Here is a 115,343-nt window from a genome sequence, read left to right as displayed (position 1 = left end):
GCCCTGGCCGTTGAGCGCGAGGTCGCGCAGCATGCGGCCGGTGGAGTACATGCCCGAGTTGCAGGAGGAGAGCGCGGCGGTCAGCACGACGAAGTTGACGATGCCCGCGCCGACGCCGAGGCCCATCTTCTGGAACGCCGCGACGAAGGGGCTGACGCCCGGCTGGAACTCGTGCCACGGGACGACCGAGAGGATCATGATCAGGGCGCCGATGTAGAAGACGGCGATGCGCCACGGCACGGTGTTGATGGCCTTGGGCAGCGTCTTCTCGGGGTCCTTGGACTCGCCCGCGGTGACGCCGACCAGCTCGACGGCGAGGAAGGCGAACATGACGATCTGCAGGGTCATCAGCGTGCCGCCGATGCCCTTGGGGAAGAACCCGCCGTCGTTCCACAGGTTGGCGACGGTGGCGGTGTCCGCGGCGTCCGAGAAGCCGACGGTGAGGATGCCGGCGCAGATCAGGATCATGCCGACGATGGCGGTCACCTTGACCATGGAGAACCAGAACTCCAGCTCACCGAAGAGCTTCACGGAGATGAGGTTCACGGCGTACAGGATGAGCGTGAAGATCAGCGCGTAGGCCCATTGCGGGATGCTGCCGTGGGTCCAGAAGGACATGTACTGGGCGGCCGCGGTCACTTCGGTGATGCCGGTGACGACCCAGAAGAGCCAGTACGTCCAGCCGGTCACGAAGCCCCAGAACGGGCCGATGAACTCGCGGGCGTACTCCGAGAAGGAGCCCGACACCGGGCGGTACATGAGCAGCTCGCCGAGGGCGCGCATGATGAAGAAGATGACCAGGCCCGCGATGGCGTAGGCCAGGATGAGGCTGGGGCCGGCCTTCGAGATGGCCTTGCCCGCGCCGAGGAAGAGGCCGGTGCCGATGGCACCGCCGATCGCGATCATCTGGATCTGCCGGGCCCCGAGGCCCCGCTGGTATCCCTCGCCCGAGCCTTCGCCCGCGCTGTGGGCGGTCCCCGCGGCCTCATTGCCGGCAGGACGGTCGTCGTGCTTGTCGACCTGCGCTGAGGTCATGGTGGTGCGCCTTTCTCCATGCTGACCCGTCCGCCTCGGTCACGAAGCGACGGATCAGGTCCTGATCCCCCCGGATGTGGATGGAGTGCCACCGGCGGTCAGCCGGTCGAAGCGCCCCCGGGAACATGGGTGGCGTCCCCGGGTGGTCGTGAAGATTTATCACGGGCTTATGGGTGATCCCCAGTTGCCTTTGTGGCGCACGCCACAGGAAGAAGCGGACAAAAGTCCCTCGACATGACAAAGCAGGTCGATGTGGTGATGGGATCGTTATACGGATTTGAGCGTCCGCTGAGCGAACGGCCCTTCAGGGGCCGATCGGTCAGGGCATGAGCGTTTCGACGAGTGTTTCCTGCAGCACACCGAGCCACAGATACGCCATCACCATCGGCTTGCGCGGGTCGTCGTCCGGCAACCGGTACAGCTCGCCGCTCTCGTCCTCGTCGGTCACGTCCAGGCGGGTGCCGATGGTCAGCCGCAGATCGTTGAGCGCGCCCAGCCAGTGCCGCGAGTCCTCGGCGGTCAGCTTCAGAACGGCCCCGCCGTCGCCCTTGGGGGTCAGGCCGTCGAGGCCGCGGACGACCGCGAGGGCGTCGGTGCGCTTGCGGGCCCGCAGGTCGTTCTCGGTGAACCGCCTGAACTCGCTTGATTTGGCGCGCAGTTCCTCGCTCTCCCCGCTCGCGTACGCCTCCGGGAAGAGGCGGGCGAGCGCGGGATCGGTGGGCGGCTCGCTCGGCCCCTCGGCGAACAGGGCGGCCAGCGGGTCCTCGTCCTCGGCCGGCTCGTCGCCCGGTCCGATGAGTTCGAGCAGCTGGACGGCGAGCGAGCGCAGGATGGCGATCTCGACCTCGTCGAGCGCGACGGCCGCGCCACCGCGGGGCAGCGCCTCGAATCCGCTCATGGTCCCGGCCATCAGCCGCGGTCCTGGGTGAGCGTGGCCCACAGGCCGTAGCCGTGCATCGCCTGCACGTCGCGTTCCATCTCCTCGCGGCTGCCGCTGGAGACCACGGCCCGTCCCTTGTGGTGCACGTCGAGCATCAGCTTGTGGGCCTTGTCCTTCGAGTAGCCGAAGTAGGACTGGAAGACGTACTGGACATAGCTCATGAGGTTGACGGGGTCGTTGTGCACGAGCGTCACCCAGGGCACGTCTGGCTCGGCGACGGGAAGGCTCGACTCCGCCGACTCGGGGCGTTCGATCTCTACCGGGGCAACGCTCACGACTCTGGGCGACCTTTGTTCTCTTTGCCGGGGGTCCGGGGGTTGTCCCCCCGGGAGACTGCGGCGCCGGGGGTCCGGGGGTCGTCCCCCCGGAAAGTGCGGCTCCGGGGGTCCCGGGAGCGGTCCCCGGGAATGACAGCCACGGCCTCCATGCTGCCACTCGGGGCCGGTCATCGCACAAACGGACCCTAGAAATCGTCAGAGTGACGAGTATTCGGGGTAGCATCCCCCCAGGCCCCAGCTCTCGGGGCCGGTTGCCGAAACCCCGGCCGGCCTGTGCCCGGCCCGGACGAAAGTGCGAGGTGGCTCGCTGTGAATGCCCCGGACCTCGGTCTGCCGGTGGACGTGCCGTCGACCGCGCTCTTCACCGACCAGTACGAGTTCACGATGCTCCAGGCCGCGCTGAAGGCCGGCACGGCCGACCGGCGCTCGGTCTTCGAGGTCTTCACCCGCCGCCTTCCCGAGGGCCGCCGCTACGGCGTGGTCTGCGGCACCGGGCGCGTCCTGGACGCCGTCGAGAACTTCCGCTTCGACGCGGACGTGCTCGGCTTCCTGCGCGACCGGAAGATCGTCGACGAGCCCACCCTGCGGTGGCTCGCCTCCTACCGCTTCAGCGGCGACATCTGGGGCTACCCCGAGGGCGAGGTCTACTTCCCCGGCTCGCCGATCCTGCGGGTCGAGGGCTCGTTCGCCGAATGCGTGCTGCTGGAGACCGTGATCCTCTCGATCCTCAACCACGACTCCGCGATCGCGGCCGCCGCCTCCCGGATGTCCGCCGCGGCCGGCGGGCGCCCGCTGATCGAGATGGGCGCGCGCCGCACCCACGAGCTGTCGGCGGTCGCCTCCGCGCGCGCCGCCTATGTCGGCGGCTTCAGCACCACGTCCGACCTCGCGGCCGGCTTCCGCTACGGCATCCCCACCGTGGGCACCAGCGCGCACGCCTTCACCCTGCTCCACGACAGCGAGCGGGACGCCTTCCGGGCCCAGGTCGACTCGCTCGGCCGCGGCACGACCCTCCTGGTCGACACGTACGACGTGGCCGAGGCGGTGCGCACCGCCGTGGAGATCGCCGGGCCCGAGCTCGGCGCGGTCCGCATCGACTCGGGCGACCTGCTCCTGGTCGCCCACCGGGTGCGCCAGCAGCTGGACGAGCTCGGCGCGACCGACACCAGGATCGTGGTCACCTCCGACCTCGACGAGTACGCCATCGCCTCGCTCGCCGCGGCTCCCGTGGACGCGTACGGGGTCGGCACCCAGCTGGTCACCGGCTCGGGGCACCCGACCTGCTCGATGGTCTACAAGCTGGTCGCCCGCGCCCAGTCGGCCGACGTGAAGGCCCCGCTCCAGCCGGTCGCCAAGAAGTCGCTCGGCGCCAAGTCCTCGGTGGGCGGCCGCAAGTGGGCCGCGCGCCGCTCGGATGCGTACGGGATCGCCGAGGCCGAGGTCATCGGCACCGGGGCGGTACCGACCGGGCTCGCCGACCGCCAGCTCCTGGTCGAGCTGGTCAAGGGCGGCACGGTGGTGGCCCGCGAGCCGCTGGACACCGCCCGCGAGCGGCACATCGACGCGCTGGCCGCGCTGCCGATGTCCGCGAGCCAGCTCTCGCGCGGCGAGCCGGTCATCCCGACCGAGTACGTGTGAGCCGCGCCCGGCAGGGTTTTCCGCCCCCGTTTGCCCCCTGCCGTGCGCCGCACGAAGTCTCTACGCTCAAGGAACAGCGCCCGTGACGGGCCCGCAGACCGAAGGAAAGACGCCATGCACCGCGCCTTGATCGTCGTGGACGTCCAGAACGACTTCTGTGAGGGCGGCTCCCTAGCGGTCGCCGGCGGCTCGGACGTCGCCGCCGCGATCACCGACCTGGTGGGCCAGGCGGCCGGTTCCGCCTACCGCCACGTGGTGGCCACCCGCGACCACCACATCGACCCGGGCGCGCACTTCTCGGACGCCCCCGACTTCGAGCACTCCTGGCCGCCGCACTGCGTGGCCGGCACCGAGGGCGTGGGCTTCCACCCGAACTTCGCCCCGGCGGTCGCCTCCGGGGCGATCGACGCGGTCTTCGACAAGGGTGCGTACGCGGCCGCCTACAGCGGCTTCGAGGGGCTCGACGAGAACGGGCTCTCGCTCGCGGACTGGCTGCGCGGGCGGCAGGTGCGCGAGGTCGACGTGGTCGGCATCGCCACGGACCACTGCGTGCGGGCCACCGCGCTGGACGCGGTGCGGGCCGGATTCGCCACGACCGTGCTGCTCGACCTCACGGCCGGGGTGGCCGGGCACACGACCTCGCTGGCCCTGGAGGAGATGCGCGCGGCCGGTGTCGAGCTGTCCGGCAAGCCCGTGGTGTAGTGCGCGGCTACTTGAGCAGGGCGCGTATCGGGTGCCAGAGCTCTTCGGTGGTCTCGGGCGCCGTGCGCCACAGCAGGCCGTCGGGGTGGTGCAGGACGGCCGTGATCTCGTCCAGGGTGGGCGGCTCGGTCTGGCCGCGCAGATAGACCGCGCGCAGCCCCAGGTTGCGGAGCCGGGTCAGGGCTCTCGCCCGGTTCACGGCGTGCACCAGGACCCGCACGTTCGTCCCCGGCGCGGCCGGGTTCGGCAGCGTGAGCGCGACGACCACGCTGCCGCCTGGCAGCTTGCAGAAACCTCCGCCGGGCATGCCGGACCACTCCCCCTGTAAGACGACGCGTTGGACCCGCTGTCAATAAGGACTCGTAGGACGCACCTAAACACGATCGGCCGCCGCCCGCTAGAGGGCGACGGCCGATCATGGTTTGACCTGCGGTTTTGAGAATTACTTGGTGGAGGTGCCGACCTTCACCGTGATCGTCTGGCCGTTCTGGGGCTGGTCGACGATGGAGATCTTGGTGCCGGTGTCAGGAACCTTGACGCTTCCCGTCGGGTTCTCGGCGTACCAGTACGTGCCCTTGTGGTCGTCGAAGACCGGGACGCCGGCCTGCGACTTGATCTTCGTCGCCACGTCCGCCTTGTGCAGCGTGAAGGCGTCCGTCCGGTACTGGCTGAACGGCGCGTCGAACGGCTGGATCTTGTTGCGCAGCAGCGTGCCGTCGGCCCACTTGAGCGGCTTGGCGTGCGCGTCGACCGGCAGGATCAGGCCCTGGCCCGGGTGGGCCGAGACGTTGTTGTCCTTCTGGGAGGTGTCCCACAGCCAGATGAGCAGGCCCCGCTGGTACGGGTAGTGCTCGACCCAGCTCGGACGGGTGGTGGAGAAGCCGAAGTTGTACGGGCCGACCTTGAGGGTCTGGTCGTACGAGACGTACTGACGGTTCTCCGCGAGGTAGTACTGCGGGTAGTCGTTGGTGAAGGACTCGCCGATGCGGGAGAAGTTCTTCGCCGTCCAGCCGTTGTCGCCGCCCTCGGCGCCGTCGGTGACGACGGCGGTGCCGTCGGCGGTGACGGTGATCGCGTCGGCGGTGAAGCCCTTGCCGCCCGCGCCGCCGTCCGTCTGGTAGCGGAAGCGGAGCTGGATCTGCTTGCCCGCGAACTGGTCGAGCGGGAACGACAGCTTCTTGTACGCGCCCGAGGCGTCGGTCAGGGCCGGCTTGTCGCTGGAGTCGCGCGGGATGGCCTTGCCGTCGGCGGTGCCGTCGATCGCGGTCCAGCTGGCGCCGTTGTCCGCGGAGACCTCGGTGTAGAGGAAGTCGTAGTCCTTCTCGATGTCCCACCAGCCCGAAAGGTCCAGGGACGCCTTGGACTTGCCGGTCAGGTCGACCGAGCGGGTCAGGGTGTTGTTGAGGTTGTCACCCATGCCGCTCCACCACTGCTTCGTGCCCTCGACGGGCTTCACGACGGTGGTGGTGACTTCCTTCTTCGGCAGCTCGACGACGAGCGCCTGGTTGTTCTTGGTGTTGTACTCCGAGACGCCCAGCTTGGCGGTGATCTTCGAACCCGACTTCACCGAGGCGTAGTCGAGCCAGCCCAGCTGGAGCTTGTCCCACGCGGTCATGTCGCCGGGCAGGTCTCCGATGGAGTCCTTGCCGGTGCCGAGCCAGGAGCCCGCCGACATCAGGGACCAGAAACCGACCGAGTTCTCGGCGGTGTTGGTGGTGTCGTAGAGGTCCGGCAGACCGAGGTCGTGGCCGTACTCGTGGGCGAAGACACCGAGGCCGCCGTTCTCCGGCTGCATGGTGTAGTCGCCGACCCACATCCCGGTGTCGCCGATCTGGGTGCCGCCCGCCTTGTTGTAGGCGGGGCCGGTCTTGCCCGCGTCGGTGCCGTAGGCGTACCAGCGGTGCGCCCAGAGGGCGTTGGTGCCCTGGACGCCGCCGCCCGCGGACTCGTCCTCGCCGGCGTGCACGATCTGGAAGTGATCGATGTAGCCGTCGGGCTCGTTGAAGTTGCCGTTGTTGTTGTAGTCGTTGCGGTCCCACTGGTCGTACTGACCCAGGGTCGCCTTGATCTGCGCGTCCGTCTGGCCCTTGGCCTTCTGGTCGGCGACCCAGGCGTTGACGCCGTCGCGGACGGTGTCCCACACGTTGGCGCAGTTGGTCTGGCCGCAGTAGTTGGAGCCGTAACGGGCCTCGTTGTACGGGATCTTGACCCAGTCGGTGACCTGGCCGTCGACCGAGTAGCGGCCCGAGGACGTCTTCTCGTAGTACGTCTTCAGCGAGTTGACGTTCTTGCCCGTGCCGAAGTACAGGTCCTGGAAGTGCTTCTGGTTGTAATCGGCCTGCCAGGCGGTCGAGTTGTCCTTCGACCGGTCCGGCTTGGCTATCTGGTTGTGCGCCGGGCCGGGGTTGCCGCCGTACTTGGGCTGCGGCGGCTTGGGGCCGTCCGGGCCGTCCGGGTCGTACATGGTGGTGTTGTCGACCTGGTCGCCGAACTCCACCAGGATCGTGAAGATCTTGTCGGTCTTCTGCCGGCCGAGCTCGACGTACTTCTTGTCGCTGAGCTTGACGACGTCGGAGCCGCCGCGCTTCTCGACCTGCTTCTTGCCGGACAGCACGCCTTCGAGCGCGGCCTGGCGCTGCTGGGCCTGCTGGTCGGTGAACGGGCCCTTGAGGTTGTGCTCCTGGCCGTTGGCCGTGGACGGGTCCTGGCGTTGCACCGCCGCCGGAGCCTTCGAATCCGCTTGGGCGGTGGCGTACACCGAGCCCGTGGCGCCGGCCGTGGCGAGAGCCACGAACACGGCGGCGGCTCTGGCCGCCCTCCTGCTGCTGGTCACTTGACGATTTCCTCCCCCGCGGCCGGCAGGAACCGGGGGGTGAGGGGTTGGCTCCGGTGCTCGACACGCGTCTCAAGTGACGACATTGGACCGGAGTTACCAAAGAAAAGACAGATCTTGACTTGTTCGTGCCAAGTACATTATGCAGAAGGCCAGTTCCGCTATCCGAACGCGACAGACGTGGTAACAGACCGGGACAACAGGTGCGCACGTCTCGACATGCGGACCGGGCCGCTTCGCGGAATGACTCCGTGCGCCCCCCGTGCACCGGCACCGTGGGTTAGGTCACGCTTACCAACAGTTCCGCTCGGGCATGGACCGTCGTAGAGTCGCTTGGCAGTGCGATCCGGTGGCCAGGCCCGCCGGTTGAGAACGGTCGAGAGGCTCACCCCCTATCCGAACCTTCAGGACGGATAACGCCATGCCGCGTCCCACTGCCGCACAGCTCTCCTACGGTTCGGCCACCGTCGTCTTCTCGACCGTCGCCATGCTGCTGCTCTCCCGCACCGAGTCCGGCGTCGGAGTCGCGGTCATCGTCCTGGCCGCGCTCCTGCTCGGCCTGCTCGTCGCCGTGACGGTCCCCATGCCGCTGACCCGCCGGGCGCGCGCCGAAGCCGGCACCGACGCCGACGGCCGCACGGTCCCGGTCGCTGGTGCGACACCGGAGAACCGTGCGGCCGTCGACGGGACCTCCGCCGTGCGGGTTCCCGCCCCCCGCGAGCGGCGGGCGGTCACGCGCGAGCACTCACTGCGGGGTTGAGACCACCACCACCGTCTTGCCGGCCTTGTCGTGCCAGCCCTGCCGGTAGGGCTTGTCCGCCACGATCGTGATGGCCAGGACGATGTCCCAGAGGCAGTAGCAGCACAGTACGAACGGGGCCCACAGGACGGCGGCCCGGGCGAGCGCCGCGTTGGTGGTGGGCACACTGCCGTCGTTGAGCATCGCGACCCGCAGCCCCAGCCACTTCTTGCCCAGCGTCTGACCGGACTTGGACACCATCAGGGTGTCGTAGCCGATGTAGACGACGAGGGTGATCAGGAGCCAGAGCAGTCCGGTGCCGGAGTACGCCTTGCTGATCACCTCGGTGCCGGAGTCGCCGTTGTCCGTGGTGGAGATGACGACCCGGTTGCTGGTCGCCCACTCGATCAGACCGAGCGGGATCGCGATGATCAGGAAGTCGATGAAGCGGGCCAGGAACCGCTTGCCGTAGTCGGCGAGCGGAGGCATCCCGGCCAGCGGGTCGACACCGCCGTAGCCGCCCCCGTAGGGGTCGGAGGGCGGTGGCGGCGCGCTGCCGTACGGCGAGCCGCCACCGGGGGGAGGCGGTCCGCCGTACGGACCTCCGCCGCCTCCGGCAGGGGGCGGCGGAGCGCCGTAGGGGCCGCCGGGCGGTGGCTCAGAGCCGTAGGGCGAGTCACCGGGCGGTGGCCCCGGGGGCGGCTGCGCGCCCCCGTAGGGGGAACCGCTCCCCGGAGGCTCTGACGGCTTCTTGAGGAACGGGTCGTCCTCGGGCGGCTGACCGGGCGGCGGCTGATCGGTGCTCATGCCGGTAGTGCAACGCGCGCGCGTTGGGCCCGCGACCGGAGGGACGCCGTTCGGGGGACGCCCCGGGCCTGCGCCCTGCGGACCGGCCCGGGACTCAGCCCTGCGCGACGAAGGTGTGGGCCGCCTTGTCGTGCCAGCACTGGCGCCACGGCCGGTCGAAGACGCACCACACCACGTTGACCACGCCGACCGCCAGCAGACCGAGCACCCCGTAGACCAGCCAGCGCCGCGCCGCCTGGCCGAAGGTGGGCGGCTCGTACGACTCGATGCCGCGCACCTGCACCCCGCACAGGCGCTTGCCGAGCGTACGGCCCCACTTGGCGGTGGGCAGCGCCTCGTACAGCAGGCCGAGGACGAGGAAGGCGCCGAGCACGATGCCGAGGAAACCCGCGGTCGTGCCGTCGAGGAGGTAGACGGTCACCGTCCGCCCCGACAGCTTCGCCGCGTCGATCTTCTCCTGGATGTGGTCGCCCACCTTGGTCAGGAGCGGTACCGCGAGGCCCCCGACCAGGGCACCCAGCAGCACGGTGTCCACGAGTCGCGCGATCAGGCGCCTGCCGAGCCCGGCGGGCCTCGCCGAGGCCTGCGCCTGGGCGGCCGCGAGGAACGGGTCGGCCACCGGGGGCTTCCACGGCACGACCGGTTCCTGCGGCTGCGGCTGCGGCTGCGGGTCGGGCTGGGCGAGTTGGTGCACCTGCTGGGCCCAGGACGCGGCCCCTCCCCCGGGCCCCGCGGTCATCGGCGACCCGGGCACGGCGGAGTGCGGCTGCGCGGACTGGTGCTGCACGGGCCCCGGCTGCGCGGACTGGTGCTGCGAGGGCTGCGGCTGCACCGGGTTCGGCTGCACGGGGTTCGGCTGCACGGGCTGCGGGTGCGGCTGTACGGGAGCCGAGTACGCGCCGTCCGCGCGGCCGGTCGGCGCCACCCCCAACGAGTCACCGGAGAACGGCAGTTGGGCCCGGGCGGGGGGTGGCTCGACGGCGGGCGGCATCGCCCCCGCCAGACGTCCGGACTGCTGCTGGTTCTGGTGCGGCACCGAGGTTGCGGGCCGCGCGGACGCCGCCGGCGGTGCGGAGTGCGGGAGCTGCGCGGGTTCCGCGCGACGGGGGTCGGGCAGCCGCGGGTCGGCCGACTCGGGCAGCCCGCGCGGATCGACCGGCCTGCCCCAGGAGACCCGGCGGTCCTGGTCGCCGCCGAAGCCCGACTGGTGGGCGGCGTCCGCGTGCCAGGCCGGCTCGGGGCGGACGCCCTGCCCCTGCGCGGGCGCGGCCGAGGCCTCGGGCTCGTCCAGGAAGACGGGTCCCGTCTCCTCGGCGGGGGCGGCCTGGACCGGCGGGGCGGCGGCGAGCGAGGGGGCCGGGGCGGGAGCCGCGCCCGGCGGCGGGGTGGGCGGCGCCTCGCCCGCGGCGGGGGCCGGCCGGCTCGTGCCGGGCACCCAGGAGACCCCGTTCCAGTACCGGACATATCCGGGAATGGAGGGGTCCGGGTAATACCCTTCCCGGGCTACGCTCCCGCCGCTGTCAGGAGGAACCGTCGCCATGTCCCCAACTCCGTTCCGATCCAGCACACTTGATCTCCGCCGCGGCGGCCCGGCCGGACCGGGCACCGACCGCGCGCTTCCGCTTGTCCCAGGAGGACAGTAACGAAGAACGCGCGGCCGGTAGCAGGAAGCCGGGGAGTAAGACCGCGTACGGGCGACTCCGCGCCCCGCGGCGCACCCCGGGGCCGGGCCGCGCGGCGGGGTCCCACCAGTGCGTACAGTCGTTGCCGATCGAACTGGTGCACCCGGCCCGGCCGGTCAGGAACGTGCCCGGCCGGTCTGGAAAGTGAGTGGGGAATGCGCGTGGGGCCTGGCCGAACCGGTCACGACGATCCGGCGACCGGCTCCCGGTCGGTGGCGTCCGCGCCGCGACGGGCCTGGTCGGCCGTCGCGGTCTTCGCGGCGATCCGCACGCTGGGCCTGCTCGTCCTCGCCCTGTGGTCGCGCCTGGCCGGCTCCGATGCCCACGACCTGCTCTCGGCCCGCTGGGACTCGATCTGGTACGTGCGGGTCGCCGAGTCGGGCTACGACTTCACGCTGACCGCGCCCGACGGCCGGGTCCTGTCCGACATGGCCTTCTTCCCGCTGCTGCCCTGGCTGGAGCGGGCCGTCACCACGGTGAGCCCGCTCGGGCTCGGCGACGCGGGGCTGCTCATCAGCGGGCTCGCGGGACTGCTCGCCGCCTGGGGCATGTATCTGATGGGCCATCACCTGTACGGACACCGGGCGGGGCTGCTCCTGGTGGCGCTGTGGGCGGCGATGCCCGTCGGGATCGTCCAGTCCATGGCGTACAGCGAGGCCCTCTTCGCCGCGCTCGCCGTCTGGGCGCTGTACGCGGTGCTGCGGCGGCGCTGGGTGGCGGCGGGGCTGCTCGCCTCGCTCGCGGGGCTCACGCGACCGGTGGGGCTCGCGGTCGCGGCCGCGCTGTGGGCCGGGGCCGTCGTGGAGGCGCGGCGCACCCGGCGCCCGGACGCGCGGATGCTGACCGGGATGGTGCTCGCCCCGCTCGGCGCGGCCGGGTACGTCCTGTGGGTCGGGGTGCGGCGGGGCGGTCCGTTCGCCTATCTCGACGTGCAGGGCGAGTGGGGCAACGGCTTCGACGGGGGCCTGGCGTACGGGGAGTTCGTCCTGGACCACCTGGGGGGCTGGCCCGTCGTGCTCGCCGGGATCGCCCTGATCGCCGGCACCGTGCTCGCCCTCGGGGCGTACGGGGCCTGTGTGCGCGGGCGCCAGCCGCTGCCGCTGCTCGTCTACACCGGCATCGTCATGGCTCTCGCGCTGTGCTCGTCGGGCTACTTCGGCTCCAAGCCCCGGCTGCTGCTCCCCGCGTTCCCGCTGCTGCTTCCGCTGGCTCTCGCCCTGTCGCGGGTGCAGCGCGCACGGGCGGCCGCCGTGGTGGCCGTGCTCGCGGTGGGTTCCGCGGTGTACGGGGCGAGCTGGCTGAACGGCTCGGGGCCTCCGTAGGACGGGTGGGCGGGCCGGTTCCGGTCGGCTTGGGGCCGGTTCCGGTCGGCCTGGGCGAACCCGCTGAGAAAAACTTCCCGAAGTCGCGTAATGACCGCGGGGGAACGCGCTCTCACCCTGTACGGCCCCGCACCGGGGCCCGTACCGCAGCACGCAGACGTACGCGCCCCGGACCCGGGCGTACAGGGAAGAGAAGAGGGACCCCATGCACACCGTCGTGGAACGCGAACTGGAGCTCAAGCTGGTGCTGTCGCCCGAGCGCAGCATCCCCGTCCCGGCCCGGCTCGCCTACCGCACCGACGACCCCTACGCCGTGCACATCACCTTCCACATCGGCTCCGAGTCGCCGGTGAACTGGACCTTCGCGCGCGAGCTGCTCGTCGAGGGGGTGTTCCGGCCGTGCGGCCACGGGGACGTGCGGATCTGGCCGACGAAGGTGGAGGGCCGCAGTGTGGTCCTGATGGCGCTCAGCTCGCCGGACGGCGACGCGCTGCTCGAAGCGCCCGCCGCCCAGGTGTCGGCGTGGCTGGAGCGGACGCTGCGGGCGGTGCCGCCCGGCTCCGAGAGCGAGCAGCTCGGCCTGGACGACGGCCTGGCCGAGCTGCTCGCGCCGACCACGGGCGGCGCGGCCGACGAGCTGTGGCTGCGCGACCCCTGGCCCTCCGACGAGTCCCGGCCGGAGGAGGGGGCGTGAGGGGGCGGGGCGTGAGGGGGCGGGGCGTGAAGGGGCGGGGCGTGCGGGGGCGGGGCGTGCGGGGGCGGGCTCAGAAGAGCTTGCCCGGGTTCAGCAGACCCAGCGGGTCGAAGGCGTGCTTGACGGCGCGCTGCATCTCGATGCCCACCGGTCCCAGCTCGCGGGCCAGCCACTCCTTCTTCAGGACGCCTACGCCGTGTTCGCCGGTGATGGTGCCGCCCAGCTCCAGACCGAGCGCCATGATCTCGTCGAAGGACTCACGGGCGCGCCGCGACTCGTCCTCGTCGGCCGCGTCGAAACAGACCACGGGGTGGGTGTTGCCGTCGCCCGCGTGGGCGCAGACGCCGATGGTCAGCTCGTACTTGGCGGCGATCGCCGATGTTCCTTCGAGCATCGCGGCGAGCTTCGAGCGCGGCACGCACACGTCGTCGATCATCGTGGCCGATTTGATCGTCTCCAGCGCTGTGAGCGACAACCTCCTTGCCTGGAGCAGGAGTTCGGATTCGGCAACGTCCTCGGCCGGGACGACCTGGGTGGCGCCCGCGGCGGTGCACAGCGCGCCGACGGCGGCGAGGTCGGCGGCCGGGTCGGGGCTGTCGAAGGCGGCGAGCAGGAGCGCCTCGGTGGTGTCGGGCAGGCCCATGTTCGCCATGCGGTTGACCGCCTGGATGGTGGTGCGGTCCATGAGTTCGAGCAGTGAGGGGGCGTGCCCGCGCTCCATGATCCGCACGACCGCGTCGCAGGCGGCCGCGGCGGAGCCGAACTCGGCGGCGAGCGCGAGCTGGGGCGGCGGCGAAGGCCGCAGCGCGAGCACCGCTTTGACAACGATGCCGAGGCTGCCCTCGGAACCCACGAAGAGCCGGGTCAGGTCGTATCCGGCGACGCCCTTCGCGGTGCGCCGGCCGGTGCTCATCAGCCGGCCGTCCGCGAGCACGACCTCCAGGCCGAGGACGTACTCGGCGGTCACCCCGTACTTCACGCAGCACAGGCCGCCCGAGGCGGTGCCGATGTTCCCGCCGATGGTGCACATCTCCCAACTGGACGGGTCCGGCGGGTAGTAGAGCCCGTGTTCGTGGACGGCGCGGGACAGCACGGCGTTGACGACGCCGGGCTCCACGACCGCGACCCGGTCGACCGGGTTGATCTCCAGGATGCGGTCCATCTTGACCAGGGACAGCACGATGCAGCCGTCGCTGGCGTTGGCGGCGCCGGACAGGCCGGTGCGCGCGCCCTGCGGCACGACGGGCACCCGCAGCGCGGTCGCCGTGCGCATCACGTGCTGCACCTCCTCGACGGTGCGGGGCAGCACCACCACGGCCGGACTGCCCGCCGCGCAGAAGCTCGCCATGTCGTGGGCGTAGGAGGCGGTGATGTCGGGGTCGCTGATGACGGCGTCCGCCGGGAGGTGCTCGCGCAGCCGTTCGAGAAGATCGTCCATGTCTTCAGCCTGGCACCCGGGGCCATCGGTGTGAACCCTTTCCCCGGCCGGTCGGGCGGGGCCGGTGTGGTCTTCGTATTGACGCACAGTGAGCGCCATGGAGATCGCGAAGACCGAACACGATGCGGACGCGGCCCGGCGGGCGGCGTGGCAGTCGACCGCGGCCGCGGCCCAGCGGACCTCGCCGCGGTCCGGGCCGCGCCGGGCCCTGAAGCGGGCCGTCCTGGTGGCCCTCGCGGCGGGCGTGCTGGTCGGGGGCGTACTGCTGATCATGCCGGACGGCCGGGGCCCGAAGGCCCCGCCGCCCGCCCCGGGACCGGCGGCCCGGGCCCTGACGGCGGTGACCGGCGGCGCCCCCGCCTCGGTGGCCGATGTGACGGCCCTGATCACGGACCGCGCCGCCTGGGTGCGCACCCACCCGAATGACGAGGCATCGTGGACGGTGCTCGGCTCCGCCTACCTGGAGCGGGGCGTGCGGGGCGCCGACTCCTCGTACTACCCGCGCGCCGAGTGGGCGCTGAAGCGCTCGCTCCAGGTGCGCCCGAAGGACAACCTGGACGCGGAGACCGGGCTCGCGGCCCTCGCCAACGCCCGGCACGACTACGCGGCGGCGCGCACCCTGGCCGAATCCGTACGCGCCCGCAAGGCGGACCGCTGGACGCTCTACCCGCCGCTGATCGAGGCGTACAACGGGCTCGGCGACCCCAAGGCGGCGGCGAAGGCGGTGGAGCAGATGCTCGAACTGCGTTCCGGCACACCGGCGTTGACCCAGGCCGCGGAGGTCTACCGCCAGCACGGCTGGCGCGAGGACGCCCTGGTGGCCCTGGACGAGGCGGTCGCGCACGCCACCTCGCCCGTGCAGAAGGCGGCCGCCCTGGTCTCGGCGGGCGACCTGGCGTGGGAGCGGGGGGAGCCGGACGTGGCCCTCGCGCACTACGAGGCCGCGCTGCACGCCGACCCGGGCGCCCACACCGCGCTCGCGGGCCGGGCCAGGGCCAAGGTGGCGCTCGGCCGCAAGGCGGACGCCCAGCGGGACTACCTGGCGGCGGTCGCGGTGCTCCCACGGCCCGAATACCTGCTGGAACTGGGCGAGTTGTACGAGTCGCAGGGCCTGGACGGCGATGCGCGCACCTGGTTCGACAAGCTGCGCGAGCTGGCCGCGCGGGACGGGTCCAACGGCGTGGACGACGCCCTGGTGCTCGGCCGGTTCGAGGCCGACCACGGGGCCGCGCACGCGGCGGTGGACCGTCTCGAAGCCGAATGGAAGGCCCATCCCAGCGCGGCGAGCGAGGACGCGCTCGGCTGGGCGATGTACCGGGCGGGCGAGCCGGAGGAGGGTCTCGCCCATGTGCGCAAGGCCACCGACTCGGGCGTGCGCAGCGCCCTGTTCTCCTATCACCAGGCCACCATCGAGCGGGACTTGGGCCAGTCGGGCGCGGCCCGGCGCCATCTCCAGGACGCGCTGCGCACCAATCCGCACTTCTCGCCGGTGCTCGCGCCGAAGGCGACCGAGGCGCTCGCCGCGCTCGGCGAGCCGGCGGACGGTGGCCCCAGGGACATGTACGGCCATGTGGCGGCCGCGCCGTCGGGCTCCGGGGGCGGCGGTGACGGTGGCGGCAGTTCCGCGTCGTCGGGTTCGTCGTCGGGCCAGTCGTCCAGCCAGGGCTCCAAGCGCCCGGCGAAGCCCCGTCCCGCGAAGCCCTCGCGGCGCGGCTGAGCCCGGCGCGGCAGAGCGCGGCGCGGCAGAGCGCGGCGCGGCAGAGCGCGGCGCAGGAGAGGGGTGGGGCGGGGGCGGGGCCGGCAAGGCCGAGGGCGGAGCCGAAAAGGCCGCGGCCCCACGGGTCAGGTCCGTGGGGCCGCAGACTGGTGACGGTAACTCAATTACCGTACGCGCGTGAGGCGTTGCAGGTCAGAGGTTGCCCCGGCGCTCCTGCTCGCGCTCGATCGCCTCGAACAGGGCCTTGAAGTTGCCCTTGCCGAAGCCCATCGAACCGTGCCGCTCGATCATCTCGAAGAAGACGGTGGGGCGGTCCTGGACCGGCTTGGTGAAGATCTGCAGGAGGTAGCCGTCCTCGTCGCGGTCGACCAGGATCTTCAGCTCGCGCAGCGTCTCGACCGGCACCCGGGTCTCGCCGGCCCACTCGCCGAGGGTGTCGTAGTACGAGTCCGGGGTGTCGAGGAACTGGACGCCTGCCGCGCGCATGGCCCGCACCGAGGCGACGATGTCGTTCGTGGCCAGCGCGATGTGCTGGACGCCGGGGCCGCCGTAGAACTCCAGGTACTCGTCGATCTGCGACTTCTTCTTGGCGATGGCCGGCTCGTTGAGCGGGAACTTCACCTTGAGGGTGCCGTCGGCGACGACCTTCGACATGAGCGCGGAGTACTCGGTGGCGATGTCGTCGCCCACGAACTCCTTCATGTTGGTGAAGCCCATGACGTTGTTGTAGAACGCCACCCACTCGTTCATCTTGCCGAGCTCGACGTTGCCGACGCAGTGGTCGATCGCCTGGAAGAAGCGCTTGGGGGTCTCGACCATCGGCGCGGCCTCGACGAAGCCGGGCAGGTAGGGGCCGGTGTAGCCGGTGCGCTCGACCAGGGTGTGCCGGGTCTTGCCGTACGTGGCGATCGCGGCCAGGACGACGGTGCCGTGCTCGTCGCCGACCTCGTGCGGCTCCTCGATGCCGGTGGCGCCGTGCTCGGTCGCGTACTTGTACGCGGCGCGCGCGTCCGGCACCTCGATGGCGAGGTCCACCACGCCGTCGCCGTGCTCGGCGACGTGCTCGGCCAGGAAGCGGCCCCGGTCGGACGTGGGCTTGATGACGGAGGTGAACACGAAGCGGGCGGCGCCGCTGGTCAGCACGTAGCTGGCGGTCTCGCGGCTGCCGTTCTCCGGTCCGGAGTAGGCGACCAGCTTCATGCCGAAGGCCGTCGAGTAGTAGTGCGCGGCCTGCTTGGCGTTGCCGACGGCGAAGACGACCGCGTCCATGCCCTTCACCGGGAAGGGGTCGGCCTGCCGCGCGGTTTCGGGGGTGGGATCGATGATCATCGAGTTGTCTGCCATGGCCGCAGAGTCTCGCTGTCCGGCAAGCTGCGCAATAGTTCGCGTTTTCACTGGTCAATCTGCGCAGTGAATGGCCAGTATGAAGGGGCGTTCTGTACACGATGACCATCCGGAGGCGGCCATGTCGATCGATCATTTGGACGGGCGTCTGATCGTGCTGCTCGCCCGGGAGCCCCGCATCGGGGTTCTGGAGGCCTCGCGCCGGCTCGGGGTCGCGCGCGGCACGGTCCAGGCGAGGCTCGACCGGCTTCAGTCGAATGGAGTCATCCGGGGCCTCGGTCCCGATGTCGACCCGGCGGCGCTCGGCTACCCGGTCACCGCCTTCGCGACGCTGGAGATCAAACAGGGCCAGGGGGCGGACGTACGGGCCCACTTGGCGTCCGTGCCCGAGGTCCTCGAACTGCACACCACCACCGGCCAGGGCGACATGCTGTGCCGCCTGGTGGCCCGCTCCAACGCCGATCTCCAACGTGTGATCGACCGGGTTGTCGGTTTTGATGGCATCGTCCGGGCCGCCACGGCGATCGTCATGGAGAACCCGGTCCCGCTGCGGATCATCCCGCTGGTGGAGCAGGCGGCACAGGACTCCGTCCCCGGCGGCGGCTGAGCGGCGACCGACAGGGGTGAGCGCGGATGGGCTTCTGGGACTATCTGTCCAGCAGGCACCAACAACTGCTCACCGATGCCTTTCAGCACGCGAGCGCGGTGTTCCAGTGCATGGTGATCGCGACGGTGCTCGGCATCCTCATCGGGGTGGTGTCCTACCGCAGCGGCTGGGGGTCGGGCCTGGCCATCACCACCACGTCGACGATCCTCACGATCCCCTCGCTCGCCATGATCGGCCTGCTGATCCCGCTGGTCGGCCTGGGCGTGGCCCCCACCGTGGTGACCCTGACGCTGTACGGGCTGCTGCCGATCGTGCGCAACTCGATCGTGGGCCTGCGCGGCGTGGACCCCGCCCTGGTGGACGCGGCCAAGGGCATCGGGATGTCGCGGGCGGCCCGCATGCTGCGGGTCGAACTCCCGCTGGCCTGGCCGCCGATCCTGACCGGCATCCGGGTGTCCACGCAGATGCTGATGGGCATCGCGGCCATCGCCGCGTACGCCTCGGGCCCCGGGCTCGGCAACGAGATCTTCCGCGGCATCGCCTCGCTCGGCAGCGCCAATGCCCTCAACGAGGTGCTCGCCGGCACCCTCGGCATCGTGGTGCTCGCCCTGCTCTTCGACGCGGCGTACGTCCTGATCGGCCGTCTCACCATCCCGAGGGGGATCCGTGTCTGAGCGATCCGAGCACGAACGGTCCGAGCACGAGCGGTCGGCGTACGAACGGTCCGGGTACGGCCGGGGCGAGCACGAGCGGATCGCGGAGGAGCGGACCGAGCACGAGCGGGCCGAGGCCGCGCCCGCGCCGAGCGGCGCCTCGGCCTCCGGGGCCTCCATCCAACTGGAGAACCTCACCAAGCGGTACGCGGGCAACCCCGACCCGTCCGTGGACAACGTCAACATGGAGATCAAGGCGGGCGAGACCGTCATCTTCGTGGGCCCGTCCGGCTGCGGGAAGTCGACCACGCTCAAGATGATCAACAGGCTGATCGAGCCGACGTCCGGCCGCATCCGCATCAACGACGAGGACGTCACCGACATCGACCCGGTGAAGCTGCGCCGCAAGGTCGGCTACGCGATCCAGTCCTCCGGGCTCTTCCCGCACATGACGGTCGCCGAGAACATCGCGCTCGTCCCGAAGATGGTCGGCTGGTCCAAGTCGAAGGTGAAGGACCGCGTCGAGGAGATGCTCGACCTGGTCGGGCTCGACCCGCGCGAGTTCCACGGCCGCTACCCGCGCCAGCTCTCCGGCGGACAGCAGCAACGGGTGGGCGTGGCAAGGGCGTTGGCGGCCGACCCTCCGGTACTCCTGATGGACGAGCCGTTCGGCGCGGTCGACCCGATCACCCGGGACCACCTCCAGGACGAACTGATCCGGCTCCAGCACGAGCTGCACAAGACGATCGTCTTCGTCACCCATGACTTCGACGAGGCGATCAAGCTCGGCGACCGGATCGCGGTGCTGCGCGAACGCTCGCACATCGCCCAGTTCGACACCCCGGAGGCCATCCTCACCAACCCGGCCGACGACTTCGTCTCCGGGTTCGTGGGTGCGGGCGCGGCCCTCAAGCGGCTCAACCTCACCCGCGTACGGGACGTGGAGATGGCCGAGTTCCCCACGGTCACCGTCGACGACCCGCTCCAGTCGATCTTCAACAAGCTGCGCAGCGGCCCGCACAACGAACTGCTCATGCTGGACCGCAGGAACCGCCCCTACAAGTGGCTGCGCCGCGGTGACCTGATGCGCGCCAAGGGTTCGCTGGCGCGGGCCGGGCAGATGGTGCACGACACGGTGACGCGGGACGCGACGCTGCACGACGCCCTGGAGGCCGTGCTCATCGACTCCGGCGGCCGGGTCGCGGTGACCGGGCGGCGCGGTGAATACATCGGCGTCGTCGACATGGAGACGCTGATGAACTCCGTGCACGAACTCCTGGAGGCCGACCGGCTCGCCGCCATCGAGCACCAGCACGACCTCGCCGAGCTCCGCCACCACCAGACCGAACAGGAGCTGGAGGGCGGTGCGGAGAAGCCATGACGCCCAGGAGTCCCGCCCCCGCCGAACGCCCGCCGGGCGAGCACGAGGTCAAGGGCCACGCCTTCCGCGACGAGCTGTCCGACCCGCTCGCCGAGCCCGAGGAAGCGGCGAGCCCGGCGCCCGGCAGACCGGCCCGCCGGATCACCTGGCGCAAGCTGGTCCTCCTGCCGACGGTGGTCGCGGTGGTCCTCGTCCTCACCTACTTCTGGATCACCAACGTCCATCTGGACGCGATCGCGCGGAACTCGATCGACAACGGGAACGTCCGGCTACGGGTGTGGCAGCACGTGAAGCTGACCGCGATCTCCACGTTCTGGGTGCTGATCATCGCGATCCCGCTGGGCATCGCGCTCACCCGGCGCGGGGTGAGCCGGGCGGCCCCGCTGGTCACCGCGATCGCCAACATCGGCCAGGCCACTCCCGCCATCGGCCTCCTCGCCCTCCTGGTGATCTGGCTCGGCATCGGCCCCGGCACCGCGATCGTCGGCATGGTGATCTACGCGGTCCTTCCGGTCCTCTCCAACACGGTGGCCGGTCTGAAGGCGATCGACCCCCAGCTCGTCGAGGCGGCCCGGGGCATCGGCATGTCGGCGCCCGGCACTCTGGGCAAGGTCGAACTGCCGCTCGCGGTACCGCTGATCCTCGCGGGAGTGCGCACCGCGCTCGTCCTCAACGTCGGCACCGCCACGCTCGCCACCTTCGGCGGCGGCGGCGGGCTCGGCGACCTGATCACCTCGGGCATCCAGACCCAGCGCATGCCGGTCCTGGTGCTCGGCTCGATCCTGACCGTGGCGCTCGCCCTGCTCGTGGACTGGCTGGCCTCGCTGGCCGAACTGGCGCTGACCCCGCGCGGACTGGAGGTGGAGTGATGCGGCACCCGCGTCGACACCGGCGCCGACACCCGCGTACGGCTCTGGCCGCCGCCGCAGGCTCGCTCGCGCTGCTCGCCACCCTGGCCGGCTGCGGGCTCAAGTCCGGCTCGCCGATGGTGGACGACGTGGTGCCCGGCTCGCTCGGCAAGGGCCTGCCCCTCAAGGGGGCGTCCCTCACGGTCACGTCGAAGAACTTCAGCGAGAACATCATCCTGGGCCAGATGGTCGGCCTGGTCTTCAAGGCGGCCGGCGCCGAGGTCCTGGACCGCACCAACCTGCCCGGCTCGATCAGCGCCCGCGAAGCGATCGTGAAGGGCGACGCGGACGCGATGTACGAGTACACCGGCACGGCCTGGATCACCTATCTGGGCAACAGCAAGCCGATCGTCGACCCGCAGGCGCAGTGGCGGGCGGTGCGCGACGCCGACCGGAAGAACGGCGTGACCTGGCTGCCCCAGTCGACGCTCAACAACACCTATTCGCTGGGCATCAGCCAGGCCAACAACGCCAAGTACCACCTCAGGACGCTCTCGGACGTGGCCGCGTTGGCGAAGAAGGACCCTTCGGCGGTGACGATCTGCGTGGAGAACGAGTTCGCCTCGCGCGAGGACGGGCTGCCGGGCATGGAGAAGGCGTACGGGATGTCGATCCCCGCCTCCAACATCCAGAAGATGGACGCCGGGATCATCTACACCCAGGTGTCCAAGTCCAGCTCCTGCCTGCTCGGCGAGGTGTTCACCACCGACGGCCGCATCAAGGCGATGAACCTGGCGACCGTCGAGGACGACAAGCACTTCTTCCCCAACTACAACGCGGCGCCCGAGCTGCACAGCAAGACGTACGACAAGTACCCCGCGATCGCAGGCCTGTTGGACCCGCTCAGCGCCAAGCTGACCACCCAGGTGGCCCGGGACCTGAACGCCAGGGTCGACGTCGGCGGCCAGGACCCGCACGACGTGGCGCTCGACTGGCTGGTCCGGGAAGGGTTCATCAAGAAGGGGTGAGCCGGGAACGCGGCGGGCGTGGACCGGCGGGCCCCGGACGCGGACGCCGTCAGCAGGACGGGACCGGGTCGCCCTTCTGCAGCGCCCGGAGCGCGGACACCGCACCCTTCAGGGTGGTCACGGGGACCAGGCGCAGCCCCTTGGGCAGCTCCGACTCGGCGTCCGAGCACTCGGCCTTCGGCACGAGGAAGACGGTCGCCCCGTCCCGGGCCGCGGCCTGCGTCTTGAGCGCGACCCCGCCGACCGCGCCGACGTCCCCGCTGTCGCTGATCGTCCCCGTACCGGCGATGGTGCGGCCGCCGGTGAGGTCCTCGCCGGAGCCGTTGCCGTTCAGCTTGTCGATGATCCCCAGGGTGAAGAGCAGCCCGGCGCTCGGGCCGCCGACGTCGGCCAGGTGCAGCTCGACCTTGACCTTGTCGGGGCTCAGGCCGAGGTAGCCGAGGGCCGCGACGGAGGCGGCGTCCTGCGACTGCTTCATCTGGGCCTGGTTGTGCGCCGAGATCTCCTTCTCGCTGCCGCCGCCCGGGTAGACGGAGTCGCGCGGCATCACGGCCCGGTCGGTACGGAACCAGCCGTCGACGACGTCGGAGATGCCGACGTCCTGGTTGGGCCCGGTGGCCACGATGGTGGTCATCCGCAGCTGCCCGGTGGTCGGGCGGGTGGGCGCCCCCGAAATGGTGATCACCGGCTTGCCCTCGTCGTTCCCGAGCACGTTCGCGGTCGGCCCCGGCTGCGCCACCGCGAACGGCAGCGGCGCGAAGCAGGCCACGGCGAGCAGCGCGACGACCGGTGCGGCGCCGATGGCGAGGTTGCGGAGGCGGGAGTGACGAGTGAGCACGCCACCAATCTATCCGTACCCGCCCGGCCGCCCGGGCCGGGTGCGGCCGGGCCCGGGGTGCGGACCGGCTCGCGCGTCGGCGCATGCCTGGGCACGTGCCTCGGTACGTGCTGCCTCGGCCCATGCCTGGGCACGTGCCTCGGTACGGGCCCAGGCGCACGCGTCAGCACACGCCCGGGCTCAGCGCAGGGCGTCGGCGACTTCCTTCGCCGCGTCGACGACCCGGGGGCCGACCCGTTCGGGTACGGCGTCCGCGAGCATCACCACGCCCACGCTGCCCTCTATCCCAGTGACCCCGACCAGCGGCGCCGCCGCTCCGCTCGCCCCGGCCTCCAACTCGCCGTGGGTGAGCGTGAAGCCCGGCTCGTCGAGGCCTCCGGCCTGGCGGGCGGCGAGGATCGCCCGGCCGGCCGCGCCCTTGTCCAGGGGGTGGCGGAACCCGGCCCGGTAGGCCACGTGGTAGTCCGTCCAGGTCGGCTCGACCACGGCCACGGCGAGCGCGTCCGAGCCGTCGACGAGGGTCAGGTGGGCGGTCGCGCCTATGTCCTCGGCGAGCGAGCGCAGCGCGGGCAGCGCGGCCTCGCGGACCAGCGGGTGCACCTGGCGGCCCAGACGCAGCACCCCGAGTCCGACCCGGGCGCGGCCACCCAGGTCACGGCGGACGAGGGCGTGCTGCTCCAGGGTCGCGAGCAGGCGGTAGACGACCGTGCGGTTGACGCCGAGCTTGTTGGACAACTCGGTGACCGTCAGGCCGTGGTCGGTGTCGGCGAGCAGCTTGAGGACACGTAGTCCCCGGTCGAGCGTCTGGGAGGTCTCCGCGGTCACGACACCCACTCCTTTAGTGGTGAGTCGCGGCGGCACTCTCACGTGGTTCGCGGCACCGGTCCCATCGGCATCGCGCGCAGAGCCCGCCGGCGAGCCCAAGGCACCGGCTGCGCTCCGCGGCGACGCTGCCACGGGGCGTTTGCATGGCGGGGACAGTAGCGAGCGGACACCGCTCAGCGGAAGACCTCGTCCAGAATCCGGGCGCCGCCGGAATTCCGGAACCGGCGGAATGGACGGAACCACCCCGGCAGATGGACAAATAAGGCCCGTGGCCGACGAATTTGGTCCCTGTTCGCGCACCTTCGGGACCTAAGTCCGTCTTAACGGGGACCTTGGGCGACCGACACGGATTTGCCGGGACATTACTGTGGCAGACGTCCGAGGGGCGTCCGTGGGGGCCGGTCCTCGTACACATCACGATCCCTTGGGATCAGATCCCGAACGGGGCCCGGCAACGCACGCCGGGCCCCGTTCGCCGTGCCGGGGGCGTCCTCGGACCGATCCTGCTACTTCATGCGGGTGGCCCACTCCTGGACCTTCTTGATCCGCTCGCGGAGCTGCCCGGCCGTGGCCTCCGCGCTCGGCGGGCCGCCGCAGACCCGGCGCAGCTCGGTGTGGATCACTCCGTGCGGCTTGCCGCTCTGGTGGACGTACGCGCCGACCATCGTGTTCAGCGACTTGCGGAGCTCAAGCAGTTCCTTGTGCGAGACGACGGGGCGACGCTCGGCGGGCATCTCCAGGAGGTCCGCCTGCTCGGCCGGCTTCTGGCGGCTGTGCGCGATCTGCCGGGCCTGGCGCTTCTGCAGCAGCATCTGCACCTGGTCGGGTTCGAGCAGCCCCGGAATGCCGAGATAGTCCTGCTCCTCCTCGCTTCCCGGATGAGCCTGCATGCCGAATTCGGCGCCGTTGTACATGACCCGGTCGAAGACGGCATCGGATTCGAGGGCCTCGAAGGGGAGCATGTCGTCCCCGGTGTCCTCGTCCTCCTGCTTGTTCGCCTCGTCCATTTCCTGTTCGGACTCGGCGTACGGGTCTTCTTCCTCGCCGTCCTTCTTCGGCTTGTCGAGCACGTGGTCGCGCTCGACTTCCATCTCGTTCGCGAAGCCGAGGAGCATCGGAATGGTGGGCAGGAAAACGGAGGCGGTCTCGCCGCGCCGCCTCGACCGCACGAAACGGCCGACGGCCTGGGCGAAGAAGAGGGGCGTCGAAATGGTGGTCGCGTACACGCCGACGGCCAGGCGCGGGACGTCGACGCCCTCCGACACCATGCGGACGGCGACCATCCACCGGTCGTCGCCCTCGGCGAACTCGTCGATCCGTTTCGACGCGCCGGTGTCGTCGGACAGGACGACGGTCGCCTTGGAACCGGTGATCTCGCGGATCAGCTTCGCGTAGGCGCGGGCCGAGTCCTGGTCGGAGGCGATGACGAGGGCGCCGGCGTCCGGGATCGCCTTGCGGACCTCGGTCAGGCGCTGGTCGGCGGCGCGCAGCACGTTGGGCATCCAGTCGCCGCGCGGGTCGAGCGCGGTGCGCCAGGCCTGCGAGATGGCGTCCTTGGTCATGGGCTCGCCGAGCCGGGCGGCGATCTCGTCCCCGGCCTTGGTGCGCCAGCGCATGTTGCCGCTGTAGCTCATGAATATGACCGGCCGCACGACACCGTCGGCGAGCGCGTTGCCGTAGCCGTACGTGTAGTCGGCGGAGGAACGCCGGATGCCGTCGTTGCCCTCCTCGTACGAGACGAAGGGGATGGGGTTGGTATCGGACCGGAAGGGGGTGCCGGTGAGCGCGAGCCGCCGGGTGGCCGGGTCGAACGCTTCGAGGCAGGCCTCGCCCCACGACTTGGAGTCACCGGCGTGGTGGATCTCGTCGAGGATCACCAGGGTCTTGCGCTGCTCGCACCGGTTGCGGTGCAGCATCGGACGCACTCCGACACCGGCGTAGGTGACGGCGACCCCGTGGTACTCCTTGCTCAGCGGCCCGGCGCTGTAGTCCGGGTCGAGCTTGATGCCGACCCGGGCGGCCGCGTCCGACCACTGCTTCTTGAGGTGCTCGGTCGGCGCGACGACGGTGATCTGCTGCACGACGTGGTGGTGCAGCAGCCACGACGCGAGCGTCAGCGCGAAGGTCGTCTTGCCTGCGCCGGGGGTGGCGACGGCGAGGAAGTCGCGCGGCTGCTCCTGGACGTACCTCTCCAGAGCACCCTGCTGCCAGGCACGCAGCTTGTTGGCGGTGCCCCAGGGGGCACGGCCGGGGAAGGCGGGTGAGAGGTGGTGGGAGGCGGTAGTAGTCACGGTCTCCGGTTCGGGTCTCTCGGTGTACGGGATTCTCGGGCATCCGGGCCGGGGGCCCGGCGGGGCTTACGTACGACAACCGGGCCACCTTACCGGCGCGGGGTCCGGTACCCGACGGATCGCCTCCCGGCGGGGCGGGGGTGAGAGCGGGCTCACAGGAATTTCCGGGGCTTGGCCCCGGGACCCCGGGGGGTTTGCCCACCCGCCCGCCCCTTGCCCGGGGTTGAAGGGCCCAGCCCCCCGGGGCCCCACCCCAGGCCCCGATCGCGCCTCAAGGGCGCTCGTCCTCAAACTCCCCCAAGGCCTCAAGGGCCAGGGAACCCCAATGACGGGCCGGGAATGCCTCTGCCGGCCGGCGCCGAGGCCTTCGGGGTCACCTACAGGGGCGCGGGGAACTGCGCGACCAGCCACGCACGATCCGCACCCGGACAAGCGGGGCCCGGGGCGCAGCCCCTTGAATCTCACCCCCACTCCACCTCCCCCATTCCGCCCCGGGAGGGTTGCGGGAAGGGGCGGGGAGGGGCACACCCCGGGCCCGGGGCAGAACCCAGCGCCGCTCACACCCCCCGGACCCGCCCCGCGACGAACGCCCCGGCCAGCGCCACCACCCCCATCGGCAGGAACACCACCAGGAACGCCCCCGGATGCGAGGCCGACGCCGCCGCACCGGACACCGCGCCCCCGCCCAGCGCCGCGAACCCCGCCCCGCCCGCCGCGAGCAGCAGCACGTTGGACAGCCCGTCCGAGATCTGGAGGGCGGCCGAGTTGGCCCCCGCCTCGTGCGGGGCCGAGAGCTTCAGGAGCAGCACGCTCGTCGAGGCGATCACCATGCCCATGCCGAAGCAGCCCACGCCCCAGGCCACGCCGACCACCCACACCGGCACCGCCTCGACGAGCACGCTCGGCGCGGCCACGATCGCGAGGGCGACGAGGACCATCCCGACCACCATCAGCCGCTCCCGGTACGCCTCCATCCGGGGCCGGGCCTGGACGTACGAGCCCAGCGCCCAGGTGGCCCCGCCGACGGCCAGCGAGAGCCCGGCCATCGTGGGCGTCAATCCCCGCTGGGTGACCAGCATCAACGGCACGAACGACTCGGCCGCGATGAACGACCCCGCCGCGAACCCGCGCAGCAGCACCACGGCCGGCAGCCCGCGCGCCGCCCGCCAGGTGCCGTGCGGCAGCAGCGCCCGCCGCCCGACGACGGCCGGTCCGAGCAGGGCCGCCCCCGCCACGAACGGCAGCAGCGACAGCCACCTCAGCTCCTGCCCCGCGTACTGCAGCAGCCCGGCGCCGACCGAGACCGCGAGGGCCAGCCTGATCCGGCGCCGCTCGAACGGCGCGGGCGGCTCCGACGGGTCGGCGGGCCCCGCCGCCATCCGCCGCGTCGCGGGCAGCGCGAGCGCCAGCGGGAACACCACGAGCACCGGGATTCCGATGAACACCCAACGCCAGCCCAGCTGTTCGGTGACCGTCCCCGCCACCAGCGGCCCGACCACCGAGGGCACCACCCACCCCGCCGCGAACGCCGCCATGATCGTCGGCTGGAGGCGCGCGGGGTAGGCCCGGCCCATGACGACGTACAGCGCGACGATCACGAGCCCGCCGCCGAGGCCCTGCACGGCCCGGCCCGCGATGAACGTCCACATGTTCAGCGCGGTCCCGGACAGCAGCAGCCCCACCGCGAACCCCGACATCCCGACAGCCAGCGCCCCGAGCGGCCCGCGCCGGTCGGCCCACTGCCCCGCGACGACCATGCCGAACAGGCTCGTCGTGAAGTACGCGGAGAAGGCGAAGGCGTACAGCGAGACCCCGTCGAGCTCGCGCGCCGCGACGGGCATGGCGGTCCCGACGGCGGTCGCCTCGAACGCGACGAGCAGCACGACGGTGATGATCCCGAAGCTCAGCGCACGATGCTCCCGCCCGAGAATCCCGCCTTCGGCGACGCCTCCGGAGGGGAGGTCGGCGAGGCGGATGTCGGACGGTTCAAGGGCGCTCATCCGCCCAGAGTAAGAGGCGTACCCCGCTCTGGCCCCTGTCGAAGGACCGGACTCCGGCTACGCCGATGGTCGTAGTCCCAAGCCCCCCCGTGAACGCAACATGGCAGTCACATTGCAGCCCGCCCGCCCCTCTTCCCCTCCCCCGGCCCGCCCCCTACGTTCGTACCAACGCACCAGCACACGGCCGTGTGCCCGAGTGGTTCAGGGGCTCGCCTGCAAAGCGAGTTACGTGGGTTCGATTCCCGCCACGGCCTCCAATTGCCTTATCTGTTTGCGCACTTGAGCCTCTGCTTGGCGAACTGCGCATATTGCTGCAGCAGTCCGGTCAGGACCTCCCTGGTACGTGGCGTGTCCGGGGCCCGATCGGTCGTGAGCTCCAGCTCGACGTACTTCTGCGACGCCGGAAGCGCGGGCCCCCTCGGCAGGTCCGGGCGCTCGCACAGGAAGACCGTGCCGGCGCCCCTGCCCCAGACGAGCCCTTCGTCACCGGCCTGGACCGGCGTCCCGTGTACGCGCGCATAGCCATTCCATTCGGTGCCCTTGCCACTGTTCCTGCGCTCGACAGAGGCTATGAAGGCAGCGTGATCGTCGACGAACAGCGTGCAGTAGGCGCTGCCCTGTCTCTCGAATACGTCGAAGGGGCTGTCATTCCTTTGGGAGGCCGAGTCACCGTTCGGGAGCAAGGGCACTAGAGAAGGCCCCGTGAACGCCCCCCCAGCAAAGGCTGTTGGGAATGCTCGGCACGGACGGCTTATGGGAGCAACCGCTCAGCATGAGGAGCAGTAGGCCGACCACCCCAGCACAGGTCACAGGCGATCCGCGCCGACCTCGAACAGCGCTACGCATTACTGCACTTCAGCTTGTGCTTGGCGAACTGCGCATATTGCTGCAGCAGTCCGGTCAGGACCTCCCTGGTACGTGGCGTGTCCGGGGCCCGATCGGTCGTGAGCTCCAGCTCGACGTACTTCTGCGACGCCGGAAGCGCGGGCCCCCTCGGCAGGTCCGGGCGCTCGCACAGGAAGACCGTGCCGGCGCCCCCGCTCCAGACGTGCCCCTCGTCACCGGCCTGAACCGGCGTCCCATGCTTCTGCACGTAACGGTTCCATTCGGTGCCCTTGCCGCTATTCCTCCGCTCGGCCTGGACGACCAGGGCAGCGTGGTCGTCTACGAACAGCGAGCAGTACGTGTTGCTCTGCTTTTCGAACACGTCGAAGGGGAGCTCGTTCCGCTGATAGGCCGACTCACCATTCGGAAGGAGCGGCACGACGGAACTGCCGACGAACGCACCCCAGCACAAACTCTGGGGAATGCTCGGCACGGACGGCTCTTGCGAGCAGCCGCACAACAGCAACAGCAGACCGACCGCAGCGGCGACGACCGGCCTGGTACCGGTGCGTATCATTCGCCACCGCCCCGGGGCGTTCGCGCCCTGGTGGCACTACGCCCGGCGGCGTACGCGTCGGCGATGCCGGTGGACGCGGTCCCCTCGAATTCCTTGACGTCCCGCTCCTCCAGGCCCGCGCTGAGCCCCGCGCTGCGCACCGCGTTCGCGGCGGACTGCTTGGCGTTCGTCTCAGCCGTCGTGTAGGCGGCCCCGGCTTCCTGGCTGGCCTTGTCCGACGAGTTCTGCTTGGCTTCATCCACCAGGCGTTCGGAGATGTCCTCCTTGAGCCAGCCGACTGCGTCGCCTCCGACAGGCAGCAACTCGATGTACTTGCCGCCCACCGAGTCGATGACCCTGTTCACCCACTTGGACTTGTCCTCGACGGCCTTGTTGAACTCCTCGTCGTCGGCGGCCTGCTTCTCATAGACGGCTTCCACCCGCGCCTCGGCCATCATCCCGGCGATCTGGCCACCCGGATGCACCGCGTTGCGGACCGCCTCGCCCACGTCGCGGCCGTGGTTCTCGGGGTGGGCGAAGACATCTCGTACCAGGAGCGTCGTATAGGCCTGCTGGGCGTTGGTGATCGCGCCGTACGCTCCGGGGTCCTGCGCGACAACGCCGAGGAACTGCCCCACCTGAGCCCTGTTGAACTCCGCGAGCACCCCGAACGGCTTGGCCTGGTGTGCGCCGTTTTCCGAGATGGCCTGCAAATCCGGCATGTACTCGGCCGCCATGTTCCCGAAGTGCCCCGCCAGACCGGACAGTTTGCCGGGGGTGCCGTCTTCGCTGTCCTTCATCAGGCCGGGGTCCGAGCCGATCTTCTCGACGACCTGCTCCATCACATGGGACATGGCCGCCGTGTGTTCGACCGGCCGGGCGTCGGTGTCGCCGGGGGTGCGGCCGGTGACCGCCGCCTCCAGGGCGTTGCCCATCGCCGACTGGAACGGGGTGGTCTCGCCGGCGCCCCCCACCGTGTCGTACCAGTCGTCGGACGGACTCTTGTCCAGCAGGTAGTCGACCATGCCGAGGGCCGAAGGCCTGCCCTCGTCGTCCTTGACCGTCACCGGCCGGTCGTCGGTGGTGACGATGCCGTTGCCGTCGGTGTCCTCGCGCACCGGCTCGTTGAAGAACTCGGACGCCACCCGCGGGTTGTTGCTCATGGCCGTCATCAGCCCGGTCAGCGGGTCGAGACCCCGGCCGCCCTCCTTGTCGAGGTTGAAGGCCATCGCGGCGTTGTACGGCATGGCCTCCTGGAAGGCCTTCGGGTGCTGGTGCTCGAAGCCCACCATGTCGCGGGCGACGGGCAGCAGGAACTCCCTGTCGTACGTGCCGTGCCGCAGCAGCGCGCCGAGCGCCTGGTAGCCGTACACCCGGGTGGTGACACCGGCGAACCCGCCGACGTCGATCGGCTTGCGGCCGGCCCGCATCAGGGCGAGCGTCCAGGTCGGGTCGAGGTGGCCCGGGGTGCGGGGGTTGGTGGCCAGGCCGAGCATCGGGCCCAGGTCGTCCTGGATGTGGCGGACGGAGGCGACCCGGTCCGCGCCGGCCGGACCGAGACCCGTCGAGTCGAGCGACAGCCTGGCGTAGAACTCAAGCGCGCCGTCGGGGCCCATGCGCCGGTAGAAGGCGGTGGAGAACGCGGGGTCCCCGCGACGGTCGTCGAGCAGCTCCTGGAGCTGCTTGAGCGCCTCCGGGTTGCGGGCGGTCCCACCGTCGCCGGTGACCTTCTTCGCGAGGTCGGCGGCGCGCGCGGCCTCCTCGTCGGCGAGACCGGCGAACTTCGGCGCGCTGAAGTCGTGGGCGTCGGTGACGTTCCCGGCCAGCGCGAGGCGCAGCGCCTCGTCCGCTTCGTCGCACGTCTCGACCGCGGCCCTGACGCGCTGCTGCCACGCCTCCACGGCGCTGTTCTGCTTCTGGAGCGCCTTCGGGTACTCGGGGTCGTGGCGGGCCGCGGTGTCGTCCTGGAGCGGATGACGTGCGGTGGCGGTCCCGGACGCGTCGATCACGATGCCGTTCGTCTCGGCTCCGTCCGCGATCGCCCGAAGTTCGTCCCTGGCCTTCTTGAACGCGCCGTATCCGTCGAGCAGCACCTGGTGGACGCCCGCGGCCTCCTTGGCCGCGTCGTCGAACTCCTTGGCCGTACGGGTGATGAACTCGCGGGTGACGACCGCGTTCACCCCTGCCCAGGAGGCCCGGTCGGCGTGCGCGCGCATGCCGTCGTGAGCCTCCCGGGCCAGCTTTCCGAGGCGGGTCGCCATCTCCGACCAGTCGTCGGCCGCCGTCTTCAGCTTGTCCACCGGAGCGTTCAGGACATCCGTGTACGTCAGCATGAACCCCTGTCCCCCCGCCCCTACTTGAGGTATCCGCTGATCACGGAGACGGGCGCCAGCGAGCCGAGGACCGCGGTGTCGTCCTTGGCGTGCTGGGCGACCGAGTAATCGAGGTGGTTGGAGATCTGCGCGCAGGCGTCCTTCAGCGTGGAGAACTGGCTCTGCCACAGGTCGTGGACGCGCATCAGGGCGTCGCCGCTCCCGAAGTTGTCGGCGCTCAGCGCACGCGCCGCCTCGAAGGTGGACTGCCGGGCATGGTCGCCGTCCACCCGCAGGGCGTCGTACAGCTTGTGGGCGTCCCCGCCGACCACTCCGAGGTCGTCGGCGTGCGCGACCAGGTCCGAACCGCCACGCCCCTGGGCCCCGACCGATCCTGACGCCATCCCCAACTCCCTTGCCCCGTAACGCCATTACCGTCTCTTTGCCAGCAGCATAAGGGAAGGAGACCCTGCGGGTCCGGGCTCCTGAGGTGCTCAGGGGTGAGCGGGCGGCCATACCTGTGTGCCGGGGGTCATCCGGCCGGGGGACCTCGATGCGGGCCGGCACCGATCAGGCCTGCCCGGCTGTCCGAGGTGGCCCTGCTCGGCGCCGTGTACGGGATGTTCGCCGGCGCCGACCAGCGCCTAGCCCTGCTGAACCACGGCCGCCTGCGGCCGGATCGGGAGGCGGTTGACCGGGCGCCCGGTCGCCGCGCGGACCGCGGAGGCGATCGCGGCCGGGGACGTCACCACCGGGACGGCACTCGCGGCCTTCGCACCGAAGGGGGCGACCACGTCCCGCTCCTCGACCAGCTTCACGATGCGGATGTCGGGGGCGTCGAGGGCCGTCGGCAGGGCGTAGCCCGTGAGGTCGGGGTGGCGGATCTGGCCGCGTACCGTCCGCAGGTTCTCGGTCAGCGCCGCACCGACGCCCTGGGTGACCCCGGCCTCGATCCGGGCCGCGAGCTGACGGGGATTCAGGATGCGGCCGACGTCCTGGGCGACGGCGAGTTCGACGACGCGGACCGAGCCGAGCTCGATGTCGACGTCCACGACCGCGCGGATCGCGCAGAACGCCAGGCCGACGAACGCGTCGCCCTGGCCCGCCTCGTCGAGCGGCTCGGTGGGGTGCGGGCGGCACTGGGCGGTGGCCCAGAGCTCCTTGCCGTCCATGGCCTCGCTGACCGTGGTCGACAGGACGCCGTCGTACGAGGTGATCTTGCCGTCGGCGATCTGGAGCAGCTCCGTCGACATGCCGAACTTGTGGGCGAGGGGTTGCAGCAGCTGGGTGCGGACCATCTTGGCCGCGCGCTCGACCGCGCCACCGGACACCCAGGTGTGGCGGCCGTGGGTGGCGGGGCCAGCCGGGGGCTGGTCGGTGTCGACGGGCGCGACGTGCACCTCGTCGATGCCCAGGGTCTCCTGGACGATCTGGCGGGCGAGCGTGGTGAAGCCCTGGCCGGTCTCGACGGCCGCGCAGATGACGGTGGCGACACCGTCCTGGACCTTCACGGTGGCGGTGGACACCTCGTCGGCGCCCTCGGCGCCGAGCATGTGGACCATGCCGAGCGCGTAGCCGACCCCGCGCCGCACCGCGTCCGGTTCGCCCGCGCCCTCGGGGCCGCCCGGCAGCAGCCAGTCGTCCTCGGGAGCGTCCTTGGGGAGGGTGGGGAGGGGGAAGTCGCGTACCGCGCGCAGGAGTTCGGCCACGGGCGCCGGGCAGGTGACCGTCTGCCCGGTGGGCAGCAGGTCGCCCGTCGCGAGCACGTTGCGCATGCGCAGTTCGGCCGGATCGATGCCCAACTTCCCGGCCAGCTTGTCCATTTGGCCCTCGTAGGCCGCGCACACCTGGAGTGCGCCCTCGCCCCGGACGTGTCCGGAGGGCGGGTTGTTGGTGCGCACCGCCCAGCCCTCCACGAAGGCGTGCGGCACGACGTACGGGCCGCAGGCGAACGCGACGGCCGCGGCGAGGGATTCGGAGGACGCCTCGGCGTAGGCGCCCGCGTCGAGCAGGATCTGCGCCTCGACCTTGACCAGGCGCCCCTCCGCGTCCGCGTGGTGGCGGTAGCGCAGCAGGGTGGGGTGGCGGTGGGCGTGGCCGAGGAAGGACTCCTCGCGGGTGGCGGTCAGCTTGACCGGGCAGCCGGTTCTCAACGCCAGTAGCCCCAGCGGGAGTTGGAAGCCGAGGTCCTCGCGGTCGCCGGTCGCGCCGGGCACTCCGGTGACGACGACCTTGACCCGGTCCGGCTCCAGGCCGAAGCAGGCGGCGGCCAGATCGCGGTCGCTGTGCGGGTCGGTGGAGGCGGTGTACAGCTCGACGCCGCCGTCGGGCCGGGGCACCGCGAGGCCCGCCTCGGCGCCGATCGGGGCCGGGTCCTGGCGGCCGATCCGGTACAGGCCCTCGACCACGACCTCGCCGGTCGCCTCGGGGTCGCCGTACTGGAGCGGGATGTGCCGGATCAAGTTGCCGTCGGGGTGCAGCGGTTCGGCCGCGAACGCCTTCTCCGGGTCGGTGACCGGTTCGAGCACCTCGTACTCGACGGCGATCGCCGCGGCCGCGAGGCGCGCGGTGTCGGGGTGGTCGGCGGCCACCGCGGCGATGGGCTCGCCCTGGTGGCGTACGTACTCGGACGCGAAGACCGGGCGGTCGGCGATCCGGCGGCCGAACGCGGGGTCGCCCGGCACGTCGGCGTGGGTCACCACGGCCCGTACGCCCGGCATGGCGACGGCGGCCGCGGTGTCGATGGAGACGATGCGCGCGGACGCGTGCGGGGCGCGCAGCACTGCTGCCCACAGCAGGCCCTCGGCCCACAGGTCGGCCGCGTAGGGGAACGTCCCCTCGGTCTTGGCCCGTGCGTCGCCCGGCGCGAGGGACGCGCCGATGCCGTGCGCGGGCGGCTGCTGCTCCGGCCCCGCCACCGGGGTGGCGCCTTCGGCCGTCGCGGTGGCTGCGTCGTTGCTCACGCCATGCCTCCGTCGTGCGTGTGCGGGGGCTTGGCGCTGCCGGCCCCGGGGGGTGCCTGGTGCGGAATGCGGGCCTCGTCGGCCAGGGCCGCGCCGGCCGCCTCGCGGCCCGCGACCACGTCCTTCACGGCGTCGAGCACGCCCCGGTAGCCGGAGCAGCGGCACAGGTTGCCGCAGAGCGCCTGGCGCGTTTCGAGCTCGGTGGGAGCGTGGTTGCCTTCGAGCAGGTCGTGCACCGTCATGGCCATGCCGGGGATGCAGAAGCCGCACTGCACGGCTCCGCTCTCGGCCAGGGCCCGCTGCACGTCGGAGGGTTCGCCGTCGGTGGCGAGCCCCTCGACGGTACGGACCTCACTGCCGGCCGTGGTCGCCGCGGGCACCAGGCAGGAGGCGACGAGCCGCCCGTCCACCTGCACGTTGCACGCGCCGCACTCGCCCTGTGAACAGCCGTCCTTGGCCCCGGCGAGCCCGAGCCGCTCGCGCAGCACGTAGAGCAGCGACTCGCCGACCCACGCCTCGGTGACGGGCCGGTCGGCGCCGTTCACGCGCAACACGTAGGAGGCACTGGGGTGTTCGAGGTCCGGCGCGCCGACGAAGGCGGGTTCGGGTGCGGCGCCCTCGGGTGCGGGTGCGGCGTCTTCCGCCTCGGGGCGGGGCGCCGCTTCGGGTTCCGGCGCGGCGTCCGGTCGGGACTCGGGCTCGGCTCCGGGCTCGATCCCGGGCTCGATTCCGGCCGCGGTGACGGGGTGGGGCAGCCCGGGTACCTCTGGGGCCTCCGGTGCCTCTGGGGCTTCGGAGACCTCGGAGACCTCTGGAGCGGGGGTCTTGTGAGCCCCGTGGGCCTCCGACAGCTCGGAGACCGCGTCGGCCGCGTGCGCCCCCGGGGCCTCTTGAACCGCGTGAGCCTCATGGACCGCATGGACGTCATGGACCCCGTGGACCGCATGGGCCGTGTGATCCTCGTGCCCTTCGAGTCCGTCCGGGGTCCCGGTCGAGGAGCCGGTCGGCTCGATCGGCTCGTCGGACACCGCGTCCGCCTCGGCCTCGGGCAGCGCGGATGCCTGCGCCTCCGGGACCGCCTCGGCGAGGGGCTCGACGGTCAGCGGTGCTTCCGGGGGCGGCTCCGGCGCGAACGCCGTTACGGGCGCCGCCGGGGCTTCGGGCGCTTCCGGCGCGGCGGGCGCCGGTGCTTCCACCGGCTCCGGGGCGGGCGGCTCGGGGAGCTGGTTCGCCCAGGGCGCGGGGGCGCCGCCCGGCAGGGTCGCGGGCGGGGTCGACCCCCACTGCTCGATCAACGACGAGGTGGTGAACTCGCCGGATTCTTCCGGCAGTTCACCCTCGGCGACCGGGATCGTCCACTGGCCGGTCCCGGCGAGGGAGGGCTCGTCCGCGAAGTTCCACTGGGCCGTCGCGGACGGGTCGTGGGCGGGGTGCGTCGGCGTCGCGGGCACCGGGGTGGGCGCGGGAGGCTCCGGCCACACCACGGTCTGCGCGCCGGGCGCGGGCTCGCCGTCGGACGCGCCGGGCGTGCCCTGGCCGGTCGGCTCGGTCGGGATGCGCCATACGCCGGTGGACCCGGGGTCCGTCGCGGCGGCCGGGGTGAGCGGCACGATCATCGGCGGTACGTAACCGTGGCCGGGCGCCGCGAGGGGGGCGCCCATCAGGTCCATGTCCGGGGGCAGCTGGACGAACGCCGTGGCGTCCGGCTCGTACTCGCCGCCGTGCGGAACCGGCTCCCAGCCGCCGTGCCGGGGCACCTGCCCGTAGCCGTGCTCGTTCTCGCGCTCGGGCTCGTACTGGCCGTTCCGGTCGTCGTTCGGGCTGGTGTTCCGGTCGTTGTTCTGGCTGGTCACGACAGCGCCCTCCCCAGTGCTCGGCGGGCCAACGCGGCGACGGTACGCCGAAGATGCAGTACGGCGGGCGAGAGGGGCGGGGGCGGTGAACCGTCCGCGGGTGGCTCCGGGTCCGGGATGCAGGCGGCGGCCACGTATTCGCCGAACGCGCCGAGCGCTTCGGGGGCGAGCGCCGCGCGCTCGCCGTCCCAGTCGATGAGCGAGGCGATCCAGCGCTCGGCCTCCAGGGGGCGCAGCGGCATCGGCGCGATGGCGCCGACCGCGCAGCGCACCCCGCGCCGGGCCGGGTCGAGGACGACGGCGACCGAGGCGGTGGCCCGGCCGGGGCCGGTGCGGCCGGTGGCCTTGAGGAAAACTTGGGGAGCGTGCAGCAGCGGCACCCGGACATAACCGATCAACTCGGCCGGGGCGAGCATGTCCCGCCCGGCCAGCAGATGCGACACGGGGATTTCACGTCGGGCGCCGCCCGGGCCCGCGATGACGAGGTTGGCTTCGAGCGCGGCGAGCACGGGCAGCGCGTCGCCGGTCGGGGCCGCGGAGGCGATGTTGCCGCCGAGCGTGCCCGCGTTGCGGATCTGCGGGGGTCCGGCGGCGCGCGCGGCGGCGGCGAGCGCCGGAATGAGCGCCGCGAAGTCCGGGCGCCCCATCCGGGCGTGGGTGAGACCGGCGCCGAGCAGGGCGTGGCCGTCCTGGTACTGCCAGCCGCGGATCTCGTTGATCCGGCCGAGTCCGACCAGACCGGCCGGGCGCAGCAGACCGCGGTTGACGGCCGCCATCAGATCGGTGCCGCCCGCGACGGGCACGGCGGCAGGCATGGCCGCGAGCGCCGCCACGGCCTCGTCCAGTGAGGCAGGCAGCGTCACGGACTGCGCCGCCTGCGGTGCGTGCGTGGTCAACCCAGCTGCCCCTTCCCGGTGTCCCGGCCGTACGACTGTGCCGTCTGTGGCCACCTGCTGATGGCCGTACCGTACGTGCTCACAGCCCGGACGTGGCAACTCTGGCACATCTTCCGGACCGGCCGACGGCAGGGTCCGCGAAGCGCGCTTCCGTCCCCGACCTGGGGAATGTTCCGGTTTCGCGGGCGTTGTACGACTTATGCGGTACGCCTGGTTCCGCACGCCGGGTGTTCGTCACAGCGGTCTTCCTCGCAGCCGGTCCCGGCCGGGCGGCCGTGACCCGGGCCCACGCTCCCAGGCACACGGCCGCCGGGCACCGCCCTTGGCGCCGGGCTCACCTGTTTGGGGGCGCCCCCTCGATCGGGCGTCCGACCACTCCCGGACGCTGTTGCCACGGCAACGGCCCGGCGGGCGGCCGGTAGTCGACGCCGAGCGCGTCAAGGCGCTTGTAGTGGGAGGCCATTCGGCGCTCGAAATCGACGAAGTCACGCTCGGCCGGGGCGGGCAGCGCGCTCCAGGCGACCTCGGCGAAGGCGGCGAGCCGGGGGAACACCTGGTAGTCGACGCGGGACTGGTTCTCCATCACCTCGGTCCACGCGTTGGCCTGGGTGCCCAGGACGTGGGCGGCGGCCTCGGGGCCGAGCTGCGGCGGAACGGGCTCGAACCGGTAGACGTCCTCCAGGGTGCGGACGAATCCGATGGGCACGGGCTCGTCCGCGCCGGCGGCCTGCCGGTGATCGAGATACACGTACTGCTCCGGACACATCACGACGTCGTGCCCGGCTTCCGCCGCGGCGATGCCGGCGCCGTAACCGCGCCAGGACGAAACCGCGGCGCCGGGTGCGAGGCCGCCCTCCAGGATCTCGTCCCAGCCGATGAGGCGGCGCCCGCGGGCGCTCAGCCAGGTGTCGAAGTGCCGGATGATCCAGGACTGGAGCTCGTTCTCACCGCCGAGCCCGAGTTCGCGGATGCGGTCCTGGGCGACGTCCGACTTCTGCCACTGCTCCTTGGGGCACTCGTCGCCGCCGATGTGGATGAACGGCGAGACGCCCTCGGGGAAGAGGTCGAGCACCTCCTCCAGCACCCCTTCGTAGAAGCGGAGGGTGTTGTCAGTGGGAGCGAGTACGTTCGGATTGACGCCCCAGGTGTCCCAGACGGAGAGGGAGGCGGTGTCGATGACGTCGGTGTTGCCGAGTTCGGGGTACGCGGCGATGGCGGCCTGCGAATGGCCCGGCAGGTCGATCTCGGGGACGACGCGGATATGCCGCTCGGCCGCGTACGCGACGATCTCGCGGATGTCGTCCTGGGTGTAGTAACCCCCGTGCGGCTTCTCGTCCCACAGGGGCGAGGCCCGATGCCCCCACTTGGTCCGGCTGCGCCACGCTCCGACCTCGGTGAGGCGGGGGTAGCGCTTGATCTCGATGCGCCAGCCCTGGTCGTCGGTGAGGTGGAAGTGGAAGACGTTGAGCTTGTGGGCGGCGATGAGGTCGAGGTAGCGCAGCACGCCGTCCTTCGGCATGAAGTGCCGTGCCACGTCGAGCATGAGCCCGCGCCAGCCGAAGCGGGGGCTGTCCTCGATGGTGACCCCGGGCAGCGTCCAGTCCCGCCCGGCGGCGACCGGGGCCCGCCGGAATGCCTCCGGCCCCAGCAGCTGGCGGAACGTCTGCATCCCGCGGAACACACCGGCGGGCGTGGCTCCTTCGATGAGGGCGGCGACGTTCTGCAGGGTGCGGTCGGTGGAGAGCCGGTACGCCTCCGGGCCGCCGGGCAGGTCGGGGTCGAGCCGCAGCACGATGCGGTCCGCGTTGCCGTCGCCCTCACCGTCGGGCAGGGCGAGCCCTGTTGCGGCGCCGATCGTGCCTCGCAGGAGTGCGGCGAGGGGTTCGGTGCCGGGGGCGGTGTGGAGGGTGGTGGCGGGGGTGAGGCGGTTGGGTGCGTCGGCCTGGTGGGCGGTGCGGGGGGCCGGGATGAGGTGGCTGTCCATGTCCATGGGAGTGGTGATGTGCCTTTCGGTCCGTTCGTACGAGTGGTGTTGGGTTCTGGCCGTTTCTCGCCCCGGCCCTTCCCGCAGCCCTCCGGGGGCGGATGGGGTGGGCGGCTCGTTCCGGGGCTGCGGCCCGGGGGCGGGAGCCACCGGGGCCGGGTCACTTGACCGCACCTCCGACCCCCGAGACCAGCCTCCGCTGCACCAGCACGAAGAACACCAGGACCGGCACGGTCATCACCGTCGACGCCGCCATGATCCCGCCCCAGTCGTTCTCGTCCGGCTTGAAGAAGACGAGCAGCGCCATCGGCAACGTGGACTGCGACGTGTCGCTGATGATGAACGACTTCGCGAACAGGAAGTCGTTCCACGCGGAGATGAAGGAGAAGACGCTCGTCGCCACCAGCCCCGGGAACACCAGCGGGAACAGGATCTGCCACAGGAACCGCGTGCGGCTCGCCCCGTCGAGCGCCGCCGCCTCCTCCAGCGCGACCGGCACCCCCCGCACGAACCCCCGGAGCATCCAGATCGCGAACGGCAGCGAGAACGCGAGGTGCGGCAGGATCAGCGAGCCCAGCGTGTTGAGCTGGCCCAGATCGCGCATCAGGAAGAACAGCGGGATCGTCAGCGCCTCGACCGGCACCATCTGCGCCACCAGGAACATGATCAGCAGCGTGGTGCGGAACTTGAACCGGAACCGCGTCACCGCCGTCGCCGCGAGGAAGGCGATCAGCGCCGAGAGCAGCACCACCGAGCCCGCCACGACCAGGCTGTTGAGGAAGTACCGGCCGAAGTCCTGCTGGGTGAAGACCCGGCGGAAGGAGTCGAGGGACGGGGAGAGCGTCCACGGCCGGGGGTGGCTCGACTGCACCTCCCCCGCCGGTTTGAACGCCGAGAGCACCATCCAGTACAGCGGGAAGGCCACCACGACGGCCACGAGCAGCGCGATCCCCTCGGCGACCAGCCGCCCCGGCCGGCGCACCCCGAGCACCCCGCGCAGCCGTACCCCCATCGCGGACTTGACGGCCCTCCCCGACACCACCGACATCACAGCTCCTCCCCCTGCCTCCGCAGCAGCCGCAGGTACACCAGCGTCGCGGCCAGCAGGATCAGCAGCATCACCACGCCGATCGCCGAGCCGAGGCTGTACTGCGACGAGGCGAACGCCTTCTGGTACGCGTACACATTGAGGACCAGGTTCTGGCCCGCGATGCCGCCCCCGTTCGTCATGACGTAGATCTGCGTGAACACCTTGAAGTCCCAGATGACCGACTGGATGGTGACGACCGTGAGGATCGGGCGCAGCATCGGCACCATGACGGCCCGCCAGATCCGCCACTGCGATGCCCCGTCGAGTGCGGCCGCCTCCAAGACCTCGCCCGGGATCGCCCGGATTCCGGCGTACACCGTGACCATTACGAACGGGAAGGAGCACCAGACCACTTCGAGCAGGACGAGCAGGAACGCGCTGTAGCGCCCGTACGTCCACGAGTGGTCGCCGAGGCCCAACACGCGGTTGACCGGGCCGAAGTCGGGGTCGAAGAGGAACATCCACACGGTGGAGCCGGTGATCGCGGGCGTCGCCCACGCTCCGAGCGCGGCCAGCATGAGGGCGAGCCGAGGCAGCGCCCGCACCCGCGTCAGGAGCACCGCGAGTGCGCAGCCGACGGCCAGGGTGGTCACGACACAGGCCGCCGCGAAGACGACGGTGGCGAACAGCACGGACCAGAACTGGCTGTCCGAGAACAGCGCGGTGTAGTTCGCGAGCCCCTGGAAGCTGGTGGGCTCGCCGCCGCTGACCTGGGCCTGGGTGTACTCCAGGAAGGAGATCAGGCCGAGTTGGTAGATCGGGTAGACGAGCAGCGCGCCGAGGACGGCGAGCGCGGGGGCCAGATAGAGCCACGGTGTCCAGCCGGCCCGTCGGGGCGAGTGGGGACGCGGCCGGCGGCCCCGGGCCGGCGCCGCCACGGGCGCCCGGGCCGTCTCGGGTTCGGCGGTCACGGGGCTCAACCCGCCGCCCCGAACACGTCGTTCATCTTCTTGGCCGCGTCCGTCGACGCCTTCGCGACGTCCTTCTTTCCGCTGACGATCTCCTGGAACATCGTGGGCAGCACGAGCGAGGAGTCGATCTGCCCCCAACCCGGCGACGCGGGAACGAACTTGGCGCCGGCGGCGAGGGTGCGAACGAACGGTTCGACGAAGGGCTGCTTCTTGGCGACTTCGGCGCGCACGTCGGTGTACGTCGGCAGGAAGCCCATCGCGTCGAAGAGTTCGCGCTGGGTGGTCTTGCCGGCGAGCTGTTCCATGAGGGCGACGGCGAGCGTGCGGTGCGAACTGCTCTTCAGGACACCGACGTTGTTGCCGCCGGCGAACGCCGGGGCGACCGATCCTGGTGCCAGGCCGGGCAGCGGCACGACGGCGTACTTGCCCTTGACGGTGCCGGTATCGACGGCCGCATAGTTGAAGTCGCCGCCGATCGCCATGGCCGCCTTGCCGTTCGCGAAGGCGGTGACCGTGGCGTTGCCGCCCATCTGGGCGCACTTGGCGGCCGGGCAGTTGTCGTCGCCGAAGAGCGAGGTGTAGGCCGTTATGCCCTTGCGCGCGGCCGCGCCGTCGAGCGCCGAGGTGTACTTTCCGCCGTTCTCGGTGGCCAGTTCACCACCGTTGGCCCAGAGGAACGGCAGCGCCCCGTAGGTGTAGGCGCCGCCCACCGCGAGCCCGTACAGGTCGGGCCTGGACCGGTGGATCTTCTTGGCGGTCGCGATCAGCTCGTCCTGGGTCTTGGGCACGGCGACGCCGAGGTCCTTGAGGACGTCGGTGCGGTAGTACAGCGCGCGTACGCCCACGAACAGTGGGGCGCCGTACACCTTTCCGCCCACCGTCACGGACTGCCTGGCCGTCGGGTCGGTGTCCTTCGCCTCGTTCCAGGCGGCGAACTCGGCGCTCACATCGGCGAGTCCGCCGTCCTTCACGTAACCAGCGGTGTCGGTGTTGCCGTACTCGATGAGGTCGGGCGCGGAGCCGGGGTCGTTGAAGGCGGCTTTGATCTTCTGGGCGCGGGTCTCGACGGGGATGTACTCGACCTGGACGTCGGCGCCCTTGTGGGACTGCTTGAAGGCGGCCACGGCCTTGTCGACGACCTGTTGCTTGGGGCCGTTGCTCACCTCCTGGAAGAGCCAGACCCTCAGGGTGCCGCTCTTGTCGTCGCTCTTCGCGCTGTTGTCGGAGGTCTGTGGGGCACAGGCGGAAAGGCCGGCGAGGGCAAGTGCCGCCAGCGGCAAGGCGGTTCGGGCAGAGAGCTTCACTGCGGAGATCCTCCCCATGGCCGTTGCAACATACGCAACGAGCGTTTCGCATACTGCAGAACAGGGAGGAGGTTATGGCGGAGGCAAAGGCCCCGGCAAGAGGTCTGGACAACCCGAGGCACACGATCGGGACGGCCCGGGGCACACAAAACGGCCCCTGGGGTGTGCGTGACGCACACCCCAGGGGCCGTTGGACGAAGGCGGACCCGCCGCCGTCCGGGCCGTTCGCCGGGCCCGGTTACCGCCTACTTCTTGTCCTTGCCGCCCTTGTCCTTGTCCTTGTCGCCACCGGCGCCCATGGACTCGTAGATCTCCTTGCACATCGGGCAGACCGGGTACTTCTTCGGGTCGCGTCCCGGCACCCAGACCTTGCCGCAGAGCGCGACGACGGGGGTGCCGTCGAGCGCGCTCGCCATGATCTTGTCCTTCTGGACGTAGTGGGCGAAGCGCTCGTGGTCGCCGTCGCCGTTCGACACCTGGGGTGTCGGCTCTACGAGGGTCCCCGTACCTGCCCCGCGCTCGGGCTCAAGAGTGCTCATAACCACCAAGGGTACTGAAGGCAACCGGATTGAGTGGAGGGGCGTCACCACCCGTTCGTCCCGCCGCCCGCCCCTCGTCCCCCGCGCCGTCAGTTGAGCGAGGGATCGTCCGGATACGTGGCCACCATCGCGAGCTCGCTGCGCTGGCGGCGCAGCACCGCCCGCCACAGGCTCCCCGGCTCCGGGGACGAGACGTCACCGGGCTCCGACTCGACCACGTACCAGGCACCGTCGGTGAGCTCGTCCTCCAGCTGCCCCGGGCCCCAGCCGGCGTACCCGGCGAAGATCCGCAGCGAGCCGAGGGCCGCCGCGAGCAGTTCCGGGGGCGCCTCCAGGTCGACCAGGCCGATCGCCCCGTACACCCGGCGCCACCCGAGCGGCCCCTCGTCGCCGGGGATGACGGCCACGCCGAGCGCCGAGTCGAGCGAGACGGGACCGCCCTGGAAGACCACCCCCGGCTCCCCCGCGAGGCCGGCCCAGGACTCCAGGATGTCGCCGACCCCGACCGGCGTCGGGCGGTTCAGGACCACGCCGAGCGTGCCCTCGTCGTCGTGGTCGAGGAGCAGCACCACCGCACGGTCGAAGTTCGGATCGGCGAGCGCGGGGGTGGCGACGAGCAGCCGCCCGGTGAGCGAGGACACCTCGGTCATGCGGACATGATCCCGCATGTTCGGGGGAACCGGGAAGGAATGCGCCGCGCGAAGCGCGTCAATGAGGGGTGGCGGCCGGGTGACGGGTGGGCGCACGACAGCATCAGGGCACGGTCCGCCGTGCGCCCCCGGGAACGGCCCCGGACACGTGACACTGTGCAGGGCGCTCCGCACGGAGCGTGCTGTAGCGAATTCATTACCTTCGTGAACCCTCCTCGGCCTTATGGGGCAGGGGTGAAAGCCCCTTACCCTTTATCCCTGCCCCTTGCCCGACCACTCCGGAACGCGAGATTCATGACCGGCACAGACGATGTACTGCTTGTCCACGGCGGAACCCCGCTCGAGGGCGAGATCCGCGTCCGCGGCGCGAAGAACCTCGTGCCGAAGGCGATGGTCGCCGCCCTCCTCGGCAGCGGCCCGAGCAGACTGCGCAATGTGCCCGACATCCGCGACGTACGCGTCGTACGGGGCCTGCTGCAGCTGCACGGCGTCACCGTCCGCCCCGGCGACGAGCCCGGCGAGCTGATCCTGGACCCCTCCCACGTCGAGTCCGCGAACGTCGCCGACATCGACGCGCACGCGGGTTCCTCACGCATCCCGATCCTGCTCTGCGGCCCGCTCCTGCACCGCCTGGGCCACGCCTTCATCCCGGGCCTCGGCGGCTGCGACATCGGCGGCCGGCCCATCGACTTCCACTTCGAGGTGCTCCGCCAGTTCGGCGCGACCATCGAGAAGCGCGCCGACGGCCAGTACCTGGAGGCCCCGCAGAGGCTTCGCGGCTGCAAGATCACGCTGCCGTACCCGTCGGTCGGCGCGACCGAGCAGGTGCTGCTCACCGCGGTGCTGGCGGAGGGCGTGACCGAGCTCTCCAACGCCGCGGTGGAGCCCGAGATCGAGGACCTCATCTGCGTGCTGCAGAAGATGGGCGCGATCATCGCCATGGACACCGACCGGACCATCCGGGTCACCGGTGTCGACGCCCTCGGCGGCTACACCCACCGGGCCCTCTCGGACCGCCTGGAGGCCGCCTCGTGGGCGTCCGCCGCGCTGGCGACCGAGGGCAACATCTACGTCCGCGGCGCCCAGCAGCGCTCGATGATGACGTTCCTGAACACCTACCGGAAGGTGGGTGGCGCCTTCGAGATCGACGACGAGGGCATCCGCTTCTGGCACCCGGGCGGCTCGCTCAAGTCCATCGCGCTCGAAACCGACGTGCACCCGGGCTTCCAGACGGACTGGCAGCAGCCGCTGGTCGTCGCCCTCACCCAGGCCACCGGCCTGTCCATCGTCCACGAGACGGTGTACGAGTCGCGCCTCGGCTTCACCTCGGCGCTCAACCAGATGGGCGCGCACATCCAGCTGTACCGCGAGTGCCTCGGCGGCTCGAACTGCCGGTTCGGGCAGCGCAACTTCCTGCACTCCGCGGTCGTGAGCGGCCCCACGAAGCTCCAGGGCGCCGATCTGGTCATCCCGGACCTCCGGGGCGGCTTCTCGTACCTCATCGCCGCGCTGGCGGCCCAGGGCACGTCCCGGGTCCACGGCATCGACCTGATCAACCGGGGTTACGAGAACTTCATGGAGAAGCTCGAAAGCCTCGGCGCGAAGGTCGAGCTCCCCAACGGTTCGCTGGTCTGACCCCCCTGGGGGCTCCGCCCCAAGGCCTCAAGGGCCGGGGGGGGACCCCATGACGGGCTGAAAGGCCCCGCAGCGGGCCCGCACCAAGCAACACCGGTCCACCTCCAGGGGCGCGGGGAACTGCGCGAACGGCCCCCGCGGCCCGCGGACGAAAACGGGTTGGGGGGCGCGGGGAACTCCGCAAAGCGGCCTTCGTAGGCCCCCGGCGCTCACCCCACAGCCCGCGCACGCGAAAAGGGCGGCCACCCTGGAGAACCAGGGTGGCCGCCCTTCGCGTTGTTGCTAAGCGCCTTGCAAAGCCAAGGGTGCTTACTTGCCCTTGGCGGCTTCCTTGAGCTTCGAGCCCGCGGAGACCTTCACGCTGTAGCCGGCCGGGATGTTGATCGGGTCGCCGGTCTGCGGGTTACGAGCGGTACGAGCGGCACGGTGGGTGCGCTCGAAGGTCAGGAAGCCGGGGATGGTGACCTTCTCGTCGCCCTTGGCGACGATCTCGCCGACGGTCTCGGCGAGAGCGGCCAGCACGGCGTCGGCGTCCTTGCGGGTCACCTCGGCGCGGTCGGCCAGCGCGGCCACCAGCTCACTGCGGTTCATGTTCTTACTCCCGTGTTCTTCTTGCCTGTGAGGCGTGCCACGCGGCGGAAGCCGCATGTTGGATACAGCGAAGCCGATGCTGCCAGGGCTCTCGGACAGTCCCCGGACCCGGGTCTGTGTCAGACCCTCGCGCCCGGTTAAGCATCCTGCCCCCACCTATGGCGGGAAAGCCAATCCGGCACCCTCCCGAGTCACCCTGAGTCACACGAAAAGCGCCACTGCCTCATCAAGGTGACGCTCCGTCGACAGGGTGAGGACTCCCGGGCCGGAGCCGGTGCGGATGCGGGTCATGGTCCGCCACCCTAAGGGGGCGTTACTGGGCCCGCATCCCGCGACGCGCCGTAGCTCAGACCGACGTGGGACCCGTCACAGCGGCTCCGGCGGCCTTGGCGGCGTTGCGGACGGCTCCCGCGACGGCTCCGGCGACCTTGTCGTTGAACACCGAGGGAATGATGTAGTTGGCGTTGAGCTCGTCCTCGGCGACGACGTCCGCGAGCGCGCCGGCCGCGGCCAGCATCATGTCCGTGTTGACGGTCCGGGACTGGGCGTCGAGCAGACCGCGGAAGACACCCGGGAAGACCAGCACGTTGTTGATCTGGTTGGGGAAGTCCGAGCGGCCGGTGGCCACAACCGCCGCCGTCTGACGGGCGATTGCCGGGTCCACCTCGGGGTCCGGGTTCGCGAGCGCGAACACGATCGCGCCGTCGGCCATGGCGGCCACGTCGTCGCCGTTCAGGACGTTGGGGGCGGAGACGCCGATGAAGACGTCGGCGCCGACCACGGCCTCCTTGAGGGTGCCGGTGAGGCCCTCGGGGTTGGTGTTGTCGGCGATCCAGCGCAGCGCGGACTCGGGGCTCGCGTCGACGAGGTCCTCGCGGCCCGCGTGGACCACGCCGTGGATGTCGGCGACGACGGCGTTCTTGACGCCGGCCGCGATCAGGAGCTTCAGGATGGCCGTACCGGCCGCGCCCGCACCGGACATGACGACGCGTACGTCACCGATGTTCTTGCCCACCACGCGCAGCGCGTTGGTCAGCGAGGCGAGCACCACGATGGCGGTGCCGTGCTGGTCGTCGTGGAAGACGGGGATGTCGAGGGCCTCGCGCAGCCGGGCCTCGATCTCGAAGCAGCGGGGCGCCGAGATGTCCTCCAGGTTGATGCCCGCGAAGCCGGGGGCGATCGCCTTGACGATCTGGACGATGGCGTCGGTGTCCTGGGTGTCCAGGCAGATCGGCCAGGCGTCGATGTCGGCGAAGCGCTTGAAGAGCGCCGCCTTGCCCTCCATGACCGGCATGGCGGCCATCGGGCCGATGTTGCCGAGGCCGAGCACCGCGGAGCCGTCCGTGACGACCGCGACGGTGTTGCGCTTGATGGTCAGGCGCCGGGCGTCCTCGGGGTTCTCGGCGATCGCCATGCACACCCGGGCCACGCCCGGGGTGTAGATCATCGAGAGGTCGTCACGGTTGCGGATGGGGTGCTTCGACTGCATCTCGATCTTGCCGCCGAGGTGCATCAGGAACGTACGGTCGGAGACCTTGCCGAGGGTGACTCCCTCGATGCCGCGCAGCTGCTCGACGATCTCGTCGGCGTGCGAGGTGGAGGTGGCCGCGATGGTGACGTCGATGCGCAGCTTCTCGTGGCCGGAGGCGGTCACGTCGAGGCCGGTCACCGACCCGCCGGAGGACTCCACGGCCGTGGTGAGCTGAGAGACCGCCGTGCCGCTGGCGGGCACCTCAAGGCGGACCGTCATCGAGTACGAGACGCTGGGCGCCGTTGCCATGACCGTGTTCCTCTGCTTTCCCTAGCTTCGTTGCTAGCACCGCCCCGGCTGTGGCGCGGCGATGCCATCCGATGGTCGCACCTACTGGCTGGTAGCCGATAATGGACGACCCTTTTCGGAAAGTTGTTTCCACCATACGAGAAAGTGGTGGTCGGGCGGAAGACCCTTCGGGCATCCGGCGGCCGACGGGGCCGACCGTGCGCACCAACGACAACAGGCCCACGCCATCCGAAGATGACGTGGGCCTGTCGCTCACGTTAAGACACCGACCCGCCATGCTCGCCTCGCGGCAAGTGGTCGCTCTAAGCGACTAAGGTTGGGCCCGGGGGCTTGGATCGAGCCGGTGTCACAACCAGGCTAACAAACCACTCCGCCAAGTGATCCCCGCATCGCGAGTTGACCCGAAATTAATCGCGGAGCAGGTCTGGCACCCCGTTCGCGTCGGGCTCGTCCCGGTCCCCCGAGACGATCGTGAGCTGCTGCGTCGCCCGGGTCAACGCCACGTACAGCACCCGCAGTCCGGCCGGGGACTCGTCCGCGATCTCGGCCGGGGAGACGACCACCGTGGCGTCGTACTCCAGGCCCTTGGCCTCCAGGCTGCCGAGCGCCACCACCCTCCCCCAGTCTCGGCTTCGCTCGCCCGGGGGGACCCCCATGCCGAGCCCCGCGAGCCAGCGCGCCGCCTGGTCGCGGCGCCGCATGGCGACCACCACGCCGACCGTGCCGTCCACCTGGTCGAGCAGCCGCGCCGCCTCCTCGCGCACCGCACGGGCGAGGTCGCCGCCCCGCACCACGGCGAACCGGGGCTCGACGCCTGTGGACCGCACGGCGGCCGGGGATTTCATGCCGGGCATCGCCAACGCCAGTACGCGGGCGGCCAGTTCGGCGATCTCGGCGGGGTTGCGGTAGTTGACGGTCAGCTCGAAGCGGCGGCGCGGGCGGCTGCCCAGGGCCTCGTCGCGGGCCTCGCCGGCCTCGTCCGGGTCGGACCAGGAGGACTGCGCGGGGTCGCCCACCACCGTCCAGGTCGCGGTGCGTCCGCGCCGGCCGACCATCCGCCACTGCATGGGCGTGAGGTCCTGCGCCTCGTCGACGATGACGTGCGCGTACTCGGTGCGCTCCTGGGCGAGCCGCTCGGCGCGCTCGCGCTGGGTCTCCTCGCGGTGCGGCATCAGCTCCTCAAGGCCGGTCAGCGCGTCCATCGGGTCGTACTCGCGCTTCTTCTTCGGCCGCGCCGGGGCGCCGAGCAGCGTCTCCAACTCGTCGAGCAGGGCCACGTCGTGCACCGAGAAGGCACCGTCGGCGGCGCGCGCCAGCGAGCGGGCCAGGCGCCGCACCTCGCCCTGGTTGAGGACGCGGCGGGCCCAGCGCCCCAGTCTCTTCTCGTCGGCCATCGCGGCCAGCACCCCGCGCGGGGTCAGCTCCGGCCACCACGCGTCGAGGAAGGCGATGAAGGCGTCCTCGGAGGCGATGTCGTCGTCGAAGGAGGAGCGCAGCTCGGCCGCCAGCTCCGGGTCGGTGTGGCGCCCGGAGGCGCCCGACTTCGACCACAGCGCGTCCAGGAGCAGCCTGCGGGCGCGCGGGCGCAGCAGGTTGACGGGCGCCGTGCCGCCGAGCACGGTCTGGCGGATGCGGCGCAGTTCCTCGCCCTCCAGCTCGACGCGCGCGCCGAAGGCGACCACGCGCAGCCGCTGGGCGGGGTGCGGGGCGGGCGCCTGCTCGCCGAGGGCGAGCTGTTCGCCGCCGCGCCGCCGGGAGCGCCCGGGCTGCTCCCCCGGGCCCTCCAGGGCGCCCCTGGCGGCTCTGCGCAGCACGTGGAGCATCCGCGAGGAGCCCTTGATGCGGGCGACCGCCGGGTCGTCGTACTCGGTGGCCTCCACACCGTCCACGAGGTTGCCGACGGCCCGGATCGCGACCTGGCCCTCCTCGCCGAGCGAGGGCAGCACGCCCTCGGTGTACGCGACGAGCAGCGGGGTCGGTGAGACGATCAGGATGCCGCCGGCGTAGCGGCGCCGGTCCTGGTAGAGCAGGTAGGCAGCGCGGTGCAGCGCGACGGCGGTCTTGCCGGTGCCGGGCCCGCCCTCGACGTACGTCACCGAGGCGGCGGGCGCCCGGATCACCAGGTCCTGCTCGGCCTGGATGGAGGCGACGATGTCCCGCATGGTGTGGCTGCGGGCCTGCCCCAGCGCGGCCATCAGGGCGCCGTCGCCGATGACGGGCAGCTCGGCACCGTCCAGGGTCGCCTTCAGCTCCGGGCGCATCAGGTCGTCCTCGACGCCGAGCACCTTGCGGCCCTTGGAGCGGATGACGCGGCGCCGTACGACCCGGCCCGGGTCGACCGGCGTCGAACGGTAGAACGGCGCGGCGGCCGGCGCCCGCCAGTCGATGACCAGCGGCGTGTAGTCGGCGTCCAGGACGCCGATCCGGCCGATGTGCAGGGTCTCGGCGATGTCGGCCGTGCCGTCGGGGCGCACGGCGTCCTCGGCCGGGTCCACCGAGGTGTACGCCCCGTCCGGGCCCTTCTTGCCGTCCTTTCCGAGCAGCAGGTCGATCCGGCCGAAGAGGAAGTCCTCGAACTCGTTGTTGAGCCGGTTGAGATGGACCCCCGCCCGGAAGACCTGGGCGTCGCGTTCGGCGAGGGCGCCGGGCGTGCCGACCTGACCCCGCTTGGCGGCGTCGTTCATCAGGAACTCCGCCTCGTGGATCTTCTCCTCCAGGCGGCGGTACACCTGGTCGAGATGTACCTGTTCCCCAGCGATTTCGCGTTCCCGGACCGAATCCACAGCGGATTCGGCGGTACCGGCAGCGGAATCGACAGCGGCATCCTGCGCGGCCACCGAGGCCCCCTTCTGACGTGCATTGGGCAGCCGTCAACCGTACGCGAAGGGGGACCCGATGTCAGGCCACAATTCGGTGCCGAACCGCATGTCGGGGCGCTCGGAGCGTCCCGCGGCTCACGCCGGAACGTCCACGAGCGCCTTCCCGTCGAACGTACGGACCTCGAAGTGGTCGATCCGGTCGCGGGGCATCGCCGTGCCGCCGTGCACGTACAGCGGGTATTTCGCCGACTCGTGCGGGCTGTCCTTGATCCCGTAGCCCCAGTTCGGCACCGCCCAGGAGGTGACGGTCTCCTGGTCGCCGTTCTTGCCCACCGCGATCAGGCTGCACTTCAGCGGGCCCTTGACGTTCTTCAGTTCCAGGACCGTATGGGTGCCCCAGGCCTTGGCCTCGGTGCCGACGGTCGCGGTGACCCGGGTCCTCGGATCCGTCGCGGAGACCTTCTGGCTCATGTGGTTGAAGAAGGCGTCCTCGGCCGGGCTGGTCGGGTGCGCCTCGGCACTCTGGTGGGTGCCGGTGGACGAGGACGTCGCCACCACCGCGACGGCGGGTCCGCCGACGATCAGCGCGGCCGCGGCCGCCACCAGGTACGTGGTGCGCCGCCGGCGCCTGGCGCGCTGGGCGGCGACCTCGTTGATCAGGGTCGTGGACATGTCGGGCGGGGCGGGCCGCATCGGCTGGGCGGCGGGACCCGGGAACTCCCTGAGCGTGGCGAGCATCGGCTCCATGCCCGCCAGCGCGTCGAGTTCGGCGGCGCACGCCGGGCAGCCCGCGAGGTGCGCTTCGAAGGCGGTGGCCTCGGCGTCGTCCAGGATGCCCAGCGCGTACGCGCCGACAGCCTCGTGCAGCGAGCCTTCCGCGTGGTCCCCGGTCGTCATGTCGTCACCCCCCGTTCCTCCAGTGCGAGTTTCATGGAGCGCAGGGCGTAGAACACCCGGGACCGCACGGTCCCGCTGGGCACGCCGAGCACCTGGGCCGCCTCATTGACGGTACGTCCCTTGAAGTACGTCTCGACGAGTGCCTCCCGGTGCGCCGGGGTCAGGTCGTCGAGTGCGTCGGAGAGGGTCATCAGCCACAACGCCTTGTCGATCTCGTCCTCCGCGGGCATGACCTCCAGCGGCGACGGATCGACCTCCTGCGGCCGGGCCTGCCGGCTGCGGTGTGCGTCGATGACGATGCGGCGCGCGACCGTCACCAGCCAGGGGCGGACCGAACCGGTGGCCCGATTGAGCTGACCGGCGTTCTTCCAGGCACGGATGAGCGTCTCCTGCACGACGTCCTCGGCCCGCTGGCGGTCACCGGCCACGAGCCGCATCACGTACCCGAGCAGCGGCCCCGCGTGCTCGCGGTACAGCGCCCGCATCAGCTCCTCGTCGGGCACGGAGCGGTGCTTGGCCCCTCGCGGACGGTCATCGGCCACGGCGGCATCCTTGCGCAACCGGCACCTCCAGGTCGAGACCATCCCGGTGCGCGGCTGCGCGCCGGTTCGCCCCTCCATACGGGCGGTTGTCGGGAACCGTTCAAAGACGCGCCGGTTTTCTCAACGAACTTTCTTATCGCCGGCCGCCTCGTGAGGGTCTCTCCTCGACGGCCGCTTCTCGACGGGCGCTCTCAGAGCGCGGCGACGCGGCGCCGGTGCCGGGCCACCCGTTCGCGGTTGCCGCACACCTCGCTGGAGCACCAGCGGCGGCGCCGACCGCGCGAGGTGTCCAGGTAGAGCAGCCGGCAGTTGTCGCCCTCGCACTGGCGCAGCCGGGCCCTGGCCTCGGGGTCGGTGAGCAGGTCGACGGCGTCCCGGGCGACGACGGCGAGCAGCGCGGCGCACTCGGGGGCCCGGCACAGGCTGCGGACGAGCCCGCCGTCCGCACCCCTGATCGCGCGGACGCCCGGGGGCGGGGCGGCGGCGAGCGCGTTGATCCGGTCGAGGGCGGCGGACGCGCCCTCGGCCGGCGCCCCGAGCTCCGCATGAATCAACTGAGCTATGCAGCACCGCAGTTCGACGAAACGAGCGGGCCATTCGGCATCCAGGCCGGCGAGCGGGGTGCCGCTCGGGACGAGTCCGGCGCCGAGCAGCCAGCGCCCCAACTCCTCGGCGCTGCCCAGCCGTTCGCTCTCCTGCGCGCCGGTCGCCACCAGATCCAGACAGATCCGCCCGGAGTCGAACCGCGCCATGCGCCTGTCACCGCCTAGGGGTTACCGGTGGGTGCCTCCCCCCAGAGTGCCCGTCCCGGGCCGCCCTCGGAAGACCTCCTACCGGCCGGGCGCGCCCGGGGGGATACGGTGGCTTTGTATGGAACGTGGTCTACCCTTGTATGCAACCAATGCCAGGAGGCCACCATGTCCGCCACGCAGATCGACATCGACGATGAAGCGCTCGCCGAGGCCATGCGATTGTCCGGCTCCCGCACCAAAAAGGAGACAGTCAACCTCGCCCTGCGGGAGTACAGCGAGCGGCGGCGCCGCACCGAGGCCCGCCTCAGGCACTTCAAGCTGGCACAGGACTGGGACGACGAGAGTTTCTGGCGTCTGCACGCCGCCGAGAAAGGCGCCTCCTGAGCATGCTGCGCTACCTGATCGACTCGACCGCCGTCTGGCGGCTCCAGCGGAGCCCCGCGCTCAGCGAGGCATGGGGGCACGAGACCGACGAGGGGAGCATCGGGTCGTGCCACCCGCAGCGCACCGAGTTCCGCCGCTCGGCACGCAATCTGGACGAGTACGACGCGATGACCGCAATGTTCGGCGATCTGTATCCGGACGCCCCCGTGCCCAAGGCCGCCTGGTCGTGGATCGAGACTGCGCAATACAGGCTCGCCGCGCGCGGCCGGCATCAGAGCCTCTCAGTCGTCGACTGGCTGCTGTGCGCGACGGCGGCCCACCATGGTCTCGTGGTACTCCACGACGACAAGGACTTCGCCGCCGCGGCCGACCTGCTCCCCGACATCAGGGAGCACAACGTCAACCACGCACCCCACTGACCCGCCCTCTACCCCTCCCCGTACTTGTCGTCCGCCGCCGGGTCCAGGGCGAGGCGGTAGCCGCGCTTGACCACCGTCTGGATGATGCGGGGAGCGCCAACTGACGTACGCAGACGGGCCATTGCCGTTTCCACGGCGTGTTCGTCCGTGCCGGAGCCCGGCAGCGCGCGCAGCAGTTCGGCGCGGGGCACCACCCAGCCGGGGCGGCGGGCGAGGGTGCGCAGGAGGGCCATGCCCGCGGGGGGCACGGGCTTCAGTTCGCCGTCCACCACCACCGCCTGGCCGCGGATCTCGACCCGGCACCCCGCCAGCGGCAACACCCTTGCCCGGGAGGGCAGTTCGGCGCACACGAGCTGGACGAGCGGGCCCAGGCGGAAGCGCTCGGGCGCGAAGGTGGTCACGCCGTGGGCCTGGAGCGGCAGTGCGGTGACCGGGCCGACGCAGGCCACCAGCACCTCGTCGTGCAGCGCGGACAGCAGCTCGGCGAGCATGCCGCGTTCCTCGGCCCGCTTCAGGAGCGAGGCAGCGGCGGGAGCGCTGGTGAAGGTGAGCGCGTCCAGGCCGCGGGTGACGGTGGCGTCCAGGAGCCGGTCGAGCGGCACCGGGTCCTGCGGCGGCAGCCAGCGGTAGACCGGCACCCCGACGACCTCGGCGCCGGCCGCGCGCAGTGCCTCCACGAAGCCGGGCAGCGGCTCGCCGTGCAGCTGGATCGCGATGCGCCGGCCCGCCACGCCCTCGGCGAGCAGCCGGTCGAGCACTTCGGCCATCGACTCGGACGACGGCGACCACCGCTCGGTGAGCCCGGCGGCCCGTACCGCGCCCTTGACCTTGGGTCCCCGTGCGAGGAGCTCGACGCCCCCCAGCGTCTTGAGAAGGGCCTCCCCCATGCCCCAGCCGTCGGCGGCCTCGACCCAGCCGCGGAACCCGATGGCGGTGGTGGCCACCACCGTGTCGGGTACCTCGGAGATCAACTCCCGGGTGGCGGCGAGCAGTTCGCGGTCGTCGGCGAGCGGCACGATCCGCAGCGCGGGCGCGTGCAGCACGGCGGCCCCCCGCCGGGTGAGCAGCGTCGCGAGCTCGTCGGCCCGGCGGGCGGCGGTGACTCCGACGGTGAACCCGGCGAGCGGCCCGTGCGGTGCGGCCACTTCTGCTTCTGCGGACATGACTCTCCAGGTGGTGCGGTGGCGTCCGAGACTGCCAAGGCGGCGTGACGCCCGGGGTTCCCCCGGATTTCCCGGGTGTTACGTCACCCCGCACGGCCAGGATCACACCTGGGCGCGGGCGGGCGCGGGTGCGGGGGACGCGGGCGACACGGGGGCTGCGGCGGGCGTGCGGACGTATACCGCCCAGGTCACCGCGGAACAGGCCGCGTAGCAGGCGAGGAAGGCGGCGAAGGCGGCGGTGCCGGTGCCCGAGGCCTGGAAGGACTGGCGGAAGGCGAGGTTGATGGCGAGCCCGCCGAGCCCGCCGATCGCCCCGACGATCCCCATCGCCGCACCCGAGAGCCGCCGCCCGTAGGCCGCGGCCTCCTCCCCCACGAGACCCCGCGCGAGCGCCTTGGCCTGGAAGACGGCGGGGATCATCTTGTACGTGGAGCCGTTGCCGAGCCCGCTGAGCACGAACAGGGCGATGAACCCGGCGAGGAAGACCGGCAGCGACTTCTGTGCGGAGGCGTACAGGACGACTCCGGTGGCGGCGGCCATCGCGGCGAAGTTCCACAGGGTGATCCGGGCGCCGCCCCAGCGGTCGGCGAGGCGGCCGCCGACGGGCCGGATCAGGGAGCCGAGCAACGGCCCGATGAAGGTGAGCGAGGCGGCCTGCAGCGGGGTGCGGCCGAACTGGGTCTGGAGCACCAGGCCGAAGGCGAAGCCGTAGCCGATGAAGGAGCCGAAGGTGCCGACGTAGAGGACCGCCATGATCCAGGTGTGCCCGTCGCGCAGCGCCCCGGTGACCGCACCCCTGTCGTTGCGTACGGGCGCGAGGTTGTCCATGCCGAGCGCAGCCGCGAGCCCGGCGAGGGCGACCAGCGGCAGGTAGACGGCGAGCACGATGCGCGGGTGGGTGGCCCCGGCGGTCGCGACGACGAGCAGCCCGACGAGCTGCACCACCGGGACGCCGAGGTTGCCGCCGCCGGCGTTCAGGCCGAGCGCCCAGCCCTTCTCGCGGAGCGGGAAGAAGGCGTTGATGTTGGTCATGGAGGAAGCGAAGTTGCCGCCGCCCACCCCGGCGAGCGCGGACACGAGCAGGAACGTGGTGTACGAGGTGCCCGGCTCCATCGCGAACCAGGCGGCGCCCGCCGGGAGCAGGAGCAGCAGGGAGCTGAAGACGCTCCAGTTGCGGCCGCCGAAGCGGGCGACGGCGAAGGTGTAGGGGATGCGGACGAGGGCGCCGACGAGGGTCGACACCGAAATGAGGAAGAACTTGCCCGCGGGATCGACTCCGTAGGCGGGGCCCATGAAGAGGACCATCACCGACCACAGGCTCCAGATGGAGAACCCGACGTGTTCGCAGAACACGGACAGGAACAGGTTGCGCCGGGCGACGCGCCTGCCCGTCTCGCGCCAGAAGGTGTCGTCCTCCGGCTCCCACCGCTCGATCCAACGGCCGGTCATCTTGCCTCCACGGTCGCAGTGTGTCCTGACGGCGACCCTACGGAGGGCCGGGTTTCGACCGCGTGCCCGCGGGTGACCGGGGTGCAACCTTGTCTTCACTCGGTGCGGGCGGCGGCGGTGAGACCGCCGCCCCGAGGTGTCAGGCGGGCCAGAGCCGTGGGCGGCGCTTGGCCGCCACGTCCTCGACCCAGCCGAAGCACAGCACGCACAGGCCGATGAGGGCCCAGGTCACCAGGAGCACCGGCCACGAGCTGTTGAGGAACTCGCCCGCGCCCGCCAGCGCGTCGATGCTCCACAGGTCGTCCCAGACCGTGGCGGCCACCAGGATGCACAGGTTGTGCCACAGGTAGATCGTCACGGCCCGCGAGTTGAGCAGGGTGATCAGACGGTCCCAGCGGCGCAGCGGGGCGGGCCAGGTGGCCCAGGAGGGGCTGATGTGCAGCAGCAGGAAGACCGCGCCGAGCGACCACAGGGTCTGGGCGAGCGGGATCGAGTCGAGCTCGGTGTCGCCGAACAGGGAGTACCCGCCGCGCACCGCCCACCAGAAGCCGACGGCCATGCCGATGGGCGCGAGCGAGGGCACCAGGTAGTTCGGCAACTTCCGCAGTACGCCCGCCTGGTGGGCCATGCCGAGAATCCAGCAGGCGCCGAAGGTGGCGAAGTCGGTGAGCGCGGAGTCGACGCGCTCGGGCAGCCCGAGGTCCACGAACTCCAGGAGCGCCGACAGGGCGACCGGCGCGAAGACCGTCGGCCACGGCAGGCGCCGGAGCAGCGCCTTGAAGAGCGGCGAGAGCAGCACGAACCACAGGTAGGCGCGCAGGTACCAGAGCGGTTCGGCGAGGTTCGCGCCCCAGTTGTCGCCGAGCACGTGGTGGATGCCGGGCAGGTCGGCCGCGTACGGCGGGTCGCTGAGCGGGACCACCCAGAACAGCAGGTGGCCCCACCACCAGGCCGGGTGCCCGTCGGAATCGGGGCCCCAGCCCTGGGCGAGCATGCCGGTGACGCCGACCGCGCCGAGCAGCCACATCGGCGGAAGCAGCCGGCGCAGACGGCCGCGGACGACCTGGACGGCGGGCCGCTTCAGGGAGCGGGCCATCAGGTTTCCGGCGAGCGCGAACATCACGCCCATGGAGGGGAAGGCGATCGGCAGCCAGGCCCAGCCCATCAGGTGGTAGAGCACCACCCGGAACAGCGCGAGGCCGCGCAGGAAGTCGAAGTAGCGGTCGCGCGCGGGCGGCCGCGGCGCCGGGGCGGGCGGCGTGGCCGCCGCCTCCGGCACCTCCACGTACGCGGTCATGCGACGGCCTTCCGTTCGGCCGGGTTGCCCGGGGCCTCGACGACGCCGGTGCGGCGCAGCTTCTGCCAGCGGAGCCGGCCGCCGGTGACCGCGGTGATCCAGGACTGGAGCAGCACGACGTACATCAACTGCCGGTACAGGACCTGCTGGAGCGGGAGGGACAGCAGATGGGTGAGCCTCTCCTTGTCGAGCCGGAACGCGTAGGCCGCGCACACCCCTTGGATCGCGAGGACGACGAGCCAGGCCACGATGGTCTGCTCGGTCTTGCCGAAGACGATCCCGTACAGCAGGAAGATGTCGATGAGCGGGGCGAGCAGCGGGGCCAGCACCATGAACAGGGCGACGAGCGGCAGGCCCACGCGGCCGAAGCGGCCCGAGGCGCCGCGGTCCTTGATGGCGCCGCGGTGCTTCCAGATCGCCTGCATGGTGCCGTACGACCAGCGGTAGCGCTGCGACCAGAGCTGCTGGACGGACTCGGGGGCCTCGGTCCAGGCGCGGGCGTTCTCGGCGTAGACCACGCGCCAGCCGTCGCGGTGGATGGCCATGGTGATGTCGGTGTCCTCGGCGAGGGTGTCCTCGCTCATGCCGCCGACCCGTTCCAGGGCCTGGCGGCGGAAGGCGCCGACCGCGCCGGGGATGGTGGGCATGATGCCCATCAGGTCGTACATGCGGCGGTCGAGGTTGAAGCCCATCACGTACTCGATGTGCTGCCAGGCGCCAATGAGCGAGTCCCGGTTGCCGACCTTGGCGTTGCCCGCGACCGCGCCGACGCGCGAGCTGCCGAAGGGCTGGACCAGTTCGCGGACCGTGCCGGGCTCGAAGACGGTGTCGCCGTCCATCATCACGACGATCTCGTAACGGGCGTGCGCGATGCCGTTGTTGAGGGCGGCGGGCTTGCCCGCGTTCTCCTGGCGCACCACGCGCACGTTGGGGTATCCGAGCGCCTCGACGATGTCGGCGGTGCCGTCGCTCGAACCGTCGTCGATGACGATCACTTCGATCGGATGATCGCTCGCCATGAGCGAACGAACGGTGTTGGCGATGCATTCGCGCTCGTTGTACGCGGGCACGAGTACCGAGACCGGTTCGGTGACCGGCGGCCCCCACGCGAAGTCCTTGCGGCGCACCTTGCGGGCGTGCACGAAGGACAGGACCAGCATCAGGCCGAAGCGGGTGAAGACGAGCACCCCGATGACGGCGAGGCCGACGACCAGGAAGTCGGTGGTGTGCTCGGCGACCTGGACGGCTCCGACGAACGCCTCGCCCTTCCACAGGTCCATGCCGCTGACCGGGGTGAGCGCGCTGGGTGCGCCGAGGGCGGTGGTGAGGTTGACGAACGTGTAGCCCGACTCCTGCATGTCCGGCAGGAACTTGTCGAGCGCCGCCACGGTCTGCGAGCGGTCGCCGCCGAAGTCGTGCATCAGGACGATGGCGCCCTTGTCGTCCTCCGGCGTGGCGTTGTGGATGATCTTCTTGACGCCGGGCCGCTGCCAGTCCTCGCTGTCCGTGGAGTCGAGCGCGACGACGTAGCCCTTGCTGCCGACGTACTGGACGACCGGCCAGGTGTCGTTGTCCATGGCGTCGGCGAACGAGGAGTACGGCGGCCGGAACAGCGAGCTGTGCACACCCGCGGCACCCGCGAGCGCGAGCTGGTTCTCGGAGAGCTCCCGGTCGATCCGCGACTTCGACTGGTACGACAGATCGGGGTGGTTGAAGGTGTGCAGACCCACCTCGTGCCCCTCGGCCACCATGCGCTTGATGAGGTCGGGGTAGCGCGAGGCGTTGGTGCCGGTGACGAAGAAGACGGCGTGCGCGTGGTACTTCTTCAGCTCGTCCAGGACCTTCGGCGTCCAGGTGGGGTCCGGGCCGTCGTCGAAGCTGAGGACGATCTTGTGGTCCGGTATCCGGAGGCTGTCCGGCTTGCCGGGGGTGCGCGCGTCGATGACCGGGCCGCCGTCGATGATCTTCTCGGGCACCCTGTCGGTGGGCGCGGGGTCGCGGACGCGGTGGTCCGCGGAGATCTCGCTGTGCACATAGCCCCGCAGCATCAGCATCGCGACCAGCGCGACGAGCAGGAGGAGCGGCAGCAGATAGCGCATGGGCAGCCGCTTGCGCCGCGTCGGCCGCGGCGTGGCCTGGGTGGTTCTCATGGCAGGTGTCGTTACGCCTTCGGGGCGGTACGCCGAGGTGGCCGTACGGGGTTGGTGCTCAGGGTGCTCGGACCGCCGTCCGGACCACTGCGGGCGGGCCGGGGACGGGGTTGCACGGGGCCGCTGCTCCCGGGCCGCTGCGGGCGGCCGGGGAGGACGGAGCTCAGGCGCCGGTCTTGCCGGCGGTGGGGGTGATCGCGCCGTTGGCGGCCGGCTTGTGCGACGTGCCGGGGTGCGGGGATGCCTTGGTGTTCACCGGGCTGTGGCCCGTGGCGGGGGTGGCGCTGTGGGAGGCCTTGGCGGGATCGGACGCCCTGGACGCCTTGGACGCCTTCGCCAAGGGAGCCCTGGAGGAGGCGTGCGTGGGGGCCACGATCTGCTTCGGGGAGGCCTTCGGCTGCGGGACCTGCGAGGCGGTCGCCCTGGGCGGCGCCGTGACGGCGTCGGCCTTGCTGCCGTCGGGGAGGTTCAGGCCGGGGGCCTGGGAGTTGCCGCCGAGCAGGGAGCCGACCAGGGCCACGGCGAAGCCGGTGGCGGCGAGCCCGCAGAGCCAGCCGAGCCCGCGCAGCTTCTTGCCGCGGCGCCCGCTGGCGTCGACGAACACGGGCCGGTCGTGGCCCTGCTGGGCGGGGATGCCCGGCAGCGGGTTGAAGATCGGGATCTCCACGGTCGCGGACCTCTCGACCGGCTCCTTCTCCTTGATCAACTCCTGCGCGAAGACGCCGAGTTGCATCGTCGCGTCGGGCGAGGGCCGGCGATCCGCCGACTGGCCGGAACGGGGTTGTCCGCCCGGTCCGTTGGGTATCCGACTGTCCATGTTCGTACGCACTCCCTGAATGTGTTTCGCGGGTTGCGCGCACGACTCCCGGGCGCCACATCCGGAACGAGGAGACCCCACTCGTTCCGCGCGCCCCCATATCCCGCCGCACCCGGGCGATGAATGTAGCGCACGAGCCTGTGGACATGTGTTCACGTATCGCGTGATGTTCGCCTTAGCCCGTCCACTTGCGGGGCATCGGGTGCCATCAGGGACATGTCGGGCGTCGGAAGCCAGCTCCCGGGGGGCTTTTCCAGCCATCCGTGCGTCGCTGCGGCTTCGCGCGCGACCCTGCGCAGGACGTGCACACCGGGGTGTGCGAGCCCTCTGCGCCACACCAGGGACACCGGCGCCAGCGGTACGGGTCCGGTCAGCGGGCGCACCACCATGCCGGGCACGTCCATGAACTCGGTGCTGGCGAGCACCGACCAGCCCTGTTTGCGCACCACCCGGACGAACTCCTCCTCGCCCGCGATCTCCGGAAACGGCTCGGCGGCCCGGATGCCGCGCCCGGCGAAGAGCCGCTCGGCCAGGTCGGTCCACTCGGCGGTGGCCGGATTGCCCGCCGCCGCGTACAGCGTCTCGCCGGCCAGCGCGTCGAGGGGCACCTCGGCCAGGCCCGCGAGCCGGTGCCCCGCGTCGAGCAGCACCGCCATCCGCTCGAAGCGCACCGGCTGGTGGTCGAGCCCGGCCAGCACCGCGGGGTCGAGCCCGGCCACCCGGCCGAAGCTGACGTCGAGGCGCCCGGCGAGGATCTCGGCGGCGGCCCCGGTGAGCCCGCTGATGAACCGGGCCACGAACTCGACGCCGGGCGCCTGCTCACGAGCCCCGGCAAGCACCCGTGCACCGGTGCCGACGGGTGCCGAGATGTCGACGAGCAGGGGCCGCTCGGCACCCTGGTCCTCCCACGCGGCACGCAGCTCGTCGTGCGCGGCGAGCACCCTGCGGGCGTACGGCAGCAGCCGCGCACCGTCGGCGGTGAGCGCCACGGCCCGGGTGGTTCGTACGAAGAGTTCGGTGCCCAACTCCCTTTCCAGGCGCCGGATGTCGCGGCTCAGCGCCTGCTGGGCGACGAAGAGCCGGGCGGCCGCGCGGGTGAAGTGCAGCTCCTCGGCGACGGCCGCGAAGGAGCGCAGCAGGCGCGGGTCGGTGTCGTGGGGCACACCCGGCAGTCAACAGCAGCACCGCCACCCACAACAAGAGTGCGTGAATGGGCACTGATCAGGTGTTGGACCCCGCACAGGGCCCCCGAAAGGATCGGGGCATGCCGCAGACGACCCCGCTCGCCCGTCGCCGGGACGGGTACATACGCCTGTTCCGCACCCCCGGCGCCCTCGCCTTCACTCTGGGCAATCTCGTCGCCCGGCTACCCATGGGCATGTTCGGCGTCAGCGCCGTGTTCATGATCGCGGGCAGCCGGGGTTCCTACGCCCTCGCGGGCGCGGTCACCGCCACCGGGCTCGCCGCCACCGCGCTGGTCGCACCCTGGACGGCCCGGCTCGTCGACCGCTGCGGTCAGGCCCGAATCGCCGTACCCGCTACGGCGGTTGCCGCCTCCGGCTCGCTCGCACTGCTCCTGTGCGTACGCCTCGACGCCCCCGACTGGACCCTGTTCGCCGCCTACGCCGCGACCGCCACCACCCCCAACACCGGCGGCATGTCCCGGGCCCGCTGGGCCCATCTGCACCGGGACGACCCGGCGGCGCTGCACACCGCCAACTCCTTCGAGCAGGCCGTCGACGAGCTCTGCTTCATGCTCGGGCCGGTCGTCGCGGTGGCCCTCTGCTCGACTCTGTTTCCCGAGGCGGGCACGCTGGTCGGCGCGGTCCTGCTGATGACCGGGATCGTGCTGTTCGCCGCCCAGCGCACGACCGAGCCGCCGGTCACGCCCCGCACCGAAGGCGCCAAGTCCCCCGTGCGGACAAGGGGGTTCGCCCCGCTGCTCGCCGTCTTCCTCGCCACCGGCGCGGTCTTCGGCTCGCTGGAGGTGGTGACCATCGCGTACGCCGACGGGCTCGGCCACCGCTCGGCGGCCGGCGGGGTGCTCGCCCTCCAGGCCGCCGGGTCCTGCGCGGCCGGGCTCCTGTACGGGGCCGCGCGGCCGGCCGCCGAGGTGTCCCGGCGGCTGACGGGCTGTGTCGCGGCGATGGCCGCGCTGATGTGCCTGCCGCTGCTCGCGGCACGGGCCACCGGCTCGCTCGCCGTGCTCGCCGCGGCGCTGCTCTGCGCGGGCGCCGCGACCGCGCCCACCATGGTCACCGGCATGACGCTGGTCCAGCGACGCACCCCCGAGGGGCAGTTGAACGAGGGCATGACGCTCGCGGTCACCGCGATACTCGGCGGCATCGCGGCCGGATCGGCCGTCGGCGGCCAGGTCGTCGAGCAAGCGGGGGCGGAGATGGGCTACTTGGTCCCGGTCTGCTCGGCGGCCCTCGCCCTGCTGGTCAGCGCCGTCGGCCACGGGCGGTACGCTGCACCGCCCCGCCGGTAGGCGGGACGTCCCCCTCCGCTTGAGTATGACCGCGCGTCAGGAAAGGCCGATCCCCATGGCCATGAAGAAGTCGACGATCCAGCAGCAGGTCGCCGAGGCGATCGCCCAGGCCAACCCGCAGGACCGCCCGATTGTCACGATCCAGGCGATAGCGGGCCCCAGCGTCTGGCTGATGAGCATGTTCGGCCTCATAGGCCAGGCGTTCCTGACGTACTACTTCATCACGGTGACCCAGCAGGCCGTGCTGCTCCACCGGGCCAGCCGGATGAGCAACCGGCCGCAGGAGCTCGTCGTCGCGATCCCGCCGAACGAGGCCATGCGGATGATCAGCGACGTCCGCCGCAACACCCTGTGGAGTTCGTTCCGCTGCCAGCTGCCGGGACAGCCGAAGCCGACGCGGATGAACGTGCACCGCATCTGGCGCAACGAGATGGACCAGCTCCTCGGCATGCTGACCGGTCAGCCGGCCGCCTGATCCGGCCCCGCACGGCGTCCCTGGGCAGCGGGACCCGGGCAGTGGTTTCCGGACCCCGGTCCCGGACACGACGAAGGCCCGACCGCTCGAAAGCGGCCGGGCCTTTGTCTACATGGGGCGAGGAGAATCCGGAAACCCGGCGCTCCTCGATCGTGGAGATGGCGGGAATCGAACCCGCGTCCAACGGTGCAAAAACAGGGCTTCTCCGTGTGCAGTTCGCTGCGATTTTCTCGGCCCCGGCAATCACGCGAACAAGTCGCCGACGGGCCCAGCCACTGTTTGATTTCCTCCTGAACCCCGTGACCGAGTCCAGAAGTTTAGTTCCCTAGCTGATGCCAGGATCCGGGTCGGGAACAGCCCCGGGCTGACACTTCGCAAGTCGCTACTTAGGCAGCGAGGGCGAAGGAATCGCGCTTGGTGTTGGCGATTATTGTTTGCGACATATGGTTTACGAGATCATTGCCGCTTCCTCGACACGCTTCCCCTGCTTCGACATCCGCTGTCGAAACCGATCATCCCCATGTTGTTTTTTCAAGGTGGTGCCGCACCTTCGCGAGGTGCAGTCCCATCGTACGTGACCAACGCCCGAGGGTGCCAGCCTATTCCGCGCGGGCCGTACTTCAGGACTTCAGGCTGGCCCGCTCCTTGCGCTTGACGGCGGAGATCGCGCGGTCCGTCTCGCGGCGGTCCTGCTTCTCGCGCAGCGTCTGACGCTTGTCGTACTCCTTCTTGCCCTTGGCCAGCGCGATCTCGATCTTGGCCCGGCCGTCCTTGAAGTACAGCGCGAGGGGCACGATCGTGTGGCCCGACTCCCCGGACTTCGCCTCCAGCTTGTCGATCTCGACCCGGTGCAGCAGCAGCTTCCGCTTGCGCCGCGCGCTGTGGTTGGTCCAGGTGCCCTGCGCGTACTCCGGCACGTGCACGTTGTGCAGCCAGGCCTCGCCGCCGTCGATCTGGACGAACCCGTCGACCAGGGAGGCGCGGCCCTGGCGCAGCGACTTCACCTCGGTACCGGTGAGCACGAGACCGCACTCGTAGGTGTCGATGATGAGGTAGTCGTGCCGTGCCTTCTTGTTCTGCGCGACCAGCTTGCGCTTGCTGTCCTTCTCTTTGTCCTTGCCCGTGTTCTTAGCCATAGTGCGGCCATTTTCGCACCCCGGCGCAACAGGTTTAAGACGTGCCGCCCAGACCGCTCAGAACCGTCTCGGCGTGTTCGAGGGGCCGGTCCGTGACCGGAAGGTCCGGGGTGATGCCCTTGCCGTCGAGGCCGTGGCCCGAGGGCGTGCGGTAGTGGCCCACGGTCAGCTCCGCGACCGAGCCTCCCGCGAGGCCGGTGGGCATCTGCACCGAGCCCTTGCCGAAGGTGCGCGAGCCGACCGTGACCGCGCGGCCGCGGTCCTGGAGCGCGCCGGTGAGCAGCTCGGCCGCGCTCATGGTGCCGCCGTCGATCACCACGACCAGGGGCCGCGCGGCATCCCCGCCGCCGCTCGCGTACAGCGCCCGCTGGGCGCCGTGCACGTCGTAGGTGGCGACCAGGCCTCCGGGCAGGAACGCGGAGGCGGCCGTGACGGCCTCGCCGACCAGGCCTCCGCTGTTGCCCCGCAGGTCGAGCACGATCCCGGCGCCCTTCGGGGCCCGGCGCACCGCCGTGCGCACCTGCTCGCCGGTCCCCTTGGTGAAGGCGGCCACCTTGATCATCACGACCTGGGCGGAGAGGTTCCGTACGGAGACGTCCTCGGTGTCGAGGACCGCCCGGTCCACGGTCTGCGTCCAGCTGCGCGAGCCGCGGCCGAGGCCGATGGCCACCTTGCTCCCGGCCGAGTCCCCGCGCAGCCGGGCGACCACGTCGGTGACGGGCTGCCCGTCCGCGGCCCAGCCGTCGATGCTGCGCAGATGGTCACCCGGCTCGATGCCGGCCCGGTCGGCGGGGCCCCCGGTCTGGACCCGGGTCACCTGGGTGCGGCCGTCGGCGGCGCGGGCGACCCACAGGCCGACACCGGTGTAGCGGCCGTCGAGGGCGTCCGCGTACTGCTCGTACTCCGCCTTGTCGTACACCGCGCCCCAGCGGTCCCCGCTGCGGCCCACGGCCTCCTCGGCGGCCCGGCTCGCGGACTTCCCGTCGGCCTCGGCCTCGGCGGCCGCGCGCCGCACGTCCTGGACGGTGCGGTCGCCCCCGCGGGTGGTGTGCCCCTCGCGCGGATCGAGGGACGCGGCCGCGGCGGGCCCGGCCGCGAGCGGGACGGGGTGCTGCTCGGCGCGCGGCAGGCAGTTGGTGGCGGCCGCGGTCAGCAGGACGCTCGTGAACACCAATGTCAGAGCCGCCCCGCGGCGCACACCGCGGGGCCTGGGACAGAGGTCCGGACCCGACATGGCGCCGAGTCTAGGACAGACTCCGGGCGCCGTAGGGGCTGTTGCTCCTACGGCGCCCGGGGCGTATGTCACACGCGGGGTACGGACCTCGGGGTGCCGGGGTCAGACCTTGAGGTACTTGCGCAGCGCGAAGAAGGCGGCGAGCGCGGGCATCAGGACGCTGGCCGCGAGCACCAGCGGCAGCTTGGCGAGCACCGCGTCCCAGCCGATGAAGTTGATCAGGTTGAGCTTGTGCGCCAGGTCGAGCCCGTGGTCGATCATGAAGTAGCGGCCGACGACCAGGAAGCCCGCGGCGGCCACACCGCCCATGAGGCCGGCGAAGGCGGCCTCCATGATGAACGGCGCCTGGATGTAGAAGCTCGACGCACCGACCAGGCGCATGATCCCCGTCTCGCGCCGCCTGCTGAAGGCCGAGACGCGCACGGTGTTGACGATCAGCATCAGCGCGACGACCAGCATCACGAGCATGACCAGCATCGCCGCCACGTTCATGCCGTTGAGCAGCCCGAAGAGGTTCTCCAGGATGCCCTTCTGGTCCTGTACGGACTGGACGCCGTCCCGGCCCGCGAAGGCGGTGGCGACCACGTTGAACTTCTCCGGGTCCTTGAGCTTGACCCGGAAGGACTCCTGCATCTGGTCCGGCGTGATGGAGCCCGCCATCGGCGAGTCGCCGAACTGCTCCTTGTAGTGCTTGAACGCCTCGTCGGCCGACTCGTACGACACCGTCTGGACGACGTCCAGCTTCTTGAGGTCGCCCTCGATGTCCTTCTTCTGCTGGGCCGTCACGGCACCCTTGGAGCACTTGGCGACGCTCTCCGCGTCCGCCTTGTTGCAGAGGAAGATCGAGACGTTGACCTTGTCGTACCAGTAGCCCTTCATGTTGTTGACCTGGTCCCGCATCAGCAGCGAACCACCGAACAGGGCCAGGGAGAGGGCCACGGAGACGACTACGGCGATCGTCATGGTCAGGTTGCGACGGAGACCGACCCCGATCTCCGAGAGAACGAACTGGGCGCGCATGGCGACTATTTCAGCCTTTCAGTGCTCGACGAGTGCGCGGCGGCGCTCAGTGCTGGTAGCCGTAGACGCCGCGCGCCTGGTCTCGTACGAGACGGCCGGACTCCAGCTCGATGACGCGCTTGCGCATCTGGTCGACGATGTTCTGGTCGTGGGTCGCCATGATTACGGTGGTGCCGGTCCGGTTGATCCGGTCGAGCAGCTTCATGATGCCGACGGAGGTCTGCGGGTCGAGGTTGCCGGTCGGCTCGTCCGCGATGAGCAGCATGGGCCGGTTGACGAACGCGCGGGCGATGGCGACGCGTTGCTGCTCACCGCCGGAGAGCTCACCGGGCCTGCGGTCCTCCTTGCCGCCGAGCCCGACGAGGTCGAGCACCTGCGGTACCGCCTTGCGGATCTCGCCGGGGGGCTTCCCGATGACCTCCTGGGCGAACGCCACGTTCTCCGCAACGGTCTTGTTGGGGAGCAGCCTGAAGTCCTGGAAGACGGTGCCCAGTTGGCGCCGCATGTGCGGCACCTTCCAGTTGGAGAGCCGGGCGAGGTCCTTGCCCAGAACGTGCACCTGCCCATGGCTGGCGCGCTCTTCACGCAGGACGAGCCTCAGAAAGGTCGACTTCCCGGAACCGGACGAGCCGACGAGGAAGACGAACTCACCCTTCTCGATCTCGAGCGAGACTTCCCGCAGGGCTGGTCGGTTCTGCTTGGGATAGGTCTTGGAGACATTGTCGAATCGGATCACGGGTGCACCACGGGTCGGCCGGGAGTATAGGTGTGCGTGACCTTACGCGAACGGGAGGAGCCCGCGCAGGCCCCGTCCGGGGATGCCCCTTATGTCCCTTGGGTTGCGGGGACGGGATGGGGAGGAATCAGGCGGGGCGCGCCGAAACGCGCGCGAGCTGGCACAGTGGTAGGGGGAACGGTTGCGTTTCCCTGAGCGTTGAGCGGAGAGATGGCGGTTTGACAGCTGTATGCGCCGGCTCCGCCGCGCGGGAGGAGGAGAGCGCATGACCTATGACCGATTGGTGTGCGCCAACTGCGCGGCGCCCGTGAGCGAGGGCCGCTGCCGCGTCTGCCGGGCGAACCGGGAGCGTCTCCAGCAGGAGAGCCAATGGGGCAGCCTGAGCCCCGCTGCCCTTGTCACACTCTTGATCGTGCTGGTGGGAGCCCTGGCCCTGCTGGCTCACCAGACCGTCTGAGAACGCCGGGAAACGGCCTTCGCGCCGCACCGGGAAGCGGTCTCCGCGCGGCATGCGAGAGGGCCCCGGGTGCGTGATCGCACCCGGGGCCCTCCTGTGTGTCCGCCGTCGCCGATTACGCGACGTTGCGGCCGCTGCCGACCAGGCGCGGCATGAGGCGGAAGCCGACGCCACCCGCGATCATGGTCGCGGCGCCGATGAGCAGGAAGGTCGTCCCGCCCGCACCGGTGGCGGCCAGCTCGTCCTTCTGCTGCCCCTGCTCGACCGGCTGCGACCCGACGGTGTCGGGGTTCGTGCCGGTGTTGCCGGTGGTGCCCGTGGAACCGGTGGTCCCGGTCGAGCCCGTGGTCCCGGTGGTCCCCGTGGAACCGGTGCTGCCGGTGGAACCCGTCGAGCCGGTGGAGCCCGTGCTGCCGGTGGACCCCGTCGAGCCCGTGGTGCCCGAGGAGGTGCTCGAACCCGTGGTGCCGGACGACGTCGTCGAGCCGGTGGTGCCGGACGACGTGGTCGAACCGGTCGTACCCGAGGAGGTCGTCGAGCCGGTGGTGCCGGACGACGTGGTCGAGCCGGTGGTGCCCTCGGAGGTCGTCGAGCCGGTCGTTCCGGACGACGTGGTCGAGCCGGTGGTGCCCTCGGAGGTCGTCGAACCCGTCGTGCCCTCAGAGGTCGTGGAGCCGGTGGTGCCCTCGGAGGTCGTCGAACCCGTCGTGCCCTCAGAGGTCGTGGAGCCGGTGGTGCCCTCGGAGGTGGTCGAACCCGTCGTGCCCTCGGAGGTGGTCGAACCGGTGGTGCCCTCGGACGTGGTGGAACCGGTCGTGCCGTCCGTGGTCGAACCCGTCGACTGACCGCCCGTGGTCGGGAGGCAGAGCGGGTTGGTCGGGCTGCACGGATCGTCGAGGACGCTCGCCGTCTTGCTCTCGTTGGAGTCGGCACCGACGGCCTGGGCCGCCCCCGCAGCGGTCAGGGACGCGCCGGCGGCAATCACCGCACCGGCTGCTATCCGCGCGAAGCGGACCCGAGTGTTCTTGGTCATCTGCCTGCTACCCCCAGTAGCTCATGAGTCGTGGAGCAGCGCCCGGGGCGGCAACGCGGGAGACCCATGAGGCCCCTCCCCTGTCACACACGCCCCAGAATTACGCATGCCGCGCGTTAGCTTTGCCAGTTTTAAAGATGGCGTCAAGGTCGTTGCGTACGCAATGCCCGATTTCAGCTCACTTGCCGGGCGTACGGGAATACGACTGTGACAGAAGACCCGAACGGGCGCTCCCCGGAGGGAAGTTCCGTTGTCGACAAAGCTCCGAGTCGCTCAATTTCCGCTTGCGGCGGCGAATTCGGCCGTGCGATGCACCGGCGCCCCGCTCGCGCCACCGAATCGCCGCCGAAAGCACACCCGGTGCACACAACGAACGACGCCGACCCCCAGGAAAGGGGGCCGGCGTCGTCGGGTGTTCAAGTCGCCCTAGGTGGGGGCTACTTCTCCTGCTGCTTGCGCCAGCGGATACCGGCTTCCAGGAAGCCGTCGATCTCGCCGTCGAGGACCGCCTGCGGGTTGCCGACCTCGAACTCGGTACGCAGGTCCTTGACCATCTGGTACGGGTGCAGGACGTACGAACGCATCTGGTTTCCCCAGGAGTTGCCGCCGTCGCCCTTGAGCGAGTCCATCAGCGCCTGCTCCTCCTGGCGGCGGCGCTCAAGGAGCTTGGCCTGCAGGACGTTCATGGCGCTCGCCTTGTTCTGGATCTGCGAGCGCTCGTTCTGGCAGGACACCACGATGCCGGTGGGGATGTGCGTGATGCGGACCGCGGAGTCCGTGGTGTTGACGCCCTGGCCGCCCGGGCCCGACGCGCGGTACACGTCGATGCGCAGCTCGGACTCGTCGATCTCGACGTGGTCCGACTGCTCGACGACGGGCAGCACCTCGACGCCCGCGAAGGACGTCTGGCGGCGGCCCTGGTTGTCGAAGGGCGAGATGCGGACCAAGCGGTGCGTGCCCTGCTCCACGGAGAGCGTGCCGTAGGCGTAGGGGGCGTTCACCACGAAGGTGGTCGACTTGATGCCGGCCTCTTCCGCGTACGAGGTCTCGTACACCTCGGTCTTGTAGCCGTGCCGCTCCGCCCAGCGCAGGTACATGCGCTGGAGGCGCTCGGCGAAGTCGGAGGCGTCGACGCCACCGGCCTCGGCGCGGATGTTGACCAGCGCCTCACGGGAGTCGTACTCGCCGGACAGGAGGGTGCGGACCTCCATCTCGTCCAGCGCCTTGCGGACGGACTCCAGCTCGGCCTCGGCCTCGGTGCGGGTGTCCGGGTCGTCCATCTCCTCGGCGAGCTCGAAGAGCACCGCGAGGTCGTCGATCCGGCTGCGCAGGGCCTCGGTCTTGCGCAGCTCCGCCTGGAGGTGCGAAAGCTTGCTGGTGATCTTCTGCGCCGCCTCCGGGTCGTCCCACAGGGACGGGGCGGCCGCCTGCTCCTCGAGCACGGCGATGTCCGCCCGCATCGTGTCGAGGTCCAGGACGGCCTCGATCGACCCCATGGTCGAGGAGAGGGACTTCAGCTCTTCGGATACATCGACGACTGCCACGGGTCCAGCGTAACGGCTGCGCGCTCCGGCGTTCCCCGGGCCGCCCGATCACGGGCCCTCCGGGCTGTCGCGGGGCCGCCTACGGGACGACGGGCGCCGAGTTCTTGGTGTCCTGCGGCGGCGGCTGCTTGCCGGAGTCGTCGCTCAGGGCCAGCCAGCCGCCGACGCCGACCGCCGCGGCGAGCGCGACCGCCGAGGCCGTCAGGACCAGGCGGCGCTTGCGCACCTGGTCGGCGCGGTGGCGGGCCGAGCCGGGCCGGGGCGCCCCCGCCGGGCGGGGCGCGCGGGCGGTGCCCAGCGGACCGCCGGCCAGCTCGTCGGGCCCGGGCACCCGCATGCTGGTGTGGGTGTCGCGGTTCGCGGAGTCGTGTCCCGCCCCGGGCACCAGCGGGACCGCGCCGCGGCGGGGGGTGGTGGGGGCGGTCGGGTACGGGTCCTCGTACGCCTCCTCGCCCTCGGCGCCGTCCGCGTCCGGCTCGTCCACGTCGAGCGGGGGCATGCCGGCCACCAGCGGGAGCAGTTCGCGCAGCCGGACCGAGAGCTCGGAGGCGCGCAGGCGCGAGGCCGGGGCCTTGGCCAGGCACTGGACGATCAGCTGCCACAGCTCGTCGGGGATGCCCGGCAGCGGCACCACGGTCTCGGTCACATGGCGGCGCAGGACGGCGCCGGGGTGGCCGCCGCCGAACGGCGTGAAGCCCGCGAGCAGTTCGTACAGGACGGTCGCGAGCGCGTAGATGTCGACGGCGGCGCGCGGCGGGAGGCCCTCGACGATCTCGGGCGCCAGATAGTCCGGGGTGCCGATGATCCGGGTCGCCTTGGTGCGGCGCGGGGTGTCGATGAGCTTGGCGACGCCGAAGTCGGTGAGCAGCGCGGGGTGGGCGCCGCCGGGGCCGAGCGGGCCCTGCATGTCCAGGAGAATGTTCTCGGGCTTGACGTCCCGGTGCACCACGCCGGCCGCGTGGGCGGCTGCGAGCCCGTCGGCGACATCGGCCGCGATGGCCACGGCCGCCTCGGGGGCGAGCCTGCGCTCGCGGTCCAGCCGGGTGCGGACGTCGGTGCCCCGGATCAGGTCCATGACGAGGGCGAGGTCGTTGCCGTCGACGACCAGGTCGCGCACGCCCACCACGTTGGGGTGGTCGAGGCCGAGCAGGGCGGTGCGCTCCTGGACGAAGCGGCCGACCAGCTCCTGGTCCGCGGCCAGGTCCTCGCGCAGCAGCTTGATGGCGACGGGGCCCTCGGGCCCTTCGCCGAGCCACACCGTGCCGGCGCTGCCGCGGCCCAGGATCTGGTGGGCGGTGTACCGGCTGCCGATATTCCGTGCCAAGACTGCTCCCTCAGCGGCTGGCTGTGCACGCTGAGGCTACGCGGCCGGGACGCCAACCTTCACTTCTGGCGTCGAAATCACCCTCTGGAAGTCGACAAATCCACGAAGTCGCGTCCCGGGCCGCCGGGCCGGAGCCCTTTACCGGCGGCCTTTTACTGCTTCGCGGAGTCGCCGATGCTCTTTATCCAGCCGGATACCGTCGAAATCCCGTCACCGATCGCCTGCCAGTAGCTCTTGCCCTGGGCGACCCAGTCCTGGAGCGGCGTCAGCTCCCAGATCAGCCAGCCCGCCACGAAGAGCAGGACGAACGTGAACAGGCAGCCCTTCAGGCAGCCGAGACCCGGAATCCGCATCCGGTTGGGGCTGCGCCTGCGCGGCTCGCGGGGCTCCCGGGGCTCGCGCGCGGGAGCCTGCGGCTGCTGCGGCGGCGCGTACTGCTGGGGTTGGTGCTGGGGTTGGTGCTGGGGTTGCTGCTGCTGATAGGGCTGCTGCCGCTGCGGGGCGTACTGCCCGCCCTGCGGGGGACGCTGCTGTCCCTGCGGCGGGCCCTGCCGGCCGTAGCCCTGCGGAGGCTGCTGGCCCTGCTGCCCGTAGCCCTGCCGGCCTTGCTGCCCGTAGCCCTGCTGGCCTTGCTGGCCATAGCCCTGCGGAGGCCCCGGCTGGCGGTGCGGGCGGCGGCGCAGCGGGTCCTGCTCGGGGGGCAGGTAGCCGACCTGGGTCTGCTCGTTGCGGTCGCGGGCCGCCCGCAGCTGGGACTGCCAGGGGTGCGGCTCCTGCGGCTGCGGCGGGCCCTGCGGGACCGGCGGCAGGACGGCCGTGGGGTCGGCGTTGGCGCCCTGGCCGGTCCCCGGCAGCACCGAGGTGCGCGCGGCCGGGTCGTACGAGCCCGCGTTGCTCGGCAGCACCTGGGTCGGGTCGGCCGCGCCCGGCGCGTCCGGGACCGGAGCGGGTGCCGGGTCGGGCGCGAGCAGGGCGCCCACCCCGTCGGCCGCCTCGACCTGGGCCGGGGTGGAGTGCACCCCGATGCCGGAGGCGACGACGCGCAGCCCGCGCGCCAGGTTCTCGGCGCTGGGGCGGCGCTCGGGGTCCTTGCTGAGGCAGCGCTCGATGACCGTCCACAGCGGGGCCGGGACGGTGGTGGGCCGGCGCGGCTCCTCGCTGAGGTGGCGGTGCAGCACCTCGAGCGCGGTGCCGCCGGCGAACGGGGGGCGTCCCGTGACCAGCTCGTACAGCAGGATTCCGGCGCCGTAGATGTCGACCGCGGAGGTCTGCGGACGGCCTTCGGCGGACTCCGGCGCGACATAGGCGGGCGTGCCCACGAACTCGTGCGTCCGGGTCAGGCCCGGGGAGTCGGCGAGGCGGGCGATGCCGAAGTCGGTCAGCATCGGGTGCATCGCGCCGTCACGCTCGTCCAGGAGGACGTTGGCGGGCTTCAGGTCGCGGTGCACCACGCCGTCGGCGTGGCTCGCGGCGAGGGCGTCGGCGATCTGCGCGGTCAGCAAGGAGGCGGCGACCGGGGTGAGCGGGCCGTTCTCGCGGATGTAGCGGTGCAGGTCCGGGCCGTCGACCAGGTCCATCACCAGGGCGAGGAGATCGCCCTCGACGACCAGGTCGCGGGTGCGCACGATGTTGTCGTGGCGCAGCCGCAGAAGCACGGAGCGTTCGCGCAGGAAGCGCATCACCACGTCCGCGTCGTTGGCGAGCTCCTCCTTGAGGACCTTGATCGCCACGGTCTCGCCCGGCTGACCCGCCACGGATGCCTCGGAGCCGGCGGTCTCTCGCTGGCGGGCTCGCCAGACGGTGCCCGTGGCGCCGCGTCCGAGCGGCTCCTCGAGCAGGTACTTGCTGCCTACCGGCCGCACGTCATGCGCTCCCTGCTGCTCGCGTCCATTGCTGTGTGGGTTTCCGGCCCACTCTAGTGCCGCTCCCGGCACCGCCGACGGGTCGTGGCGTCGGCGCCACCAGGTTGTTCACCGTCTTCTCATCGTTCTCGTAAGGACGCGGTCTTCGCACGGAAGGTTGCCGAACGGCCGTGCCCCCTGTCCGCGTGAAATGCCCCACTCGGTCGCAACCAGCCACTTTTCCGTCCACTTTTGCGTGCCCGGCCGACCAATCAAGATCAATTCGAGGTGGGCGACGGGCGTGTTGTCAGTGGCAGGTGCGAGGATGCCCTCAGCACGAATTGTGTGCCGGGTGGGGGGAATCACAGGGCTGGTCCGGTCCCCCTTCTCGGCACCCCCGCGCAGAAGGGACCGCCGAGGCGATGCAGATCCGGCTGACCGTCCTCGCGCCGCGCAGCGGCCATGCTGTGGCGCGCGCCTGCGACGTGCTCGTGACCGCCCCGGCGGGGACGGCACTCGCGGCCGTCGCCTCCGGCCTCGCGTCGGCCGCCTCCGGCGCGGAGGTCTCGGGCGCCTCCGTGGTGCTGTACGCGGGCCGCGAGCGGCTCGACGCCCAGCGCCGCATCCTCGGCGAGCCACCGCTGGTGGACGGAGCGGTGCTCTCCCTCGGCTCCCCCGCGCAGGACGAGCCGGCCCACGACGGCCCGGCCCCGGCCCGGCTGCACGTGGTGGCGGGACCGGACGCGGGCGGGGTGCACCTGCTGCACGGCGGCCGCATCGGCATCGGCCGCTCCACCGAGTCCGACGTCCCCCTGGACGACCCCGATGTCTCGCGCCAGCACTGCGAGGTGACGGTCGGGACCGACGGCCGGGTCGCCGTGTCCGATCTGAACTCGACGAACGGCACCCGTCTCGACGGCCGCGAGATCGGCGCCAAGCCGGTCCGCTTCGCCCCCGGCGCGCTGCTCAGGATCGGCGAGTCCGCCCTGCGCCTGGCCACCGGCGGCCCCGCGACGGAGCCCTCCCTCACGACGGTGCCGGACGGCGAGGGCCACCTCCGGATCGCACCGGACACGGCGCCCGCATCCACGCCGGGCGCCCAACAGGCCTCCCCTGCCGGGCAGTTGAGCGTCCCGTCCGGCGATCCCGGCCACACCTTCGGCACCACCCCGCCCGCCGCTTCCCCTTCATCCCCCTCCTCCCCCACTTCCCCCACTTCCTCCGGTACGCCCGGCACCTCCACACCGCCCTTCGGTACGTCCACGGCTCCCGGCGCACACCGGGAGCCGTACGGGGGCTTCGACGCCCTCGGGGCGCCTGCCGGGTACGGCCACGACGATCCGGACGGCCGGCGCGAGCAGGCTCCGCCGAGCAGACGGCAGGGCACCCCGACCCGCGGCATGCGGCTGCCCGAAGGGCTTGTGGGGCCCGACGAGGTGCAGCACACCCGGGCCGATCCGGCAGACGGCGGCCGTCGGCGCGGCGGGATAGGGGCGTGGGCGAGGCGCCTGGCCGGGGGGCGCGACGAGGCAGAGCCCGAGCAGCCGCGCACCGAGCAGCCGCGCCTCCCGGCCGAGCCCGCCCCCGAGAGCTGGCCCGATCCGGCCACCCTCCTGCTGACCGCGCTCGGCCCCGGTCCCCGGCTGTGGGAGCGCGAGCCGGGCCATCCGGAGGCCCTCGCGGTCCGGGTCGGCACCGCGGACCGGGGCGTGCTGGCGGCCGTGCCGGTCACGGTGGGGCTGCGCGAGGTGGGCTCGCTCGGTCTCGCGGGCCCCCGCGAGCGGCTCTCGGGCCTCGCCCGCTCGGCCATCGCCCAGCTCGCGGCGCTGCACGCGCCGGCCACCCTGGAAATCGTCCTCCTCAGCACGGACCGCGCGCGCGGCCTGCAGGCACGCACCGCCGAGTGGGACTGGCTCGGCTGGCTCCCCCAGGTCCGCCCCGCACACGGCCAGGACTGCCGGCTGCTCCTCGCCTACGACCGCGACCAGGCGACGGCCCGCACCGCCGAGCTCACCCGACGGCTCGACTCGGGCCCGCTCGGCCCGGGCTGGGCCTCGGCGGACCGGGCCGCGGTGGCCGAGGCCGCCGCCCGCTACGAGGGCCCGTTCACGGTGGTCGTCGTGGACGGCGACCCGGGTTCGGCCCCGCTGCGCGAGACCACCGCCCGGCTCGCGGCGGCGGGCGCGGCGGCCGGCATCCATCTGCTCTGCCTCGCCGAGACTCCGGCCGCATCGGCCTCGTCCCCGGTCGCCGCGACGTACGAGACGGCGTGCGCGGCCTCGCTCGCGTTCCGCGAGTGCGGAGCGGTCGCGCTGCTCAGCGGCGATGTGGCCACCGCGCTGCGGCTGCTGCGCATCGCCGGCGGCCGGCCCGCCGGGCACGGCACGGTGGCCGCGGTCGACGCGGTGTCGCGTCCCTGGGCCGAGCGGTTCGCGCGTGCGCTCGCTCCGCTGCGCACCGGCGACGGCACCTCCGCCAGCGCCGGGCGGCTCGCCTCCTCGCTGCCCCGCTCGTCGCGCCTCCTGGACGAGTTGGGCCTGGCACGGGCCACCCCCGCGTCCCTGATGGCCCGTTGGGAGTCGGCCCCCGACGGCGCGGTGGTGCTCGGCACCGGACCGCACGGCCCGGTCGGCGTGGACCTCGTCTCCGACGGCCCCCACCTCATCGTCGAGGGCCCGCCCGGCAGCGGGCGTACCGAGTTGCTGCGGGCCGCCGCGGCGTCGCTCGCCGCGGGCGCGCGGCCCGACCGGCTCGGCCTGATCCTGGTCGACGGCGCGGGTGGCGAGCGCGGCGAGGGCCTGCGCCCCTGTACCGAACTTCCGCACGTCTCCACGCACTTGATCGCCTCCGACCCGGTCCGGATGCGCGCGTTCGCCCAGGCACTCGGGGCCGAGCTCAAGCGCCGGGCCGAGCTGCTCGGCGGCCTCGGCTTCACCGAGTGGCAGGACCGGCGCGAGGTCGCGGGCCGGCTCGTCGGCCAGCGCCAGGCGCCCGCCGCCGAGAGCCGGGGCGATCTGGATCCCCCGGGCAGCAGCACCCTGCGGCTGCGCCCGGTCTCGCGCAGCCGCACCGAGGAGGGGCCCTCGCTCCCCCGCCTGGTCGTCCTCGTCGACGACCTGGACGCGCTGGTCGCCCCCGCGCTCGGCAGCCCCGGCAGGCCCGCGGCGGGCTCCGTCGTCCGGGCCCTCGAAGCGGTGGCCCGCGAGGGCGAGCGGCTCGGGGTGCACCTGGTGGCGGCCTCGGCCCGGCCCGAGCGCACGGCCGACACCGAGCTCGCGCGCGGCGCCCGGCACCGGGTCGTGCTCGACCCGCCGCCCGCGGCGCCCGCGCCGGACGAGCCCTCGCCGGGCCGGGGCCGGCTGCATCAGGCGGACGGGGCGTCGGTGCCGTTCCAGGGCGGCCGGGTCACCGGCCGCATACCCCGGACGGCGACCCAACGGCCCACCGTGGTGGTCCTGGAGTGGGAGCGGATGGGCGACCCGCCCGCCCGCCGCCCCGTCCGCGAGCTCGGCAACGGGCCCACCGACCTGGCCCTGCTCGCCAGCGCCCTGGACCGTGCGGCGTCCTTGGTCAACGCGCCTTCGGTGCCGCCGCTGTCGTGAGGCCGGGGCGCCGCCCCGTGCGCCCCGGTGATCAACTCATCTGCAATGGGCGGCAGTTGGGACATCCCGCATGACCCAACGTCACAAGCCCATCACGATCAACTGATTGACGGCGAAGACGGTATTGCGGCGCCCCCGCACCCGGCGTAGGACTGTCGCACGGGACGAGAGCTGCGGCGCCTGCGTTCCGGGCGCGGCGGTTCGTACGCGCACGGGAGAGACGGGGCACGCATGCGCAGCACTCGTACAGGCCGCACCACCAGCGCCACCAGCACGACGGGTCGCACCCTCCTATCCGCTCTGGCCATCGGCGGTCTCGCGCTCGGCGCGTCCGCGTGCGGTGGCAGCGACGGCGGGAAGAGCACACCGTCGGCCAGCGCCTCCACCTCGGCCCAGTCCGGCGGCGGGGTCCAACTCCCCAAGCTGAACGGGGAGAAGATCGAGGTGGCCGCCGTGTGGACGGGGGCCGAGCAGGCGAACTTCGTGAAGGTGCTCAAGGAGTTCGAGTCACGGACCGGCGCCACCGTCACGTTCGTGCCCGCCCAGGACCCGATCGTCAACTTCCTCGGCACCAAGATCGCCGGCGGCAGCCCGCCCGATGTGGCGATGCTCCCCCAGGTCGGCGCGATCCAGCAGGCCGTGGCGAAGAAGTGGGCCAAGCCCGCGGGCCCCGAGGCCAAGGCGCAGCTCGCCGCGAACTACTCCAAGGTGTGGCAGGACCTCGGTGCCGTCGACGGCACCCAGTACGGGGTGTACTTCAAGGCCGCCAACAAGTCCCTGGTCTGGTACAACACCAAGGTCTTCCAGAACGCCGGCGTCACCCCGCCCGCGACCTGGAAGGACTTCCTCAGCACCGCCGACACCATCTCCGCATCGGGTGTGACCCCGGTGTCCGTCGGCGGGGCGGACGGCTGGACGCTCACCGACTGGTTCGAGAACGTCTATCTCTCGCAGGCCGGACCCGACAAGTACGACCAGTTGGCCAAGCACGCGATCAAGTGGACCGACCCGTCCGTCAAGGACGCGCTCACCACGCTCGCCCAGCTCTTCGGCAAGCCGAACCTCATCGCGGGCGGCGCCGACGGCGCGCTCCAGACGGAGTTCCCCGCCTCGGTGACGCAGACCTTCACCGGCGGCGACCAGCCCAAGGCGGGCATGGTCTTCGAGGGCGACTTCGCGGCGGTCAACATCGCGGAGACCTCCGCCAAGGTCGGCACCGACGCCAAGGCGTTCCCCTTCCCCGCCGTCGGCGACAAGGCCCCGGTGGTCACGGGTGGCGACGCGGCGGTGGCCCTGAAGGACACCAAGGGCGCCCAGGCGCTGCTGACCTGGCTGGCCTCCACCGATGCCGCGAAGATCGCGGCGTCGTCCGGCGGCTTCATCTCGCCGAACAAGGCGCTCGACGCCGCCGCGTACCCCAACGATGTGCAGCGCGGCATCGCCAAGGCGCTGATCGCGGCCGGTGACAACGTCCGCTTCGACATGTCGGACCAGGCCCCGCAGTCCTTCGGCGGCACCCCGGGCAAGGGCGAGTGGAAGGACCTCCAGGACTTCCTCAAGAACCCGTCCGACATCGCGGGCACCCAGTCCAAGCTGGAGGCCGACGCGGCCGCGGCGTTCAAGAACTGATCCGGCGATGACGACCGCCACGGCGGGAGGCGCCCCGCCTCCCGCCACCTCGCCCGCGCCCAGGCCCGCCAAGAGCGTCACCGGTACCCGCAAGTGGATCGCGGCCGTGTTCCTGCTGCCCGCGCTCGTCCTGCTCGGTGCGCTCGTCGTCTATCCGATCGGATTCTCGATCTACCGGTCGTTCTTCGACCAGTCCGGTCATTCGTTCGCCGGGATCGACAACTACAAGACGCTGTTCAGCGACCACACCATCCGGACCGCGGTGAAGAACAACGCGATCTGGGTCGTGTGCGCCCCGACGATCGCCACCGCCCTCGGCCTGATCTTCGCCGTGCTGACCGAACGGGTGCGCTGGGGAACGGCGTTCAAGCTCATCGTGTTCATGCCGATGGCCATCTCCATGCTCGCCGCGGGCATCATCTTCCGCCTGGTGTACGAGCAGGACCCGGCGCGCGGGGTCGCCAACGCGGTGGTGGTGGGTGTGCACGACACGTTCACCACGTCGGCCGGCTACCCCAAGGCGCACCCGCTGCCGACCGCGCCCCTGAAGGACGCGGGCGGCGGGGCGTTCATCACCCGGACCGCGGTGCACGCGGGGCAGCCCGCGCTGCTCCCCCTCGTCGGCGTGGCCGGCGACACGATGCCCACCTCGGCCGGCACCGCGAAGGCCGCCCCGAGCGAGCCTGGCAAGGTGACCGGCACGGTCTGGCTCGACTTCACCAAGGGCGGCGGCGGGCGGCCGAACGTCATCGACCCCAAGGAGCTCGGCCTCAAGGGAATCAAGGTCGAGGCGGTGAAGGACGGCAGGGCCGTGGCTTCGGCGACCGCCGCGGCCGACGGCACGTTCGCCCTGCCGGCGAGTGCCGACGGGGCCCAACTCCGGCTCCCCGAAAGCAACTTCCACCAGCCGTACAACGGCGTCGAATGGCTCGGCCCGACGCTCGTCACCCCGGCCATCATCGGCTCGTACATCTGGATGTGGGCGGGCTTCGCGATGGTGCTCATCGCGGCGGGCCTCGCGGGGCTGCCCCGCGAACTCCTGGAAGCGGCACGGGTGGACGGGGCCAACGAGTGGCAGGTCTTCCGTCGGGTGACCGTCCCGCTGCTCGCGCCGGTCCTCGCGGTCGTCCTGGTCACACTGATGATCAACGTCCTGAAGATCTTCGACCTGGTCTTCATCATCGCGCCCGGCTCCAGCCAGGCCGACGCGAACGTCCTGGCCCTCCAGCTCTACCGCTCTTCCTTCGGCACCGAGGCGGACCTGGGCGTCGGCAGCGCGATCGCGGTCCTGCTGCTCCTGCTCGTGATCCCGGTGATGCTCTTCAACATCCGCCGCATCCGGAAGGAAGGGCGACGATGACGGCCCTGCGTACACGGGGAGGCCAGGCGATGACCGACCGCCGCACGCGCGAGGAGGCCGGGCGATGACCGCTGCCGATGGGATCGTCAAGGCCCGGCAGTCGCTGCCCGCGCGCATCGCCTCGCGCACGGGCGGCGGCGTGCTGCGCGTGTTCCTCATCCTGGTGGGCCTGTTCTGGCTGATGCCGACCGTGGGGCTGCTGCTCTCCTCGCTGCGCAGCCCCTCCGACATCGCCTCCACCGGCTGGTGGAAGACGTTCACCGACCCGTCCCAGTTCACCTTCCACAACTACGCGAGCCTGCTCGACAACAGCACGATCACCAACTCGCTGCTCTCCACGGTCGCGATCACCGTCCCGGCCACGATCCTGGTCGTCGTCATCGGCTCGCTGGCCGGTTACGCCTTCGCCTGGATGGAATTCCCCGGCCGCGACTGGTGGTTCATGGTCGTGGTGAGCCTGCTCGTCGTCCCCGTGCAGGTCGCCCTCGTGCCGGTCGCCAAGCTCTTCGGACAGCTCGGGATCTTCGAGACGACGATCGGCGTGATCATCTTCCACGTCTCCTTCGGCCTGCCCTTCGCGATCTTCCTGCTGCGCAACTTCTTCGCGGAGATCCCCAGGGAGCTCCTGGAGGCGGCCCGGCTCGACGGGGCGGGCGAGATCCGCCTGTTCACCCGGGTCGTGATGCCGCTCGGCGGCCCCGCGATCGCCTCGCTCGGCATCTTCCAGTTCCTGTGGGTCTGGAACGACATGCTGGTCGCGCTGATCTTCGCCGACTCCAAGCACCCGCCGATCACGGTGGCCCTGCAGCAGCAGGTCCGCCAGTTCGGCAACAACATCGACGTCCTCGCGCCCGGCGCCTTCGTCTCGATGGTCATCCCGCTCGCCGTCTTCTTCGCCTTCCAGCGCCAGTTCGTGTCGGGGGTGATGGCCGGCGCGGTGAAGTGAGCGTACGCACAACGGACTTGGTCACCCGATCGAACGATCACGCCCACGCACCGCATGACACGACGTCAAGGGCATGATCACGGAAGTACGCCGGACGGCAGCGATGCCGTAACCCGATCACTCCTGCGGGCGTTCACGGGCCATCCGCCCGCGCCCTCTCACGCCCCCAGGATGTCCGTTGCCCCGGTTCAGCGTCATCGTGCCCGCGTACAAGCTCCAGGCCCATCTTCACGCTTGTCTTGAATCGGTACTGCGTCAGACGTACGAGAGCGACGAGAGCCCGGCGTTCGATCTGGAAGTGATCGCGGTCGACGCCGGCTCCCCCGACTCCTGCGGCGAGATCATCGACGAGTTCGCCGCCCGCGATCCCCGGGTCGTCGCGGTGCACCTGCCCGCGGACCCGGCCGATCCCGGCCAGGGCCCGGGCCCCGCACGCAATGCCGGGCTCGCCCGCGCCACCGGGGACTACGTGCTGTTCCTGGACGGAGACGACACCCTCGCACCGCACGCCCTGCGCGACATCGCGGACCGGCTCAAGGCCTCCGGCGAGCCCGACGTCCTGGTCTTCGGGCACGCCCGCACCCACTGGTCGGGCGCCACGGAACACCCTTCGGCACCGCCGCAACTGACCGAGTCCGGCCCCGCCGCCTTCCAATTGGTCGAACGTCCGGCCCTGTTGAGGCAGCCCGCCCCCGCCTGGAACAAGGCGTACCGGCGGGAGTTCGTCGAGCACGAGGGGCTCGCCTTTCCGCCCGGCCGGCACACCGACACCTTCTGGTCGTACGCCACCCTGCTCGCGGCGACGTCGCTCAGCACCCTGGAACGGGTCTGCGTGCACCACCGCGGGCGGCGCGGACCGGCCGTCGCGCGCGGCCGGCACTTCGACCTCTTCCCGCAGTACGACCGCGTCTTCGACTTCGTGGACTCCCGCCCCGCGCTGGGCAGTTGGCGCCCGGTCCTGGCCCGTCGGATGGCCGACCACCTGGCCGCCGCCTCGGCCACCGTCCTGATCGCCCCGGACCTGTCCACGCGTAATCGCGCCGCGTTCTTCCGCCTGGCCCGCGCCCACTACCGCCGCCACGGTGTGCCGGGCACCGCCGGGCTGCGCCATGCCGGGGTCCGCTTCGGCACGTACCGCGGCCACCGCCTGCTGCACGGCGTCCGCACGCTGCGCGCCCGCGGCCGGGCGTTCGCCTCGGCACTGACCCGCCCGGCGATCACGGCCGCGCTCCGCCTGCACTACCGCGTCCAGCGGAGCCTGCCCCTGTGCGAGGACCTGGCGGTGTTCAGCGCGTTCTGGCACCGCGGCTATGCGTGCAGCCCCGCCGCGATCGAGGCGAAGGTCCGCGAACTCGCGCCGGGCGTACGCACCGCCTGGATCACCACACCCGAGCACGAGGCGACCGTGCCCGCGCCCACGCGCCGGTTGCGCCCCGGCGGCTTCGCGTACTTCTCGGCGCTCGCCCGCGCCAAGTACCTGGTGAACAACGTGGAGTTCGATCACCGCCTGGTCAAGCGCCCCGGCCAGCTCCTCCTCCAGACCCATCAGGGCACGCCCCTCAAAACGGTGGGCCTCGACCTGGCGGACCGTCCGGCGGCCTCGCACGGCATCGACTTCGCGCGCCTCCTCGCGGACGCCGACAAGTGGGACTTCGCCCTGTCCGCCAACCGGCACGCCACGCTCATCGGCGAGCGCGCCTTCCCGGCCGCTTACACCACGCTCGAATACGGCAGCCCGCGCAACGACGTGCTGCGCCGCGCCACCGACGTCGACTCCGCCCGGCTGCGCGACCGGTTGGGCATCCCGGGCCGCTCGACGGTCGTCCTGTACGCGCCCACGTACCGCGACTACAGCCGGGGCCGGCACCTCCCGCTCGACCTGGAGCGGCTCGGCCGCGTCCTCGGCCCCGAGTTCTTCCTCCTGACCCGCGCGCACTTCGCCTACGGGGCTCCCCTGAGCCGGACCCCGCTGCCACGCGTCCTGGACGTCACCGGGCATCCGTCGGTCGAGGAACTGCTCCTGGTGGCAGACGCGTTGGTGACGGACTACTCGTCCCTGATGTTCGACTACGCCAACCTGGACCGGCCCATCGTGATCCTGGACGACGACCGCGAGGCGTACGAGGCGGCCCGGGGCACCTACTTCGATCTGCGCGGCCGGCCGCCGGGCGCGGTGGCCCGCACCGAGGACGAGTTGATCGACATCTTCACCACCGGCCACTGGCGCGGCTCCCGCTCGGCCCAGCTGCGCGCGGCGTTCCGCACCCGCTTCTGCCCGTACGACGACGGCCGGGCGGCCGAACGGGTGGTCCGCCGCGTCTTCCTGGGCGAGGCGGGGGCGGCTCCGGCGCCCCGAAGCCTGCCCGAACAGCGCGCCCACGCAACGGAGTTCGCCCCGCCATCACTCGCCGCGCCCCCGCGCCGCTGAGCCATCGCGCATCCACCAGGCGCGACCCGCCGTGCCCTCTCGCGCGGTTCCCCGCGGCCCTCAGGGCGTCGCACCTCGCCAGAGCCGATGAAGTCGCCAGGCCCCTACAGGGGCGCGGGGAACTGCGCGACCAGCCCCACACGGCCCGCACCCGATGGACAACACGCGGAGGCCCCCCACCGAGGCGGGCCCGAACCGCAACCCGCCCGCGCTACGCGCTGAGCGCCGCCACCGCGGACTTGGCCAGATCGTCGAGGTATCCCTTCGGCAGCGCACCCTTGACGACGACGAGCCGCCAGTAGAGGGGGCCGACGATCAGGTCGAGCGCCCGGTCGGGGTCCGCCCCCGGCGGCAGCTCACCCCGCTCCACCGCCTCGCGGACGACCACAGCGGCGACCCCCTGCTGCCCGTCGAGCAGCGCCGCCTTGATCGCCTCCGCGATCTCCGGATGGCGTACCGACTCCACCAGCAGGTCGGGGATGACCTGCGAGGCGATCGGGTGGCGCAGGGCGAGCGAGGCGACGGCGAGCAGCGCGCGGATGTCCCCGTACAGAGATCCGGTGTGCGGCACCGGAAGGCCCTGCTCCGCGAAGGCGGACACCAGATCGAGGACCAGGCTGAGCTTCGACTTCCAGCGCCGGTAGACCGCCGTCTTGCCCACGCCCGCCCGGCGCGCGATGCCCTCGATGGACATCCGGGCGAACCCGACCGCGGCGAGTTCCTCGAAGACGGCCGCCCGGATGGCGTCCGTCACGTCCTCGCGCAGCACGGCCGCACCGGCGGGGGCGCGGCGCGGCTGGGGGCGATTCGTGGGGGTCTCCGGGTCCGTCTTGGTCATGCCTTGAGCATAGCGTTGCGACGAGACGGTTGCGTTGCGACGTGAAGCCGTCCTACTCTCCCCGTAGCGACGATACGGGTCCGTTCCGTCGCGAGTGATCCCCCGCCCCGGGAAGCCTCCCGGGATCCCCCGGCGAAAGCGACCGCAGTGAGCCAGACCGCACCCGCGCGCGAGACCGCGGCACCCCCGGCAGCAGCCCCGACCGCGTCGGCCTCCATTCCGGCGCAGTCCGCCCGGTACACCGGTGACCAGGCGCTCGGCCCGGCCGAGCTCGCCGCCAAGTACGGCCTGAAGGTGAGCGGAGCCCGCCCCACGCTGCCGGAGTACATCAGCCAGCTGTGGGCCCGGCGCCACTTCATCACCGCGTTCGCCACCGCCAAGCTGACCGCGCAGTACAGCGAGGCGAAGCTGGGGCAGATCTGGCAGCTGATGACGCCGCTCCTGAACGCGGCGGTGTACTACTTCATCTTCGGCATCCTGATGGGCAACAAGAGCAGTACGCCCGACTACATCCCGTGGCTGGTCACGGGCGTGTTCATCTGGACCTTCACGGCCAACTCGATCATGGCGGGCACCCGCGCGATCACCGGCAACATCGGTCTGGTGCGGGCCCTGCACTTCCCGCGCGCCTCGCTGCCCGTCTCGCTCGCACTCCAGCAGCTCCAGCAGCTGCTCTTCTCGCTGGCCGCGCTCGCGATCATCATCATGTGCTTCGGCCAGCTGCCCGGCGTCTCGTGGCTGCTCCTGGTCCCGGCGCTGGTCCTGCAGTCGATGTTCAACACGGGCCTGTCCCTGGTGATGGCCCGGATCACCGCGAAGACCCCGGACATCGCCCAGGTGATGCCGTTCATCCTGCGCACCTGGATGTACATGTCCGGCGTGATGTGGAACCTGGGTCCGCAGCTCAAGAAGATGAACCCACTGGTGGGCCAGCTGCTGGGGCTCAACCCGGCCGCGGTCTACATCGACCTGGTCCGCTTCTCGATGATCCGCAGCTTCCACGCGAACAAGCTGCCCCCGCACGTGTGGGCGGTGGCCGGCGGCTGGGCGGTCGTCGCGCTGGCCCTGGGCTTCATGTACTTCTGGAAGGCAGAGGAGCAGTACGGACGTGGCTGAGACCCAGACCGTGCCCCAGACCCTGGACAGGCCGGCCGAGGACGCGGTCGCCCTCGGCGAGCCGACCGTCATCGCCGACGACGTCCACATCATCTACAAGGTCCACGGGACCGGTTCCAAGGGCAAGGGCGGGGCCACCGCCGCGCTCAACCGGATCGTCTCGCGCAAGGAGACCCCCGGCATGCGCGAGGTGCACGCCGTCAAGGGCGTCACCTTCGTGGCCCGCAGGGGCGAGGCCATCGGCCTCATCGGCTCCAACGGCTCGGGCAAGTCGACGCTGCTCAAGGCGGTCGCGGGTCTGCTCCCCACCGCCCGGGGCAAGATCTACACCCAGGGCCAGCCGTCGCTGCTCGGCGTGAACGCGGCCCTCATGAACGACCTGACCGGCGAGCGCAACGTCACCCTCGGCGGGCTCGCCATGGGCATGACCCGCGAGGAGGTGCGCGAGCGCTACGACGACATCGTCGACTTCTCCGGGATCAACGAGAAGGACGACTTCATCTCGCTGCCCATGCGCACGTACTCCTCCGGCATGAGCGCCCGGCTGCGCTTCTCCATCGCGGCCGCCAAGAACCACGACGTGCTGCTCATCGACGAGGCCCTGGCCACCGGTGACGCCCGGTTCCAGCGCCGCAGCCAGGAGCGCATCAACGAGCTGCGCAAGGAGGCGGGCACGGTCTTCCTGGTCAGCCACAGCAACGCCTCGATCAGGGAGACCTGCGAGCGCACCCTCTGGCTGGAGTCCGGCACCCTGCGGATGGACGGCCCGACGGACGAGGTGCTCGCCGCGTACGAGCGGTTCACGAAGAAGAAGTAGCCCACCACACAGCACCGGCCCCCATGGTGCGGGGCACCTTCATGGTGCCCCGCACCACGGCTTCCCCGGCACTCCCATGGTGCCCGGCAGTACACCTCTCCCGCGCTTCCGTGGCGCCTCGCACCACACCCGCCCGCGCACCCTCGTGGTGCCCCGCACCACACCTACCCGGGCCGCCCTCGTGGTGCCCCGCACCCCAACCGCCCGCGCACCCTCGTGGTGCCCCGCACCTTGAGGCGCCCCGCACCGCACGCCACCCGCCGCGCCGCCCCGCGAAATCGGGACAAACCACGCATAAACTTCGCGCGATGACGCCCTCTCAGATGCCCCCGCCGCCCGCCCGGGTCCGCATCCCGGCCCCCGCGCCCGCGCCCGACCCGGGCGCCTTCGGCCGCCGAACCCGGTACGTCGCGCTCGCCGTGAGCTGGCTCGCCACCCGCGCCCTGATGCTCCACCTCCTGGTCTCGGACAGCCTCGGCGTCGGCGGGGTGAGCGGCGAGGTGTCCGTCCTCTACCGCCGCTGGTACGACCAGCTCGGCACCGGCACCTTCCCCTTCGGCGACCCCACCTGGCAGTACCCGCCGGGCGCGGGCGCGCTGCTGCTCGTCCCCTCGCTCTTCCCGTTCCTCACGTTCTTCCAGGCCTTCACCGCCGTCACGCTCGGCTGCGACGCGCTGATCGCCCGCGCCCTGCTGCGGGCCGGCGCCCGCCCCGGCGGCAGCGAGTCCGGCGCCTGGCTGTGGGTGGGCGGCCTCCCCCTGCTGCTGCACGTCCCCTACGGCCGCTACGACGTCCAGGTCACGGCCCTCGCGGTCGGCGCCCTGCTCACCCTGCGCCGCAGGCCGGGCCTCGGCGGGGCGCTCGCGGGACTCGGCGCCCTGGTCAAGGTCTGGCCGCTGCTCGCCCTGATCGGCACCCCGCCCGGCCGCGCCACCCGCAGGGCCGGACTCGGCGCGCTCGCCTCGGTGGCCGCCCTGCTCACCGTGCTCGCGCTCGCCTTCGACCACACCCTGGACTTCGCCCGCCAGCAGGGAAGCCGGGGCCTGCAGATCGAATCCCTGGGCGGCACCGCGTACCAGCTCGCCCATCTGGTCACGGGCCACCCCGCCCGGGTCGTCTACCGGTACGGGGCCATGGAGTTCACCGGCCGGTACGTGTCCGCGCTCGCCACCGCAAGCCTCGCCCTGACCGGACTCGCCCTGTGCTGGCTGGTGCTCTGGCGGGTGCGCGCCCGGCGCTGGACGGTGGCGGTGCCGCTGGACGCGGCGCTGTGCGCGGTGCTGCTGTTCACCGTGACCAGCCGCGTGATCAGCCCCCAGTACCTGGTCTGGCTGCTCGGCCTGGCCGCCGTCTGCCTCACCTCGCGCCAGACCAGCCAGCGCCCGGCGGCCCAACTCCTGCTCCCGGCAGCCGCGTTGAGCGCGCTCGCCTTCCCCTGCCTGTACGAGGACGTCATCGCGGGAACGGCCCTGGGCACGGCGGTCATGACCGCCCGCAACGCGTTGCTCGTGGCCGCGGCGCTGGTCTCCTGTCGCCACCTGTGGGCCTCGACGGTCACCGCGTCCACGACGACGGCGGCCATCACCCCACGCACGGAGCCCCGCACCCCCTGAGGGGCGCGGGGCTCTGTCACGGTGCTGCTCCGCCGCACGGGCGGCGGCCGACCGCGCCAGCGGCCGGGGCGGCGCCTCAGACGTGCGTGCGCAGCAACGTCCGCATCGTCCGCATCGCGACCGACAGGTTCGCGAGGTCGAACGCGTCGGAGGACTGGATCTCCTCCAGGGTCGAGCGGGCCCGCCCCAGGATCGCCGCGTTCTTCTCCTCCCACTCCTTGAAGCGCTGCTCCGGCGACGTGGTCCCGTTGCCGACGGACAGCACGTCCTGGGTCAGCCCGGCGTGCGCCGCGAACAGGTCCTCGCGGATCGCGGCCCGCGCCATCGACTGCCAGCGGTCGGCCCGCGGCAGCTCGATGATGCGGTCGAGGAGCTGGGTGATCCGCAGGCGGTCGGCCAGGTCGTAGTAGACCTCGGCGACCTGGAGCGGCTCCTTGCCGGTGCGGCCGGCGATGGCCACGATGTCGAGCGCCGGGAAGGCGGAGGAGAACCCGGCGACCTGCCGCGCGAGCTCCTCGGGCACTCCGGCCTCGGTCAGCTCGTCCAGGATTCCCTGGTGCCATTCCAGGTCGGCGCCGCGCAGCAGGTCCGTCAGCGCGTCCCAGACCTGGGCCACCCCGGCCGAGAAGTCCTCGATGGTCTCGGCCATCTGGAGCGGCTGCGGCCGGTTGTTCAGCAGCCAGCGCGTACCGCGCTCGACCAGACGGCGCGAGTGCAGCCGGATGCGGGTCTGCACCTCGGCGTCGACCTTGTTGTCGAGCGCCTCGACGGCGTCCCACACCTTGTTCACGCCGAAGATCTCGCGGGCCGCGACGTGCGCCCGCACGATCTCCTCAAGCGAGGCCCCGGTCTCCTCGCGGAGCCGGTGCAGGAACGTCGAGCCACCGATGTTGACGGTGTCGTTGACCAGCACCGTGGTGATGATCTCGCGGCGCAGCGCGTGCCCGTCGACCGCCTCGGCGAACTTCTCCCGCAGCTGCTGCGGGAAGTAGGCGTGCAGCAGCTTGGCCAGGTACGGGGCGTCCGGCAGGTCCGTGTGGATCAGCTCTTCCGCCACCGTGATCTTGGTGTAGGCGAGCAGCACGGCGAGCTCGGGCTGGCTGAGCCCCTTGCCCGTGTTGAGCAGTTCGCGGATCTGGCGGTCGTTCGGCAGGAACTCCAGGGCCCGGTCGAGGTGTCCGTCGCGGCCCAGGCGGCGCATGAAGCGCTGGTGGGCGTGGAGCAGCGAGGGCGACTGGGCGACCGCGTTGGCCAGGGCCACGTTCTGCGCGTAGTTGTTGCGCAGCACCAGGTGGCCGACCTCGTCGGTCATCGCGGCGAGGATCTTGTTGCGCTGCTTGACGGTCATGTCGCCTTCCGCGACCAGGCCGTTGAGCAGGATCTTGATGTTCACCTCGTGGTCGGAGGTGTCGACGCCCGCGCTGTTGTCGATGGCGTCGGTGTTGATCTTGCCGCCCTCGCCCTCGGGTCCGCCCTTGCGGCTGAACTCGATCCGGCCGAGCTGGGTCAGACCCAGGTTGCCGCCCTCGCCGACGACCTTGACCCGCAGGTCCTCGCCGTTGACGCGGATCGCGTCGTTGGCCTTGTCGCCGACCTCCGCGTTGGACTCCGCGGAGGACTTCACGTACGTGCCGATGCCGCCGTTCCACAGCAGGTCGACCGGGGCCTTGAGGATGGCCTGCATCAGGTCGGCCGGGGTCAGCTTGGTGACGCCCGCCGGGATGCCGAGGGCCTCCCGGACCTGCGCGTTCAGCGGGATCGACTTCGCGGTGCGGGGGTGGATGCCACCGCCGGCCGAGAGCAGTTCCTTGTTGTAGTCGGCCCAGCTGGAGCGCGGCAGGTCGAACAGCCGGCGGCGCTCGGCGAAGGAGACCGCCGCGTCCGGCTTCGGGTCGATGAAGATGTGCCGGTGGTCGAAGGCGGCGACCAGGCGGATGTGCTCGGAGAGCAGCATGCCGTTGCCGAACACGTCGCCCGACATGTCGCCGACACCGACGACCGTGAAGTCCTCGGTCTGGCTGTCGTGGCCGAGCTCGCGGAAGTGCCGCTTGACGGACTCCCAGGCGCCGCGGGCGGTGATGCCCATGCCCTTGTGGTCGTATCCGGCGGAGCCGCCGGAGGCGAAGGCGTCGCCGAGCCAGAAGTCGTAACTGATCGCCACGTTGTTGGCGATGTCCGAGAACGTCGCGGTGCCCTTGTCGGCGGCGACCACCAGATAGGTGTCGTCCTCGTCGTGACGGACCACGTCGGCCGGCGGGACGACCTCGCCCGCGACCAGGTTGTCGGTGATGTCGAGCAGCGCCGAGATGAACGTCTTGTAGCTCGCGATGCCCTCGGCGAGCCAGGCGTCCCGGTCCACCGACGGGTCGGGCAGCTGCTTGGCGACGAAGCCGCCCTTGGCGCCGACCGGCACGATGACGGTGTTCTTCACCATCTGCGCCTTGACCAGGCCGAGGATCTCGGTACGGAAGTCCTCACGCCGGTCGGACCAGCGCAGGCCGCCTCGGGCCACCTTGCCGAAGCGCAGGTGGACGCCCTCGACGCGCGGCGAGTACACCCAGATCTCGAACTGGGGGCGGGGCGCCGGAAGATCGGGGATCGCCTGCGGGTCGAACTTCATGGAGACGTACGCGTGCGGAGTGCCCTCCGCGTTCTTCTGCCAGTAGTTGGTGCGCAGCGTCGCCTTGATGACCGTGAGGAAGGAGCGCAGGATGCGGTCCTCGTCCAGGCTCGCCACCTGGTCGAGGGCGCCGTCGAGCTCTTCGAGCAGCCCGTCGATGAGCTCGGTGCCGGCCTTCTGGCGGTCCGGCGAGAGCCGCGCCTCGAAGAGCGAGACCAGCAGCCGGGTGGTGTGGACGTTGTCGCGGAGGGTGTCCTCCATGTAGTCCTGGCTGAAGGTGGAACCCGCCTGACGCAGGTACTTGGCGTAGGCCCGGAGCACCATCGCCTGGCGCCAGTTGAGCCCGGCGCGCAGCACCAGGGAGTTGAAGCCGTCGTTCTCGGCGGCGCCGGTCCACGTCGCGGCGAAGGCCTCCTGGAACCGCTCGCGCGCGTCGTCGGCCAGGTAGTCGCCGTTGCCGTTGCTCTTCTTCGGCATGCGCAGACCGAAGTCGTAGATCCAGGCATGCGTACGGTCGGCGCAGCGCAGCTCGTAGGGGCGCTCGTCGGTGACCTCGACGCCCAGGCGCTGGAGCACCGGGAGGACCGCCGAGAGCGAGACCTGCTCGCCGATCCGGTAGATCTTGAAGCGGCGCTCACCGGGGACCGCGCCGACCGGCTCGTACAGCGAGAGCGCGAAGTCCCGCCGCCCGTGGGTGAGTTGCTCCAGGTGGACGAGGTCGGCGACCGCGGCCCGCGGGGAGTGGTCGGCCTTGTAGCCCTCGGGGAAGGCGTGGCCGTAGCGGCGCAGCAGCTCGGCGGCGCGCTCCTCGCCGCACTCGGCGTTCAGCGCGTCGGAGAAGCCGTCGGCCCAGGAGCGGGCGGCCTCGACGAGGCGGGCCTCGATGCGGTCGGAGTCGGCGTCGGTGAGCTCGGTGAGCTCGGTGCCGGCCGGGACGCGCACCACGAAGTGCAGCCGGGACAGGATCGACTCGGTGTTCCAGGCGGTGAAGTCGACGCTGGTGCCGCCCAGTTCCTCCTTGAGGATGTCGATCAGGCGCAGCCGTACGCCGGTGGTGTAGCGGTCGCGCGGCAGGTAGATCAGCGCCGAGTAGTAGCGGCCGTACTCGTCCTGGCGCAGGTACAGGCGCAGCCGACGCCGCTCCTGGAGGTACAGGACGGAGGTGACGATGGAGCGCAGCTGGTCGGCCGGGGTCTGGAACAGCTCGTCGCGCGGGTAGGTCTCCATGATCTGGAGCAGGTCGCGGCCGTCGTGGCTGTTGGGCGAGAACCCGGCGCCCTTGAGGACCTCCCCGACCTTGCGGCGCACGACCGGAACCCGGCGCACGGACTCGGTGTAGGCGGCCGAGGAGAACAGGCCGAGGAAGCGGCGCTCGCCGACCACGTTGCCCTGCTCGTCGAACTTCTTGACGCCGACGTAGTCGAGGTAGGAGGGGCGGTGCACGGTGGAGCGGCTGTTGGCCTTGGTCAGCACCAGGAGCTTGTGCTCACGGGCCTTGGCGCGGGCGTCGGCGGGCAGCCGGCTGAAGGACGGGGAGACCGGGTGGCCGTCGTCCTCCTCGCCGTGCTGCGGGTCGGAGCGCAGGATGCCGAGGCCGGTGCCCGGGACGGCGGACAGCGAGTCGTCGTCGGTGAGCTGGTACTCGCGGTAGCCGAGGAAGGTGAAGTGGTCGGTGGAGAGCCAGCGCAGGAGCTCGCGGGCCTCGTCGACCTCCTGCTCGACGAGGTCGCCGGCCTTCGGCTCCTTGGGCAGCTCGTCGGCGATGCGCAGCGCGGCGTCGCGCATCTTCTCCCAGTCCTCGACGGCTTCGCGCACGTCGGACAGGACGCGCAGCAGATCGGCGGTGATCTGCTTGAGGTCGGCGCGGTCGGTCTCGCGGTCGATCTCGACGTGGATCCAGGACTCGGTGAGCGCGTCGTGCGGCAGCTCGGCGGTCTGGCTCCCGGTGTCGAGCACCTCGATGAGCTTGCCGGTCAGATCGCGGCGGACGACGACCTGGGGGTGGATCACGACGTGGATGCCGCGGTTCTGCCGGGACAGCTCGTTGGTGACCGAGTCGACCAGGAAGGGCATGTCGTCGGTGACGACCTCGACGACGGAGTGGCTGCAGGTCCAGCCGTTCTCCTCGACGGTCGGGGTGTGCACCCGGACGTTGGCGGTGCCCTGCGGCCGGTTCTCCGCGAGGCGGTAGTGGGAGAGCGCTGCGCCGAAGACGTCGACCGGGTCGCGGTCGGCCAGGTCCTCGGGTGCGGTGTGCAGGTAGTAGCGCTGGAGGTACCCGAGGAGGACGCCCTGGTCGGGACCTTCCTCGCTCGTGGCCCCAGTCGTGGCCGCCCGGTCGGTCCTGGGGGTGTCCCCCAGGCCTCCGGGCCCCCCGGCCGGGCTGTTCTCAGCTACCCGGGCCGCCCGTGCGAGCAGCTCGGCCTTGGCTTCGTCCAGCTTGGTCTGCATGTCCTCTGGCTCCTGTCGCGCGCCGTTGCGTGACGTAGGGGAAAGAAGCGACGCAACGCCACGACGCGGGGTGTCCGGTCGGTGTCGACGCTATGCCGCGATGAGAGATACCCGGGCGCTTACCGGCCAATTTTGTGGCTTCGAGGCTTGATTCCGGGTGGAGGGAATCAGCGACTGCCCGGGCGCCGTGGCGCTCCGGGCGAAGGGCGGGGGCGGCAGTGCCTCCGCGACATATCGCGCTGATCACGGGACAAGGCTATCGCCCCTTCCCCCCGAACCGTCATGAGCCTTATGTGTACAAAAGCTGGGCCCGAAGTTTGACACTCTGGACAGCGACGTGGCGGCGCGAACGAGCCTCTTGGCAAACGGCCGCCGCGCGGGCAGGTTGACGGTACGGAAATCCGCAGGTGCGGTGTCCGCGCGTGCGGCGTCCGAGGGTGTGGCGTCCGCGGGTGTGGCATCGGCGGGCGCGGTCGGCCTTCAGCCACTCCGAGCCCGAGCCCCCTGAGCCCCCGAGCCCCCGACAGCCTCTGAGCTCCACAGCCCCGAGAGGGAGTGCACTCATGGCAGCCAAGATCCTCATCGTGACCGGTGACGCGGCCGAATCCCTGGAAGTCCTCTACCCCTACCAGCGGCTGCGCGAGGAGGGGTACGAGGTCCACATCGCGGCCCCGGCCCGCAAGAAGCTGCGGTTCGTGATCCACGACTTCGAGCCCGGCTTCGACACGTACACGGAGAAGCCCGGCTACACCTGGCCCGCGGACCTGGCCTTCTCCGAGGTCGACCCCGGCCAGTACGTCGCCTTGGTGATCCCGGGCGGCCGGGCGCCCGAGTACCTCCGCAACGACCCGGAGCTGAGGAAGCTCCTGAAGGCGTTCTTCGACACCGACAAGCCGGTGGCCCAGATCTGCCACGGTCCGCTGCTCACCGCCGCGATCGGCAGCCTGAGCGGACGCCGGGTCACCGCCTATCCGGCGCTCGAACTGGACATGCAGACGGCGGGCGCCACCTTCCAGGACGCGGAGACCGTGGTGGACGGCACCCTGGTCTCCGCCCGGGCCTGGCCGGACCACTCCGGCTGGATGCGGGAGTTCCTGACGGTGCTGCGAGCGAAGGCACCGGTGACGTAACCGGCGCTGCCCCGGGCCGAGCCGCCTCAGGCCACCAGATCCTCGGCGACGGCGACCGCCTCCGCGAGGGTGTCGACCACTGGGACCCCCGCCACGGCGAGGCTGGTGCGGCTGTGGGAGCCGCCGGTGAACAGCACAGCCTGCGCGCCCACGGCCGCCGCGGCCACCGCGTCGTCCACCGCGTCCCCGATCACCACGATCCGCTCGCCGGATATCTCCGGGTCCGCCGTTCGCAGCGCGGTCAGGTGGCGGACCATGTGCTCCGCCTTGCTGCCGTGCGAGGGTCCGGTGCGGCCGTCGACCCGGACGAAATGCTCGGTGATGCCGTGCCGCCGCACGATGGGGACCAGGTGCTCGTGCGGCGCCATGGACAGCAGGGACTGGCTGAGGCCGGCCGTCCAGCGCGCCGCGAGCAGCTCGGCCGCGCCCGCGGTGAGCCCGCAGGAGTCCGCACGCGACCAGTACTGCCGGTGGAAGGCCGCGTCCATGACCAGCCATTCGGCATCCGTGGGCAGCCGGCCCATCAGCCGCTGGTAGAAACGGGGAATCGGTACGCAGTACAGGTCGCGGTAGCGCTCAAGCGTGATCGGCTCGAGGCCGAGCTCCGCGAAAGCGGCGTTGGTGGCCTCGATGACCGCCACGTTGTCGTCGAGCAGTGTGCCGTTCCAGTCCCAGACCAGATGGGCCTGGCGCTTCCCCGTGTCCTGCCTGCCGTTCCCCATGCCAAAAAGGTACCCACCCGCACTGACAATCGACCACGGACGGGCACATCCGCAGGTCAGGCGATCAGGTTGGGGATCTCCTGCACGCCGAACCAGAGCAGTTCGTGGTCCTCGGCCCCGTCCACGGTGAACTGGGCGTCGTCGTCGCCGTGGTCGGCGGCGCCGAGCGCGTCGGCCGCGGCCGTCACATCGGCCACCGCATCCTCGGCGTCCACGTGCACGGCGGCCGCCTTGGCCAGCGCCACCGCGGAGGCGATCCTGACCTCGCCGAGCGAGCTCGCGTCCAGGGCGCTGTCCGGGTCGGCGGCGACGGTGTTGTCCGGCACGTCCACGGCGACCACGACCCGACGCCTGGCGGTGCCCGGCTCACCGGCGAGCCGCCGCAGCGAGGCGGCCGCGGCCCGGTTCAGCGCCGCGTACTCCAGCTCCTCGATGTCGTCGGAGACGTACCACTCGCGCAGGCCGGGCGTGACGGCGTAGGCGGTGAGGGGCCCGGGGCCGAGCTCTCCGGCGCCGTGGGCCGTCGCGAGACCGGAGATGGTCAGGGGTACGTAGACGCGCATGAGGGACCGCTCTCTTCTCGTCGTCCCATTCGGTCGTGAGACGGGTTCAGGATACGCGCGGGAGTCCCCCTTCGAGCTGCCGGTGCCCCCTCGGCCCCTCTCGCCGCCGAAGTCGGCCACACCCATCCCCACCTGGGCAGACGGACATCTCACTCATCCGGATAGGTGAATCCCTACGGCCTCGCCCACCCCGGGTCCGCTCCTTGCGACGGCTCCCGTCGCCCCCGTACAAGATCCCCAACAGAAGTTACCCACTGGTATCGAAGGGGGCGTCAGCCATGAGCGGGACCACGACAGGGCCGGCGGGACGCGGCGACCAGCGCAGGCCCGGCAGCACCGGAACCCGGCGACCGCAGCGGCTGACCCCGCACGAGCTGTTCGCGCAGAAGCTGCTCGCGGTGCTCAGCGGCGAGCGCCCGGTGCACTGGATGCTGGGCCTGACCGTCGGGGACGCCTACGAGCAGCTGGTCCGGCTCGCCCCGCGCACCCCCTTCCGCACCCGCGGCGCCCGGCCCGTCGTACGGTCCTGCCGCGCGGCCCCGCTGGACCGCGGGATCGTCGAGGCGGCCGCCTGCATCGCGGCGGGCGAGCAGGTGCGGGCCATGGCCTTCCGGCTGGAGCGGGGCGCCGATCTGCGCTGGCGGTGCGCCGCGGTGGAGCTGGGCGGCGAACGCGTCCCGGCATAGCGAGGGGCCCGGCACCTTCCCGGTGCCGGGCCCCGCTGGACGTACGGCCGGCGGCTGCGCCGCCCGCCTGTCCCTTGTGCCTACTTCTTGCGGCGGCGGCCACCCGTGGTCTTCTGGGCCTTGCGGCGCTCGGCGCGCGTCAGGCCGTCCGACTCCGAGCGGGCCGGCTCGTCGTCACCGTTGTCGAAGTCGCCCTCGACGACGCCGCCCTCACCGTCCACCGTGGGCGCCGAGAAGTGCAGCCGGTCGGGGCGCTGCGGGGCGTCCAGACCCTTGGCACGGATCTCCGGGCGCGCGGCCGGGATGGCGTCCTCCTTGCTGAGCGAGGGCGCGTCGGCGAGCGCGGAGTCCTCCACCGGGACCTCCTCGACCTGCTGCTCGACCTGGACCTCCAGGTTGAACAGATAGCCGACGGACTCCTCCTTGATGCCCTCCATCATGGCGTTGAACATGTCGAAGCCCTCGCGCTGGTACTCGACCAGCGGGTCCTTCTGCGCCATGGCCCGCAGGCCGATGCCCTCCTGGAGGTAGTCCATCTCGTAGAGGTGCTCGCGCCACTTGCGGTCCAGGACCGACAGGACCACGCGGCGCTCCAGCTCGCGCATGATGTCGGAACCGAGCTGCTCCTCGCGGGAGGCGTACTGCTCGTAGATGTCGTCCTTGACGGACTCCGCGATGAACTCGGCGGTGATGCCGGCGCGGTCGCCCGCGGCATCCTCCAGCTCCTCCACGGTGACCTTGACCGGGTAGAGCTGCTTGAAGGCGCCCCACAGCCGGTCCAGGTCCCACTCCTCGGCGAAGCCCTCGACGGTCTCGGCCTGGATGTAGGCGTCGATCGTGTCGTCCATGAAGTGCCTGACCTGCTCGTGCAGGTCCTCGCCCTCCAGGACGCGGCGGCGCTCGCCGTAGATGACCTCGCGCTGGCGGTTGAGCACCTCGTCGTACTTCAGGACGTTCTTGCGGGTCTCGAAGTTCTGCTGCTCGACCTGCGACTGGGCGGACGCGATCGCGCGCGTCACCATCTTGTTCTCGATCGGCACGTCGTCCGGGACGTTCGCCATCGACATGACGCGCTCGACCATCTGCGCCTTGAACAGGCGCATCAGGTCGTCGCCGAGCGACAGGTAGAAGCGGGACTCGCCCGGGTCGCCCTGACGGCCGGAACGGCCGCGCAGCTGGTTGTCGATGCGGCGCGACTCGTGCCGCTCGGTGCCGAGGACGTACAGGCCGCCGAGCTCCTTGACCTCTTCGAACTCGGCCTTGACGGCGAGCTCGGCCTTCTCCAGGGCGGCGGGCAGCGCCGCGGCCCACTCCTCGACGTGCTCCACCGGGTCGAGACCCGCCTGGCGCAGCTCGGCCTCGGCGAGGTCGTCCGGGTTGCCGCCGAGCTTGATGTCGGTGCCTCGTCCGGCCATGTTGGTGGCGACGGTGACGGCACCCTTGCGGCCGGCCTGGGCGACGATCGTCGCCTCCCGGTCGTGCTGCTTGGCGTTGAGCACCTCGTGCTGGATGCCGCGCTTGGAGAGCTGCTGCGAGAGGTACTCGGACTTCTCGACCGAGGTGGTGCCGACCAGGATCGGCTGGCCCTTCTCGTGCTTCTCGGCGATGTCGTCGACGACCGCCTCGAACTTGGCGACCTCGGTGCGGTAGATCAGGTCGGACTGGTCCTTGCGGACCATCGGCCGGTTGGTCGGGATCGGGACGACACCGAGCTTGTAGATCTGGTGGAACTCGGCCGCCTCGGTCATCGCCGTACCGGTCATGCCGGAGAGACCGGGCTCTTCCTTGCCCTGCTGGTCGTGCCGCTTGTAGAGGCGGAAGAAGTTCTGCAGGGTGATCGTGGCGAGGGTCTGGTTCTCGTCCTTGATGTCCACCCCTTCCTTCGCCTCGATCGCCTGGTGCATGCCCTCGTTGTAGCGGCGGCCGGCGAGGATACGGCCGGTGTGCTCGTCGACGATCATGACTTCGCCGTCCATGACGACGTAGTCCTTGTCCTTCTTGAACAGTTCCTTCGCCTTGATGGCGTTGTTCAGGTAACCGACGAGCGGGGTGTTCACCGACTCGTAGAGGTTGTCGATACCCAGCCAGTCCTCGACCTTGGCGACGCCCGGCTCGTGGATGGCGACGGTGCGCTTCTTCTCGTCGACCTCGTAGTCGCCGGTCTCCTCGATGCCCTTCAGCGGGTTGCCCGCCTCGCCCTTGGTCAGGCGCGTCACCAGCTTGGCGAAGTCGCCGTACCACTTGGTGGCCTGGTCGGCGGGGCCGGAGATGATCAGCGGCGTACGGGCCTCGTCGACCAGGATCGAGTCGACCTCGTCGACGATCGCGAAGTTGTGGCCGCGCTGGACGAGCTCGTCCTGGGACCACGCCATGTTGTCGCGCAGGTAGTCGAAGCCGAACTCGTTGTTCGTGCCGTACGTGATGTCGGCGGCGTACTGCGCGCGGCGCTCGGCGGGCGACATGTTGGCCAGGATGCAGCCGACCTCGAGGCCGAGGAACTTGTGCACCCGGCCCATCATCTCGGAGTCGCGCTCGGCCAGGTAGTCGTTCACCGTGATCAGGTGGACGCCCTTGCCGGACAGCGCGTTCAGGTAGGCCGGCAGCGTGCCGACGAGGGTCTTGCCCTCGCCGGTCTTCATCTCGGCGACATAGCCGAGGTGCAGCGCGGCTCCACCCATCATCTGGACGTCGTAGTGGCGCTGGCCGAGGACGCGCTTGGCGGCCTCGCGCACGGTCGCGAAGGCTTCGGGGAGCAGGTCGTCCAGGCTCTCGCCGTCCGCGTACCGCTGCTTGTACTCGTCAGTGAGGGCACGCAGCTCGGCGTCGGAGAGGTTGACGAAGTCCTCTTCGATGGAGTTGACCTGGTCCGCGATGCGGTGCAGCTTGCGCAGGATCTTGCCTTCGCCTGCACGCATGATCTTTGAGAGGACGGACACGGGGGTTGGTCTCCTTGCCGGTCGGGCCTGGCGCGGTCGAGTGGCTATGGGTGTGGATACAGCAACGGTCATCGTATGCGAGGACCCGGCCGCGCCGGGAGGTCTGCTGTTACGACAACGGACGGGACCGGCCGAAGGTGCCGGGCGGGTGGGGAAATGAGGTGGTTCCCGCAGCCGTGGGCAAGGACAATCGGGCGATGGAAGCCATAACGCTCACCACCGAACGCCTGCTGCTGCGCCCGGTCGGCCCCGAGGATTCCGACGCCGCCTACGCGGCTTGTCAGGATGCCGACATCCAGCGCTGGACGACCGTCCCCTCGCCCTATCTGCGCGAGCACGCGGAGGCCTTCACCTCCTCCTACGGCCCGGACGGCTGGCGCCACGACACCGACTACACCTTCGCAGTACTTACTGCGGACGACTCGGCCCTGGTCGCCATGATGAGCGTGACGCGGCGCGGCCCCGGCTGCGCGGAACTCGGCTTCTGGGCGACCAAGGAGCACCGCGGCCGCGGCTATGTGGTGGAGGCCGCGACCCGGGTGGCCCGCTGGGCCTTCGAGGCGGCCGCCGTCGACCGCCTCGAGTGGCGCGCGGAGGTCGGCAACGAGGCGTCCCGGGCCGTCGCCCTGAAGGCCGGCTTCACCCTGGAGGGCACGCTGCGCTCGGCGACCGTGCACCGGGGCAGCCGCCGCGACCACTGGGTCGGCTCGCTGCTCCCCGCGGACCTGGGCCTGCCCGGTGTGCTGCCCTACCTGCCCGCGCGGCCCTGACCTCCTCCCGCGTTGTCAGTGGCGGCCACTATCGTGCGGAGCATGACGAGCCTGCCGCCTGCCGCCGCCGAACTGTCCGCCGACGAGGCCCGCAGGATCGCCCTGCGCGCCCAGGGTTTCCTCGGCGCTGCCGACCGACGGGGCGGAGTGCGCGGGGTGTTGCGCCACCTGGGCGCGGTCCAGCTCGACACCATCTCCGTGCTCGCCCGCTCGCACGAGCTCGTCCCGTACGCCCGCCTGGGCGCGGTCGGCCGCCCGCGCATCGAGGAGGCGTACTGGAGCGGTGGCCACGCCTTCGAGTACTGGTCGCACGCGGCATGCATCCTGCCCGTCGAGGAGTGGCCGCACTTCGCGTTCCGCCGCCGCGCCTACCGCTCCCGGCCGCACTGGGGGCACGAGCTGCCGGACGGCGCCTATGAGCAGGTGATCAAGCAGCTGCACGCCGAAGGGCCGCTCACCGCAACGGACTTGGGCGGCGCCAAGAACAAGGGCGAGTGGTGGGACTGGTCGGCGTCCAAGGTCGCCGTCGAGCGCGCGCTGATGTACGGCGAGGTGGTCTGCACCGAGCGGCGCGGCTGGAAGCGGGTCTACGACCTGGCCGAGCGCGCCATTCCGGAGGCACTACTGCACGACGACCTGGACGACACCGAGTGCCTGCGCCGCCTGGTGCGGCTCGCCGGCCAGTCCCTGGGGGTGGGCACCCGGGCGGACATCGCCGACTACCACCGCCTCAAGGCCGAGCAGTTCGACGCCGTGGTCGCCGACTCGGGCCTGGTGCCGGTCACCGTGCAGGGCTGGGGCAAGCCCGCCTGGGCCGACCCCGAAGCACTGGCCACCGACCCCCGTGGCCGCCACCGCACCACGCTGCTGTCGCCGTTCGACTCACTGGTGTGGGACCGCGCCCGCACCGAGCGCGTCTTCGGTTTCACCCACCGCCTGGAGGCGTACGTCCCCAAACCCAAGCGGATCCACGGGTACTTCGCGATGCCGCTGCTCTCCGGCGGCAAGCTGGTCGGCCGTGTCGACCCGGCCCGTGAGGGCCGCACCCTGGTCGCCAAGCAGGTCTCGCTGGCCTCGCCGAAGGCCGTAAGGCCCATGGCGCAGGCCCTGTTGGAGGCAGCGACGTGGGTGGGCTGCGATGCGGTACGCGTCGAGCGGGCCGGGTCGCCGCAGGAAGCTGCGGCGCTCACCTCGGCACTGGCTACCTGATCTCCAGGATCTTCTCGCGCATCGCGTAGACCACCGCCTCCATCCTGGAGTGCAGCTGGAGCTTCTCCAGGATGTTGCGCACATGGTTCTTCACGGTGTTCTCGGAGATGAACAACTCCTTGGCGATGTCACGGTTGTTCATGCCCGTGGCCACCAGCTTGAGCACCTCCAGCTCACGCTCGGTGAGCCGGGGCGCGGGCACCAGGCGACGCTCGTCGGTGCGCTGGATCATCGACTTGAACTCGGTGAGCAGCTTGGAGGCCATCGAGGGGCTGATCTGCGACTGGCCGTCGGCGACCGCGCGGATCGCGGTCGCCACCTCGTCGGTGGAGATCTCCTTGAGGAGATAGCCCGTCGCCCCCGCCTTGATCGCGTCGTAGAGGTCCGCCTCCTCGTCGCTGATGGTCAGCATGATGATCTTCGCGCTGGGTGCCACCTCCTTGATGGAGGTGCAGGCCTCGATACCGCCGCGCCGGGGCATCCGTACGTCCATCAGCACGATGTCCGGCAACAGGTCGGCCGCCTTGTCCACCGCTTCCGCACCGTCTCCGGCCTCGCCGACGACCTGGATGTCCTCCTCGGCGGCCAGCACGATCTCGAGCCCCCGGCGGAAGAGGGCGTGGTCGTCCACCACCAGGACCCGGATCGGCTCCTTGCGGGAGCCGCCCGTGTCCATGCCGCTGTCGCGGTCCCCCCCGTTCCGGCTGTCGGCATGGGAACCGTCGTGCACCGGACCGAAGCTGTCCGCCATCGTTCCTCCCCCTGAAGGCCGTGGCCCGCGTTGGTGTGCTGCACCAACCACGCTCCAGGGAGCTGCGGTTGGCGTGCGACGCCATGATTTCATGCCCGGCCGACAGAAAGGTGGTCCAGTGGTCGCACGGTGGTGCCCCTGGGGGCGCACACGCGCTCCAGGGGCACCGTCATCCGTTGGTACGGCGCGCCGTCCTCAGCCGTTCAGCGCGCCCGCCCTGCGGGTCGATCCGTGATCCTTCCGGCCGGGGTCAGCCGCCCAGCGCACCGCCCGCACCGCTCGCGTCCTCGCCGGCGAGCGGGTCGGTCTCCAGGTGGATGACGCCGTAGTCGTAGGCGTGCCGCCGGTAGACGACACTGGGGTTCTTCGTCTCCGAGTCGACGAACAGGTAGAAGTCGTGCCCGACCAGCTCCATCTCGTAGAGAGCCTGGTCGAGCGTCATCGCGGCTGCCGTGTGCGTCTTCTCGCGGACCACCAGCGGTCCTTCGCCCTTCACTTCGAGCGAGCCGATCCTGGTGGTGGGGATGCGGTCTTCCTCCGAAGTGTCCACAAGCTCGCCGTTTCCGTTCAGCGACGCCACACCCGGCACGGCGTCGACGACCTCGGCGGCCGAGAGCCGGCCGTTGCCACGGCGCGTGTAGCGCTTGTCGTGCTGCTTGCGCAGCCGCGCCTCCAGCTTGCCGGTCGCCAGATCGAGCGCCGCGTAGGGGTCTGCCGCCGCCGCCTCCGCACGGATCACCGGGCCTCGCGAGTGGAGGGTGATCTCCACCCGGTCCGAGCGGTCCGCCTGCCGCGGGTTGTGTTCCTTGGACACCTCGACGTCGAGGCTGATTACCTTGCCGTCGAGCTTCTGGATCTTCTCCAGCTTCAGCTTCTCGGCCACGTGCTTGCGGAACCGCTCGGGCACCTCGGTCTTGCGGCCCTTGACGACGATGTCCACGCAGAACTCCGTTCCCGGATCACTCCGCTCTCTGCGGAGCTGCTCCCTTTTGCACCAGACCCCGGTGTATGCCGGGGCGTCGGACTCGGTGACGTATCACCTCCTCCTCCCCCGTCGAGAAGATCCCCACCCCACCAACTCGGGGGTAAGTGAAAACGCGCCGAAGCTCAGTCGTGCATTAAGTGAACGGGCTTTCGCCATTCCTCACAACCGAACATAGCTCTCTCGGCCGGTTGTCGGCACCCGCTACCCGCACGTACCTCCATTGGAGCGTTTCCACCCTCTCACTACCTGCAACGATGCAAGTTCTCGGTCAGTTCCGGTTTATTGCGAACGATTCCGGAGCCGCCGCGACAACCGCGGCGAGCGGGCGCCGGACATCGCCGTCCGGCGGGGCCGAACCGGCCCCACGCCGACGATGCGAAGCCCCCACCGAAGCAAATGCCGGAATTCCCTGCCCAGGGCATCCATCTCCCTGCCCAGGGCACCCATCTCCCTCCGGAGCGTTCCTGTCCCGACCGCCTACCCCGGCTGCCCGGATCACACGCGCCGCTTCCGCAAGGGATGCTCCGGTGGTCATCAGATCGTCCACCAGGACCACCTGGCCGCCCTCCAGGAGCCGTACGCCACCGCCTGCCACCATCAGGGCCCCCGACAGATTCCGGAGCCGCTGAGAGGCGCTGAGGCCCGCCTGGTCGGCCACCGTGCGGCGCTGGCGCAGGACCGCGGCGACCCGGGCGTCCGTTCCGCTCCGCCGCAGCTCACCGGCCGCGGCAAGCGCGATGCGCCGGGTCGCGTCGTGCCCGCGGGCCCGTACCGCACGCCGCGACGACGGCACCGGGACCAGGAGCAACGGCCCCCGTCCGCAAGGAGCCGCGGCCGCCCGCGCCGCTCCGGCGAGTGCCTGACCGAGCACCCCGGCGAGACCGAGCGCGCCCCGCTCCTTGTGGCCGAGCAGCACCGCGCGCACCGCGTCCTCGTAGGGCGCGGCCGCGTACACGGCGGGCAGCCCGGCGGGCTCCGGTGCCGGGCGCACCCGGCACGCGGGCGCCCCGAGCAGCGCCGCCCTGCACCGCGCGCACAGCGCCGTACGCGGCCTGCCGCAGCCGCCGCACGCAGTCGGCAGCACAAGGCCGGAGAACTCCCGCCACCACCCCCGCATGGCCTCCACTGTGCCGACGCGAGCGGTCAGCCGCCACCCCTGTGGACAACCCGTCCCCAGGCCCGTGACTAGCCCGGATAGGCGGGCGCCGAGCCCTTCTTGACGGCCGTGCGCCAGTTCGCTCCGGGCGGCAGCCGGACGATGCCGTCCTCCTGCGAGTGCGCCACCAGCGGCATCCGGTCGTCGTCGGTGGCGGCCACGTCCGTGACCTTGTTGACGCTCGGCAGGGTGCCGGAGGCCGACGTGGACCCGTCCGTCTGCACATAGCGCAGCTGCTGCGAGACGCCGCCGATCTCCTTGCCGACCACCACGAGACGGCTGCGCCCGGCCCACGACACGGCCGTCACGTCCTCCATCTGCGGTGCCCCGGGGCGCAGTTCGACCACCGAGACCACGCTCTTGTCGCCCTCGCCGCTCCGCTCGACCCGGCCGATCCGCAGCGTCGTGTGGGTGCCGTCGGACACGAGCAGCGCGGCGCGCACCCCGTCCACCGACATCCGCACCTGCTCGATGCGCCCGCCGTTGAGACCGGCGACGTCGACCGTCTGCGGACCCCCCGCACCCTGCACGAGGCGCAGCAGCCGCGGCTTGGCGGCGTTGCGGTCGGCCACCCACAGGTCGCCTCGCCCGTCCCAGCTCGGCGCCGAGAGGCCGCCGTCCTTCGCGTCCTTGTCGTCGCTGGTCACCTGCGTACGCGCCAGGGCGCCATCGGCTGCGAGCGGGGCCACGAGCAGGGACTTGCCGTCCGCCGACACCCCGGCCGCGCGCTTCTCGTCCCGCGAGACCGCGACGGTACGCACCTGCTGCTCGCCCTTGCCGAACGGACCCTGCACCGGCTCGGTCACCACCGAGGCGTCCGAACCGTCCGCGGAGTCGGTGCCGTCCGTGCTGCCGCCCGAGCTGTCCGAGCCGCCCGCGTCGGCCCGCATCCGCTCGACATGGCCGCCCGCGTCGACGAAGTACTGGCCGGGACTGGTCGACATGCGGTCCGGCGCGTACGTCTCGGCCTGATCGCCGCTGAGCACACACAGCTGGGAGCCGTTGGCCCGGTCGAGCTCCACCTGACCGACCCGCGTGGTCGTCAAGTCCCGCAGCGTGAAGAGGATTTGGGCCGCCATGCGCTTGCACTGCGCCTCGCCGGCGTTGGAGGCACGCTCGTTCAGCGGCACCTTCAGGGCGTTGCGGTCGTCCAGGGCGAGGGACTTGGTGTCGCCCTTCAGCGCCGTCCCCGAGGGGAACTTCGACGAGACCACCGGTTCGAGCCAGCTCGTCGGGCCGTCCAGGACGGACTGCACCGTCTGCGTGATCAGGTTCATCTGCGTCACGGGGTCGGTGCGCAGCCGCATGTACACCGGGTCGGCGACCAGGCGGTCCTGGCCCATCGCGAAGTAGTACTTGTTGACGGACCGGTAGATGCGCTGGAAGTCGGACTGGCCGAGCAGCAACCCCTCCGGCAGCGCGTCGATGCGCCACTCACGACCCGTACCGTCGGCGCCGCTCTGGCGGACCAGGTGGATGGTCTGGCTGTACGTGTCCTGAGGCTTGAACGGCTGGTAGGCGTGCTGCTTGTCGACGAGGGCGACGGGCTTGCCGGACACCGTGAAGGTGAAGCCGTTCGCGTCCGCGCCCCGGTCGGCCGAGCGGTTGGGCTGCGGGTCGGGGCCGTCGGCCAGGACCGTGACCGTGGTCGCCCGCCAGTCCATCGCCGCTTTCGGCGTCAGATACTGGCGGGCCATCGCGAACTGGGGGTCGTCACTGGTCATGGCTTCCAGGAAGCCCGAGACGATCTCGTTGGGCTCGGCGCCCGGCCGCGGCGGCACGGCGTACACCTGCACCTGCGAGTCGGCGCGCTGGGACGCCGAGACCGAGTGCACATCGCCGCTGCTCGGCATGGACGCGCAGCCCGACACGAGCAGCGAGCCGCAGCCGAGGACGACCACCGCCCCCAGCAGTTTGCCGCGGGCTCTCCCCCGGTCAGCGCCCACGGGCCGATCCCTCCTGGTCAGTCGTTTCGACGAAGCGCTCTGGGTCCGCCGTGCCGTCCTCACGCGCCGCCCCCGTACGCGCGCCCGGCTCCGTCTCGGGTCGACGTGCCACCACCCGGCCACCACCGCCACCGCCGGGCAGTCCGGCGGGGCTGGCGGCCGGGCCCGAGGTGTGCGGGCGTGCCGGGGCCGTGGGCGGCACCGGCAGCGCGGAGCGGTCCAGTCGGGGTATCGGCACGGTGGAGAGCCGGTTGCCCTGGGCCCCTGAGGACCCGGCTTCGGCCTTGGCCCGCTCACGGGCGGCCCGTGAGTCCTCGGGCTCCAGCGGTATCGGCGATCCCCGCAGCGGCTCGTCGGCGGTGCGGGGCAGGGTCAGCCGGAACTGGGAACCCCCGCCGGGCTCGCCCCAGGCCTGCAGCCAGCCGCCGTGCAGTCGCGCGTCCTCGACGGCGATCGACAGGCCGAGCCCGGTACCGCCGGTGGTACGGGCCCGCGCCGGATCGGCCCGCCAGAACCGGTTGAACACCCGGGTCGCCTCGCCGGGCTTGAGCCCGACGCCGTAGTCCCGCACGGCGACGGCGACAGCGCCACCGGCCGCCGCGAGGCGCACCACGACGTCCCGGCCCTCGCCGTGCTCGACGGCGTTGACCACCAGGTTGCGCAGTACCCGCTCGACTCGGCGGGCATCCGCCTCGGCGACCACGGGCTGTTCGTCGCCGGCCACCCGTATCCGGGTGCCCTTGCGCTCGGCGAGCGGCTCGGCACCCTCGATGACACGGCGTACGACCTCACGCAGGTCTATCGGCTCGGCCTCCAGCGCGGCCGCGCCCGCGTCGAACCGGCTGATCTCCAGGAGGTCGGCGAGCAACGACTCGAAGCGGTCGAGCTGTCCGGCGAGCAGCTCGGCCGAGCGTGCCGTCACCGGATCGAAGTCGACGCGCGCCTCGTGGATGACGTCGGCCGCCATCCGTACGGTCGTCAGGGGGGTGCGCAGCTCGTGCGAGACGTCGGAGACGAATCGCCGCTGCATCCGCGACAGCTCCTCCAGCTGGTTGATCTTGACCTGGAGGTTCTGTGCCATCTTGTTGAAGGCCTCGCCGAGCCGGGCGATGTCGTCCTCGCCGGTGACCTTCATCCGCTCTCTGAGCACGCCCGTGGAGAGCCGCTCGGCGACTCCGGCCGCCATGCGCACCGGCGTGACCACCTGCCGCACGACGAGCCAGGCGATCGCCCCGAGCAGCACCACGACGAACAGCCCCGCGGTCGCCAGCGTCGTCTTGACCAGGGTGAGCGACTTCTCCTCCTGCACCAGCGGGAAGAGGTAGTAGAGCTGGTAGGACTGCCCGTCGACGTCCTTGAGCCGGGTGCCCACCACGAGCCCGGGCTCGGCCTCCTGGCCGTCGGTGAACTTGATCGAGGTGTACGTCTTGAAGGCACCCGTACCCTCGTCGACGCTGTCGCGCAGGCTCTGCGGAACACTGGCGCGGGGGTCGACGTATCCGGAGGCGCGCGGGCCCCGGTTGCTGGACGCCGAGTCCGAGTCGGAGGACGCCGAGCCCAGGGCGACGACGTAGAACGCGCCCTGGCCACTGCTGGCGAGCTGGGTCACCAGATCGTTGCGCCAGCTCACCGACGAGCCGGAGCCACGACCGCCCGAAGCGGTGTCGTCACCGGCCGAGACCGGGCTGCCGGCCTTGTCCTTGGCGACCGCGAAGCCGCCCGCGGACTGGCTCTCGGCCGCCTTCTCCTTGGTGTCGAGCAGGCCGTTGCGTACCGCCCCGATCACCACGAAGCCGAGCAGCACGACCACGCCCAGTGACATCAGCAAGGTGGCCGCGACCACCCGGAGCTGGATGTTGCGACGCCACAGCCGTGCGGCGGGCAGCAGCGGACGCCGCAGCCAGCGCACGACGAGGCGCAGCACCGGACCGCCGGGCGCCCCGTCCTGGAGCAGCCGGCCGCCCCAGGACGTCTTGCGCCCAGCTTCTTGGGTCATCTCAGCTCGGTCCTGCCTTGTAACCGACCCCACGGACGGTCACCACGATCTCCGGCCGCTCGGGGTCCTTCTCGACCTTCGAGCGAAGCCGCTGCACATGCACGTTGACCAGGCGGGTGTCCGCCGCGTGGCGGTAGCCCCAGACCTGTTCGAGGAGTACTTCTCGAGTGAACACCTGCCACGGCTTGCGGGCGAGCGCGACCAAGAGGTCGAACTCCAGCGGGGTCAGGGCGATCGACTGCCCGTCCCGCTTCACCGAGTGGCCTGCCACGTCGATGACCAGATCGCCGATGGCGAGCTGCTCCGGCGCAGGCTCCTCGGACCTGCGCAGCCGGGCCCGGATCCGGGCGACCAGCTCCTTCGGCTTGAACGGCTTCACGATGTAGTCGTCGGCCCCGGACTCCAGGCCGACCACCACGTCCACGGTGTCGCTCTTAGCGGTGAGCATGACGATCGGCACACCCGACTCGGCCCTGATCAGCCTGCAGACCTCGATGCCATCCCGTCCGGGCAGCATGAGATCGAGCAGCACCAGGTCGGGCTTGGCGTCACGGAATGCCGCCAGTGCCTTGTCGCCATCCGCTACGAACGACGGCTCAAAACCTTCTCCACGCAACACAATGCCGAGCATCTCGGCCAGTGCGGTGTCGTCGTCGACGACAAGGACGCGTCCCTTCATAAACGTCATCATCCCATTAGCTAATCGTTACCTGGCGTGACCTGGCACACAGCTCTCTCAGACCGCCCCCTGTCACCGGGGACAGCACCCCCTCCTCCGTGACGATCGCCGTCACCAGTTCCGGCGGTGTCACATCGAAGGCGGGGTTGTACGCCTGGGTCCCCAGCGGTGCCACCGGAAGGCCGGAACCCGACCCCCAGCCGCCGCCCGCGGCCTGCGGCACTGTGAGCTCCGTCACTTCCTGGCCGGGCCGCTGCTCGACCTCGATCGCGGCGCCGTCGGGGGTCTCCAGATCCACCGTGGTGACGGGTGCGACCACGATGAAGGGCACGTGGTGGTACTTGGCGAGCACGGCGAGCGGATAACTGCCCACCTTGTTCGCCACCGAGCCGTCGGCCGCGATCCGGTCGGCGCCGATGAGGACGGCATCGACCTCACCGGCCGCGAAGAGCGAGCCGGCCGCATTGTCGCTCAGCAGGCTGTAAGCCATCCCGCTGCCCGCAGCCTCGTAGGCGGTCAGCCGCGACCCCTGCAGCAGCGGTCGCGTCTCGTCCACCCAAAGCCGCCGCAGATGGCCCGCCCGGTGCGCGGCGAGGGCGACCGCGAAGGCGGTGCCCTCACCGCCGGACACCAGGCGCCCGGTGTTGCAGTGGGTGAGGATGCGGTGGCTGCCGCCCGGCAGCAGCTCGTCGAGCAGTGTGAGCCCGTGCCGGGCCATCCGGGCACTGGCCTCGGCGTCCGCCCGGTGCAGCTCCTTGGCGGCGGCCAGCGCCGCGGCCCCGGCCTCCGCCGCGCTCCCGCCCTTCTCCGCCACCGCCCGGTACGCCCCGGCCGCCAGCCGCACTCCGTACGCCAGGTTGACCGCGGTGGGCCTGGCCCCCGCGAGCAGCGCCGCCGCCTCGTCCACGTCGTAGCCACGGGCCGCGGCGAGCGCGACCCCGTAGGCGCCTGCGATGCCGAGCAGTGGGGCTCCGCGTACCGCCAGCTTCTGAATGGCCAGCACGAGGCCCGGCACATCGGTGCAGACCAGCTCCATCTCCTCGGCGGGCAGCCGGGTCTGGTCCAGGAGGACCAGTACCGGGCCCTCCGGCGGATCGTCCCAGCGCAGCGAAGGTATGCCCGAAGGGCCGGGCCCCGTGGTGGTTCGCACGTCCTGATCAGCCATCCGCCCAGTCTGCCCCGGAAGCCGCCGACAATTGAAGGTGCCAACGAGATACGGGGGCAGGTCCATGGCCGGGATCCACGTGACACCATGGCAGCCAACCCGAAGGAGCCGGCGTGCGCAGCCGGTCCCGCGACCAATCCACGAGGTGGACGACCGTGAACGACTCTCCGGGCTGGGCCTCGCCCGGATCGCCCTCCTCCGACGGCGACAACTCCGGCACGCCTCCGACCCCGGAACCCTCCGACCGGGCCCGCGCCTCGTCGAAGTGGTCCCAGGACCAGCCCCCGGCCGCCCAGTGGTCCGCGCCGGGCGCGAGCCCGACTCCGCAGCAGACCCCGGGCCGTGGCGCGGGGCAGCAGGGCCCCGGCGGCTGGGGACAGATCCCCGGACAGCCCCCCGGCGGCCACTGGAACCAGAACTACGGCCGCCCGCCCGCAGCCAAGCCCGGCGTCATCCCGTTGCGCCCGCTGGGTGTCGGCGAGATCCTCGACGGCGCCGTCTCCACGGCACGCGCCCACTGGCGCACGGTCCTCGGCCTCACGCTGACCGTCGCGGTGATCTCGCAGATCGCCCAGATCCTCGCCACCCGCTACCTCGTCCCGGCCCCGGCCTCCATCAACCCGAACGCCACCGGCACCGAAGCCGTCAACCAGGCCGTCGACGCGATGCAGTCCAGCCTGGTCGACCTCCTGCCGCCGCTGGTGATCGGTCAGTTCGCCACGCTGTTCACCATGGCCGTCCTCACCATCGTGGTCAGCCGTTCCGTGCTCGGCCGCGAGGTGAGCCTGGGGGACGCCTGGGCCGAGGCACGGCCGCGGCTGCTGAGCCTGTTCGGCCTGCTGGCCCTGCTGTTCGTCATGTGCGGAGCGATCATCGCCGTCGGCATCCTGCCCGGCGCACTCATCGGGGGTGCCGGAGGCCTCGCGCTGGCCCTGCTCGGCGGCACGGCCGCGTTCGTGGTCGCGCTGTGGCTGTACATCCGCTTCAGCCTCGCCTCCCCGGCCCTGATGCTGGAGAAGCAGAGCATCGTCCAGTCGCTGCGACGCTCCAGCAAGCTGGTCAACGGCTCCTGGTGGCGCATCTTCGGCATCATCTCGCTGACGTCGCTGCTGGCGTTCATCGTCTCGATGATCGTCATGATCCCGTTCGCGCTCGTCGCGACGGCGGTGGACAGCAGTTCCTTCCACGGTCTCCTCGACGGCACCACCCCCGACTACAACTGGGCCTACCTGATCGTCTCCGGCATCGGGGCCGTGATCGGATCGGCGATCACCTACCCGATCGCAGCCAACGCCAGCGTCCTGCTCTACATCGACCAGCGCATTCGGCGCGAGGCCCTCGACCTCGAACTGGCCCGCGCCGCCGGCGTTCCCGGCTACGAGACACCTCGGAGCTGATGCAGTGCCAGAAGCGGGGGGCTTCATCACAGCGCGACTGCTGAGCGGCGCATCCGGCACGCCACCGGTGGACATCGGACGCGACCCCGCCCGGGAGGCGGCGCGGCGCGAACTGTCCGATCCGGCGTACCACCAGAACGACCCGAGCCTCCTCCAGCGCGGGCTCAACAAGTTCTGGGGCTGGGTCGGTTCGCTCTTCGACTCGGCATCGGGGGTCACGCCCGGCGGCGCGCTCGGCCTGGTCGTGGTCGCCGTCGCCGCCATCGCGCTGATCGGCGCCCTGTGGTGGCGGCTCGGCACCCCGCAGCGGGCCGCCGTCCCGGGCGGCACCGTCTTCGACGACCGCCCCCGCAGCGCCGCCGAACACCGCAGCGCGGCCGAGGCGCACGCCGCCGCCCACCGCTGGAACGACGCCGTCCAGGAACAGATGCGCGCCATCGTCCGCTCGCTCGAAGAGCGGGCCCTCCTCGACCCCCGCCCGGGGCGCACCGCCGACGAGGCCGCGGCCGAAGCCGGCCGCCCACTGCCCGGCCACGCGAACCGACTCCACGCCGCCGCCCGCGCGTTCGACGACGTCACATACGGCGGCCGCACCGCCGACGAGGCGACGTACATACGGCTGCACGACCTGGACCGGGATCTGGAACGCAGCAAGCCCGCCCTGAGCAATGCGATCCACGGGGCCGCCGAATGACCGCCGCCTCGGCCGCCCCCACCTCCACCTCCACCTCGGTCACGGCCCGCCACGTGTGGACCCGTACGCGCGGACTGGCCCTCGCTCTGGTCATCCTGATAGCCGCCGGCATCGCCCTCGCGGCGCTCCGCTCCGACGCCCAGCACGGCAGCCTCGACCCACGCTCCGCCGACGAATACGGCAGCCGAGCCGTCGCCGAGCTGCTCAAGGCCCAGGGCGTCTCCACCAGCGTCGTCACCACACTCGGCGAGGCGACGACCGCCGCCGGGCCGGACACCACCCTCCTGATCACCGTGCCCGACCTCCTGACGGAGGGCCAGCAGCGCCAACTCCGCGCCGCCACCGCCGACTCCGGCGGCCGCACGATCCTCGTCGCTCCTACCTCGCCGTCGCTGAGCATCCTCGCTCCCGACGTACGCGCCGAAAGCCCGGTCCCGGTCCAACCGCGCGACCCCGGCTGCAGCCGGCCGGACGCCACCCGCGCGGGCCGCGCCGACACCGGCGGCATCCGCTACGCGGGCCCCGACGAGAACAACGACGGCTGCTACCCCGCCGACGGTCTGCCCACCCTGCTCCGCACCCCCGCGGCACGCGGGCAGGGCGACACGGTCCTGCTCGGCGCCCCCGATCTGCTCCTCAACCACCGGCTCGACGAGGAGGGCAACGCCTCTCTCGCCCTCCAACTCCTGGGCACTCGTTCGCATGTGGTCTGGTACCTCCCCTCGCTGGGCGATGTGTCGGCCACCGACGGTGGCAAACGCTCCTTCTTCGAACTGATCCCGTCCGGATGGCTGTGGGCCACCCTCCAACTCGGCCTCGCCGCCGTGCTCGCCGCCATCTGGCGTGCCCGACGGCTCGGCCCGCTCGTCACCGAGCGGCTCCCGGTCGCCATCCGCGCGTCCGAGGCGACCGAAGGCCGCGCCCGCCTCTACCGCAAGGCCAACGCCCGCGACCGCGCGGCCGACACCCTTCGTGGAGCCACCCGCAGCCGCCTGGCCCCGCTCCTCGGCGTGGCCCCCTCGGCGGCGCACTCCCCCGATGTCCTCATCCCGGCCGTCTCCGCCCGGCTCCCCGCGGCCGGCCGTGATCCCTTTTCCCTGCTCTTCGGCCCAACACCGGCCGACGACGCCGCACTTGTCCGCCTCGCGGACGAACTGGACGCCCTCGAAAGAGAGGTACGCACTTCATGAGCGACCGCACCCCGGAGACCACGGCGACCCCGGACAGCGCACGCGCTTCCCTCGAAGCCCTGCGCGCCGAGATCGCCAAGGCTGTAGTCGGCCAGGACTCCGCCGTCACCGGCCTCGTCGTCGCCCTGCTCTGCCGCGGCCACGTGCTGCTCGAAGGTGTACCGGGCGTCGCCAAGACCCTCCTGGTGCGCGCTCTGGCAGCCTCCCTCGAACTCGACACCAAGCGCGTTCAGTTCACTCCCGATCTGATGCCGAGTGACGTCACCGGATCGCTCATCTACGACGCCCGCACGGCGGAGTTCTCCTTCCAGCCCGGCCCGGTCTTCACCAATCTGCTGCTCGCGGACGAGATCAACCGGACTCCGCCCAAGACCCAGTCCTCCCTGCTCGAAGCCATGGAGGAGCGTCAGGTCACGGTCGACGGCACGCCGCGCCTCCTGCCCGACCCGTTCCTCGTGGCAGCCACCCAGAACCCGGTCGAATACGAGGGCACGTACCCGCTGCCCGAGGCCCAACTGGACCGGTTCCTACTGAAGTTGACGGTCCCGCTGCCCTCACGACAGGACGAGATAAACGTCCTGTCGCGGCATGCGAACGGCTTCAACCCTCGCGACCTCAAGGCAGCAGGCATACGCCCGGTGGCCGGCCCCGCCGACCTCGACGCTGCCCGCGCCGCCGTAGCCAAGACCGCCGTCTCGGACGAGATCGCCGGCTATGTCGTCGATATCTGTCGTGCCACGCGTGAATCCCCCTCGCTCAGCCTCGGGGTCTCCCCCCGAGGCGCCACCGCCCTGCTCTCCACGGCCCGTGCCTGGGCCTGGCTCACCGGACGGGACTACGTCATCCCGGACGATGTGAAAGCCCTGGCACTACCCACACTTCGTCACCGCATCCAGCTGCGTCCCGAAGCCGAGATGGAGGGCGTCACCGCCGACTCCGTCATCACTTCGGTCCTCGCCCACGTCCCCGTGCCCCGCTGAGGCGACCCCATGGCCCTCACCGGACGCTCCGCACTCCTAGCCGCTCTCTGCTCCGTCCCGGTCGGCGTCTTCGCGCCGGGATGGACCGGGATGCTCGCGATCAACGCTCCCCTTGCACTCGCAATTCTGTGCGACTACACCTGCGCCGCGCCAGTGCGAAAGCTCCGATTCACCCGAAGCGGTGATACGTCAGTTCGACTGGGTGACGCGGCCACCGTCGACCTCACCATCACCAATCCTTCGAACCGCCGCCTCCGTGCCCAGCTGAGGGACGCCTGGCCGCCCAGCAGTTGGCACCCCGACACCGAACAGGCAGCTTCACGCCACCAGTTGACCGTTCCGGCCGGCGAACGAAGCCGCCTCTCGACAGCGCTGCGCCCGACCCGCCGGGGCGACCGCCACGCAGCCCGCATCACGGTCCGCTCATACGGCCCCCTCGGCCTGGCCGCCCGCCAGGGCAGCCACGAAGTCCCCTGGACGGTACGCGTCCTGCCGCCGTTCACCAGCCGCAAGCACCTGCCGTCACGCCTCGCCAGGCTTCGTGAACTCGACGGCCGAACCAGCGTGTTGACCCGCGGCGAAGGAACCGAGTTCGACAGCCTCCGCGAGTACGTCCCCGGCGACGACACCCGCTCCATCGACTGGCGCGCGACCGCCCGCCAGGGCAATGTCGCCGTACGCACCTGGCGCCCTGAGCGCGACCGCCATGTACTCGTCGTCCTCGACACGGGACGTACTTCTGCCGGCCGCGTCGGTGATGTACCCCGCCTCGACGCGGCCATGGACGCCGCACTCCTGCTCGCTGCCCTCGCTTCACGTGCCGGCGACCGGGTCGACCTCCTCGCGTACGACCGCCGTGTGCGCGCCCAGGTCCAGGGCCGAGCGGCAGGCGAGCTCCTGCCCGCGCTGGTCAACGCGATGGCCCCCCTCGAACCGTCCCTGGTGGAAACGGACGCCCGCGGCCTCGCGTCAGCGGCACTGACACATGCTCCGCGCCGCTCTCTCCTCGTCCTGCTCACCAGCCTGGACACGGCCGCGGCCGAGGAGGGCCTGCTCCCCGTACTCCCTCAACTGACCCAGCGCCACACAGTGTTGGTGGCGGCGGTGGCCGATCCCCATATAAAGCGGATGGCGGCGGGCCGGGGCGACGTGGAGGCGGTCTACGAGGCGGCCGCAGCCGCTCAGACCCAAGAACAGCGTCGTCGCACAGCAGAGAAGCTGATGCGTCACGGCGCCACGGTCGTCGACGCCACCCCGGATGAACTGGCGCCGGCTCTGGCCGACGCCTATCTCGACCTCAAGGCAGCGGGCCGCCTGTAGGCCTGGGCGTCGAGAACCTGTTTTTAAGGGGGGAGGGTTGATGATTACCGCTCCCCCTCACCGTTCAACAGTTCCACAACGCGAAAAAGCCCCGCATCGTGACCCGTATTTCTACAGATCATGATGCGGGACTTTCCCC

The 115,343-nt window shown here is 71.3% G+C and carries 92 protein-coding genes, 1 tRNA gene and 1 other RNA gene (1 of these 94 running past the window's edge); 35 read left to right on the top strand and 59 right to left on the bottom strand.

The annotated features are described in order from the left end of the window. The 3 genes from IE267_RS30315 to clpS all read right to left on the bottom strand — a co-directional run. Positions 1 to 1,035, bottom strand: partial view of an amino acid permease gene (locus tag IE267_RS30315; RefSeq protein ID WP_161245037.1) — the 5' portion only. Its footprint begins 429 nt before the window's first position; only the first 1,035 of its 1,464 coding nucleotides appear in the window; the start codon lies at positions 1,033 to 1,035; its stop codon lies off the left edge, out of view. Between the two features lie 319 nt (positions 1,036 to 1,354). Next, the gene (locus IE267_RS30310; protein WP_373304609.1) at positions 1,355 to 1,945 is read right to left on the bottom strand and encodes a DUF2017 domain-containing protein; all 591 of its coding nucleotides are present in this window, start codon (positions 1,943 to 1,945) and stop codon (positions 1,355 to 1,357) included. Beyond that, a complete protein-coding gene (gene clpS, locus IE267_RS30305) occupies positions 1,945 to 2,250 on the bottom strand; it encodes an ATP-dependent Clp protease adapter ClpS (RefSeq protein WP_100578580.1) in 306 nt (101 codons plus the stop codon). The genes IE267_RS30310 and clpS overlap by 1 nt, the downstream gene beginning before the upstream one ends. Positions 2,251 to 2,562: 312 nt before the next feature. Between clpS and IE267_RS30300 the strand changes: the two genes are divergently transcribed. Then, positions 2,563 to 3,891, top strand: a complete 1,329-nt coding sequence (locus IE267_RS30300) for a nicotinate phosphoribosyltransferase (protein WP_161245035.1) — start codon at positions 2,563 to 2,565, stop codon at positions 3,889 to 3,891. Between the two features lie 114 nt (positions 3,892 to 4,005). Next, on the top strand, positions 4,006 to 4,593 hold the full coding sequence (locus tag IE267_RS30295) for an isochorismatase family protein (protein ID WP_161245034.1): 588 nt from the start codon (positions 4,006 to 4,008) through the stop codon (positions 4,591 to 4,593). Positions 4,594 to 4,600: 7 nt separating this feature from the next. Here IE267_RS30295 and IE267_RS30290 read toward each other — a convergent pair whose 3' ends face one another. Then, the gene (locus IE267_RS30290; RefSeq protein ID WP_100578583.1) at positions 4,601 to 4,900 is read right to left on the bottom strand and encodes a hypothetical protein; all 300 of its coding nucleotides are present in this window, start codon (positions 4,898 to 4,900) and stop codon (positions 4,601 to 4,603) included. 135 nt (positions 4,901 to 5,035) lie between these two features. Next, on the bottom strand, positions 5,036 to 7,426 hold the full coding sequence (locus IE267_RS30285) for an immune inhibitor A domain-containing protein (RefSeq protein WP_189765391.1): 2,391 nt from the start codon (positions 7,424 to 7,426) through the stop codon (positions 5,036 to 5,038). A gap of 421 nt (positions 7,427 to 7,847) precedes the next feature. On the opposite strand from IE267_RS30285, the gene IE267_RS30280 reads away from it, so the two are divergent. Then, complete coding sequence (locus IE267_RS30280) at positions 7,848 to 8,186, top strand: hypothetical protein (protein WP_161245032.1); 339 nt, start codon at positions 7,848 to 7,850, stop codon at positions 8,184 to 8,186. On the opposite strand, the gene IE267_RS30275 is transcribed toward IE267_RS30280, so the two are convergent. Both IE267_RS30275 and IE267_RS30270 read right to left on the bottom strand, forming a co-directional pair. Then, positions 8,172 to 8,972 carry an RDD family protein gene (locus tag IE267_RS30275; protein ID WP_167152986.1) on the bottom strand — a complete coding sequence of 267 codons (801 nt, stop codon included), beginning with the start codon at positions 8,970 to 8,972 and terminating at the stop codon, positions 8,172 to 8,174. The two genes, IE267_RS30280 and IE267_RS30275, sit on opposite strands and share 15 nt — an antisense overlap. A gap of 94 nt (positions 8,973 to 9,066) precedes the next feature. Beyond that, positions 9,067 to 10,512, bottom strand: a complete 1,446-nt coding sequence (locus tag IE267_RS30270; RefSeq protein ID WP_189765390.1) for an RDD family protein — start codon at positions 10,510 to 10,512, stop codon at positions 9,067 to 9,069. Positions 10,513 to 10,809: 297 nt separating this feature from the next. On the opposite strand from IE267_RS30270, the gene IE267_RS30265 reads away from it, so the two are divergent. Both IE267_RS30265 and IE267_RS30260 read left to right on the top strand, forming a co-directional pair. Beyond that, a complete protein-coding gene (locus tag IE267_RS30265) occupies positions 10,810 to 11,976 on the top strand; it encodes a glycosyltransferase family 39 protein (protein WP_189765389.1) in 1,167 nt (388 codons plus the stop codon). 205 nt (positions 11,977 to 12,181) lie between these two features. Then, on the top strand, positions 12,182 to 12,670 hold the full coding sequence (locus tag IE267_RS30260) for an SsgA family sporulation/cell division regulator (protein WP_161251892.1): 489 nt from the start codon (positions 12,182 to 12,184) through the stop codon (positions 12,668 to 12,670). A 70-nt stretch (positions 12,671 to 12,740) separates the two neighbouring features. Here IE267_RS30260 and IE267_RS30255 read toward each other — a convergent pair whose 3' ends face one another. After that, positions 12,741 to 14,108 carry an FAD-binding oxidoreductase gene (locus tag IE267_RS30255; protein ID WP_167152983.1) on the bottom strand — a complete coding sequence of 456 codons (1,368 nt, stop codon included), beginning with the start codon at positions 14,106 to 14,108 and terminating at the stop codon, positions 12,741 to 12,743. A gap of 97 nt (positions 14,109 to 14,205) precedes the next feature. Here IE267_RS30255 and IE267_RS30250 point away from each other — a divergent pair, with 97 nt between their 5' ends. Beyond that, positions 14,206 to 15,825 carry a tetratricopeptide repeat protein gene (locus tag IE267_RS30250; protein WP_189765388.1) on the top strand — a complete coding sequence of 540 codons (1,620 nt, stop codon included), beginning with the start codon at positions 14,206 to 14,208 and terminating at the stop codon, positions 15,823 to 15,825. A gap of 192 nt (positions 15,826 to 16,017) precedes the next feature. Here the strand turns inward: IE267_RS30250 and hppD are convergent, their stop codons facing one another. Then, positions 16,018 to 17,154: a 4-hydroxyphenylpyruvate dioxygenase gene (hppD, locus tag IE267_RS30245; RefSeq protein WP_373304614.1), complete on the bottom strand. Its 1,137-nt coding sequence runs from the start codon at positions 17,152 to 17,154 to the stop codon at positions 16,018 to 16,020. Positions 17,155 to 17,290: 136 nt separating this feature from the next. Here hppD and IE267_RS30240 point away from each other — a divergent pair, with 136 nt between their 5' ends. The 5 genes from IE267_RS30240 to IE267_RS30220 all read left to right on the top strand — a co-directional run bounded on the left by IE267_RS30240 (position 17,291) and on the right by IE267_RS30220 (position 21,686). Beyond that, on the top strand, positions 17,291 to 17,776 hold the full coding sequence (locus tag IE267_RS30240) for an Lrp/AsnC family transcriptional regulator (RefSeq protein WP_100578591.1): 486 nt from the start codon (positions 17,291 to 17,293) through the stop codon (positions 17,774 to 17,776). Positions 17,777 to 17,802: 26 nt separating this feature from the next. Then, on the top strand, positions 17,803 to 18,450 hold the full coding sequence (locus IE267_RS30235; RefSeq protein WP_161251885.1) for an ABC transporter permease: 648 nt from the start codon (positions 17,803 to 17,805) through the stop codon (positions 18,448 to 18,450). A gap of 157 nt (positions 18,451 to 18,607) precedes the next feature. Beyond that, positions 18,608 to 19,810 (top strand): ABC transporter ATP-binding protein, encoded by a 1,203-nt coding sequence (locus tag IE267_RS30230; protein WP_167156163.1) that lies wholly within the window; start codon positions 18,608 to 18,610, stop codon positions 19,808 to 19,810. After that, positions 19,807 to 20,679, top strand: a complete 873-nt coding sequence (locus tag IE267_RS30225) for an ABC transporter permease (protein ID WP_189765387.1) — start codon at positions 19,807 to 19,809, stop codon at positions 20,677 to 20,679. Before IE267_RS30230 ends, IE267_RS30225 begins: the two co-directional genes overlap by 4 nt. Next, positions 20,679 to 21,686 carry a glycine betaine ABC transporter substrate-binding protein gene (locus IE267_RS30220; RefSeq protein WP_167152978.1) on the top strand — a complete coding sequence of 336 codons (1,008 nt, stop codon included), beginning with the start codon at positions 20,679 to 20,681 and terminating at the stop codon, positions 21,684 to 21,686. The genes IE267_RS30225 and IE267_RS30220 overlap by 1 nt, the downstream gene beginning before the upstream one ends. A 49-nt stretch (positions 21,687 to 21,735) precedes the next feature. Here IE267_RS30220 and IE267_RS30215 read toward each other — a convergent pair whose 3' ends face one another. The 4 genes from IE267_RS30215 to IE267_RS30200 all read right to left on the bottom strand — a co-directional run bounded on the left by IE267_RS30215 (position 21,736) and on the right by IE267_RS30200 (position 27,640). Continuing rightward, positions 21,736 to 22,524, bottom strand: a complete 789-nt coding sequence (locus IE267_RS30215) for a YlbL family protein (RefSeq protein WP_189765386.1) — start codon at positions 22,522 to 22,524, stop codon at positions 21,736 to 21,738. Between the two features lie 180 nt (positions 22,525 to 22,704). Then, positions 22,705 to 23,349, bottom strand: coding sequence for an IclR family transcriptional regulator (locus IE267_RS30210; RefSeq protein ID WP_167152976.1), 645 nt, complete (start codon positions 23,347 to 23,349; stop codon positions 22,705 to 22,707). 506 nt (positions 23,350 to 23,855) lie between these two features. Continuing rightward, positions 23,856 to 25,640, bottom strand: coding sequence for a DEAD/DEAH box helicase (locus tag IE267_RS30205; RefSeq protein ID WP_161251876.1), 1,785 nt, complete (start codon positions 25,638 to 25,640; stop codon positions 23,856 to 23,858). A gap of 557 nt (positions 25,641 to 26,197) precedes the next feature. Continuing rightward, positions 26,198 to 27,640, bottom strand: coding sequence for an MFS transporter (locus IE267_RS30200; protein ID WP_189765385.1), 1,443 nt, complete (start codon positions 27,638 to 27,640; stop codon positions 26,198 to 26,200). 182 nt (positions 27,641 to 27,822) lie between these two features. On the opposite strand from IE267_RS30200, the gene IE267_RS30195 reads away from it, so the two are divergent. Beyond that, a tRNA-Cys gene (locus IE267_RS30195) sits at positions 27,823 to 27,897 on the top strand. 6 nt (positions 27,898 to 27,903) lie between these two features. On the opposite strand, the gene IE267_RS30190 is transcribed toward IE267_RS30195, so the two are convergent. The 13 genes from IE267_RS30190 to IE267_RS30130 all read right to left on the bottom strand — a co-directional run bounded on the left by IE267_RS30190 (position 27,904) and on the right by IE267_RS30130 (position 43,523). Then, positions 27,904 to 28,323 (bottom strand): hypothetical protein, encoded by a 420-nt coding sequence (locus IE267_RS30190; RefSeq protein ID WP_189765384.1) that lies wholly within the window; start codon positions 28,321 to 28,323, stop codon positions 27,904 to 27,906. A gap of 155 nt (positions 28,324 to 28,478) precedes the next feature. Beyond that, positions 28,479 to 29,042: a hypothetical protein gene (locus tag IE267_RS30185; protein ID WP_189765383.1), complete on the bottom strand. Its 564-nt coding sequence runs from the start codon at positions 29,040 to 29,042 to the stop codon at positions 28,479 to 28,481. Further along, positions 29,039 to 31,354, bottom strand: coding sequence for a DUF6571 family protein (locus IE267_RS30180; RefSeq protein ID WP_189765382.1), 2,316 nt, complete (start codon positions 31,352 to 31,354; stop codon positions 29,039 to 29,041). Before IE267_RS30180 ends, IE267_RS30185 begins: the two co-directional genes overlap by 4 nt. Before the next feature lie 20 nt (positions 31,355 to 31,374). After that, positions 31,375 to 31,737, bottom strand: a complete 363-nt coding sequence (locus IE267_RS30175; protein ID WP_167152971.1) for a hypothetical protein — start codon at positions 31,735 to 31,737, stop codon at positions 31,375 to 31,377. Positions 31,738 to 31,977: 240 nt separating this feature from the next. Beyond that, entirely contained in the window at positions 31,978 to 34,296 is a 2,319-nt protein-coding gene (locus tag IE267_RS30170; RefSeq protein ID WP_161254372.1) for a xanthine dehydrogenase family protein molybdopterin-binding subunit, read from the bottom strand. Continuing rightward, positions 34,293 to 36,149, bottom strand: coding sequence for a (2Fe-2S)-binding protein (locus IE267_RS30165; RefSeq protein WP_229861494.1), 1,857 nt, complete (start codon positions 36,147 to 36,149; stop codon positions 34,293 to 34,295). Before IE267_RS30165 ends, IE267_RS30170 begins: the two co-directional genes overlap by 4 nt. After that, on the bottom strand, positions 36,146 to 37,045 hold the full coding sequence (locus tag IE267_RS30160; protein WP_167152970.1) for an FAD binding domain-containing protein: 900 nt from the start codon (positions 37,043 to 37,045) through the stop codon (positions 36,146 to 36,148). Before IE267_RS30160 ends, IE267_RS30165 begins: the two co-directional genes overlap by 4 nt. A gap of 334 nt (positions 37,046 to 37,379) precedes the next feature. Beyond that, positions 37,380 to 39,029: a beta-N-acetylhexosaminidase gene (locus tag IE267_RS30155; protein ID WP_189765472.1), complete on the bottom strand. Its 1,650-nt coding sequence runs from the start codon at positions 39,027 to 39,029 to the stop codon at positions 37,380 to 37,382. Between the two features lie 160 nt (positions 39,030 to 39,189). Beyond that, the gene (locus IE267_RS30150) at positions 39,190 to 40,041 is read right to left on the bottom strand and encodes a carbohydrate ABC transporter permease (protein WP_373304613.1); all 852 of its coding nucleotides are present in this window, start codon (positions 40,039 to 40,041) and stop codon (positions 39,190 to 39,192) included. A gap of 35 nt (positions 40,042 to 40,076) precedes the next feature. Continuing rightward, positions 40,077 to 41,030, bottom strand: a complete 954-nt coding sequence (locus IE267_RS30145; protein WP_189765380.1) for a carbohydrate ABC transporter permease — start codon at positions 41,028 to 41,030, stop codon at positions 40,077 to 40,079. A gap of 5 nt (positions 41,031 to 41,035) precedes the next feature. Next, positions 41,036 to 42,334, bottom strand: coding sequence for an extracellular solute-binding protein (locus tag IE267_RS30140; protein ID WP_189765379.1), 1,299 nt, complete (start codon positions 42,332 to 42,334; stop codon positions 41,036 to 41,038). Positions 42,335 to 42,579: 245 nt separating this feature from the next. Continuing rightward, positions 42,580 to 42,873 carry a DUF3039 domain-containing protein gene (locus IE267_RS30135; protein WP_100578609.1) on the bottom strand — a complete coding sequence of 98 codons (294 nt, stop codon included), beginning with the start codon at positions 42,871 to 42,873 and terminating at the stop codon, positions 42,580 to 42,582. An 89-nt stretch (positions 42,874 to 42,962) separates the two neighbouring features. Further along, positions 42,963 to 43,523, bottom strand: coding sequence for a YqgE/AlgH family protein (locus IE267_RS30130; protein ID WP_161245199.1), 561 nt, complete (start codon positions 43,521 to 43,523; stop codon positions 42,963 to 42,965). A gap of 294 nt (positions 43,524 to 43,817) precedes the next feature. Between IE267_RS30130 and murA the strand changes: the two genes are divergently transcribed. Continuing rightward, positions 43,818 to 45,158, top strand: coding sequence for a UDP-N-acetylglucosamine 1-carboxyvinyltransferase (murA, locus tag IE267_RS30125; RefSeq protein WP_100578611.1), 1,341 nt, complete (start codon positions 43,818 to 43,820; stop codon positions 45,156 to 45,158). Positions 45,159 to 45,467: 309 nt separating this feature from the next. Here the strand turns inward: murA and IE267_RS30120 are convergent, their stop codons facing one another. The 6 genes from IE267_RS30120 to IE267_RS30095 all read right to left on the bottom strand — a co-directional run bounded on the left by IE267_RS30120 (position 45,468) and on the right by IE267_RS30095 (position 52,539). After that, positions 45,468 to 45,749 (bottom strand): HU family DNA-binding protein, encoded by a 282-nt coding sequence (locus IE267_RS30120; protein ID WP_003968811.1) that lies wholly within the window; start codon positions 45,747 to 45,749, stop codon positions 45,468 to 45,470. Between the two features lie 346 nt (positions 45,750 to 46,095). Beyond that, the gene (locus IE267_RS30115) at positions 46,096 to 47,529 is read right to left on the bottom strand and encodes an NAD-dependent malic enzyme (protein WP_161245198.1); all 1,434 of its coding nucleotides are present in this window, start codon (positions 47,527 to 47,529) and stop codon (positions 46,096 to 46,098) included. A 407-nt stretch (positions 47,530 to 47,936) separates the two neighbouring features. Further along, positions 47,937 to 50,366 (bottom strand): HelD family protein, encoded by a 2,430-nt coding sequence (locus tag IE267_RS30110; protein ID WP_229861493.1) that lies wholly within the window; start codon positions 50,364 to 50,366, stop codon positions 47,937 to 47,939. A 117-nt stretch (positions 50,367 to 50,483) separates the two neighbouring features. Continuing rightward, entirely contained in the window at positions 50,484 to 51,245 is a 762-nt protein-coding gene (locus tag IE267_RS30105) for an anti-sigma factor family protein (RefSeq protein WP_167152965.1), read from the bottom strand. Then, complete coding sequence (locus IE267_RS30100) at positions 51,242 to 51,829, bottom strand: sigma-70 family RNA polymerase sigma factor (protein WP_161245204.1); 588 nt, start codon at positions 51,827 to 51,829, stop codon at positions 51,242 to 51,244. The genes IE267_RS30105 and IE267_RS30100 overlap by 4 nt, the downstream gene beginning before the upstream one ends. 149 nt (positions 51,830 to 51,978) lie before the next feature. Further along, positions 51,979 to 52,539 carry a CGNR zinc finger domain-containing protein gene (locus IE267_RS30095; RefSeq protein WP_189765378.1) on the bottom strand — a complete coding sequence of 187 codons (561 nt, stop codon included), beginning with the start codon at positions 52,537 to 52,539 and terminating at the stop codon, positions 51,979 to 51,981. Between the two features lie 165 nt (positions 52,540 to 52,704). On the opposite strand from IE267_RS30095, the gene IE267_RS30090 reads away from it, so the two are divergent. After that, entirely contained in the window at positions 52,705 to 52,923 is a 219-nt protein-coding gene (locus IE267_RS30090; RefSeq protein ID WP_167152963.1) for a type II toxin-antitoxin system VapB family antitoxin, read from the top strand. A gap of 2 nt (positions 52,924 to 52,925) precedes the next feature. Further along, positions 52,926 to 53,342 carry a PIN domain-containing protein gene (locus IE267_RS30085; RefSeq protein ID WP_167152962.1) on the top strand — a complete coding sequence of 139 codons (417 nt, stop codon included), beginning with the start codon at positions 52,926 to 52,928 and terminating at the stop codon, positions 53,340 to 53,342. Between the two features lie 8 nt (positions 53,343 to 53,350). On the opposite strand, the gene IE267_RS30080 is transcribed toward IE267_RS30085, so the two are convergent. From IE267_RS30080 to IE267_RS30055, 6 genes are all read right to left on the bottom strand, one after another. Next, the gene (locus IE267_RS30080) at positions 53,351 to 54,505 is read right to left on the bottom strand and encodes a uroporphyrinogen-III synthase (RefSeq protein ID WP_189765377.1); all 1,155 of its coding nucleotides are present in this window, start codon (positions 54,503 to 54,505) and stop codon (positions 53,351 to 53,353) included. Between the two features lie 102 nt (positions 54,506 to 54,607). Next, on the bottom strand, positions 54,608 to 55,954 hold the full coding sequence (locus IE267_RS30075; RefSeq protein WP_189765376.1) for an MFS transporter: 1,347 nt from the start codon (positions 55,952 to 55,954) through the stop codon (positions 54,608 to 54,610). Between the two features lie 139 nt (positions 55,955 to 56,093). Beyond that, positions 56,094 to 57,251, bottom strand: a complete 1,158-nt coding sequence (locus IE267_RS30070; RefSeq protein ID WP_167152959.1) for an acyltransferase family protein — start codon at positions 57,249 to 57,251, stop codon at positions 56,094 to 56,096. Continuing rightward, a complete protein-coding gene (locus IE267_RS30065) occupies positions 57,248 to 59,350 on the bottom strand; it encodes a bifunctional polysaccharide deacetylase/glycosyltransferase family 2 protein (RefSeq protein WP_189765470.1) in 2,103 nt (700 codons plus the stop codon). The genes IE267_RS30070 and IE267_RS30065 overlap by 4 nt, the downstream gene beginning before the upstream one ends. Before the next feature lie 214 nt (positions 59,351 to 59,564). Next, positions 59,565 to 60,218: a hypothetical protein gene (locus IE267_RS30060; protein ID WP_189765375.1), complete on the bottom strand. Its 654-nt coding sequence runs from the start codon at positions 60,216 to 60,218 to the stop codon at positions 59,565 to 59,567. Between the two features lie 152 nt (positions 60,219 to 60,370). Then, positions 60,371 to 61,381 carry a LysR family transcriptional regulator gene (locus IE267_RS30055; protein ID WP_189765374.1) on the bottom strand — a complete coding sequence of 337 codons (1,011 nt, stop codon included), beginning with the start codon at positions 61,379 to 61,381 and terminating at the stop codon, positions 60,371 to 60,373. Between the two features lie 101 nt (positions 61,382 to 61,482). On the opposite strand from IE267_RS30055, the gene IE267_RS30050 reads away from it, so the two are divergent. Both IE267_RS30050 and IE267_RS30045 read left to right on the top strand, forming a co-directional pair. Beyond that, positions 61,483 to 62,709 carry an MFS transporter gene (locus tag IE267_RS30050; RefSeq protein ID WP_189765373.1) on the top strand — a complete coding sequence of 409 codons (1,227 nt, stop codon included), beginning with the start codon at positions 61,483 to 61,485 and terminating at the stop codon, positions 62,707 to 62,709. Between the two features lie 55 nt (positions 62,710 to 62,764). Continuing rightward, positions 62,765 to 63,184 (top strand): hypothetical protein, encoded by a 420-nt coding sequence (locus IE267_RS30045; RefSeq protein WP_161245186.1) that lies wholly within the window; start codon positions 62,765 to 62,767, stop codon positions 63,182 to 63,184. A 150-nt stretch (positions 63,185 to 63,334) separates the two neighbouring features. Here the strand turns inward: IE267_RS30045 and ssrA are convergent. The 5 genes from ssrA to ftsE all read right to left on the bottom strand — a co-directional run bounded on the left by ssrA (position 63,335) and on the right by ftsE (position 67,310). Further along, positions 63,335 to 63,704: a transfer-messenger RNA gene (gene ssrA / locus IE267_RS30040) on the bottom strand. Between the two features lie 100 nt (positions 63,705 to 63,804). Continuing rightward, positions 63,805 to 64,320 (bottom strand): SsrA-binding protein SmpB, encoded by a 516-nt coding sequence (smpB, locus tag IE267_RS30035; protein ID WP_167152954.1) that lies wholly within the window; start codon positions 64,318 to 64,320, stop codon positions 63,805 to 63,807. Between the two features lie 34 nt (positions 64,321 to 64,354). Next, positions 64,355 to 65,554, bottom strand: a complete 1,200-nt coding sequence (locus IE267_RS30030) for a S41 family peptidase (RefSeq protein WP_189765372.1) — start codon at positions 65,552 to 65,554, stop codon at positions 64,355 to 64,357. A gap of 102 nt (positions 65,555 to 65,656) precedes the next feature. Next, complete coding sequence (ftsX, locus tag IE267_RS30025) at positions 65,657 to 66,574, bottom strand: permease-like cell division protein FtsX (protein WP_161245183.1); 918 nt, start codon at positions 66,572 to 66,574, stop codon at positions 65,657 to 65,659. Positions 66,575 to 66,620: 46 nt separating this feature from the next. Beyond that, positions 66,621 to 67,310 (bottom strand): cell division ATP-binding protein FtsE, encoded by a 690-nt coding sequence (gene ftsE / locus IE267_RS30020; RefSeq protein WP_100578628.1) that lies wholly within the window; start codon positions 67,308 to 67,310, stop codon positions 66,621 to 66,623. A 265-nt stretch (positions 67,311 to 67,575) separates the two neighbouring features. Here ftsE and IE267_RS30015 point away from each other — a divergent pair, with 265 nt between their 5' ends. Continuing rightward, positions 67,576 to 67,767: a hypothetical protein gene (locus IE267_RS30015; protein WP_189765371.1), complete on the top strand. Its 192-nt coding sequence runs from the start codon at positions 67,576 to 67,578 to the stop codon at positions 67,765 to 67,767. Positions 67,768 to 67,882: 115 nt separating this feature from the next. On the opposite strand, the gene IE267_RS30010 is transcribed toward IE267_RS30015, so the two are convergent. From IE267_RS30010 to IE267_RS29995, 4 genes are all read right to left on the bottom strand, one after another. Then, positions 67,883 to 68,800: a hypothetical protein gene (locus IE267_RS30010; RefSeq protein WP_167152952.1), complete on the bottom strand. Its 918-nt coding sequence runs from the start codon at positions 68,798 to 68,800 to the stop codon at positions 67,883 to 67,885. A gap of 437 nt (positions 68,801 to 69,237) precedes the next feature. After that, positions 69,238 to 70,344 carry a peptide chain release factor 2 gene (gene prfB, locus IE267_RS30005; RefSeq protein ID WP_161255115.1) on the bottom strand — a complete coding sequence of 369 codons (1,107 nt, stop codon included), beginning with the start codon at positions 70,342 to 70,344 and terminating at the stop codon, positions 69,238 to 69,240. Positions 70,345 to 70,423: 79 nt separating this feature from the next. Further along, positions 70,424 to 71,668, bottom strand: a complete 1,245-nt coding sequence (locus IE267_RS30000) for a serine/threonine-protein kinase (protein WP_189765370.1) — start codon at positions 71,666 to 71,668, stop codon at positions 70,424 to 70,426. Positions 71,669 to 71,820: 152 nt separating this feature from the next. Beyond that, positions 71,821 to 73,530, bottom strand: a complete 1,710-nt coding sequence (locus IE267_RS29995) for a serine/threonine-protein kinase (protein WP_189765369.1) — start codon at positions 73,528 to 73,530, stop codon at positions 71,821 to 71,823. A 401-nt stretch (positions 73,531 to 73,931) separates the two neighbouring features. On the opposite strand from IE267_RS29995, the gene IE267_RS29990 reads away from it, so the two are divergent. From IE267_RS29990 to IE267_RS29970, 5 genes are all read left to right on the top strand, one after another. Then, entirely contained in the window at positions 73,932 to 77,111 is a 3,180-nt protein-coding gene (locus tag IE267_RS29990; RefSeq protein ID WP_189765368.1) for an FtsK/SpoIIIE domain-containing protein, read from the top strand. 231 nt (positions 77,112 to 77,342) lie between these two features. Continuing rightward, the gene (locus tag IE267_RS29985; RefSeq protein ID WP_189765367.1) at positions 77,343 to 78,740 is read left to right on the top strand and encodes an ABC transporter substrate-binding protein; all 1,398 of its coding nucleotides are present in this window, start codon (positions 77,343 to 77,345) and stop codon (positions 78,738 to 78,740) included. A gap of 7 nt (positions 78,741 to 78,747) precedes the next feature. Then, positions 78,748 to 80,100: a carbohydrate ABC transporter permease gene (locus IE267_RS29980; protein ID WP_189765366.1), complete on the top strand. Its 1,353-nt coding sequence runs from the start codon at positions 78,748 to 78,750 to the stop codon at positions 80,098 to 80,100. 64 nt (positions 80,101 to 80,164) lie between these two features. Next, on the top strand, positions 80,165 to 81,046 hold the full coding sequence (locus IE267_RS29975) for a carbohydrate ABC transporter permease (protein ID WP_167152948.1): 882 nt from the start codon (positions 80,165 to 80,167) through the stop codon (positions 81,044 to 81,046). Between the two features lie 178 nt (positions 81,047 to 81,224). Then, on the top strand, positions 81,225 to 83,474 hold the full coding sequence (locus IE267_RS29970) for a bifunctional glycosyltransferase/CDP-glycerol:glycerophosphate glycerophosphotransferase (protein WP_189765365.1): 2,250 nt from the start codon (positions 81,225 to 81,227) through the stop codon (positions 83,472 to 83,474). Positions 83,475 to 83,685: 211 nt separating this feature from the next. Here IE267_RS29970 and IE267_RS29965 read toward each other — a convergent pair whose 3' ends face one another. Next, the gene (locus tag IE267_RS29965; protein ID WP_167152946.1) at positions 83,686 to 84,312 is read right to left on the bottom strand and encodes a TetR/AcrR family transcriptional regulator; all 627 of its coding nucleotides are present in this window, start codon (positions 84,310 to 84,312) and stop codon (positions 83,686 to 83,688) included. Positions 84,313 to 84,528: 216 nt separating this feature from the next. On the opposite strand from IE267_RS29965, the gene IE267_RS29960 reads away from it, so the two are divergent. The 3 genes from IE267_RS29960 to IE267_RS29950 all read left to right on the top strand — a co-directional run bounded on the left by IE267_RS29960 (position 84,529) and on the right by IE267_RS29950 (position 87,858). Further along, the gene (locus IE267_RS29960) at positions 84,529 to 85,428 is read left to right on the top strand and encodes an ABC transporter permease (RefSeq protein ID WP_167156151.1); all 900 of its coding nucleotides are present in this window, start codon (positions 84,529 to 84,531) and stop codon (positions 85,426 to 85,428) included. A gap of 10 nt (positions 85,429 to 85,438) precedes the next feature. Then, positions 85,439 to 86,245 carry an ABC transporter ATP-binding protein gene (locus IE267_RS29955; protein ID WP_189765469.1) on the top strand — a complete coding sequence of 269 codons (807 nt, stop codon included), beginning with the start codon at positions 85,439 to 85,441 and terminating at the stop codon, positions 86,243 to 86,245. A 308-nt stretch (positions 86,246 to 86,553) separates the two neighbouring features. After that, positions 86,554 to 87,858 carry a glycosyltransferase 87 family protein gene (locus tag IE267_RS29950; RefSeq protein WP_229861492.1) on the top strand — a complete coding sequence of 435 codons (1,305 nt, stop codon included), beginning with the start codon at positions 86,554 to 86,556 and terminating at the stop codon, positions 87,856 to 87,858. Between the two features lie 76 nt (positions 87,859 to 87,934). Here the strand turns inward: IE267_RS29950 and IE267_RS29945 are convergent, their stop codons facing one another. Next, on the bottom strand, positions 87,935 to 92,929 hold the full coding sequence (locus IE267_RS29945) for an NAD-glutamate dehydrogenase (RefSeq protein WP_189765364.1): 4,995 nt from the start codon (positions 92,927 to 92,929) through the stop codon (positions 87,935 to 87,937). A 563-nt stretch (positions 92,930 to 93,492) separates the two neighbouring features. Here IE267_RS29945 and IE267_RS29940 point away from each other — a divergent pair. Further along, on the top strand, positions 93,493 to 94,059 hold the full coding sequence (locus tag IE267_RS29940; protein WP_167152944.1) for a DJ-1/PfpI family protein: 567 nt from the start codon (positions 93,493 to 93,495) through the stop codon (positions 94,057 to 94,059). Positions 94,060 to 94,085: 26 nt separating this feature from the next. Here IE267_RS29940 and IE267_RS29935 read toward each other — a convergent pair whose 3' ends face one another. Then, a complete protein-coding gene (locus IE267_RS29935; protein WP_189765363.1) occupies positions 94,086 to 94,781 on the bottom strand; it encodes an HAD family hydrolase in 696 nt (231 codons plus the stop codon). A gap of 56 nt (positions 94,782 to 94,837) precedes the next feature. After that, positions 94,838 to 95,344, bottom strand: a complete 507-nt coding sequence (locus IE267_RS29930) for a DUF6912 family protein (protein WP_161248889.1) — start codon at positions 95,342 to 95,344, stop codon at positions 94,838 to 94,840. A gap of 278 nt (positions 95,345 to 95,622) precedes the next feature. Between IE267_RS29930 and IE267_RS29925 the strand changes: the two genes are divergently transcribed. Next, positions 95,623 to 96,030, top strand: coding sequence for an Rv3235 family protein (locus tag IE267_RS29925; RefSeq protein WP_100578644.1), 408 nt, complete (start codon positions 95,623 to 95,625; stop codon positions 96,028 to 96,030). An 80-nt stretch (positions 96,031 to 96,110) separates the two neighbouring features. On the opposite strand, the gene secA is transcribed toward IE267_RS29925, so the two are convergent. Next, positions 96,111 to 98,966, bottom strand: coding sequence for a preprotein translocase subunit SecA (gene secA / locus IE267_RS29920; RefSeq protein ID WP_161248887.1), 2,856 nt, complete (start codon positions 98,964 to 98,966; stop codon positions 96,111 to 96,113). A 197-nt stretch (positions 98,967 to 99,163) separates the two neighbouring features. On the opposite strand from secA, the gene IE267_RS29915 reads away from it, so the two are divergent. Both IE267_RS29915 and IE267_RS29910 read left to right on the top strand, forming a co-directional pair. After that, positions 99,164 to 99,736 carry a GNAT family N-acetyltransferase gene (locus IE267_RS29915; protein ID WP_167152942.1) on the top strand — a complete coding sequence of 191 codons (573 nt, stop codon included), beginning with the start codon at positions 99,164 to 99,166 and terminating at the stop codon, positions 99,734 to 99,736. A 42-nt stretch (positions 99,737 to 99,778) separates the two neighbouring features. Beyond that, a complete protein-coding gene (locus IE267_RS29910) occupies positions 99,779 to 100,945 on the top strand; it encodes a winged helix-turn-helix domain-containing protein (protein ID WP_167152941.1) in 1,167 nt (388 codons plus the stop codon). Here the strand turns inward: IE267_RS29910 and IE267_RS29905 are convergent. From IE267_RS29905 to mtnA, 7 genes are all read right to left on the bottom strand, one after another. Continuing rightward, positions 100,938 to 101,696 (bottom strand): response regulator, encoded by a 759-nt coding sequence (locus IE267_RS29905; RefSeq protein WP_161248881.1) that lies wholly within the window; start codon positions 101,694 to 101,696, stop codon positions 100,938 to 100,940. The two genes, IE267_RS29910 and IE267_RS29905, sit on opposite strands and share 8 nt — an antisense overlap. A gap of 250 nt (positions 101,697 to 101,946) precedes the next feature. Continuing rightward, positions 101,947 to 102,636 (bottom strand): ribosome hibernation-promoting factor, HPF/YfiA family, encoded by a 690-nt coding sequence (gene hpf / locus IE267_RS29900; RefSeq protein ID WP_100578649.1) that lies wholly within the window; start codon positions 102,634 to 102,636, stop codon positions 101,947 to 101,949. Positions 102,637 to 102,949: 313 nt separating this feature from the next. Continuing rightward, the gene (locus tag IE267_RS39790; protein ID WP_229861491.1) at positions 102,950 to 103,798 is read right to left on the bottom strand and encodes a ComF family protein; all 849 of its coding nucleotides are present in this window, start codon (positions 103,796 to 103,798) and stop codon (positions 102,950 to 102,952) included. Between the two features lie 68 nt (positions 103,799 to 103,866). Continuing rightward, complete coding sequence (locus IE267_RS29895; RefSeq protein ID WP_373304608.1) at positions 103,867 to 105,783, bottom strand: LpqB family beta-propeller domain-containing protein; 1,917 nt, start codon at positions 105,781 to 105,783, stop codon at positions 103,867 to 103,869. Next, positions 105,773 to 107,779 (bottom strand): MtrAB system histidine kinase MtrB, encoded by a 2,007-nt coding sequence (gene mtrB, locus IE267_RS29890; protein WP_189765362.1) that lies wholly within the window; start codon positions 107,777 to 107,779, stop codon positions 105,773 to 105,775. The genes IE267_RS29895 and mtrB overlap by 11 nt, the downstream gene beginning before the upstream one ends. A 1-nt stretch (position 107,780) precedes the next feature. Further along, positions 107,781 to 108,470, bottom strand: a complete 690-nt coding sequence (gene mtrA / locus IE267_RS29885) for a two-component system response regulator MtrA (protein WP_189389435.1) — start codon at positions 108,468 to 108,470, stop codon at positions 107,781 to 107,783. A gap of 4 nt (positions 108,471 to 108,474) precedes the next feature. Next, a complete protein-coding gene (mtnA, locus tag IE267_RS29880) occupies positions 108,475 to 109,623 on the bottom strand; it encodes an S-methyl-5-thioribose-1-phosphate isomerase (protein ID WP_189765361.1) in 1,149 nt (382 codons plus the stop codon). A gap of 155 nt (positions 109,624 to 109,778) precedes the next feature. Between mtnA and IE267_RS29875 the strand changes: the two genes are divergently transcribed. Genes IE267_RS29875 through IE267_RS29855 form a run of 5 tightly spaced genes read left to right on the top strand, consistent with a single transcriptional unit; the run spans position 109,779 to position 115,204 of the window. Next, entirely contained in the window at positions 109,779 to 111,020 is a 1,242-nt protein-coding gene (locus IE267_RS29875) for a DUF7847 domain-containing protein (RefSeq protein WP_189765360.1), read from the top strand. 4 nt (positions 111,021 to 111,024) lie between these two features. Next, positions 111,025 to 111,714 (top strand): DUF4129 domain-containing protein, encoded by a 690-nt coding sequence (locus IE267_RS29870; protein WP_189765359.1) that lies wholly within the window; start codon positions 111,025 to 111,027, stop codon positions 111,712 to 111,714. Then, positions 111,711 to 112,904: a DUF4350 domain-containing protein gene (locus IE267_RS29865; protein ID WP_189765358.1), complete on the top strand. Its 1,194-nt coding sequence runs from the start codon at positions 111,711 to 111,713 to the stop codon at positions 112,902 to 112,904. Before IE267_RS29870 ends, IE267_RS29865 begins: the two co-directional genes overlap by 4 nt. Then, positions 112,901 to 113,884 carry an AAA family ATPase gene (locus IE267_RS29860; RefSeq protein ID WP_189765357.1) on the top strand — a complete coding sequence of 328 codons (984 nt, stop codon included), beginning with the start codon at positions 112,901 to 112,903 and terminating at the stop codon, positions 113,882 to 113,884. The genes IE267_RS29865 and IE267_RS29860 overlap by 4 nt, the downstream gene beginning before the upstream one ends. 9 nt (positions 113,885 to 113,893) lie before the next feature. Further along, positions 113,894 to 115,204, top strand: a complete 1,311-nt coding sequence (locus tag IE267_RS29855; RefSeq protein WP_189765356.1) for a DUF58 domain-containing protein — start codon at positions 113,894 to 113,896, stop codon at positions 115,202 to 115,204. The last annotated feature ends 139 nt before the right edge of the window (positions 115,205 to 115,343 follow it).

Origin of the sequence: Streptomyces xanthochromogenes (assembly GCF_014650455.1) — a bacterium.
Lineage (GTDB): Bacteria > Actinomycetota > Actinomycetes > Streptomycetales > Streptomycetaceae > Streptomyces > Streptomyces xanthochromogenes.
The sequence above is the reverse complement of the archived record's forward strand: the minus strand, read 5'-3'. Positions and strand labels throughout refer to the sequence as shown.

Coding starts and splice junctions, on each gene's coding strand:
- IE267_RS30310 (WP_373304609.1), bottom strand. CDS start 1,945: ATGGCCGGGACCATGAGCGGATTCGAGGCGCTGCCCCGCGGTGGCGCG.
- IE267_RS30295 (WP_161245034.1), top strand. CDS start 4,006: ATGCACCGCGCCTTGATCGTCGTGGACGTCCAGAACGACTTCTGTGAG.
- IE267_RS30290 (WP_100578583.1), bottom strand. CDS start 4,900: ATGCCCGGCGGAGGTTTCTGCAAGCTGCCAGGCGGCAGCGTGGTCGTC.
- IE267_RS30280 (WP_161245032.1), top strand. CDS start 7,848: ATGCCGCGTCCCACTGCCGCACAGCTCTCCTACGGTTCGGCCACCGTC.
- IE267_RS30275 (WP_167152986.1), bottom strand. CDS start 8,972: ATGAGCACCGATCAGCCGCCGCCCGGTCAGCCGCCCGAGGACGACCCG.
- IE267_RS30270 (WP_189765390.1), bottom strand. CDS start 10,512: ATGGCGACGGTTCCTCCTGACAGCGGCGGGAGCGTAGCCCGGGAAGGG.
- IE267_RS30265 (WP_189765389.1), top strand. CDS start 10,810: ATGCGCGTGGGGCCTGGCCGAACCGGTCACGACGATCCGGCGACCGGC.
- IE267_RS30260 (WP_161251892.1), top strand. CDS start 12,182: ATGCACACCGTCGTGGAACGCGAACTGGAGCTCAAGCTGGTGCTGTCG.
- IE267_RS30255 (WP_167152983.1), bottom strand. CDS start 14,108: ATGGACGATCTTCTCGAACGGCTGCGCGAGCACCTCCCGGCGGACGCC.
- IE267_RS30250 (WP_189765388.1), top strand. CDS start 14,206: ATGGAGATCGCGAAGACCGAACACGATGCGGACGCGGCCCGGCGGGCG.
- hppD (WP_373304614.1), bottom strand. CDS start 17,154: ATGATCATCGATCCCACCCCCGAAACCGCGCGGCAGGCCGACCCCTTC.
- IE267_RS30240 (WP_100578591.1), top strand. CDS start 17,291: ATGTCGATCGATCATTTGGACGGGCGTCTGATCGTGCTGCTCGCCCGG.
- IE267_RS30235 (WP_161251885.1), top strand. CDS start 17,803: ATGGGCTTCTGGGACTATCTGTCCAGCAGGCACCAACAACTGCTCACC.
- IE267_RS30225 (WP_189765387.1), top strand. CDS start 19,807: ATGACGCCCAGGAGTCCCGCCCCCGCCGAACGCCCGCCGGGCGAGCAC.
- IE267_RS30220 (WP_167152978.1), top strand. CDS start 20,679: ATGCGGCACCCGCGTCGACACCGGCGCCGACACCCGCGTACGGCTCTG.
- IE267_RS30200 (WP_189765385.1), bottom strand. CDS start 27,640: ATGAGCGCCCTTGAACCGTCCGACATCCGCCTCGCCGACCTCCCCTCC.
- IE267_RS30185 (WP_189765383.1), bottom strand. CDS start 29,042: ATGATACGCACCGGTACCAGGCCGGTCGTCGCCGCTGCGGTCGGTCTG.
- IE267_RS30180 (WP_189765382.1), bottom strand. CDS start 31,354: ATGCTGACGTACACGGATGTCCTGAACGCTCCGGTGGACAAGCTGAAG.
- IE267_RS30175 (WP_167152971.1), bottom strand. CDS start 31,737: ATGGCGTCAGGATCGGTCGGGGCCCAGGGGCGTGGCGGTTCGGACCTG.
- IE267_RS30155 (WP_189765472.1), bottom strand. CDS start 39,029: ATGGACAGCCACCTCATCCCGGCCCCCCGCACCGCCCACCAGGCCGAC.
- IE267_RS30150 (WP_373304613.1), bottom strand. CDS start 40,041: ATGGGGGTACGGCTGCGCGGGGTGCTCGGGGTGCGCCGGCCGGGGCGG.
- IE267_RS30135 (WP_100578609.1), bottom strand. CDS start 42,873: ATGAGCACTCTTGAGCCCGAGCGCGGGGCAGGTACGGGGACCCTCGTA.
- IE267_RS30130 (WP_161245199.1), bottom strand. CDS start 43,523: ATGACCGAGGTGTCCTCGCTCACCGGGCGGCTGCTCGTCGCCACCCCC.
- murA (WP_100578611.1), top strand. CDS start 43,818: ATGACCGGCACAGACGATGTACTGCTTGTCCACGGCGGAACCCCGCTC.
- IE267_RS30120 (WP_003968811.1), bottom strand. CDS start 45,749: ATGAACCGCAGTGAGCTGGTGGCCGCGCTGGCCGACCGCGCCGAGGTG.
- IE267_RS30115 (WP_161245198.1), bottom strand. CDS start 47,529: ATGGCAACGGCGCCCAGCGTCTCGTACTCGATGACGGTCCGCCTTGAG.
- IE267_RS30105 (WP_167152965.1), bottom strand. CDS start 51,245: ATGACGACCGGGGACCACGCGGAAGGCTCGCTGCACGAGGCTGTCGGC.
- IE267_RS30100 (WP_161245204.1), bottom strand. CDS start 51,829: ATGGTCTCGACCTGGAGGTGCCGGTTGCGCAAGGATGCCGCCGTGGCC.
- IE267_RS30095 (WP_189765378.1), bottom strand. CDS start 52,539: ATGGCGCGGTTCGACTCCGGGCGGATCTGTCTGGATCTGGTGGCGACC.
- IE267_RS30090 (WP_167152963.1), top strand. CDS start 52,705: ATGTCCGCCACGCAGATCGACATCGACGATGAAGCGCTCGCCGAGGCC.
- IE267_RS30085 (WP_167152962.1), top strand. CDS start 52,926: ATGCTGCGCTACCTGATCGACTCGACCGCCGTCTGGCGGCTCCAGCGG.
- IE267_RS30080 (WP_189765377.1), bottom strand. CDS start 54,505: ATGTCCGCAGAAGCAGAAGTGGCCGCACCGCACGGGCCGCTCGCCGGG.
- IE267_RS30075 (WP_189765376.1), bottom strand. CDS start 55,954: ATGACCGGCCGTTGGATCGAGCGGTGGGAGCCGGAGGACGACACCTTC.
- IE267_RS30070 (WP_167152959.1), bottom strand. CDS start 57,251: ATGACCGCGTACGTGGAGGTGCCGGAGGCGGCGGCCACGCCGCCCGCC.
- IE267_RS30065 (WP_189765470.1), bottom strand. CDS start 59,350: ATGCGCTATCTGCTGCCGCTCCTCCTGCTCGTCGCGCTGGTCGCGATG.
- IE267_RS30060 (WP_189765375.1), bottom strand. CDS start 60,218: ATGGACAGTCGGATACCCAACGGACCGGGCGGACAACCCCGTTCCGGC.
- IE267_RS30050 (WP_189765373.1), top strand. CDS start 61,483: ATGCCGCAGACGACCCCGCTCGCCCGTCGCCGGGACGGGTACATACGC.
- IE267_RS30045 (WP_161245186.1), top strand. CDS start 62,765: ATGGCCATGAAGAAGTCGACGATCCAGCAGCAGGTCGCCGAGGCGATC.
- smpB (WP_167152954.1), bottom strand. CDS start 64,320: ATGGCTAAGAACACGGGCAAGGACAAAGAGAAGGACAGCAAGCGCAAG.
- IE267_RS30030 (WP_189765372.1), bottom strand. CDS start 65,554: ATGTCGGGTCCGGACCTCTGTCCCAGGCCCCGCGGTGTGCGCCGCGGG.
- ftsX (WP_161245183.1), bottom strand. CDS start 66,574: ATGCGCGCCCAGTTCGTTCTCTCGGAGATCGGGGTCGGTCTCCGTCGC.
- IE267_RS30015 (WP_189765371.1), top strand. CDS start 67,576: ATGACCTATGACCGATTGGTGTGCGCCAACTGCGCGGCGCCCGTGAGC.
- IE267_RS30010 (WP_167152952.1), bottom strand. CDS start 68,800: ATGACCAAGAACACTCGGGTCCGCTTCGCGCGGATAGCAGCCGGTGCG.
- IE267_RS29990 (WP_189765368.1), top strand. CDS start 73,932: ATGCAGATCCGGCTGACCGTCCTCGCGCCGCGCAGCGGCCATGCTGTG.
- IE267_RS29985 (WP_189765367.1), top strand. CDS start 77,343: ATGCGCAGCACTCGTACAGGCCGCACCACCAGCGCCACCAGCACGACG.
- IE267_RS29980 (WP_189765366.1), top strand. CDS start 78,748: ATGACGACCGCCACGGCGGGAGGCGCCCCGCCTCCCGCCACCTCGCCC.
- IE267_RS29975 (WP_167152948.1), top strand. CDS start 80,165: ATGACCGCTGCCGATGGGATCGTCAAGGCCCGGCAGTCGCTGCCCGCG.
- IE267_RS29965 (WP_167152946.1), bottom strand. CDS start 84,312: ATGACCAAGACGGACCCGGAGACCCCCACGAATCGCCCCCAGCCGCGC.
- IE267_RS29950 (WP_229861492.1), top strand. CDS start 86,554: ATGACGCCCTCTCAGATGCCCCCGCCGCCCGCCCGGGTCCGCATCCCG.
- IE267_RS29945 (WP_189765364.1), bottom strand. CDS start 92,929: ATGCAGACCAAGCTGGACGAAGCCAAGGCCGAGCTGCTCGCACGGGCG.
- IE267_RS29940 (WP_167152944.1), top strand. CDS start 93,493: ATGGCAGCCAAGATCCTCATCGTGACCGGTGACGCGGCCGAATCCCTG.
- IE267_RS29935 (WP_189765363.1), bottom strand. CDS start 94,781: ATGGGGAACGGCAGGCAGGACACGGGGAAGCGCCAGGCCCATCTGGTC.
- IE267_RS29930 (WP_161248889.1), bottom strand. CDS start 95,344: ATGCGCGTCTACGTACCCCTGACCATCTCCGGTCTCGCGACGGCCCAC.
- IE267_RS29925 (WP_100578644.1), top strand. CDS start 95,623: ATGAGCGGGACCACGACAGGGCCGGCGGGACGCGGCGACCAGCGCAGG.
- IE267_RS29915 (WP_167152942.1), top strand. CDS start 99,164: ATGGAAGCCATAACGCTCACCACCGAACGCCTGCTGCTGCGCCCGGTC.
- IE267_RS29910 (WP_167152941.1), top strand. CDS start 99,779: ATGACGAGCCTGCCGCCTGCCGCCGCCGAACTGTCCGCCGACGAGGCC.
- IE267_RS29905 (WP_161248881.1), bottom strand. CDS start 101,696: ATGGCGGACAGCTTCGGTCCGGTGCACGACGGTTCCCATGCCGACAGC.
- IE267_RS39790 (WP_229861491.1), bottom strand. CDS start 103,798: ATGCGGGGGTGGTGGCGGGAGTTCTCCGGCCTTGTGCTGCCGACTGCG.
- mtrB (WP_189765362.1), bottom strand. CDS start 107,779: ATGACCCAAGAAGCTGGGCGCAAGACGTCCTGGGGCGGCCGGCTGCTC.
- mtrA (WP_189389435.1), bottom strand. CDS start 108,470: ATGATGACGTTTATGAAGGGACGCGTCCTTGTCGTCGACGACGACACC.
- mtnA (WP_189765361.1), bottom strand. CDS start 109,623: ATGGCTGATCAGGACGTGCGAACCACCACGGGGCCCGGCCCTTCGGGC.
- IE267_RS29865 (WP_189765358.1), top strand. CDS start 111,711: ATGACCGCCGCCTCGGCCGCCCCCACCTCCACCTCCACCTCGGTCACG.
- IE267_RS29860 (WP_189765357.1), top strand. CDS start 112,901: ATGAGCGACCGCACCCCGGAGACCACGGCGACCCCGGACAGCGCACGC.
- IE267_RS29855 (WP_189765356.1), top strand. CDS start 113,894: ATGGCCCTCACCGGACGCTCCGCACTCCTAGCCGCTCTCTGCTCCGTC.